The organism is Psychrobacter sp. Choline-02u-9, from assembly GCF_002836505.1.
GTDB lineage: Bacteria > Pseudomonadota > Gammaproteobacteria > Pseudomonadales > Moraxellaceae > Psychrobacter.
On record NZ_PJBF01000055.1, the window covers coordinates 1 to 115,343 of the forward strand.

At 43.1% G+C, this 115,343-nt stretch carries 79 protein-coding genes, 1 tRNA gene and 3 pseudogenes (1 of these 83 running past the window's edge); 33 read left to right on the top strand and 50 right to left on the bottom strand.

The genetic code is table 11. The features are described 5' to 3' along the window. From CXF69_RS08820 to CXF69_RS08825, 3 genes and pseudogenes are all read left to right on the top strand, one after another. The coding region (locus CXF69_RS08820) for a VCBS domain-containing protein (RefSeq protein WP_180952623.1) at window positions 1-9,700 on the top strand (9,700 nt) is incomplete at its 5' end. A 138-nt stretch (window positions 9,701-9,838) separates the two neighbouring features. Then, window positions 9,839-9,934 (top strand): annotated as a pseudogene (locus tag CXF69_RS14650) (hypothetical protein); the annotation flags it as partial. Next, window positions 9,935-10,192: a hypothetical protein gene (locus CXF69_RS08825; protein ID WP_180952624.1), complete on the top strand. Its 258-nt coding sequence runs from the start codon at window positions 9,935-9,937 to the stop codon at window positions 10,190-10,192. A 242-nt stretch (window positions 10,193-10,434) separates the two neighbouring features. On the opposite strand, the gene CXF69_RS08830 is transcribed toward CXF69_RS08825, so the two are convergent. Then, complete coding sequence (locus tag CXF69_RS08830; RefSeq protein WP_102078243.1) at window positions 10,435-11,340, bottom strand: LysR family transcriptional regulator; 906 nt, start codon at window positions 11,338-11,340, stop codon at window positions 10,435-10,437. A gap of 266 nt (window positions 11,341-11,606) precedes the next feature. Between CXF69_RS08830 and CXF69_RS08835 the strand changes: the two genes are divergently transcribed. The 3 genes from CXF69_RS08835 to CXF69_RS08845 all read left to right on the top strand — a co-directional run bounded on the left by CXF69_RS08835 (window position 11,607) and on the right by CXF69_RS08845 (window position 17,119). After that, complete coding sequence (locus CXF69_RS08835) at window positions 11,607-13,313, top strand: L-lactate permease (protein WP_102078246.1); 1,707 nt, start codon at window positions 11,607-11,609, stop codon at window positions 13,311-13,313. Beyond that, complete coding sequence (dld, locus tag CXF69_RS08840; RefSeq protein ID WP_228706766.1) at window positions 13,310-15,118, top strand: D-lactate dehydrogenase; 1,809 nt, start codon at window positions 13,310-13,312, stop codon at window positions 15,116-15,118. Before CXF69_RS08835 ends, dld begins: the two co-directional genes overlap by 4 nt. 318 nt (window positions 15,119-15,436) lie before the next feature. Continuing rightward, window positions 15,437-17,119: an NAD-dependent malic enzyme gene (locus CXF69_RS08845; protein ID WP_101205849.1), complete on the top strand. Its 1,683-nt coding sequence runs from the start codon at window positions 15,437-15,439 to the stop codon at window positions 17,117-17,119. A gap of 310 nt (window positions 17,120-17,429) precedes the next feature. On the opposite strand, the gene CXF69_RS08850 is transcribed toward CXF69_RS08845, so the two are convergent. The 3 genes from CXF69_RS08850 to CXF69_RS08860 form a co-directional block, all read right to left on the bottom strand. Beyond that, window positions 17,430-17,505, bottom strand: a tRNA-Arg gene (locus tag CXF69_RS08850). Between the two features lie 73 nt (window positions 17,506-17,578). Then, on the bottom strand, window positions 17,579-18,385 hold the full coding sequence (locus tag CXF69_RS08855; RefSeq protein WP_101205850.1) for a hypothetical protein: 807 nt from the start codon (window positions 18,383-18,385) through the stop codon (window positions 17,579-17,581). Between the two features lie 66 nt (window positions 18,386-18,451). Then, the gene (locus tag CXF69_RS08860; RefSeq protein WP_101205851.1) at window positions 18,452-18,979 is read right to left on the bottom strand and encodes a hypothetical protein; all 528 of its coding nucleotides are present in this window, start codon (window positions 18,977-18,979) and stop codon (window positions 18,452-18,454) included. A gap of 440 nt (window positions 18,980-19,419) precedes the next feature. Between CXF69_RS08860 and CXF69_RS08865 the strand changes: the two genes are divergently transcribed. From CXF69_RS08865 to recD, 3 genes are all read left to right on the top strand, one after another. Further along, a complete protein-coding gene (locus CXF69_RS08865) occupies window positions 19,420-23,928 on the top strand; it encodes an exodeoxyribonuclease V subunit gamma (RefSeq protein ID WP_102078244.1) in 4,509 nt (1,502 codons plus the stop codon). Window positions 23,929-24,004: 76 nt separating this feature from the next. Further along, a complete protein-coding gene (locus CXF69_RS08870) occupies window positions 24,005-28,537 on the top strand; it encodes a UvrD-helicase domain-containing protein (protein ID WP_101205853.1) in 4,533 nt (1,510 codons plus the stop codon). A 74-nt stretch (window positions 28,538-28,611) separates the two neighbouring features. Next, the gene (gene recD, locus CXF69_RS08875) at window positions 28,612-30,834 is read left to right on the top strand and encodes an exodeoxyribonuclease V subunit alpha (protein ID WP_101205854.1); all 2,223 of its coding nucleotides are present in this window, start codon (window positions 28,612-28,614) and stop codon (window positions 30,832-30,834) included. 105 nt (window positions 30,835-30,939) lie between these two features. On the opposite strand, the gene CXF69_RS08880 is transcribed toward recD, so the two are convergent. Both CXF69_RS08880 and CXF69_RS08885 read right to left on the bottom strand, forming a co-directional pair. Further along, entirely contained in the window at window positions 30,940-31,503 is a 564-nt protein-coding gene (locus CXF69_RS08880; RefSeq protein ID WP_057760160.1) for a hypoxanthine-guanine phosphoribosyltransferase, read from the bottom strand. Between the two features lie 102 nt (window positions 31,504-31,605). Then, complete coding sequence (locus CXF69_RS08885) at window positions 31,606-32,274, bottom strand: hypothetical protein (RefSeq protein ID WP_101205855.1); 669 nt, start codon at window positions 32,272-32,274, stop codon at window positions 31,606-31,608. Window positions 32,275-32,576: 302 nt separating this feature from the next. Between CXF69_RS08885 and CXF69_RS08890 the strand changes: the two genes are divergently transcribed. The 3 genes from CXF69_RS08890 (at window position 32,577) to CXF69_RS08900 (ending at window position 35,776) form a co-directional block, all read left to right on the top strand. Further along, on the top strand, window positions 32,577-34,259 hold the full coding sequence (locus CXF69_RS08890) for a carbon starvation CstA family protein (protein ID WP_101205856.1): 1,683 nt from the start codon (window positions 32,577-32,579) through the stop codon (window positions 34,257-34,259). A gap of 115 nt (window positions 34,260-34,374) precedes the next feature. Next, on the top strand, window positions 34,375-34,686 hold the full coding sequence (locus tag CXF69_RS08895; RefSeq protein WP_101205857.1) for a cory-CC-star protein: 312 nt from the start codon (window positions 34,375-34,377) through the stop codon (window positions 34,684-34,686). A gap of 73 nt (window positions 34,687-34,759) precedes the next feature. Next, on the top strand, window positions 34,760-35,776 hold the full coding sequence (locus tag CXF69_RS08900; RefSeq protein WP_101205858.1) for an ArsA family ATPase: 1,017 nt from the start codon (window positions 34,760-34,762) through the stop codon (window positions 35,774-35,776). A 25-nt stretch (window positions 35,777-35,801) separates the two neighbouring features. Here CXF69_RS08900 and CXF69_RS08905 read toward each other — a convergent pair whose 3' ends face one another. The 3 genes from CXF69_RS08905 to CXF69_RS08915 form a co-directional block, all read right to left on the bottom strand. Then, a complete protein-coding gene (locus tag CXF69_RS08905) occupies window positions 35,802-37,490 on the bottom strand; it encodes a DUF3482 domain-containing protein (protein WP_101205859.1) in 1,689 nt (562 codons plus the stop codon). Window positions 37,491-37,615: 125 nt separating this feature from the next. Then, window positions 37,616-38,590: a sterol desaturase family protein gene (locus CXF69_RS08910; protein WP_101205860.1), complete on the bottom strand. Its 975-nt coding sequence runs from the start codon at window positions 38,588-38,590 to the stop codon at window positions 37,616-37,618. Window positions 38,591-38,711: 121 nt separating this feature from the next. After that, complete coding sequence (locus CXF69_RS08915) at window positions 38,712-40,112, bottom strand: DUF2868 domain-containing protein (protein WP_101205861.1); 1,401 nt, start codon at window positions 40,110-40,112, stop codon at window positions 38,712-38,714. A gap of 216 nt (window positions 40,113-40,328) precedes the next feature. On the opposite strand from CXF69_RS08915, the gene CXF69_RS08920 reads away from it, so the two are divergent. Continuing rightward, complete coding sequence (locus CXF69_RS08920; RefSeq protein WP_058024844.1) at window positions 40,329-41,108, top strand: SDR family oxidoreductase; 780 nt, start codon at window positions 40,329-40,331, stop codon at window positions 41,106-41,108. A gap of 46 nt (window positions 41,109-41,154) precedes the next feature. On the opposite strand, the gene CXF69_RS08925 is transcribed toward CXF69_RS08920, so the two are convergent. From CXF69_RS08925 to prpF, 5 genes are all read right to left on the bottom strand, one after another. Beyond that, window positions 41,155-42,696 carry a bifunctional 2-methylcitrate dehydratase/aconitate hydratase gene (locus CXF69_RS08925; RefSeq protein ID WP_101205862.1) on the bottom strand — a complete coding sequence of 514 codons (1,542 nt, stop codon included), beginning with the start codon at window positions 42,694-42,696 and terminating at the stop codon, window positions 41,155-41,157. 152 nt (window positions 42,697-42,848) lie between these two features. After that, window positions 42,849-43,475 carry a GNAT family N-acetyltransferase gene (locus tag CXF69_RS08930; RefSeq protein WP_075107142.1) on the bottom strand — a complete coding sequence of 209 codons (627 nt, stop codon included), beginning with the start codon at window positions 43,473-43,475 and terminating at the stop codon, window positions 42,849-42,851. 71 nt (window positions 43,476-43,546) lie between these two features. Then, the gene (locus CXF69_RS08935) at window positions 43,547-45,400 is read right to left on the bottom strand and encodes an ABC transporter ATP-binding protein (protein WP_101205863.1); all 1,854 of its coding nucleotides are present in this window, start codon (window positions 45,398-45,400) and stop codon (window positions 43,547-43,549) included. A 22-nt stretch (window positions 45,401-45,422) separates the two neighbouring features. Next, a complete protein-coding gene (locus CXF69_RS08940; RefSeq protein WP_101205864.1) occupies window positions 45,423-46,361 on the bottom strand; it encodes a 5'-nucleotidase in 939 nt (312 codons plus the stop codon). A gap of 14 nt (window positions 46,362-46,375) precedes the next feature. After that, a complete protein-coding gene (prpF, locus tag CXF69_RS08945) occupies window positions 46,376-47,617 on the bottom strand; it encodes a 2-methylaconitate cis-trans isomerase PrpF (RefSeq protein WP_101205865.1) in 1,242 nt (413 codons plus the stop codon). 62 nt (window positions 47,618-47,679) lie between these two features. Between prpF and CXF69_RS08950 the strand changes: the two genes are divergently transcribed. Continuing rightward, a complete protein-coding gene (locus CXF69_RS08950) occupies window positions 47,680-48,630 on the top strand; it encodes a hypothetical protein (RefSeq protein ID WP_101205866.1) in 951 nt (316 codons plus the stop codon). Here the strand turns inward: CXF69_RS08950 and CXF69_RS08955 are convergent. From CXF69_RS08955 to CXF69_RS08985, 7 genes are all read right to left on the bottom strand, one after another. After that, on the bottom strand, window positions 48,627-48,866 hold the full coding sequence (locus CXF69_RS08955; protein ID WP_101205867.1) for a type II toxin-antitoxin system Phd/YefM family antitoxin: 240 nt from the start codon (window positions 48,864-48,866) through the stop codon (window positions 48,627-48,629). The two genes, CXF69_RS08950 and CXF69_RS08955, sit on opposite strands and share 4 nt — an antisense overlap. A gap of 144 nt (window positions 48,867-49,010) precedes the next feature. After that, on the bottom strand, window positions 49,011-51,644 hold the full coding sequence (acnD, locus tag CXF69_RS08960) for a Fe/S-dependent 2-methylisocitrate dehydratase AcnD (protein ID WP_166739210.1): 2,634 nt from the start codon (window positions 51,642-51,644) through the stop codon (window positions 49,011-49,013). Window positions 51,645-51,941: 297 nt separating this feature from the next. Continuing rightward, window positions 51,942-53,069 carry a bifunctional 2-methylcitrate synthase/citrate synthase gene (gene prpC, locus CXF69_RS08965; RefSeq protein ID WP_101205869.1) on the bottom strand — a complete coding sequence of 376 codons (1,128 nt, stop codon included), beginning with the start codon at window positions 53,067-53,069 and terminating at the stop codon, window positions 51,942-51,944. A gap of 96 nt (window positions 53,070-53,165) precedes the next feature. Continuing rightward, the gene (locus tag CXF69_RS08970; RefSeq protein WP_101205870.1) at window positions 53,166-53,822 is read right to left on the bottom strand and encodes a DUF2059 domain-containing protein; all 657 of its coding nucleotides are present in this window, start codon (window positions 53,820-53,822) and stop codon (window positions 53,166-53,168) included. A gap of 100 nt (window positions 53,823-53,922) precedes the next feature. Further along, window positions 53,923-54,816 (bottom strand): methylisocitrate lyase, encoded by an 894-nt coding sequence (gene prpB, locus CXF69_RS08975; RefSeq protein WP_101205871.1) that lies wholly within the window; start codon window positions 54,814-54,816, stop codon window positions 53,923-53,925. A gap of 360 nt (window positions 54,817-55,176) precedes the next feature. Then, window positions 55,177-56,463, bottom strand: coding sequence for an NRAMP family divalent metal transporter (locus CXF69_RS08980; protein ID WP_101205872.1), 1,287 nt, complete (start codon window positions 56,461-56,463; stop codon window positions 55,177-55,179). A gap of 284 nt (window positions 56,464-56,747) precedes the next feature. Then, the gene (locus CXF69_RS08985) at window positions 56,748-57,776 is read right to left on the bottom strand and encodes a LysR family transcriptional regulator (protein WP_101205873.1); all 1,029 of its coding nucleotides are present in this window, start codon (window positions 57,774-57,776) and stop codon (window positions 56,748-56,750) included. A 234-nt stretch (window positions 57,777-58,010) separates the two neighbouring features. Between CXF69_RS08985 and CXF69_RS14355 the strand changes: the two genes are divergently transcribed. The 3 genes from CXF69_RS14355 (at window position 58,011) to CXF69_RS08995 (ending at window position 59,817) form a co-directional block, all read left to right on the top strand. After that, window positions 58,011-58,406, top strand: coding sequence for a hypothetical protein (locus CXF69_RS14355; protein ID WP_157822740.1), 396 nt, complete (start codon window positions 58,011-58,013; stop codon window positions 58,404-58,406). After that, window positions 58,378-59,202 (top strand): hypothetical protein, encoded by an 825-nt coding sequence (locus CXF69_RS08990; RefSeq protein ID WP_134292206.1) that lies wholly within the window; start codon window positions 58,378-58,380, stop codon window positions 59,200-59,202. Before CXF69_RS14355 ends, CXF69_RS08990 begins: the two co-directional genes overlap by 29 nt. 162 nt (window positions 59,203-59,364) lie before the next feature. After that, window positions 59,365-59,817, top strand: a complete 453-nt coding sequence (locus CXF69_RS08995) for a hypothetical protein (RefSeq protein ID WP_101205875.1) — start codon at window positions 59,365-59,367, stop codon at window positions 59,815-59,817. Window positions 59,818-59,934: 117 nt separating this feature from the next. Here the strand turns inward: CXF69_RS08995 and CXF69_RS09000 are convergent, their stop codons facing one another. From CXF69_RS09000 to CXF69_RS09030, 7 genes are all read right to left on the bottom strand, one after another. Next, the gene (locus tag CXF69_RS09000; protein ID WP_101205876.1) at window positions 59,935-61,101 is read right to left on the bottom strand and encodes a TauD/TfdA family dioxygenase; all 1,167 of its coding nucleotides are present in this window, start codon (window positions 61,099-61,101) and stop codon (window positions 59,935-59,937) included. A gap of 257 nt (window positions 61,102-61,358) precedes the next feature. After that, on the bottom strand, window positions 61,359-64,139 hold the full coding sequence (gene ppc / locus CXF69_RS09005) for a phosphoenolpyruvate carboxylase (RefSeq protein WP_102078408.1): 2,781 nt from the start codon (window positions 64,137-64,139) through the stop codon (window positions 61,359-61,361). 160 nt (window positions 64,140-64,299) lie between these two features. Then, window positions 64,300-65,757 (bottom strand): alanine/glycine:cation symporter family protein, encoded by a 1,458-nt coding sequence (locus CXF69_RS09010; protein ID WP_102078409.1) that lies wholly within the window; start codon window positions 65,755-65,757, stop codon window positions 64,300-64,302. Between the two features lie 67 nt (window positions 65,758-65,824). Further along, window positions 65,825-67,312 carry an aldehyde dehydrogenase gene (locus CXF69_RS09015; RefSeq protein WP_102078410.1) on the bottom strand — a complete coding sequence of 496 codons (1,488 nt, stop codon included), beginning with the start codon at window positions 67,310-67,312 and terminating at the stop codon, window positions 65,825-65,827. 52 nt (window positions 67,313-67,364) lie between these two features. Beyond that, window positions 67,365-68,228: a 4-hydroxy-tetrahydrodipicolinate synthase gene (dapA, locus tag CXF69_RS09020; RefSeq protein ID WP_102078411.1), complete on the bottom strand. Its 864-nt coding sequence runs from the start codon at window positions 68,226-68,228 to the stop codon at window positions 67,365-67,367. 100 nt (window positions 68,229-68,328) lie between these two features. Beyond that, a complete protein-coding gene (locus CXF69_RS09025) occupies window positions 68,329-69,591 on the bottom strand; it encodes an NAD(P)/FAD-dependent oxidoreductase (RefSeq protein WP_102078412.1) in 1,263 nt (420 codons plus the stop codon). A gap of 69 nt (window positions 69,592-69,660) precedes the next feature. After that, window positions 69,661-70,650 carry a proline racemase family protein gene (locus CXF69_RS09030; protein ID WP_102078413.1) on the bottom strand — a complete coding sequence of 330 codons (990 nt, stop codon included), beginning with the start codon at window positions 70,648-70,650 and terminating at the stop codon, window positions 69,661-69,663. 234 nt (window positions 70,651-70,884) lie between these two features. On the opposite strand from CXF69_RS09030, the gene CXF69_RS09035 reads away from it, so the two are divergent. Continuing rightward, window positions 70,885-71,682, top strand: coding sequence for a helix-turn-helix domain-containing protein (locus tag CXF69_RS09035; RefSeq protein WP_102078414.1), 798 nt, complete (start codon window positions 70,885-70,887; stop codon window positions 71,680-71,682). 41 nt (window positions 71,683-71,723) lie between these two features. On the opposite strand, the gene CXF69_RS09040 is transcribed toward CXF69_RS09035, so the two are convergent. Both CXF69_RS09040 and CXF69_RS09045 read right to left on the bottom strand, forming a co-directional pair. After that, window positions 71,724-72,989 carry a tyrosine-type recombinase/integrase gene (locus CXF69_RS09040; RefSeq protein WP_102078415.1) on the bottom strand — a complete coding sequence of 422 codons (1,266 nt, stop codon included), beginning with the start codon at window positions 72,987-72,989 and terminating at the stop codon, window positions 71,724-71,726. 1,308 nt (window positions 72,990-74,297) lie between these two features. Next, entirely contained in the window at window positions 74,298-74,789 is a 492-nt protein-coding gene (locus CXF69_RS09045) for a hypothetical protein (RefSeq protein WP_227522952.1), read from the bottom strand. Between the two features lie 202 nt (window positions 74,790-74,991). On the opposite strand from CXF69_RS09045, the gene CXF69_RS09050 reads away from it, so the two are divergent. Continuing rightward, the gene (locus tag CXF69_RS09050; RefSeq protein WP_101205886.1) at window positions 74,992-75,660 is read left to right on the top strand and encodes a hypothetical protein; all 669 of its coding nucleotides are present in this window, start codon (window positions 74,992-74,994) and stop codon (window positions 75,658-75,660) included. 298 nt (window positions 75,661-75,958) lie between these two features. Here the strand turns inward: CXF69_RS09050 and rhuM are convergent, their stop codons facing one another. From rhuM to CXF69_RS09065, 3 genes are all read right to left on the bottom strand, one after another. Continuing rightward, window positions 75,959-76,303 (bottom strand): RhuM family protein, encoded by a 345-nt coding sequence (rhuM, locus tag CXF69_RS09055; protein WP_228706767.1) that lies wholly within the window; start codon window positions 76,301-76,303, stop codon window positions 75,959-75,961. Between the two features lie 98 nt (window positions 76,304-76,401). After that, the gene (locus CXF69_RS09060) at window positions 76,402-77,145 is read right to left on the bottom strand and encodes a M90 family metallopeptidase (protein ID WP_101205887.1); all 744 of its coding nucleotides are present in this window, start codon (window positions 77,143-77,145) and stop codon (window positions 76,402-76,404) included. 83 nt (window positions 77,146-77,228) lie between these two features. Further along, on the bottom strand, window positions 77,229-77,801 hold the full coding sequence (locus tag CXF69_RS09065; protein ID WP_101205888.1) for a TetR/AcrR family transcriptional regulator: 573 nt from the start codon (window positions 77,799-77,801) through the stop codon (window positions 77,229-77,231). A 155-nt stretch (window positions 77,802-77,956) separates the two neighbouring features. Here CXF69_RS09065 and CXF69_RS09070 point away from each other — a divergent pair, with 155 nt between their 5' ends. Beyond that, window positions 77,957-79,360 (top strand): NAD(P)-binding protein, encoded by a 1,404-nt coding sequence (locus tag CXF69_RS09070; protein WP_227522956.1) that lies wholly within the window; start codon window positions 77,957-77,959, stop codon window positions 79,358-79,360. Window positions 79,361-79,539: 179 nt separating this feature from the next. Then, window positions 79,540-80,486, top strand: a pseudogene (locus tag CXF69_RS09075) (DUF2855 family protein). 171 nt (window positions 80,487-80,657) lie between these two features. On the opposite strand, the gene CXF69_RS09080 reads toward CXF69_RS09075, so the two are convergent. Beyond that, the gene (locus tag CXF69_RS09080; protein ID WP_101205891.1) at window positions 80,658-81,296 is read right to left on the bottom strand and encodes a GDSL-type esterase/lipase family protein; all 639 of its coding nucleotides are present in this window, start codon (window positions 81,294-81,296) and stop codon (window positions 80,658-80,660) included. 359 nt (window positions 81,297-81,655) lie between these two features. Between CXF69_RS09080 and CXF69_RS14515 the strand changes: the two are divergent. The 3 genes and pseudogenes from CXF69_RS14515 to CXF69_RS09095 form a co-directional block, all read left to right on the top strand. Then, window positions 81,656-83,113, top strand: a pseudogene (locus CXF69_RS14515) (circularly permuted type 2 ATP-grasp protein); the annotation flags it as partial. Window positions 83,114-83,967: 854 nt separating this feature from the next. Then, on the top strand, window positions 83,968-84,753 hold the full coding sequence (locus CXF69_RS09090) for a transglutaminase family protein (RefSeq protein WP_101205892.1): 786 nt from the start codon (window positions 83,968-83,970) through the stop codon (window positions 84,751-84,753). Window positions 84,754-84,795: 42 nt separating this feature from the next. Beyond that, window positions 84,796-85,536 (top strand): proteasome-type protease, encoded by a 741-nt coding sequence (locus tag CXF69_RS09095; protein WP_101205893.1) that lies wholly within the window; start codon window positions 84,796-84,798, stop codon window positions 85,534-85,536. 50 nt (window positions 85,537-85,586) lie between these two features. On the opposite strand, the gene uvrA is transcribed toward CXF69_RS09095, so the two are convergent. The 5 genes from uvrA to yghU form a co-directional block, all read right to left on the bottom strand. Beyond that, window positions 85,587-88,154, bottom strand: coding sequence for an excinuclease ABC subunit UvrA (gene uvrA / locus CXF69_RS09100; protein ID WP_101205894.1), 2,568 nt, complete (start codon window positions 88,152-88,154; stop codon window positions 85,587-85,589). A 237-nt stretch (window positions 88,155-88,391) separates the two neighbouring features. Continuing rightward, window positions 88,392-89,636, bottom strand: coding sequence for a DUF819 family protein (locus tag CXF69_RS09105; RefSeq protein WP_101205895.1), 1,245 nt, complete (start codon window positions 89,634-89,636; stop codon window positions 88,392-88,394). Window positions 89,637-89,913: 277 nt separating this feature from the next. Beyond that, window positions 89,914-91,581 (bottom strand): DEAD/DEAH box helicase CsdA, encoded by a 1,668-nt coding sequence (locus tag CXF69_RS09110; RefSeq protein WP_101205896.1) that lies wholly within the window; start codon window positions 91,579-91,581, stop codon window positions 89,914-89,916. 605 nt (window positions 91,582-92,186) lie between these two features. Then, window positions 92,187-93,479 (bottom strand): DUF1176 domain-containing protein, encoded by a 1,293-nt coding sequence (locus tag CXF69_RS09115; protein WP_227522953.1) that lies wholly within the window; start codon window positions 93,477-93,479, stop codon window positions 92,187-92,189. Between the two features lie 264 nt (window positions 93,480-93,743). After that, window positions 93,744-94,565 carry a glutathione-dependent disulfide-bond oxidoreductase gene (yghU, locus tag CXF69_RS09120; RefSeq protein ID WP_101205897.1) on the bottom strand — a complete coding sequence of 274 codons (822 nt, stop codon included), beginning with the start codon at window positions 94,563-94,565 and terminating at the stop codon, window positions 93,744-93,746. A 339-nt stretch (window positions 94,566-94,904) separates the two neighbouring features. Here yghU and CXF69_RS09125 point away from each other — a divergent pair, with 339 nt between their 5' ends. Next, entirely contained in the window at window positions 94,905-96,281 is a 1,377-nt protein-coding gene (locus tag CXF69_RS09125; RefSeq protein ID WP_101205898.1) for a DHA2 family efflux MFS transporter permease subunit, read from the top strand. Window positions 96,282-96,463: 182 nt separating this feature from the next. On the opposite strand, the gene bfr (CXF69_RS09130) is transcribed toward CXF69_RS09125, so the two are convergent. The 3 genes from bfr (CXF69_RS09130) to CXF69_RS09140 all read right to left on the bottom strand — a co-directional run bounded on the left by bfr (CXF69_RS09130) (window position 96,464) and on the right by CXF69_RS09140 (window position 98,051). Then, window positions 96,464-96,943, bottom strand: coding sequence for a bacterioferritin (bfr, locus tag CXF69_RS09130; protein ID WP_101205899.1), 480 nt, complete (start codon window positions 96,941-96,943; stop codon window positions 96,464-96,466). 68 nt (window positions 96,944-97,011) lie between these two features. After that, window positions 97,012-97,500, bottom strand: coding sequence for a bacterioferritin (gene bfr, locus CXF69_RS09135; protein WP_057760257.1), 489 nt, complete (start codon window positions 97,498-97,500; stop codon window positions 97,012-97,014). Between the two features lie 359 nt (window positions 97,501-97,859). Then, the gene (locus tag CXF69_RS09140) at window positions 97,860-98,051 is read right to left on the bottom strand and encodes a (2Fe-2S)-binding protein (protein WP_101205900.1); all 192 of its coding nucleotides are present in this window, start codon (window positions 98,049-98,051) and stop codon (window positions 97,860-97,862) included. Window positions 98,052-98,439: 388 nt separating this feature from the next. On the opposite strand from CXF69_RS09140, the gene CXF69_RS09145 reads away from it, so the two are divergent. Continuing rightward, complete coding sequence (locus CXF69_RS09145; protein WP_057760261.1) at window positions 98,440-98,769, top strand: ArsR/SmtB family transcription factor; 330 nt, start codon at window positions 98,440-98,442, stop codon at window positions 98,767-98,769. 165 nt (window positions 98,770-98,934) lie between these two features. Here CXF69_RS09145 and CXF69_RS09150 read toward each other — a convergent pair whose 3' ends face one another. The 5 genes from CXF69_RS09150 to CXF69_RS09170 all read right to left on the bottom strand — a co-directional run bounded on the left by CXF69_RS09150 (window position 98,935) and on the right by CXF69_RS09170 (window position 104,328). After that, a complete protein-coding gene (locus tag CXF69_RS09150) occupies window positions 98,935-99,657 on the bottom strand; it encodes a sulfate/molybdate ABC transporter ATP-binding protein (RefSeq protein WP_082624600.1) in 723 nt (240 codons plus the stop codon). Window positions 99,658-99,753: 96 nt separating this feature from the next. Continuing rightward, window positions 99,754-100,704: a sulfate ABC transporter permease subunit CysW gene (gene cysW / locus CXF69_RS09155; RefSeq protein ID WP_101205901.1), complete on the bottom strand. Its 951-nt coding sequence runs from the start codon at window positions 100,702-100,704 to the stop codon at window positions 99,754-99,756. Window position 100,705: 1 nt separating this feature from the next. After that, window positions 100,706-101,590, bottom strand: coding sequence for a sulfate ABC transporter permease subunit CysT (gene cysT / locus CXF69_RS09160; protein WP_101205902.1), 885 nt, complete (start codon window positions 101,588-101,590; stop codon window positions 100,706-100,708). 223 nt (window positions 101,591-101,813) lie between these two features. After that, on the bottom strand, window positions 101,814-102,905 hold the full coding sequence (locus tag CXF69_RS09165; RefSeq protein ID WP_101205903.1) for a sulfate ABC transporter substrate-binding protein: 1,092 nt from the start codon (window positions 102,903-102,905) through the stop codon (window positions 101,814-101,816). Window positions 102,906-103,188: 283 nt separating this feature from the next. After that, window positions 103,189-104,328, bottom strand: coding sequence for a sulfate ABC transporter substrate-binding protein (locus tag CXF69_RS09170; protein ID WP_101205904.1), 1,140 nt, complete (start codon window positions 104,326-104,328; stop codon window positions 103,189-103,191). 405 nt (window positions 104,329-104,733) lie between these two features. On the opposite strand from CXF69_RS09170, the gene CXF69_RS09175 reads away from it, so the two are divergent. After that, window positions 104,734-105,246: a hypothetical protein gene (locus tag CXF69_RS09175; protein ID WP_228706768.1), complete on the top strand. Its 513-nt coding sequence runs from the start codon at window positions 104,734-104,736 to the stop codon at window positions 105,244-105,246. A gap of 134 nt (window positions 105,247-105,380) precedes the next feature. On the opposite strand, the gene sat is transcribed toward CXF69_RS09175, so the two are convergent. Next, window positions 105,381-106,643 (bottom strand): sulfate adenylyltransferase, encoded by a 1,263-nt coding sequence (gene sat / locus CXF69_RS09180; protein ID WP_101205906.1) that lies wholly within the window; start codon window positions 106,641-106,643, stop codon window positions 105,381-105,383. A 343-nt stretch (window positions 106,644-106,986) separates the two neighbouring features. Here sat and CXF69_RS09185 point away from each other — a divergent pair, with 343 nt between their 5' ends. The 3 genes from CXF69_RS09185 to CXF69_RS09195 are packed head-to-tail and all read left to right on the top strand — an operon-like array spanning window position 106,987 to window position 109,952. Beyond that, on the top strand, window positions 106,987-108,672 hold the full coding sequence (locus CXF69_RS09185; protein ID WP_101205907.1) for a nitrite/sulfite reductase: 1,686 nt from the start codon (window positions 106,987-106,989) through the stop codon (window positions 108,670-108,672). Further along, window positions 108,665-109,255: a DUF934 domain-containing protein gene (locus CXF69_RS09190; RefSeq protein WP_101205908.1), complete on the top strand. Its 591-nt coding sequence runs from the start codon at window positions 108,665-108,667 to the stop codon at window positions 109,253-109,255. Before CXF69_RS09185 ends, CXF69_RS09190 begins: the two co-directional genes overlap by 8 nt. A gap of 58 nt (window positions 109,256-109,313) precedes the next feature. Further along, window positions 109,314-109,952, top strand: a complete 639-nt coding sequence (locus tag CXF69_RS09195; RefSeq protein WP_101205909.1) for a phosphoadenosine phosphosulfate reductase domain-containing protein — start codon at window positions 109,314-109,316, stop codon at window positions 109,950-109,952. 73 nt (window positions 109,953-110,025) lie between these two features. Here the strand turns inward: CXF69_RS09195 and CXF69_RS14655 are convergent, their stop codons facing one another. Next, a complete protein-coding gene (locus CXF69_RS14655; RefSeq protein ID WP_101205922.1) occupies window positions 110,026-110,217 on the bottom strand; it encodes a WG repeat-containing protein in 192 nt (63 codons plus the stop codon). Next, window positions 110,154-110,999 (bottom strand): WG repeat-containing protein, encoded by an 846-nt coding sequence (locus CXF69_RS09205; protein WP_101205910.1) that lies wholly within the window; start codon window positions 110,997-110,999, stop codon window positions 110,154-110,156. The genes CXF69_RS14655 and CXF69_RS09205 overlap by 64 nt, the downstream gene beginning before the upstream one ends. A gap of 246 nt (window positions 111,000-111,245) precedes the next feature. Between CXF69_RS09205 and cysG the strand changes: the two genes are divergently transcribed. From cysG to CXF69_RS09220, 3 genes are all read left to right on the top strand, one after another. After that, window positions 111,246-112,886, top strand: a complete 1,641-nt coding sequence (gene cysG / locus CXF69_RS09210; protein ID WP_101205911.1) for a siroheme synthase CysG — start codon at window positions 111,246-111,248, stop codon at window positions 112,884-112,886. A 152-nt stretch (window positions 112,887-113,038) separates the two neighbouring features. Continuing rightward, window positions 113,039-114,661 (top strand): exonuclease SbcCD subunit D C-terminal domain-containing protein, encoded by a 1,623-nt coding sequence (locus CXF69_RS09215; protein ID WP_180952652.1) that lies wholly within the window; start codon window positions 113,039-113,041, stop codon window positions 114,659-114,661. Between the two features lie 83 nt (window positions 114,662-114,744). Continuing rightward, window positions 114,745-115,343 carry the 5' portion of an AAA family ATPase gene (locus CXF69_RS09220; RefSeq protein WP_101205912.1) on the top strand. Its footprint extends 3,292 nt past the window's final position, so the window shows 599 of its 3,891 coding nt (coding positions 1-599); its start codon is at window positions 114,745-114,747; its stop codon lies off the right edge, out of view.

Sequence of the window (115,343 nt, forward strand, 5' to 3'; positions counted from 1 at the left end):
TGATGGCGAAAACTACAGCCTCACCATCACCAGTGTTGGCGCCAACGAATTTGAAGCGGTTGACTTTAGTAACGAAACCACGAACACCGTCACCACCACCATCGACAGCAACAATGCAGGCGACAGCGCGAATGAGGGTGGACTTGATAGCAATGATACTGTCTATGTCAAACTAACCGGTGATGACAGCCAAATAGAAGCAGACGATGCTGTACTGACCCATACCTTATCACTTGTGGATGCTGACGGTCAGCCTGTTGAAATACCAGTAGGCGGCAGCGTAGTGGTTAATTTATCTTATCTCAACGATGAGACCACTGCGGTCGATTTTGATGCGAGTAGCAAGCTGACTACGGTCACATTTAATGCCAGCACTGGTAATCAAATCATTCTGACCAATACAGTATTAAATGATCAATTAAAAGAAGGTGTCGAGAATTATCAGCTAGCAATAAGCTCTGTTGATGGTACCAATAGTGGCTTGGAGTCTGTCAAAATTGATACCGAAAACAGTGTCACAGGAGAGGTTGTCGACGACGTTGATCTAAAACCTGATGTCAATACCGTACAAGAAGATGGCGTTTTAACCGCGACAGGCAATGTATTAGCTAATGACGAAATCGGTACCGAAACATCCGTCAGCTTGCAGAGTCAGCCTAGCGATGCAAATGATTATGGCGCGCTGACGCTAAATAATGACGGCTCGTACACCTATGTTCTAAATAATAACAGCTCTACCGTACAAGCCCTTGCCAGAGGGGAGGTAGTTGAACAAGTATTTACTTATAGAGTAGGTGATGATACTCAAACCTTAACCATCACTGTAACTGGTACCAACGACGCGCCAACCTTGGATGTCTCTGGTAATAGTAATACCACTGTCAATTATACAACAGCTTACCAAGAGGGTGATGTCCCTGTTGCTATCAGTGACAGTAGTACCATTGCCGATATTGATAATAACGATACGATTGGTAGTGCATTTATTGTATTAACAAACTCACAAACAGGCGACTTAATTGCTATTGATGAAGGTGATCTACCAGCAGGTATTTCAGCCACATTGTTAGGAAATAGCCGCATTGAGTTGAGCGGGAGTGCAAGCTTAGCTGACTACCAGTCTGCTATTGATGCCATCACTTTTGCCAATACCTCTGCTACGCCTAGTGAAATAGACCGTATCATTGAAGTGACAGTCACTGATATAAATAATGCTGATAGTAATACAACGACGACGGTTATCAGTGTGGATGCGACGCCGCAAGCAGTCGATGATATTGCTCAGGTTACTGAAGGCGGTAAAACCATATCGTCGAATACCACTTCCCTAAACTTACTAACCAACGATGATTTGGGTACGCCAAATACAACCATTACGTCATTCACATATTTAGATGAAAATGGCATTAGTCAAACAGGAGCAATAGGCTCTGCAGTCGATACTCAATATGGTTCATTAACTATTAACGCAAATGGCACGTGGACATACACATCGGATGATACATCGGATAATCTAAATGGCATTATCGATAGTATCTCTTATACGATTACAGACGCCGATGGTGATACCAGTACCGCTGATTTTAATATCACAGTGGATGACACGCAGCCCACGGCACTTATTCCTGAAGTTACGCTGAATGAAGACGATCTAGCTGGCGGCACCGATACGACGCCTGATGCGCTACGAGCGATGCGTAACCTTGGTATCACTAAGGCTGCAGATGACATCAGCGATGTGGTATTCACTGGTGTTACCACAGCAGGGCTAGAAGCCTTAGCGCTTGCGTCCAATGGTGAGCCGTTGACTTATGAGGTAAGTAATGATGGTCATACGGTGGTTGCTAGTAGTGCCACAGGCAATAGTGTGTTTACCATTACTTTGACCAATCCCACAGATAGCACTGGAGATACGCAAGCATTTGTATTTGAGCTACAAGGTCAGTTAGATCACACTGATGGAGTTACAATTACCTTACCTGTCAAATATGAAATTCAAGACACAGACAGTGCTACGGTGCAAAAATTTAATGTCAATATCGAAGATGATAAGGTACTGGCTAAAGATGATACACCTGTAAGTGTGGTTGAAGGCTCGTACGTTGATGGTGATGATAGTACGTTACTTACGGGTAATGTGATTGATAACGATAAAGGTGCAGATGCGGACTTAAAAATCAATAACTTTACTTATTCAGATAAAGACGGAAATACGGTTGAAGATTCTACCGAGTTTGGGGTGAGTCTCGAAACGCCGACAGGTATTTTAACGGTTAATGAAGATGGCAGCTGGACGTTTGCCGCTAATAAAGCGATTGATAATCGTGACCCTGCGCCTAACCTACAAGACGACGGCTCATTCAGTTACACACTAATCGATGCTGATGGTGATGTGTCAGATGCTGCTAAGCAGCCCATAAGCGTGACAGACACCGCACCGGTTATCGAAAGCGATGAAAGCGTTGTCTTAAAAGAGAGTGATTTGTTCCCTAATTCGGGTACTGCTAGCACTTATGTGGTCAAAGTCGAATCCGCATTTACGGTCACTGGCAATGAGGATAATATTTCTGATATTTACTTTACCATGGGTGATGGCGATCTAATAAACGGTCGTTTCCAGAGCAGTGGGCTACCGCTTTATTATCGCTATGCTGAGGTCGATGGCGTAATAGATTATAGCACCCTATATGTATCGACTACCCAGCGCGGCGAGCTGATTGCGGATACGGTCGATAACCCTAACAACAACGTCATATTTAAAGTGGAAATCAATCCTGAGGGCTTGCCTTATACCAGTGCAGATGCCCTGACCTATACCGCCACCCTCTATGATACGATCAGGCACGACAATATCGATGCCGATAATGACGGCAGATTAGACAATATTATATTTGATCTCGATTACGCGGTTGTCGATGAAGATGGCTCGATAACTGAAGATCAATTCGATGTCGAAGTGGAAAATAGACTGTTTAATAAAGATCTTGATTTCACTATCAATGAAGGGGATTTTGGGGACATCACTGGGGATGAAAACATCGCTCCAAATGGTAAAGATGCCTTATTAATCAATGCTGCTGAAAATTTCGATGGCGGTGTGGTTACCATATTGAATTATGATTTATCGTCATCGAGAGTTTTGCAAAGTGGCCAATCTATTTATATTGATGTAAACGGTAATGCCATTGCTACCGATGATCAGGATAACCCAGCCATCGTTGGTAGTTTGAAGAATATCGGTAATGGGCAAATCGAGTTTAATCCAGAAGAGAACTACTCCTCTATCGCGACGCCAAATGATAGAAATGTAGGCACGGCGGAAGCGCCTACAGGTTATGAGCAGACACCTGATTCGTTTGATCCTAATTATAGTGTGATGTTTAACATTCGTCTGCAAGATGGGGGGCAAACTCTAACTAGTAGAATAAATATCGAAGTAGACCCTGTTGCTGATGCGCCTATTATCGTTATTGACGCGGCTGAAGTTGATATCGTTGATGGTGTTTATACAAACGATGTTAAAGAAGATTCATCGACTCAGCTTGGCTTTATAGCACCAATCATTGGTGATAATGGCGGTGAGGCCAGTACGGATTTAAGTATCTATGATGATCCAGTTTATGGTGATGATTATATTAATGGCACTAAGAGCGAGAATGATGACAATACAAACGGTGGATCTGTTGATCGTAGCGAACGTTTTGGGGCGATTACATTAAGCGGATTTCCTGATGGTGTTCAGCTATTTTACACTGATGTCAATGGCGTTCAGGACATCAGTGATAGAATTGGAGAAGATGGTACGATCACGTTTAAACTCACCGATGGTACTCACATTAACAATGAGTTTACGGCTGATGTTGAGAATATGACAAGTGCTGATTTTGAATCATTAATCGTCTCTAACCCAGATCAAAATGCCACTAACTTTACAGTAACCATGAGTGTCACTGAGTATGAAGTTGATGAAAATGGCATCCCTTATCCGCTAGAGCCTAATGACTCCAGTAGTGCTGATCCTGATGGTAGCTTGATAGGAGAAACCACGTCAGTAGATATACTCATCGATGTGCAAGCGGTGACAGATGCATCGATTATTGATTTAGTAGAGCCTGATACACCGCTCCCGCCTGGTACAACTTCTATCACTCTATCAGACGACCCCAACAATGGCATTGATAAAAACGATACGATCAATGCGGTTATCGACGAAGACAGCAGTCTAGATTTGCAGTCTATATTGAATGAAACATTTATAGATGACGATGGCTCAGAGGAGTATTGGTATTCTATTGAAGGGTTCGTTGATGCGCTAAATGGTCAGGTGGTGACGATTAATGGTAACAGCTATACCATAGCTGATGGCACAGTCACTCTTCCAAAAGCGCGAGTGACGGCTAGTGATTTGGACCCAAGCTTTACGTTTACGCCTCCGAAAGATTTTGCGGGTGTGATTAATGCAACACTTACGCTAAATACGCAAGACACCGATGCTGATTCTGTAGGTATCGCCCCTGCCATTCAGACCGCCTCTGTGCAATTGAATATAACGGTCAATCCTACCATCGATGTGACAGCTGTGAATCCACAGGCGGGGGCTGAGGATACAGCGATTGCATTATTTACAACAAATGCTGTTGGCGATTCAGTTTTTACCATTACTGATCAAAATGGTAGTGGAGAATTCTCCAAAGAAGAATTCTCTAAAATAGGTATCTCGCAATCTTCACTAGATGCTAGTGGCGGGACGGTATTGAATGAAAACAATCAAATAGTTGACTTGACTACGCTTGCAACTGAGACGATAGATGGCGATATTTACTATATCTTTGGGAATAATCCAAGTGACGTCGCAGGTTTTACCATTAAGCCGCCAGCGCATAGTAGTACTGATATCAGCTTAACCTATTTTGTAGAGACTACTGATGGTTCAGTCGATAGTGCTAACCCTATTACTGAAAATGAAACCTTTGATGTCACTATTAAGGTCACTCCAGTGGCTGAGAGGGCTGATATCGATAGCGATGGTGACAATAGCAATGATGTCACTCTCAACCCAGACCATACCTATAGCGCACTAGTATTTGAAGACGGAGATGCAGACGGTATTAGCAGTACAGCCCCTGTTTGGTACGATCTATCGACTGATCCGAGTGATACCAACTTTGATTTACTTGATGGTTGGTCAAATGAAGATGATACCAACGACAACAACATTTATACCAAGTCAGAAGAGACCTTTGCCCGTCTGATCGTCCAGATTAGAGCTGAGGACGGTGACTGGGTCAACGCTTCCGGGGCTCAATTCCGTTATGACAGTGCCGGTGAGACGCAGACTGTCACAGCAGGTAAAAATGGCATAGACATACCTGTAGCAGGGCTTAGCAGCTTGGCATTTATTCCGCCTAATAATTATTCAGGCGAACTACGTATTCAAGAGCAAGCGGTCACCATCGACTATGATGAAGATGATGATACCGCAACAGATAAAGTCGTATCTGGCGAGTCTTTTCTTTACCTAACTGTGACGCCTGTTGCTGATGATGTACTGCTTAGCGTGCAACCTGCTAAAGGAGAGGAAGATGCAGGTAGATCTAATGGCAATCCAACCGATGAAGACAGCTATACACCAGATGACACTATTGACAACCCTGAGGGAGGCATTGCGCTTAAGATAAAGGCACAGTCCAAAGATAAAGACGGTTCTGAAACCTTTAATGTCACTATTGATGCGATACCGGATGGTGCCTACCTTTATGTGTGGGATGCTGATAATGGCGCAAATGGTGGCTATGTCTTGATTGACCAAAACTATGGTGCAGTCAATGATGTTACCACAGTAGATAATGCTGATGATACATGGTCGGTCACGTTGACTGATTATCAAAGTGATAAAGTACCATCGTTTATACCGCCACTGAATAGTAATGATAACTATACGCTACAAGTCACTGGTGTATCAGTAGATGGCACGGACACCAGTGAGCCTAGTGCGTCATTGGCATTGCCTATCAAGATTGACACGATTGCGGATAAAATCCTCAATGACGAATTGAATAAAGTTACCTTTGATTATGGTGGGCAAACCTCTGATAACTACGCGGTTATCCTTGAAGAAAGCGCATTGGATGCCGCTAACAGTGAGATAGCCTTTAGGTCTATTTTTAAGACGCCAGAAGATATCCGATCTTACGATGATGATGGATCTGAAATCGTGACCTACGTCATTACTGGTCTCGATGACAGGTTTGCGATGCAGGGAGCAGATGTAACCTTTATCGGTGGTGAAGGCACTGCTAGGCAGTGGGTTGTGACTGATGAAGCGATTAATAATGGCGAGATAATACTCAAAACCGCAGACAACTTCGCAGGCGAAATTAACTTTAATATCAAAGGCGTCAGTACGGAGAAAACAGGCGGTAGTGAGGCAAGTCAAAACCTCCAGCCTGTGCAAATTTTTGTTAAGCCGGATGCGCTTGATAATGATGTGGTTAATCCTACTGCTGAGCAGAATGAAAACGATTCTGTCACGTTAGACTTTGAGCGCGCCTTTAGACGTACGGATAATCCAGATGATTGGACATCAGGTGTTGAAGAGCTAAAGAGTGTGGCTATTAGCGTCACTGACCTTGAGGCACTAGGCGTTCAGCTCACTGTCGGTGTCGGTGTCAATAGCGTTGTTATCACAAGTGCTAACCTCGAAGTTGCTGATGCTGGGTTTTATACCATCGAGCGCGATTCAGAGGGTGCGTTACCTAAGGCTAGTATCATTGCTATTCCAGCTGAGCCTGCCAGTTCTGAGTCTGGTTTTGTCAATTATCAATCAGGCAATGATGTCTATGACTTTGGCATTAAATATACAGTGACTGATACTGTCAGAGCTACGAATAATGAGACGGCAGATATCGTCTATCAAACATCACAAACCCGTGAGACGACATTTGTTGTAGATGTCCTGCCTACTACTAATGTGCCATCATTGGTCAATCTTGCTGAGATTGAGACTTCAGAGACTATTGATATCGATAACGCCGATGTGGCTGATGATGAGGTGATTAAAACGGTCACTCTCACCTCACCAGACCTAGATGGTTCAGAGGTGTTTACACGAGTGCAAGTAGACGGTGTGCCTGATGGTATTTTGGTACAAGTGGATGCTAATGGTGATGGCACCTTCGTTGACGCGGTCAAAGCGGGTGATACCTGGTATGTCGACTTTGATGATGAAACCATAGACACATTTATTACGGCGAGTGTGGACATCAAGTTCAGTGTAAAAGCAGGATATGACGTAGATAATGCAGATGGCTTGACTATCACCGTAACTGCCTATAACCAAGATGCACCTGACGTTGAGAAATCAGCTGACGCAACCTTTGAGTTGACGCTTATTACGGGTATGGACGGTGGTGTGGAAGAGCCTCCTGAGTTGGTAGCAGATCTCATCGTGAAGTCCATAACCTTGACTGAGGATGGAGCCGGTCAATCTTTAGATAACTTTATCATTGGCTCACTTAATCAGGTGGCTTATGACAACCAGACGTCTGCACCGATATCATTCACCATTGCTAACTTGCCTGATGATGTGGTGTTACAAACGTCTAACGGGGTCTCGTTATCCAAACAAGGCAATACATGGTTGATCAGTGGTAATGTCACCAGTGATAGTGATATTGCTGATTTACTGTCTAATATTAGTATTATTCCCACCAGTGATTACAGTACAAACAACCAAAGTGAGGCAGTTGCTTTAGATATCTCATTTACAGCGACTGACAGTAATGGTGACTCTGAGACTGTGACAGCAGACGATCCAGCGTTTCCAATAGGTGATCCAGACACTAATGACAGCACATTGATTGTGCTGCCCATTACCGATTACTTCGGTTTCCATGAAGAAGATCCTACAGCAGCACAGAATGACGATAATATCGTGATAGCAGAAGATGAGACTAGGACATTAACCTTAGATCTGACCAAAACTGCTGATGTAGGTAATGTCGAAATTATTGGTGGTAATGTCTATCTTCAGTTCGCTGACAATGCTTCCGTTAATGGTACGCTTGAGGACTCTAACGGCGTGCCTTTAGCTACAGTCTCTAATCCTGCAGGATTGCCTATAGGAGAGTATTTTGTGTTGCCAGTAGGCGCAAACAATCCTACGTCTGCTAACTTCAATTTCATTCCTGAACGGAACGAAGATGGCGCGACTGTGATTGAGGCGTATGTAGTGCATAAGGAAACGACAGATATCCCAGATCATGACATAACCACGCTAGTATCACGCAAAGACTTTGAAGTCACTGTGGAAAAAGGCGCAGATCCTTTGCTGTTCGTCGTCAATGAGGCCGCGTCAAACTTAACTGTAGATGAAGATCAGGGCGAGATCGGTGACACTACTGACGTCAATGTCGTTAGTATTGTGTATGACACCGTACAAACTGATGAAGATGAAGGTGATAACGATCAGCCTGCTTCCTTCATAATCAACAATATCAATGATAACTTTACCGTATACTATGTCAATGATAGTGGAGATATCGTCATAGCCAACAAAACAGGGACAGGGTCGTGGAGCTTGCCAAGTACCGAGACAAATCCGACGCCCGAGATATTTATCCAAGCACCAGAGAATTATAGTGGTACGAGTAGCGCAGTTATTTCAGTATTAAGTACAGACGGCCTACAGGGTGACACCACGACCGTAGATCTAGTATTTAACCCAATAGCTGATGGTGTTGAGTTAACCCCGCAAAACTCAGCTGGCAAGGCCTATACATGGGTCGAGTTAAATACCAATGCTAAGATGGAAGACACCGATGGCAATGATACTGGTGAAGGAGGCAGTGAGACATTAACATTGACGATTACTCCTGAAGATGGCAAACCCTTCGACGAGTCCATGCTATTTAGGATTGGCGACACAGGAGAGGTCATCGGCTTACGTAATGCCGATAACGATGGCGATGAGGTATCTGTTGAATTTGTAGCGGGTAGCTATGTATTAAGTGGCGTGCCTAGCAGTAGTATTAACGATATACAGATTCTGTATCAATCGTATAACGGCACTATCACTTATACAGGCAAAACTGTCGAGACCTCAGACCCTGATCAAGTCTTCTCTAGCGAAGAGATCAAAACTGCGGATCTAAACCTGAGTGAGTCTGTCGCTATCGAAACAGGGGAGCAGAACGACACTATCACCACCACCAATAGTAGTACTACTGTAAACTCTGGTGTAGGCGATGATAGCATCACTGGCGGCGCTGGTGATGACTTCCTCGATGGCGGTACTGGTGTCAATACACTAATAGGCGGCGCTGGCAATGATACGCTAGTATTCTCTTTTGATAATTCTTTAATGGATGGCGGTGACGGTATCGATACTCTATTGATCAATGTGGCTAATACCACTATCGATTTTGGTGGCTTTGATAGTGGCGTGATTGAGAACATAGAGATGATTGACCTAACTGGGAACGATGCGCAGTCATTAATTAACATCGGTACCAATGACGTTATTACCATGACCGAAAGCAATAATGAGCTATTTATTAATGGTGATGACGAGGATAAGATATCTTTGACCGCGGAGTTTGTCGAGCAAGAAGTATCTGATCAAGCAGATTACATCCAGTATCAAAGCACAATAGATTCAACGGTTAACTTATACGTCCATGAAGATATCACCATACTATAAGTAGGGTAGTTCAGAGTCGATGCTTTTAGATTACTTTCTTAGGAAAGTGTTAGTAGCTTGCAAAGGCGTCTAAGAGAAGAGGGTACTTCTTTTAAAGCGTTGCTATTGGAAGTTTGAAAAAAGTTAGCTTATAAATACTTAATAGAGCAAAGGTTATCAGCTACAGATACGGCATTTTTACTTGGTTATCATTCTAATAGTCAGTTTTTTGGTGCTTTTAAAAGTTGGTTTGGGATGACGCCAAATAGTTCGGCAGATTATGGCCTGCATTGGGAATTGCCTACCAACTGGCAACAAGCAGACTTTGATGACTCTAGTTGGCCGAACGCTACTACCTATAGTAACCAAACCATTGGGGTAAACAATAAAGCAGCTTATACCAATTTCATAGATATTTTTGATAATGAAAAAGCAGATGCTGAATTCATTTGGTCAACCAATGTCGTACTCGACAATGAATTGATCGTACGTTACACAGTAAATGGATTATAAAACTTTATTTAGATTGGTCAGCCTTTATGAAAGCTACTAAGCAATAAAGTTGCAGCTATTAAACGCCTATATTGATAACATTATCTAGTACAACTGAACTTCATGTCTGAGCACTTTATACTTATAGCTAATAGTGCTCAGGCATTCTTTGCTTTGATTAAAGCGAAGTCGACATATATGACTATTATCGTCAAATACTCTTATCCATCTTTGCTCATTTGTATGAAAAACAAGCTTATTACTTAGCAGTAGTAAGCCTGTTTTTGATGTAATGATTCTCGCAGATGCGCTACAAGCAGTTTCAATTTTTGGTCCGGTTGCCGCGCCTTGGGGTAAACCGCATACATACCCATTTTCTTTCTTGTAAAGCGTTGCAAAATCTGGGTGAGCATATTTTGCTGCATTTCTTCATAAACAAGTGCTTGTGGTAAAAAGGCGATACCTAGGTCGCTGAGAGTCGCTTGTTTAATCGCATTAAGATGATTGCTATGAAACCGCCCCTGTACAGGAAGTAATTGCTCTGTACCATCTATATATAGCGGCCATATACCATTCGCCGTATGATCAAACTTATAGACCAAACACTCATGACTCCGTAATTGTTCAGGGGTTTGAGGTGTACCGTGTCGCTCTAAATAGTCTGGTGTCGCACATATGACCCACTGGCTATCTATAAGACGTCTTGCAATGAGTGATGAGTCTTCAAGCTCTGCTGTCCTTATCGCCAGATCAAATCCTTCTTCTATCAAATCAACCAATCGATTGGTAATCTGTAAATCTACTGATATTTCTGGGTGTTGTTTACAGAATTCGGCAATGGATTCGCTCAATATTAGATTTGCAGAGACCGCTGGCATGGTTATACGTATGTTGCCTTTCATGTCCTCACCATAGCCTGTTACGGCATTTTCAGCCTCCTGAAAGGCAAATTTAGCGATTTTAGCTTTGTCATAAAGCGTCCTTCCTGCATCGGTTAAGCTTAACTTTCTGGTTGTCCTATACAGTAGCTGTGCATTTAAGCTCTCTTCTAATCTTACAATACGTTTGCTTACCACTGAATTCGTTAATGACAGCTTTTCAGCGACCCGAGAAAATGACCCTTCATCAACCACTTGGACGAATAAAACCATATCGTCAGCTTTGCCCATACTTGTTCCCCAATTGGTGTAATACGTTTTGGATTATAGCAAAAAAAGAAAATAACATTGTCCTTTGATGCAATATATCAATGTATTGACAAGGCGTAGAATATTTTAGGGAATTTTGAGCATTTGTTTATTTAACCATTCTATTAATCATGTCACTGACAGAGATTGTTTTCGGCTTCGTCTGACCGACAGCATGAAGTTATAAAAGCAAATGCTTAGATGAAGTGGTTCAAGGAAGATTACACGATAAAAAAAGGATTATGATTTTGAGTCAAACAATATATGGACTGTTGGCATTACTGCCAATCGTTCTCTGTGGTATTTTTTTGATAGGGTTGCAATGGTCAGCCAAAAGAACCATGCCAATCGTTCTGGCGGTTACTGCCGCGCTTGCCCTCTTTGTATGGGATATGACGCTTAATCGCGTGTCTTCATCTATTATTCAGGGAATGGTCATTACGGTTTCAGTATTGTGGATCGTATTTGGGGCTATTTTCTTATTGAATACGTTGAAGCATACGGGTGCCATTGCCGTTATCCGTGCTGGGTTTACCAATGTATCGCCAGATAGGCGGGTGCAAGCCATTATTATTGCTTGGTGCTTTGGTTGCTTTCTTGAGGGAGCGGCTGGCTTTGGTACAGCGGCCGCTATTGCCGCGCCTTTACTCGTCGCGATAGGATTTCCAGCGCTAGGTGCCGTGTTAATGGGAATGATGATACAAAGTACGCCTGTATCGTTTGGGGCAGTCGGTACGCCTATCGTTATTGGAGTAAACAAGGGATTAGATACAGTAGCCATTAGCACCCAATTGGCACAACAAGGACTAGAGTGGGGCGATTTTTTACAACTAATTACCAGCCAAGTCGCCATTATGCACGGTGTCATTGGTACATTTATGCCACTTTTTATGGTGATGATGCTCACGCGTTTTTTTGGTAAAAATAAAAGCTGGAGAGAAGGCTTCGCTATTTGGCCATTTGCTATTTTTGCGGGTTTGGCATTCACAGTCCCTTATACCCTAACAGGTATTTTTTTAGGGCCAGAGTTTCCATCATTGGTCGGCGGTTTGGTCAGTATCACTATCGTTGTTAATGCGGCAAAACGTGGATTTTTAGTACCAAAAACCACATGGGATTTTGAACCGAAAAAAAGCTGGCCAAGTGAATGGCTTGGTAAGCTAATAGTTAGCAAAGAAGACATCACTCCTGCGTTGAGTGATAAAAAGATGTCCACGGTCATGGCATGGTTCCCTTATTTATTGGTTGCCCTTTTATTGGTGTGTTCTAGAGTATTAACAGGCTTTCAGTCTTTGCTGAACAGCGCGACAGTAGACCTAACCTCGATTTTAAGTGAGGCAGATATCAGTGCCAGTTTTAGTCCTTTATACTTACCAGGCGGCTTGTTATTAATCAGCGCCTTGGTTGCTGCGGCCTTTCAAACGAACAAACCTGTCAATGCACTAAACAATGCCTTTAAAGAATCAGGTAAAACTGTACTAGGGGCCGGATTTGTCCTTATTTTTACGATTCCAATGGTTAGAATTTTTATTAATTCAGGCGTAAACTTATCAGATGTGGCGAGTATGCCAGTTGCGAGTGCAGAATTATTTGCAGGTACTTTTGGTAGTGTTTTCCCCTTAATCAGTGCAACCATTGGTGCGTTAGGTGCCTTTATCGCGGGCTCTAATACCGTATCCAACATGATGTTCAGTCAATTCCAATACGAAGCCGCCATGAGCTTACATATTTCACCTTCTCTAATCATCGCGGCTCAAGCAGTTGGTGCCGCTGCTGGTAATATGATTGCAGTACATAATGTTGTGGCTGCATCGGCAACGGTAGGCCTACTCGGTATGGAGGGCGCCACACTTAGACGTACTATTTTACCTACCATCTATTATGTGTTGTTCTGCGGGATTATCGTCATGGCTGCCATTTACCTCTTTGGTTTTCAAGGGCCTTTAGCATTATGAGTGACACACAATCACCAAATAAAGAGCGTCATATGCCGTCATTAAATAGAGCTTCATCAAACCTTTTCTCATCGAATATAGCGCATCAAGACCAAGACATACTCCGTCCTGAGCAAGTATTAGACAAGCTAACCCATTTACTGGGAGCCAGTAATGTACAGGCTGATCCAGAGAAAAACGAACACTATAGAATGGGGTGGCGCTCTGGTGGCGGCAGCGCTTTGGCTGTTTTGTTTCCGCAAACGTTGCTGGAGATTTGGCGTAGTCTAGAAATATGTGTGGAAGGCGACTGCATTATTATCATGCAAGCAGCAAAAACAGGGCTGACTGAAGGCTCAACCCCGAGCGGTAATGACTACGATAGACCAGTGGTTGTGATTAACACCCTTGCAATGAATCAGTTGTATTTGGTGAATGATAACGAGCAAGTGATTAGCTTACCTGGCGCCACGTTGCATCAGTTGCAAAGTCAGCTCAAAGCCGTAAATAGAGCGCCTCACTCGGTCATCGGTTCATCGACGTTAGGTGCGTCAATTATTGGCGGTGTTTCTAATAATTCAGGTGGGGCACTGGTAAAAAGAGGTCCTGCTTATACCGAACTTGCTTTGTTTGCCCAAATAGACAAGCACGGTCAGCTAGTGCTGGTTAATCACCTAGACGTAGAGTTAGGCGACACTCCAGAAGAAATACTCACTAATCTGCAAACAGGTAATTTCGATAAAAGAGAACTACCTGACACTGGCAAGCTCGCATCTGACAAAGAGTACATCGCTAGAGTAAAAGATGTTGATGCAAGCACACCAAGCCGCTTTAATGCGGATAAGCGAAGACTGTATGAAGCAAGCGGCTGTGCTGGCAAGCTGGCGGTATTTGCAGTACGTCTTGACACTTATCCAACGGCTGTAAAAGAGAAAACCTTTTATATAGGCACTAATAGTGTGAGTGAGCTTGCACAGCTCAGAAGGCAAATGTTATCGAGCTTCGATAATACCCCTGAAGTGGGTGAGTATATGCATCGTGATATATTTGATGTATCTGCTAAGTATGGTAAGGACACGTTCCTGAGTATTAAGCATCTCGGTACCAATGCCTTACCTAGATTGTTTTCTATCAAAGGTGCTATGGATGCAAAATTCCATAAATGGTCATGGATGCCAAAGCATTTCACTGACAAAGTTATGCAGTTCGTTGCCAATATGTTCCCAAAGCATTTACCGAAGCGAATGCTAGAGTACCGCGACCAATATGAGCATCATCTTATCTTAAAAATGAGTGATGCTGGCATAGCAGAAGCACAGGATTTTCTGAAAGTTTTTTTCGACGCTTCAAATACGGGTAACTATTTTGAATGTAGTCAAGAAGAATCAGAAAGCGCCTTTTTACATCGCTTTGCCGCTGCAGGTGCCGCACTAAGATATGAAGTCATACATGAAAAAGAAGTCGGCGATATATTGGCATTGGATATTGCTATACCACGTAACGAGTTAGAATGGCTCGAAACGTTACCTAAAGAAATTGAACAGCATTTGGAAAAGAAACTCTATTATGGACACTTTTTTTGTTATGTATTTCATCAAGACTATATTTTGAAGAAGGGTAGTGATGCACATCTTGTTAAAAAAATGATGCTAGAGCTACTGAGCGCACGCGGAGCCAAATATCCTGCTGAGCATAATGTAGGGCATCTATACGAAGCAGAACCTGATTTGCAAAATTTCTATAAAAGCCTAGACCCAACCAATACCTTTAATCCGGGTATTGGTAAAATGTCGAAAACCAAACGCAATTGCTCGTGTTGTTTATAACTGAACTCTATAACTGATATTTAAAACTGGCCATGGGCTGATTATTTATCAGTAGCTAAGTAGCTAAGTAGCTAAATAGTTCAGTGTTTGTCCATTATAAATTGTTCGATACACCCTCAGAAGCACTGCCAATGGGTAGTGCTTTTTTATTATTTCTCGGTAAATGTATCAGTGGCCTCGAGTTCAGAAGCATATTTATTCAAAATGATTTTGTTATCTATTGTTAAATACCAGTCGATGCTATGTATAATGCAGCACTAGCATAGCTTTCACTTAGTATGGCTTTCACTCATATGCCTTTAATAAGAAGATTACATTATGTCAAACAAGCGTCCTTTATATATTCCTGTTGCTGGACCCGCTCTTTTAGAGACACCTTTATTGAATAAAGGTAGTGCTTTTTCATCAGAAGAACGTAGTAGTTTTAATTTAACGGGGCTATTACCTCATAATATTGAAACGATTGAGGAGCAATCATTACGTGCTTATCATCAACTAAGCTCATTCACTGATGCGATGGATAAGCATATTTACTTGCGTAACATCCAAGATACCAATGAAACCTTATTTCATCATCTAATTGAGCAGCATATCGAAGAAGTCATGCCGCTCATTTATACCCCAACCGTTGGTCAGGCGTGTGAAAAATTCTCGCAAATTTATCGTCGTAAACGTGGTTTGTTTATCTCATATCCTGAGCGTCACAAAATCGACGATATGCTACAAAATGCCACCAAACAAAATGTCAAAGTGATCGTTGTTACTGACGGTGAACGTATCTTGGGCCTAGGGGATCAGGGTATTGGTGGTATGGGTATTCCAATCGGTAAGTTGTCTTTATATACGGCTTGTGGTGGTATTAGCCCAGCTTACTGTCTACCTATTTTGCTGGATGTCGGCACCAATAACCAACAGTTGCTTGATGATCCTATGTATATGGGCTGGAGAAATCCGCGCATCTCTGGCGATGAATATAATGAATTTGTGGATTTATTTATTCAAGCCGTTAAGCGCCGTTGGCCAGAAGTGTTATTGCAATTTGAAGATTTTGCTCAGGAAAACGCGACACCATTATTGAATAAATATCGTGATCAGCTATGCTGCTTTAATGATGATATTCAAGGGACTGCTGCGGTATCGGTTGGTACTCTGATTGCAGCGTGTCTAAACAAAGGTCAAAAACTTAGCCAACAGAATATCGCATTTTTAGGCGCAGGATCTGCAGGTTGCGGTATTGCTGAGCATATTATTCGCCAAATGCAGCGTGAAGGATTGACTGAAGAGCAAGCTCGTAGTCAAGTGTTCATGGTTGACCGTTATGGCCTGCTAACAGATGGCATGACAGAACTGCAAAAATTCCAAGAACCGTTAGTACAAAAAGAATCAGCTATTGCAAGCTGGGACAAAAGTAAGAAACTCGGCTTAGCGCAAGTAGTTAAACAAGCAAAAATTACCGTATTATTTGGTGTTAGCGGACAAAAAGGTCTGTTCACCCAAGAAGTGATCGAATCGCTATGTGCTAATACTGAGCACCCAATTGTACTACCACTTTCAAATCCAACGTCTCGTGTGGAGGCAACACCGCAAGAAGTCATGAATTGGAGTAAAGGTAAGGCCATTGTTGCGACGGGTAGTCCATTTCCTCATACCACTTATAACGGTCAGTCTTTTGAGGTTTCTCAGTGTAATAACAGCTATATTTTCCCTGGTATTGGTCTAGGTGTTTTAGCAGCACGTGCGACAGGTATCAGCGATAATATGCTAACGGCAGCAAGCCAAGCCCTTGCAGATATATCAATGGAATACGAAAAAGCACCTGGTGCCATCTTACCGCCGATCAAGGTTATTAGAGAGATCAGTGAAAAGATAGCGTATGCAGTGGCATTACAAGCGGCTCAAGATAAGCTAGCACTACCTATCACATCGGAGAATTTACAACGCCGATTAAAAGCGAACTTTTGGTTACCTGAATATCGTAACTATCGCCGTACTTCTTTCTAAGTTAGAGATTAGATAGTTAGCTATTATCGATATTGCAAACACCATAAAAAATCACCTTAACTTGAAAAGTTAGGGTGATTTTTTTATCTATGCATTAATATAAAACTATAGGGTCTGTATGGTCGCTTGTTTTGGTGGTGAGTTAGTCAACGCCTTGATAATTTCAGATATTTTAAAGGTATTCTAAGAGGTGTTAGTCGATGCCTCTATCATTAAGGTATGGAAGGTCAGGGTGTATTATAGACACGCAATAAAAAACCCTTGTAGCGTAAGGCTTACAAGGGTTTATTGGTACTACTCATATCTTAATTGGTGCGCCCACCAAGACTCGAACTCGGATCGATCGCTTAGGAGGCAACTGCTCTATCCTGTTGAGCTATAGGCGCATTATGGAGTGACATTGTAGAAAAAAGCAGTCATAAAAGCAATCAACAAAAGACAAATAGAGACAATTTATCTTTACTCACCATTGCTAAGCGCGTCAGTGACATCTACAGCATGATCACCTGATGCATTTTTTGCCTGTGAGGTTGGTTTAAATAAGTCATTTACACTGTTCTTATAACCACTAATGTTCTCATAATCATATTTTTTTAGTATATCTTGACCTGTGCTCGATAGTAAAAAATTACGGAAGTTAATAGCAGTTGTATCGTCTGTCAGGATGACACCTTCAAGCGCCTGTTCATCTTTTAGCGCATAGTTAAAGGGGTTTAGAGTGTGTATCTTTTTATCTTTATCATGCGTACTATTATCACTATTTTTATCAGATGCATTACTTATATCACTGGCCTCAGTACTTTTTTGTCTTTGATCATTTCTATCTTGTGCCTGTTGTAACTCTGACTGTAGGAGCGATACCCGTTCTGTGGATAGGCTATCGTCATTGGTAATAATCATGTCTGTATCAAAGACAAAGTCAGAGAGTTTGTCTTTGGTAGAACCACTACTTGGTACTGTAAGAAGGTCGTGAGAGGGGACATAGCTCGCTAACACTTGTACGTGCGGATAACGAGATTCAAAGCTCACAATGATATCGTCCAAAGGTATCTGTAACTTCTCCTCTGCTCGAATGTATAAAACACTGTCAGCAATCTCTCTTGATTCATCACCTTTCGTACTAGAGTCTGCTTCACTTTCACTTGCCATGATTGGCAATGGGTCTGTGTTTTTGCGATTACTGGTCCACAACCAAATGAAGACCGCGATAAAGATTGTGAGCAGTAGCAAGATTAGCCCAGCCAGCAGTAGTTTGTAGTCTTTCATATATTACTGCTCTTTTATTATTAGTTGATTCATAGCAACGTTTATATACAGGGTAGTATCTATTTTTTAAAGCTTTTGTTCTAGTACTTCATCGGTTAATTCAGCCAACATGTCTGCAAAGATATCCGTGTCTGCAGAAGGGGTAGATACTTGTTCTTCATTAACCTCACCACTTTCATCAGTATGGCCATTGGTTTGGCAATCTGTTAGAGGATCAGATTGGTCGTTTAATACCTTGGCAGCAGGTGTAGTAGTTTGATGCGCTGCTAACGGCGATTCACCGGTTAATAGTCTGTCTTTTAACCATCTAAACCCATGTGCCTCCCACCATGCTTCAAAACGTGGCAACGTGCTACCACGTACCGCTACAGGTAGATCTAGCGTTCTCAATTTCTGCGCAAGGATAGGGTTGCTGATAGCTTGATGGATGCTCAAATAAAGTGAGCTACTATCATCGGTATAGGGTCGTCTGTTTTGCCATGATCTCTCATCGATTTTCATACGTGGCAGTTGCCACAACTCACCGCGATAATACACGACGTATAAGCGTTGTTTTGGATGGACAAAAATAGCATCAATGGGACGCAATGGCATAATATTAAGTAATCCCGTCAATAGAAAGTATTATTTAGATACAGGTTGTAAAGGCCAATTTAAAAACCGCAATGAGATTATTTCATTGTAAATATGAATGATAGTATAAAACGACACTAAGTGTCGCAAGCTTATTATAATATCGGCATCTACACTAGTAAACGATAACCATCAATGGCACACTGATAGCAAATTTGGCATGTCAACGTTATCAATGGATATGTAGAATTTGCTACTATGGTTGTTTTTGTTTAGGGCCCTCATGCTAGCAGAAATGCATCATAGTAACGACCATCAAACATGGATTGATGAGTATCGATTTTTGTTTTGTCTGGATGTTGTATAGCGTTTTTGACATTGGATACAGACATCTCATCTATAAGTGAAGCCTTCTTTATTAATCCTAATACCTCACCTTTATTGCAATCAGATTATTGTCTATGTTCACTATTATTCAGTCGCACCGTACCGAAAACCTCGTTGATCAATTGCTCGTACAATATCAGTCCAAGGATCAGCCTGTTTTTGAGCCTTTTATTGTCATTGTACCGTCAATGGTATTGGGAGATTGGTTGGATAAAACTATTGCTAGCCGTGCTGGTATTAGTACCTTGGTGCGTACTAAATTTTGGGGTCAGTATCAATGGACACTGATGCAAGATGTATTGACCCGCCATAATGCATACTTACTGGCGCAAAACCCTGAAGCGACAACTCTAAACGTGCCGGAAGTGGCGGTGTTATCACCGACAGTAATGCAGTGGCGATTGTTTGGTTATTTGACTTACTATCAGGAGTCGATTGTTGCAGATGAAAAGCATCCAGTTCATCCGTTGCTAGCGTCTTTGATTGATGACCCACAGGCAACTGCTCAACAAGACAGTTTACAACAGGATAAGGCACAACAAGATGCCCGTATTTGGCAGCTGGCAAGCGATTTGGCTAGGGTGTTTAACCGCTATTTGACTCACCGTGAGGATTGGTTGGCATTATGGTCGCAAAACAAGCCGTTGAGCGTAAGTGAGTTGATAGCAGATAAAGACGCCTTATCCCTACGCTTTGATAAGTATGCGCGCGGCACGCCTGAGTGGTTGGTCGAGCATTATGTTGAGTTGGAAGTTGCCCAACGATTCTTGTGGTCGCATTTGTTTGCCGATGTTCATCTACACCGTGTGGCACTGGAGCGTGCGTTTTGGTCAGCTTTAAAAGGCAACAAGGCGAATGAGCGCGATCAGTTACCCAAAGTATTACGTATATTTACCATCCAGCAACTGCCACAGACCGAGTTAGACTTTCTACAGAGTCTGTCGCAATACATGAATATCACGCTATTGCATTACAATCCATCAAAGCTGTTTTGGGCAGATATCGTTGATAAATCATGGTTACAACGCCAGCAGATTATCAACCCTGAGAGTGTGTTTTTGCGTGATTACGGTCACAGTTTGCTATCGCGTCTCGGTAAGCAGTCGCGCGATGCGTTTGCGATGCTTGCCAATTTATCAGGTAATGAGCAATACGACGATGCGCTAGTCGAATGGCAAGATAACTTTGATAAGGGTGTAGATAATGTGCTCGGTCATTACGATTATGAAAGCATAGATGCTGCTGATGACGCTGTCAGTACTCAAGATACGCAAGGTAACCTAAGCTTATTAAAACGTTTGCAAAATGACGTATTGATGCTTGATGAGCAATCTACTCAGCAAGCAACGGCTGCTACAGTCTCACAAGCAGTAAGCAAGCAACTAGAGCCGAGCTTTGATGAAGATAAGCCAGAAACGGCTTGGTATGAAGATGAAGCGTTAGAGAACAAGCGTTTTGAGAAAGACCGTTTTTGGGCAATCTCTTCCCAAGATAATAGCCTAAGCATTCATTCGTGTCATAGTTTGCAGCGTCAGCTTGAAGTGCTGCGTATTATGATTGGTCGTTGGCTGAATGAACCTATCAAACTAGGTGAAAAGAAACGCCATATCTCCGACATTGTTGTGCTGCTACCTGATGTTGAACGTCATCATGCATTGATTGGCTCTATCTTCGTCAATGGTAAGGGTCAAGACGGCTTGACTTTGCCTGCTAAAGTGACTGGTGTTGTTGATGCCGACATTCGCCAGTTATGGGAAGCCATTATCGGTTTTTACAAACTATTGGGTAGTCATAGCGCTCGTTTTGAAGCAGCTGAAGTCTTAGACTGGCTCATGTTACCGCCATTGTTTGAAAGCTTTGGACTGACTCATGAGCAAATGAGCCGTGGCTGTGATTTATTGGTAGAGGCGGGCTTTATTCGCGGTTTTGACGAGCTGCATCTTAAGCAAACTTTAGACAGCAATGATTACGACTATCGCTTTAGCTTTGCACAGGCATTAGACAGATTAACTTTAGGTCTGGTCATGCCAGAGGCTGAGTTGAGCGACTGCTTATATGATCTAAATGGCGATGAATGGCCAAGCACTGCGTTACCAGAAATGACCTTGCCGTTACCACAAGTGAGCCTAAATGATGCGCTGATTGTTGAAGCGCTTTGCCGTATTTATACTGGCTTGGTTGCACGACGTGATGATCATACACAAAAAATGAAAGCGGAAGATTGGCTCGATCAGATTGAGACACAAGTTATCCATCGCTACTTTGGCGATGTGGATCAAACACGTACCATGCGCGCCATTTACAACGCGATGAATGGCTTTAAATCAAGTCTGCGAGCCAATCGTCACTATAGGCAGTACGCTAGTGGTGATGTCGACAACAGAGAAGTGGAGCAAAGGCTGGCAGGTGTGGAGCAATTGCCGCTCAAGCTGAGCTTTATGCTAGACAGTATCGAAAACGAGCTTGAAAGTCAGCAAGTCAGTGCGGAGCCGACGGGGGTGATTACCTTTGGTCGATTCGGTGCACTAAGAAACGTGCCGTTTGAGCTGGTGGTGATGCTCAATATGGATCTCTCTGAGTTTCCTGGGCGTGACCGAGATAACCGCTATGATTTGATGAAAGCGACCAATGCACGCCGCGGTGACAGAGTCAGTGAAGATGATGACAACGGCGCATTTTTAGATGCGCTACTGTGTGCGCGCAGTGCTTGCTGGATGTTCTACAACGGCCAAAGCTTGACGGACACCCATGAGCATTTGCCAGCCAACCCAGTGAGCGAGCTATTGCAGTTTTTGCAAGGCGAGGTGCAATGGCAGGTGAACTCGCTTGAGACATTACCCGAGAATATTGATCCCACCACCGAGAGTCTCAAGCGCTATTTGCCTAAATTGATTAAACAGTGGTTGGTGACTGAACATCCTGCACTACCTTTTCATGAGAGTCTGTTTGAAACGGCAATCGAAGGCATTGATGTTTTTGAGCAAGCGTCTCCTGATATTGATAACAATGCTAATGCCAACGTTAATCCCAACATTAATATCAATGCTCAGGATTCTAGCCCTGTCGATATGATTGATGAGTTGGATACTTTATTAAATATAGCCATGCGCAAAACCAAACTGGCTCAGAAAAAGCAGTTTCCGCCTGCGCCGCTTTGGCAAGCGGTGTTTGACACATTAAAAGGTCGAGTATCTAGTGAGCATAAAGAGTTGGTGGGCTTACCTACGAAGGCGCAGTATGAGTCAATCGCTCAGGTGTTGGGTCAAGGCTTAGGCCAGCTAGGGCAAGTAGACAATCAAACCTTGTCTGCATTGGTTGAACTGTTGGCGCTAGATACGGTTGTCGATACTAGCAATGGCAATAACATGACAGAGGTGCTATCTGATAGCATATTTAACATCGGAGAGATAGATATTGAAGGGGCATTGGCTTACCAAGTGCGCCATCCTGCCAAAGCATTCTTACGGTCTCAAAAGGTGCATGTGGTACAAGGTGAAGAAGCATTGTCGCAGCAAGAGCCGCTATTCTTAGACAGTTTAACTACCTATCAAATCAAAGATCATTTGATTAAACAGTTGGTTACTGATGAGAATAAGAAAAATGATAGTAATGCAGCGGCTGAAACCACCACTCCAATTCTGATGTATCAAAAAATTATGCCCGCTGGTGTCGCTCGCCAAACCACGCTACCCAAACAACAAAAGAAGCTACAACAGCAATGTTTAGAGTTTAAAGAGCAGTTAATGGCTAATGGTTTTGACGAAAGCAGTATTCTCAACGAGAGTACGGCAGATATCAGCAGTGTATTACAGCTACTGACCCCAACCGCCGAATATCCTGTTCAGATAGAGCTAAAAAATATACTGAATAACACTGATAATAATTCAAAAGACCAGACAGATATAGAGGGTATAGAAACACTGCTTAAGCTGTTGCCGAAAATCATTAAGATCAAAGGCTCAGTACCAATATTAGCCCCCATATCAATTATTCAGGCGGGCGTGCCTTATGCTAAGCAATCACCCAAGCAGTGGTTAAACATATTGCCCAATTCTGCCAATCCTAGGCATTTACTCAAGTTTTGGTTGTCACATTTGTATTGGCAAGTGGCCAGACGTACCACTGCCGAGCAAGTGGTATTAAATGATGGCGTGAGTATTTGGCGCTTTAATAAGGCCAGCTCACAAGTTGGTAACTATAAAGATGTAATCGCATTTAAGTTAAGTCCGATTATGTATGAAGACGCAGTCATTGAGTTGATAAAATGGGCTGTTTTTGGCAAATTAACGGGTCAAGTGCCCATTACGTTATTACCAGAATATGCACTCAATTACCTTGATAAGTATCTAACCGCTGAAGAAGGTGACAGCAACCGCTACTGGCCAAAACGAGCCGACTTCTCAGACTGGTTAAGACCCAACTACAACTCAGATACGGTATACGATACTTGCTCGCAGCATGCTATTTGGCAGTACGTGCTACGTGACCAAGATGCATTCAAAGCGCTATCGGCAGCGTTGACTACATTAGCCCAGCCATTATACGCGCCGATGTTTAATGCGTTAACTAACTTAGATGGTTAGCCCGTTATCTAGAACAGCCTCTAATTAGTTTTTGCTATTTTGTTTTGATAAATAATAATTAAAAGTATGCGCCCATATGACAGACCTTAGCGATCCAACCAGTACCATTGACTTGTCTACACAACCGAATTTATTTGATGAATATTCAGATGAACTGACTTTATCTGCTGTGCCTGAGCGTAAAAATGATGTCATACCGGCAGTTGAGGTTGATCTAACGGGTAAACACCTGATTGAAGCCTCAGCGGGCACGGGCAAAACTTGGACGTTGACCGGTATCGTGCTGCGCCTACTGATCGAAGCGCGACGTGCACCAGAGCAAATCATTGCCACGACTTTTACACGAGCTGCCGCTGCCGAAATGCGTCAGCGTATCCACGATCGTTTGGTAGATTTCTATCAGTTATTACAATGGATTAATAGCCTAAGTGCTGATATTAGCAATAAAGAGAGTCTCTATCCCAACATACTGCAAGTTATGCCTGAGGGTAATAAAGACGCACAAGCAGACAGTAATTCAGACGCAAACATTGAGACAGGCATTAACGACTTAAATCAAGACCTTGCTGCTGATAAGCAAGCGGTGACTGAGCAACGTAAACAAGCAAAGAAAGATCGTGAAGATTGGCTGGTTAATCTGGCCAAATATGTGCGCTTAGATGGCATCATGCAAGATCCTATTAACTTGCATCTTGTCGGTTATTTGCTAGATCACGTGTACAGTTACCCAATGGCTGAAGCTATCAGACGTACCGCACTGGTACTCACTACATTGGATAAGCTGTTTGTAGGTACGCTCGATAGTTTGGCGCAAAAATGGTTGACGGAGTACAGTAGCGAGACTGGTCACCAGCAGGGCATGGGGATTATTGAAGACAGCAGTATTGAACAAGTTACCGATAGCATTGTTCATGATGAGCTGCGTCAGTTTCAGAGCCGATTATACTATGAGCAGCCTAAACTTTACGCGCTAATGGATCAGCAAGGCAAACTGTCTGCAGTGGGCGATCATAAGAAATATGTAACGCGCTCGCTTAATTTTATCTCTGCGCCGATTGATGAAATAAGACTTGATAAAAGCTTTGACTTTGATGCATACGAAAAGCTAATCAATGAGTTCTCTCAGTTAGATTTAGCTGATATCCAGCCTTATTTAAATCCTGATTATAGAAAGTCTCAAGGATTCCGTGGTGGTTCTAATTTAACCAAACAGTTTGATGCCATTATCGAGGTGCATCAAAAGATATCGGAATATCAGCTGACATTTAATAGCTATTTGAATGAGAGCGAAAACAAGATTTTGACATCATTGCAAGATTCTAGATATCCCGATGAAGATGGCAAAATTAAGAACTTTAATAAGAATAAAGAAAAAGAGCATCAGACACTTTTTGAGCTAGAGACCATTAGTAAGTTAATGGCTCTCTTAGACATGCTTGATAGTGTGAATCAGCATATTTTGTTGGTATTAGCCAATCTTAACCGTCATATTGTGTTAGCTGTACGTAGTAGGCTGCCAGTTATTTTAGAAGAGCGTGGCGAAACGACCTTTAGTTTGCAGATGGTACGCTTAAACCAAGCATTAACTGGTCGGCAAGGAGACAAGCTGGCGCGTTATATTCGTCATCACTATCCTGTGGCATTGATTGACGAGTCGCAAGATATCAATGGCGAGCAAGCCACTATGATTGAAAGTATTTATTTGCCAAAGAGTAAACGTAAACAGTCGGACAGTGATAAACAGGCAACTACTAAGAAAGCCAGTCATGAGTTTCTGCTATTGGTTGGTGATCCCAAACAGGCTATTTATGGGTTTCGTGGTGGCGATGTAGCCAACTATAACTACATGAAAGCCCAGTTTGATAAAAGCGCCCTTTGGACACTAGATATCAACCGCCGTTCGAATGCCGGTATGATTAACGCATTGAACTATTGGTTTGGTATGGCTGATGCAACAACTGCTGAGAACAAACTGTCGCAGCTAGGTACTGGTATTCATTATCAACATATCAAAGCAGCAAAGCCGGAATATGAGCTGTCTTGGTTTAATGCGTCAAATAGTCTGGATGATGTACTGGTGACAGAGGTGCTTTCTGATCAGCCCGTGAGCTTATTGCACCTGCCTTATGACAAGGACAAAGAGTTTGATTACGATGAGCATGAAATAACAGCTCGCCATATAGCCACTTTACTCAGTAGTGGTCAGACACTTAAAGGTAAGCCGATTCAGCCCAGTGATATTGGGGTGCTGGCACGTGCTAAAAAAGATCTGAAAAGGGTCGAAGATGAGCTGGTAAAACTTAATGTGCCGACCTTGACTACCAGTGATGTTAGCATCTTTGAGACTATTATGGCAGAAGATGTGGCGGCGCTACTAAGTGCCATGCTATACCCGTATCGTCATGACATGATTAATCGGGTGTTGACCAGTCACCTATATGGACTGAGTATCAAAAACATCAAAGCCATGATGACGGATCATGAGTCAGGTATTACCGAGGGTAGCAGTACACCAAGCGCCCGTTCAAATAAGTCTAATTCGAAAGAATTCTCAGCGAATGAAGCTGCTGATACTAAGAAAAGCTATCAAGACTTTATTACCTATCTAAAAGAAGGGGCACAGCGTTGGCAGCACTTTGGCATCTTATCAGCGCTACATTATTTATTAGATAAAAGCCCTGTGCAGCCGCAAGGCGTTTGGCAGGCCCTAGCTGCTCATCCAGAAGGTGACCGTCATATCATGGACTTGCGTCATGTAATGGACATCTTGGCGCAGTATGGCTTAGGAATGGGTGAGTATGAGTTGTTGGCGTGGTTCAGACAGCAGATAGATACAGCACCCAACAGTGATTGGGCTAAGCAATATCCGCTACCGACAGAGTCTGGCGTGCAACTGATGACCATTCATAAGTCAAAAGGGCTTGAGTTCCCTATTGTCTATGTATTGGGAATGGGTGATGCCAGTAGGAAGTCTGGCAATAAGGAAGACTATGGGCTGTATCTATATAACGCGCAACAAGCGCCCTCAGCGCTAGTGCGGCAGTCGATAGAAGTACAGCAGTCGACAGATAATCAATCGGGTAATCAGCGCCGCTTCTCACCATTGCAAGGCTCTACCACGGATGAGGGTTACTACACCGATATCGAAACACAAGAAGGTTTTGATGAGATAAGACGGCTTGGCTATGTGGCATTTACTCGAGCCAGTGAGCAGCTTTATGTGGTGCTGCGAGATCCGAGTAACAAGACAGGGTTTGAGCTAAAGCCAGTGTTTTATTGGTTTGAATCGCCAGAAGCAAAGTTCGAGCTACCAGATAGGCTCAAAGGCATCGTAGGCATGCTCAGAGGTCATAAAGTTAATGAGTTTTATGACAATAATTACGCAAGCAATGATGCTAACTCAGCAGGTATAAATGATAATGTTCAGATGACTGCTACCAAGTCAAATGCTCATAAGCCTACGACAGAGGCTATTGAATACGCGCCCTTTGCCGAGGTTATGAAAACTAATTATTTTTATGGCTGGGCCAAGACCAGTTTTACCGCTCTGGCGCGTCAGCTAGATGAATCTACACAAGCAATGGCGATAGTGGATGAGCGTATTGATGATGCGATAGACATCGATATGACAGAGTCTTCTGTTTCAGACATCTCTTTACTTAATAACGACGAGTCTAGCAAACAAGACAGTGAACTAAGCCTCAAGTCAGAAGATGATATCCGCTTTACCTTTGTAAAAGGTGCCAATGCCGGTACGTTTTTACATGAGATATTTGAACAAATAGATTTCACCAATAAAGCCCAGTGGCCTCAGGTTATTGATAGAGCGATTAGTAGCTATCAGTTGCCGCTGATATATAGCAGTGCGGAACAGCAGAGCCGCAGATCACAAGGCAAAAAACAAAGAAATAGTGATGGGTTTGATCTTGAGTCAATAGATACAACCAAGCATGAGGCATTAGTTAATTGGATTGAAGAAGTGTTGAATGCGCCACTGTTGGCTTCCAATCAACCCTTGATTGCTCTTGATAAAGGTAAGCGATTTGCCGAGTTAGAGTTCAACATGGGATTGTCAGAGAATTTTAAAGCACAGGATATTAGTAAGCTTTTTCAACAGTATTTACCTGATGAGACAGATAAACACGTCACTCTAGTGCCACAAAATAAAGCGCATCTGTATCGTTATTTGCGTGGTGAGATTGACTTGGTGTATGAGCATGCTGGCAAGTACTATGTGGTTGACTATAAGAGCAACTTTCTAGGAAATAGCCTAAGCGATTACAATGAAGATACGCTCAAAAAAGCAATGTCCAAGGCAGGGTACTGGCTACAAGCAGCAATCTATCAAGTAGCATTGCATCGGTTCCTTGCTATGAGGATCAGTGATTATACGGGTAATGAAGATAAATATTTAGGCGCTGTAGAGTACGTATTTTTACGCGGTGTGTATGACCCGAATGCTCAGGCAGCTACTATGCCTACATCGCAAGATAGGGTTCAGTCTAACCACGATAGCTTGAGTGATAAAAGTTGTTATGGGCTGGTTACTTGGGATATTCCTATCGACTTTATTAAAGGTTTAGACGCACTATTTGGCCTGCCGGATTAATAAACCTTATATATCAACTAGATAGATAAAAATTGTTATAGCAGTTAATAAGATTAATAAGAGATAAATATACGATGAGTAATAATAACAATAAGAGCAAGTCAGCCATTAGCTTACAAGAGAGCTGGGCCAGTAACATCAGCGATTATATTTTGCTGCGCCGTCAGCAAACACATGTAGCATATGACGCGAAAGATGCAAAGACAAACGATGAAAATAGAAGAATCGGTAAGTTAGGAGATAATGATTTATTTACGGCTCTATTTGTTATTTTAGCGGCTCATTTGGAAGAAGGGCATACTGTATTAACCATTGATGCAGCCGATCATGAAACGCCGCTACAAGGGGAAATTAATGGGGAAATAGTCACGTTATATGCATGGCAGCAGCAATTATTGGGGATACTTGCAACACCAATTTTTGCGCTGATTGATACTCAGATAAAAACGCAAATAGACACGCAATCAAACATGCAACTAGACGATGACACTACAACAGAGACATCGCTATTTGTATTACTAGATACTTTGTTTGGTCAGCGAGATTACCTGTGGGCGCAGCTAGCACTGAGTAACCATGAAAAAGAGACGTTGATCAAACGTTTTGATGCGATAACTACGTTATATCATCGCTTGAAAAATAGCGACTTAAATACTTTCGTTCATTCAATCCATAAGCATGCTTTATTTGCTAACGTTGAGGCGAATACTAATTATAACAACAACCAAAATAGCCTAAGCAAGGATAATCAACCAATTATTTATAACATAGCTGAGAATAAAGAGACCCAAAGTTCGAAAATCACATTTTGGCTGCACCGCACTTGGCAAGCAGAATTTAACTTAGCGCAGCATATCAATCATATTTTGAATCAGCAGATAGTGCCTTTAGACATTACCATGCCTGAGAACTTAAATGACCAACAGATAGCCGCTATCAATGTGGCGAACAATAATGCATTTAGTATCATTACTGGTGGCCCAGGGACAGGTAAAACCTATACTGTGGCTCAGTTAGTCATTGCATTGCAGCAAGCGACAGAGAGTAGGGGAGATGAGTCTGAACATATTAGATTTAGCACAGACAGTGCTAGTCTAGCATTAGCAGCACCAACAGGTAAGGCTGCCCAACGTATGCAAGAGTCCTTACAGGCTGCTTTAGATGCGGCGGATGTCAAGCTACAGTTGCAAGAAGCAAAAACCATTCATCGTTTGTTAGGTATTGGCCGAACGGGTAGACCGCGCTACGATGCCAACAACCCACTCGGCGAAGATATTATCATCATCGATGAAGCATCTATGCTCGGAGTTGAGTTAGCTAATTATCTTGTGAGCGCGGTAAAGCCAGGTGCTAGGCTAATACTATTAGGAGATGCGAACCAGTTGGCAGCAGTCGATGCAGGGGCAGTATTGGCGGATCTCTGTCGCATTCCGCTACTGCAACCCATACATGCAGAACTAACCGAGAGCCGCCGATTTAGCGCCGAGTCAGGTATCGGTAAACTGGCCACTCAAATCAATAAAGCAGAGACAAATCTTCAAGCTATTTGGCAATTATTAAGGCAAGACCCTGCCTTAAGTTTTCAATATGTTAACATGTTACAAGCAGAATCCATATCAAATAACAAGATAGAAAATAGCCTAAGCAAAGAAAAAATTATTTCAAGAATCTCCAGTAATTACCAATCATACGTAATTAAAATTAAAAATTTAATAAAAAATCCAATAGAAAAATCCCTGCCAGAATCCGTTAAAAATACTACCTCTTCGTTAATGGAGGTATTTAATCAATTTAGAATCCTAACTGCTGGTCACAATGGTGAGTGGGGCGACCACTATATCAATAACTACCTTACTCAGTGGCATCTTGCTGAGCTAAAGTTACCATTGGGTCAAAACACATGGTTCCATGGACGTCCTGTTATGGTGCTACAAAATAACTATGAGCTTGGTCTATTTAATGGGGATATTGGTTTCTGCTTACAAACATCAGATGAAAGGAGCCAATTAGAGGTATTCTTTGAAAATAAGACACAAGGGATAGCTGTTAACTTGCTCAATGAAGAGGTGATAGCCACCGCGTATGCAATGACCATTCATAAGTCACAAGGATCCGAATTTGATCATGTTGCTATTACTTTTGATAACAGCCATGCACGGTTACTGAGCAAAGAGCTTCTCTATACAGCAGTGACTCGTGCTAAGAAGCAGGTAACGATATATAGTACCAAGCACGCTTTAGAAAAAGCGGTTCAAACACCGACTGAGCGCCATACTGGTTTGGCATTACAGTTTTAACGATTCATTCAAGTTGTTGTCGGCGCAATAAGTCAGCGCAATAAAAAAGCATCCAATTTGGATGCTTTTTTAGGACTTAATTATTTTAAGTAATTAAATCTAGAATTAAACTTTGTCTTCTTTGATTGCATAGATACCTGGCAGGTGACGCAAGTAACCATGGAAATCCATACCACAACCGTAAACATAACGATCTGCAACATCAATACCCACAAAATCTACGTCGAAATCTGCAACTTTGCGATCATGTTGCTTGTTAAGCAAGACACAAGACTCAAGTGATAGAGGCTTTTCTTTGCTTAATTCTTCAACAACTGCTTTTAGGGTAATACCTTCGTCAAAGATGTCGTCAATTAACAATACGTGCTCACCTTCGATACTAACATCAGGCTTGAATTTCCAATCAAGCTCATTAGTACCTTCGTTATCACGATAACGAGTCGCATGAATATAATGCATGCGATGGTAGAACGTAAGATGTGTCAGTAGTTGACCAGCTGGGATCAATCCGCCGTTCATCACGACCATAACAATTGGGTTTAGACCAGCATAATGTAGATTGAGCTGAGCGGCTAAACGCTCATAAGCAGCAGCTACTTCGATACTGCTAATAAGGCACTCTGAGTTGCGTAAGGTTTTTTCAATTTCTTGGTTACTGATTTGGGTCATCGGGTGCGCCTTTAGTAAAAAGTGCCGCTTATTTTAGCAAATTTTAGTGAATTTGCCCAACGTCATATGACTTTTGGGACAAAATTAATCCAACTTTTAGGGTTATTCTGGCTTTTCTATAATAAATGGACGGTAATAATTGGCCAATCTATTCAATGAGTCATTTGGTAGGTCAGGTAATAGCTTATTAAGTGCCATACTCATGCCTTTATCAATTGCCGATTTGGCAACTGGAACTGACTTACGCTTGATCATGCCTAGCTTTAATGTCTCAGCATAACGACTGATGAAGTGGGTCAATGTTTCTTCGTTCATGGTTTCGAGTGCTGTTTTAAATTTGGCTCTATCTACATGCTCAGGCGTGATAGCAGCAAAACCTTCAGTGATAGTATTGGCGTCTTTTTCTGATAGTTTAAAGCCAACACGTTTAATGCCTTCATTATCAATAAAGGTTGCATGATCTCTTAGAAAATGAAAACTTGGTAATACGTCTTTGTTGTTTTCTTTACCTAGTAAGATATTGAGCAAAGTATCTGTCGCACGTTCAATCGTTCCAACAATTTTACGCATAGAGGCTTGGCGCTCAGGGTTAGGAATAATCTCTACCAAACCAACCAATAAATTATCAGTAAGATCGCGCGCTGTCTGATGCGTAAGAGCATCGCGATAAGGGTAGTACTCTACATTCTCATTTGAAGCAACGACTTGTTCGGCCTCACTGATTAAAGCTTTTAGTTTATCTGAGGGTACGAATCCAAAATAATGTGCCATTGCACTTCCTTTATTTGTTGTTTTTTATGTCTTACTTGCGTTACATTTATCACCAAATCGGTTATTATTCAAACAAAGTTTTAGTCTCAGGCTCATCACACCAAGTGCTGATTAGTGACATGCCCTAGTTATAAGATAAATGACTTTGTTGATTGGTAATAATTTTGCAAATTGCTAGAATTTACCTAAACGATAGATGAGCTGAGTCACTCATCGCACACTAATTTAGCATATTTTTCATATTTTAATTCAAAAAGCTTGAACTTATAAGGCTATTGACTACTTGTCTAGGGAGAGATGAGATGAATAGTGCTATCGTACTACTATTCGCCGTTGCCGCTATGCTCTGCGGCTACGTATTTTATTCAAAATTTATCGCCACCAAAATTTTAGCATTGGACAACAGCCGTCCTACACCCGCACATACGATGAAAGATGGGATCGATTATGTTCCCACCAATAAGTATGTATTGTGGGGACATCACTTTACGTCAGTGGCAGGGGCTGCACCAATTATCGGTCCTGCCATTGCAGTCATTTGGGGCTGGGTGCCTGCCATTATTTGGGTAGTGGTAGGTACTATCTTTATGGCTGGCGTACATGATATGTCTGCTATTTGGGCAAGTATGCGTAATAGAGGTCAGTCGATTGGCTCTATTGCTGGTACTGTCATGGGCACACGTGTTCGCAGCTTGATGATGGTTGTTATCTTCTTATTACTACTGATGGTCAATGCTGTATTTGGCGTAGCTATCGCCAATATGATGATCAAGACGCCATCTGCGGTATTGCCAGTTTGGGGTGCCTTAGTGGTTGCCTTTATCATCGGGCAGTGTATCTATCGCTACAACATGAATTTGGTCTGGGTGTCCATTATCGGGGTAACTGCCTTGTACGGGCTTATCTATCTCGGCCCTATGTTCCCGATTGTGTTACCTGAGACCGTTATGGGTTTGCCTGATAACGCGGTATGGATCTTGATCTTGTTCGCCTATGCGGCGATTGCGTCGTTGTTGCCTGTATGGATGCTACTTCAACCTCGCGATTATATTAATGGCTTACAGTTATTTGTCGGTTTGATTCTACTATATGCCGCTATTTTTATTGGCACGCCTAATATTGTCGCGCCAGCGGTTAACACTGCATTACCATCGGATACACCGTCACTTCTACCATTGTTGTTTGTGACAATTGCTTGTGGTGCCATATCAGGTTTCCATGGTTTGGTCGCAACAGGGACCACTTCTAAGCAGATTGATAAAGAAGAAGACGTTCGTTTCGTTGGTTACTTCGGTGCATTGGGCGAGGGTATGCTAGCACTTGGGGCAATCCTTGCAGCAACCGCAGGTTTTGCGACTCTTGGTGACTGGCAAGCGGTCTATCAAAAATTTGGTGATGGCTCTATCGGTGCGTTCATCGATGGCGGTGCAACCATCTTGAATGCTGGCGTTGGTATCGACATGGTGCTATCACAGACGATGCTCACGGTAATGGCTGCATTGTTTGCTGGTACGACGATGGATACTGGCGTACGTTTACAACGTTATATCTTCCAAGAATTTGGTGAATTTTATAATTTACCTGTACTCAATAAGAGTGTCGTTGCAACGTTACTTGCTGTCGGAAGCTGTTTGTTATTAGCGTTCGGTGCTGGTGGTATAGATGGCGCGGGTGGTATGATTATTTGGCCGCTATTTGGTACGACCAACCAGTTAATGGCTGCCTTAACCTTGATGATCGTTACCATTATCTTGTTACGTAAGGGTAAGCCAGTTTGGTACACCTTAGCACCATTGTCGTTCTTGTTAGTTATGACTGTTTTTGCACTATTGATTCAGCTCAAAACCTTCTTTACTGATGGTAATTGGCTACTTATTATTATGGATATAATTATCTTAATCGCGACCATTTTGGTGACGTTTGAGAGTTTGTCTGTACTACGTAAAGAGTGGTCACTACATAAAGGCAAAAACGGTGAGGTTTAAACGTTAAACCATATTGAGTGTCTGTTTAATAAAAAACGCTAGCAGCAACTGCTGGCGTTTTTTGTATCATATAGGCATGATAGATCATAAGAATTAAGTAAAATACGAGCATATTATGGAAAATGAAAACACATCAAATAATATAGTAAACGTTCAACCATTAGAGAACACTCAACCATGGTGGCAACGGTTTAAGAGTGGATTAAATGAATTTTATCATGCGCCTTATCGTCAGACGATGGCACGGGCCGCACGTGATGAAGAAGATTTTTTTATGTTGCTCATGTTTGCCGAGAGCTTGGGTATTGATAATCCCGCCAGCTTTTATACATTAGAATTGCAACCATTATTTTTAGAAAACTTTCATGAATGGCATACACGTATGGGAATGGATAGATGTCCATTTGACCATGTTGGTTGCTGCTAACAGTAGTGGATTGACTATATAAAAAAGTAGCTAAGCATTTATTAGATAATGAGACAAAATACGAGATAACGATATGGCATTACACCCTTTACATGGATTGGTAGAGCAGTTAGAGACACAACCTATTATATTTATCGGCGGCAAAGGTGGTGTAGGGAAGACCACCACGGCAGCAGCTCTAGCCAGCTACTATGCAAGCCAGCAGCAAAAAACCTTAATTGTCTCAACCGATCCAGCACATAGTTTGGGCGATGTATTGAATGTACGACTCAATAATGAGACAACGGTAATATCACCTTATCTAGATGCGATTGAGTTAAATCCTGACGTGATTGTCGATGAACATTTTGCTCAAGTCGAACGTACAATTAAAGCTTATGCCAACCCAGATATGATGCCCAAAATTCGTGAGCATCTGCGATTATCTAAATCAGCACCTGGCGCTCAAGAAGCCGCGATGCTCGAATCCATGTGTCACCATTTAGTCGAAGCGGCAGATGCTGGGTATGAACACATCATCTTTGATACCGCACCGACAGGTCATACTTTGCGATTATTGGTATTACCAGAAATGATGGGGGCGTGGACGGATGGGCTGCTTGCACAGCAGCGACGACAGGCCAAACTACGTTCGGTGGCGACACACTTGGATAGTCACAATCAGAAAAACAGCGCTCAAAAGAACGATGTAGCCAATCCCTTTGCAGCAAAAAAATCAGATCGCTGGGAACAAGCTGTCTCCGTATTAGAAAAGCGCAAGCAATTGTTCCGCCAAGCAGGGTTGCTACTACATGACCGTACACAAACAGCGATTGTGTTGGTGATGACTGCTGACGTCTTACCATTGGCTGAGACCAAGCGCGCTATCGAGCAATTAGAGGATAGTAAGCTCATGCCAACAGCAATCGTCATCAATCAGCTGATATCAACTGCGCAGTCGGATGAGTTTTGGCGACGCCGCGCTGAGCGTCAGCAGCATCTACTGCAGGATATCGAACAAAGCTTTACCAAGTACCCGCTGTATCCGATTTACCTGCAACAGACGGATGTACGTGGTACTGATGCATTGAGTGCGTTGTTAAGTGTATAAAGTGCATAGATAGTTCGCTGGTAATTTATGACTCACGCTTATACGACTGTAGTTTACCTGACAGCGACCATGCCATGTCTGTGCGTAATAACTGAGCTTGTTCGGACTTGCCGCTGCTAAGCGACGACCATTGTGGTTTACCACGCGCTTTTTTGAGCTCACTTGGTAATTTATGAGTTGGCCATACAGTAATTGGATTATTGTCTTCATCTTCATGGTTAATGTCGTTAGTTAGCGACGTTCCAAGACTGCTGTTTTCGCCTTTATATAATAACTGAGTGGCATCTGTAGCAGCATGACCACGATGGCGTAATGCAGTAAGTAAGTCTAATGCTCGCGTTGCTAATAGCGTCAACGTAGCAGGATCGATATATAAGCGTTTTACCCCAGTAATCCTATCGGCAATACTACTGGTGTTAGATAGTAACCCGCCTGCGATACCACCTATCGCTGCACCCAAGCCCAATGTCGTACCTAGCGCTGCTGCATCAATACCCAACCCTAACAGCGCACCCGCTGCTGCGCCAGAAGTGGTACGGATACCATAGCTCTTGAGGAGTTCAGGATCAAATGGGTCTTGCTGATAGGCTTGCAATTCAAGCGGGGTTGCCGCGACTGCGTTATCATAAAACTTATAGAGGTTAAGTAAATTGTGCTGCATCGCACGCTCACTTTGTCTAACTGCTTCTTGCATTTGTTCTAATACAGGCATCGGGTCGTCATCTTCATTAATCTCGCGTACAAAAGAAGCGACATTCAATAAAAAGTCAGCAATAATAATATTGGCCTCATCATACAACTGCGCCCAATCTTCAGTCCGGCGCTGCATCAATTGCTCAAGCATCTCAGAATGAGTGAGCATAGTGGCTAGGTTTTGCCAAAGATGCATCTCATCTTCAAATTCAAAAGCAACGGAATCAAAACGTGTGGAGATATGTAGATTGCGTCTTGCCAGCATGGTTTGCCAATAATCAATATTGGCATTCTGACTGTCGGTAAAGTTAAAGACAGGCATCACCGGAATGGCAGCCCACGATAAAATCGCTAGCTCATCTTTATACTTGCCCAATACTGGCTCACGAGCATCTACCACATAGATGGCCATATCACTTGCCAGCAGCTGACGAATCACTTTTGCTTCTTGGCTATAATCATAGCTGTCTAGAACACCGCTATCTGCACCTTGAGCGATATCTGATGCCAAAAACTGCTGCAAGCGCTCAATACCATCACGGCGACTGGCGGTGTTGTCCTCCAACCAGTCCATGAGTCCTGATGCGTCCTCTAGGCCTGGTGTGTCGTATAGTGCTACCAGCACCTCACCCGTTTGACTGTCTGTCAGACTTGCTTGCTCGACATGACGCGTGGTCGCCGCTTCGTTTTTGACTTCACCAAAATAGACATCACGCAGTAACGTGCGCAATATGGAGGTCTTACCGGTATTGGTGTGTCCCACGACCGCCAATTTTAGCGCCTCACCACTGGCGATGGTTTTTTTTGTCACATTTTGGTTTTTTGTGGTTGTAGCTGGCGGTACTGATTCAGTTGATATGGATTGATTATCATGAGTTACCCTAGACTGGGTGGCCGTTTTTGACACTGTCGAATGCGAGGTCTTGGCGTTATTATTTGAGTCGCTAGGCAACGCCTTGTCTGCAAAAAGACCTGTAGGCGTGTGATGCTCGTAATTTTCTTTTTTATTGTCATTATTCATAGTCGCGTCTTATTGTTATTGATGATCAAACTTTAGCCATTTATTGTAAAACAAATCTGGTGGCAGGTTGGTTTTGGATGCGTAGTGTCCATATCGTAAACTGTATTTTATGTATCCATGATACGCTATGAGATTGCTGTAGGTGGTCGCAGCAGTACCTTGATTTTTTTCTTAATGCCATTGGCACGAAAAAACCGCTGCCACATTCGGTAAAACACCCCAAATATCAGACCAATAATATTATCGTGACTGGTCTCACCAACAGCCCCATATTTGACGGGATTATTGACCGCGTCTTCTTCTACATAAGTGCCAAACCAGCGATCAAAAATAATAAGAACGCCGCCATAATTTTGGTCAATATATTCACTATTGGTACCATGATGGGCGCGGTGGTTGGATGGGGTGTCAAAGATATACTCAACCCATTTTGGAAATTTCCCCACCGTCTCGGTATGGATAAAGAACTGATAAATCAAATCTAACGCATAAAAGAAAAATACCCAGACAGGATGCACACCCAATATCATCAGCGGGACGAAAAATAACCACCAACCTGTCACCGAGTACAGCAGGCTTTGGCGCATGGCGGTGGATAGATTCATCTTATCATCTGAATGGTGCACAACATGCGCTGACCAAAACCAATTCATGCGGTGTGAGGCACGGTGAAACCAGTAATAGCTGAACTCAACCGCGACAAATATGGGTATGGCTGTCAGCAATGTCACCTCAATAGTGAATAGTCGGTATTGATATAGCCACAGGCAAATAGGCAGCACAATAAGTGCTTGGACCATCAATTCAAATCCGAGATAAGAGCCGCCCAAGCTAAAATTGGTCATCGCACGGCGCCAGCTAAAGCTTTCATTTTTCCCACGCTTAGACTGATAAAACCACTCTGCCAAAAACAATAAGAAAAATGGACCACCAGCCAGCGGTAACAGCCATTCTTGCCAGTGAGCAGGTAAGATACTTGCCAGCATTGGCTGCCATGACTCTGGTGCAGCGGTTAAGATACTTTGGTTTAACGCCTCTTTGTAATTATCCAATATCTGACCATACTCACCTGATGTTAAGAGGGTGTTGTCTGTTGACATATTTGGCTCCTAGCCACTATAAAACATCCTTGTTACCCAAGAGATAACTATTTTCTATATTACTGATTTATTTTGTCCTTTTTATAAAAATAATTTTTATAAAATATCGCATTCAAAAACTTTAAGAATCGATATCAACCAAGCCAATTTTGCGCGCAGAGAGCGCTGTCTGCCACTGCTGATAGCGAACGGCTTGTTTATCTACTGGTTCATCATCCGTACGAGCGTCAGTCAAGTCAGCAGAAGGGGTGGTATCACTAAGCAGCTGTACAATAAGACCATCTTTTGCATGAGCGGCGATTTGATCAAGTTTGCGTAGCGTACCGCGGTCAGGCAGCGCTTTGCTATGGATACCTAATAGGACTTGCACAGGGTGCTCGTCTAAGTAGTGTTTGAGCCGTGCCATATCCTCACGATCATCAACGATACCAAAATTCTCAATCTCACTTGATTCTGAAAAATCATGACGGTCATTAGTCAACCCTGACTGCCACCATTTATCCTGATTTGAAGGATATTCAAGCAAGGCGACCAGTTTCTTGCCTGCACTTACCGCCGCTTTGGGCGCGACAGGTGCGGGTGCTTCCGTAAAGTCATCTGCATCAACCACCTGACGCTGCCAAAAATTTATGATCTTTTGGTAATACGGTTGTTTGATGTCTAAGCGCATCTTTTTGCGGCGGAACATCAAGGCACAAAATACCCACGCTATCGCACGCGGGACAATACCGTACATCAGCAAGCTACCGACTAGCAATCCTGCCCACTGCCGCGCCACAGACAATGGCATCGCTTCTGTGACCAACCTGCTTTGTGCAATAGCGGTACTATCTGGCACATCAAAACCAACCATGCCTGGTAGCCAGCCGAGTATTTGCGTTAAGCTCACCAGCGCCTGATCAGAGAGTAGGGTCGACTCCCAGCTAAAGCTATACTGACGCACAACCAACAAGAATATAATCGCAAGCAGCATGCCAGTCAACGTCGCAAGCCATAACTGATGGCTAAACCGGCCCAAATACCAGCGCATACCGCTATGCTGTAATTGGCGCTCATACAGATCGACGGCCGCCTTGGTCACATCGTCTTTACCGCGTATGAGGTAACTGGGACTGACAAAGCTGGCAAACCAACTGGGCGCTTGCTGGTCTCGATTGATAAGTGTCATGACAAGCCAGCCACCAAGCATAATAGTATGAAAACCAAGCAAGCAAACCAATACATAAAAGAAGTTCACCACATTAGACTGCAATAGCGTGAACAGACCCAAAAATCCCGAGATGCACCACACCACACTCATGACGATCATGATGCCTTTTATGCGACCATCTATTTTGCCTAGTACCCGCGCAAGCGCCCCATTGCTATCGATGCGTGAGGCCCGTCGATGCAGCTTTTGGATAGGTGTGCCATCCTCACTCTGTAGCTTTTCCGTGATCAGTAACGGGTCAGTGGCAAAGACGTGCTGATCAGTCTCTAAGGCACGTACTAGCTCGGTCAGTTGGTCTTGGGGTGATAGCATAAGGCGCTGATATCCGTATAAGAACGTCAATATAAGTAATGGAAAGCAAAAAATGCGGGTTTAATCGCTAAAAATTATTGTAGCGTATATAGAATGAGAATAATGTCTATTATTTTTATCATAGCAAACACTCGTAAAATCAGCCAAAATGAATAAACAAACCAACACGTGCTAAGAGCTGCATAAAAAGAGTGAGGGTAGCATATGAATAACGGCATGAATAATAAAACCTATCTTATCATCGGCGGAACGGGCGGTATTGGTCAGGCCATGGTCAAGCAGCTGGTACAAGAGTCAGCTGCCGATCAAACTGACGGCGCATCTGCTAAAAGACATAGTACACAAGTATTCGCCACTTATCATCGCAGTGAGCCGAACTTTGAAGCAGAAAATCTGCACTGGTTACCCATGAATATCAGTGATGAAGACAGTATCCAAAAAGCGGCCGACACCATCAAGCAGACAATGGGTCATGTCGATTGGGTCATCAACTGCGTGGGATTATTACATACCAAGACTGCGCAGCCAGAAAAGGCCTTGAGGCAGATTGAAACGGCGTTCTTTTTACAGAACATGCAAATCAATGCACTAGCAAGCTTGCTGATAGCCAAGCATATCAAACCGTTGCTCGCCAAAGCTAAACGCAGCGCTAGCCATCCAGCTATTTTTGCGACCATATCAGCCCGCGTCGGCAGCATCACTGACAATCAGCTAGGCGGTTGGTATAGTTATAGAATGAGTAAGGCGGCGCTCAATATGGGGATGAAAAACTTGAGTATCGAATGGGGCCGATCACTCAAAGAGGTGTGCGTGGTCGTTATGCAACCGGGCACGGTGAATACCCAGCTATCTGCGCCGTTTCAAGGCAATGTCGCTGAAGGACATCTATTCTCGCCAGTGTATAGCGCCGAGTGTTTATTGGAAGTGCTATCAGGGATGACGGCTGCCCAATCAGGCAGTTTTGTCGATTGGGCAGGAGAGTCGATACCTTGGTAATGATACAGATGATAGGGTGATTTAGGATGGTTATCCTGTTAAAACACTAATAAGCCATAAATAAGTCCATAAACTCATTCACTGGCGTTTGCTCCAATTTTTCTTGATCGTCACACAGCTCAATGATTTGCTGACACCGACTATCGATAAAGCGAGTAGCCAAGCTGGCTCGGAACTTTGCCTCAAGTATAGGAATGCCCTCGGCACGGCGGCGTTTATGACCGATAGGATACTCGATGGCGACTTTTTCTGTGCTACTGCCATCTGTAAAGAATACCTGAATGGCATTGGCAATAGAGCGCTTACTGGGGTCATGGTAATCTTTTGAATACTGTGCGTCTTCTTCTACCACCATTTTTTCGCGTAGCTCATCGATTGATAAATGCTCTTCGTGATAGTCATCCTCATAGTTCTCCGCCATCAAATCGCCTGTCAATAGTGGCACAGCCACCATATATTGTAAGCAGTGATCCCGATCAGCTGGGTTAGCAAGCGCGCCCTCTTTTGAGATGATGCGAATTGCTGAATCATGGGTGGTTAGGACAATTTTTTCGATCTCATCAATTCGACCTTTCACATGTGGATGCAAAATGACGGCCGCTTCACAGGCAGTCTGGGCATGAAACTCAGCAGGAAAGCTTATTTTAAATAAGATGTTTTCCATCACATAACTGCCAAAGTCACGCTGAAAGGTAAATCGACGCTCGTCTTCGGGTTTGGTCGCAAGATCCTTATTGGTATGGCTAAACAGCACATCATAAAACCCCCATTGCGGTGCGGTTAGTGCGCCAGGGACACCCATTTCACCACGTGCGGTGATATCTACCAGACGTACCGCACGGCTGGTTGCATCACCTGCCGCCCATGATTTTCGGCTGCCCGCGTTGGGTGCATGACGATAGGTGCGCAGTGCCTGACCATCGACAATGGCTTGTGAGATGGCGGCCATGATGCGCTCGCGTGGCAGCTGATAGAGTTTGGCGACGACCGCAGTTGAGGCTAATTTTACCAAAAACACATGATCAAGACCCACGCGATTGAATGAGTTTTCGAGTGCCATGACGCCTTGAATTTCATGCGCCATGATCATCGCCTCGAGCACGGCCCTCATGGTTAGAGGTGCTTGCCTTTGGCCGATATTTTTTTGACTGATATAGTCGGCGACCGCCAAGATGCCGCCCAAGTTATCAGACGGATGACCCCACTCAGCAGCGAGCCACGTATCATTATAGTCAAGCCAGCGTACCATACAGCCGATGTCAAAAGCGGCTTTGATGGGGTCTAGTCTATAGGAGGTGCCAGGGACGCGAGCGCCATGCGGCGTTATTTGATCAGGGCAATCAGGCCCCAAGTGCTTGGTACACTCAGGGAAGCGCAGTGCCAGTAGTCCGCAGCCGATGGTATCCATGAGACAGTGGCGTGCAGTACGCCATGCATCAGTGGGATTTGGTGACTCGTTATCTATGGAATAATTGAGCACATAATCGGCGATTTTTTGGATTTCATCGTCATATTCTGGACGGATATTGCTCTCTACCGTTGCCTCATTTGTATTTGAATGGGCTGTATCTGAATTGGTATTTGACATGGTTGTTTCCTCTTCCTTGAGTGTGCTAACTTTTCGCTTTGTTGACCCATGCTCGCAGTCATCCTTTTAAAGCGGTTATCATTCAAAAGTAGCATACTCAATATGGAACAACCAGACTGAATTGTGTTAAGAAGTAAAACTTTGTAGGCTGTTTAAATCATCAAATAGAGCAGACCTAAAATAAACAGCGCTGCTATAATAAACAGCAGGAAGCTTAAAACTTTGGTCGTGGTTGACGCAGTATCCACACTTTCTTTTCTTACTTTGTTTTTCTTAGCAACGTATAGCACCATCTTCACGTGCTCAATATTATCTTCAAGATAATGCTCACCTTCAGGTACAAAACCCAAAGACTCATAAAAACTAAGCAGGTAAGCCTGTGCCGAGATAATAATCGGACGTTTTTTACCGTATTTTTTGCGGCAATGAGCAATAGCCTGAGTCATTATTTGACGTGCTAGGCCGTCACCTCTGTGCTCTGATAACACAAGCACTCTACCGATGGCAGGCATGGCAGTGTGGTTGATCTTGATCGTAGGGTCGGCGACCGATAGATTGGATTTTAGTTTATTGAATTCAGGCGGGACAATGCGGCAATATCCGACCAATGCTGCATTTTGATGAGCAATCAAATGCAAGCAATCAAAATCGACTTCATCCATATCTTGATAAGCACAGTTTTGTTCGACGACAAAAACCTGCGAGCGTGCTTTTAGGATATGGTAAAGGTCAACTGAGGTCAGCTCATCAAAGGTTTTGATAGAAAATTCACAATTCATAATGGGCAAGCTTCTAGCAATAGGCGGTAAAATAGGGGCATTATAACGATTTAGGCAGTCATTAACCATTCCTAACCCTTTAGGGTCTGACTGATTTTGTCTAAATTTAAGCTATCAGACATGGCACTAAATATCTCAAAGTATTTGCCGCGTTGGGCATAGAGCGCCTCGTGTGTGCCTGTTTCGACAACTTGGCCGTTTTCTATCACCACCAAATCATCGGCATCAATGATTTGAGCGATATTGTGCGAAACCATGATGACGGTACGATCTTTTTTGATCAGATCAAGGCTTTTTTTGACCTGTTGACTGGCGATAGCATCGAGACTGGCGGTCGGCTCGTCCAAAAACACAATCGGCGGATCTTTTAAAAACATCCGTGCTAGCGCAATACGCTGCTGCTGCCCACCTGATAACGACTTGGCAGTGCTCTCGTAGCCATCAGCTAACCCCATAATTTGATCGTGTATCGAAGCTTTTTTTGCCGCTACAATGATGTCATCAATGCTAGCGTTCATATCGCCATAGCGGATATTTTCACTGATCGTGCCCGAAAATATATGATTACTTTGTAGTACCAACCCAATGCGCTGACGCAACTCGTGAGTATCACAGTCAGCCAGATCGTGCCCATCTAGGCAGATCGTACCAGCGTCTGGGGCATAGAACTTGACCAATAGATTGATAATCGTGCTCTTGCCAGCGCCAGAGAGGCCAACCAGCGCCGTGATACGGTTGGGCTTAATAGTGAAGCTGACGTCTTTGAGCGCTTGCGTCCCATTCGGATAAGTAAAATCGACATGTTTAAGCTCGATATGACCTTTTAGGTTGTCGCTACTGATACCAGCGATGCTCTCGACTTGGCTGTCATCTTCTAAAATATCAAAAAAACCTTCGGCATAGGTCAATGCATTATTTATCTGGTCGTAGATGCGGTGCAGCTGGCGAATAGGGGCAGCGACGTTTTGAAATAGCATAACGTGAAATAAAATCATTCCAATGGTCATCTCACCTTGTAGGACAAAATAAGCGGTGAGCAGGATGATAACCACCACACCAATCTGCTCGATAAAGGTTTTGATGGCATCATACACAAACCCAATACTGCGAATACGCAGCTGATTATCGGTCATTTCCTTTTGAATGGCTAAGTGCTTTTCTGCTTCTATCGACTCACGGACAAAGGATTTCACCACGCTGATCGAATTGATCAAAGATATTACCAAACCGCTTTTGGCTTCTCTATAGCCACGCATCTGCCGACGAAAACCTTGTAGGCGCTTGGCTTGTTTTTGGCTGATAAAAAAGTAAATGGGAATGATAATAAGACCGACCAAGCCTATCCAAAAATTGGTCGAAAACATAATGATAAGTGCCACTATCGCATTGGCAAACAGCGGTAGCATATCGATAAAGAAGTTTTGCACTAAACTGGTTAAGCTGCTGACGCCATAATCGATACGCGTTTGCAACTTGCCGCTGTCGTTTTCGCTACTGGTATAAAATGCCATCCGATAGGTCAAGATGCGTTCAATGATTTTTTGCGATAAATCACGTGATAGATTGATACGAATCTTTTCGCCGAAGAAGCGTTGCCCAAACGAGATGAATATCGATAATATCTCTTTGGTTAAGAGTACCGCACTGATAATGGTCAGCATGCGCACGCCAGCTTCCCAAGGCTCAGCAAGCGTGGCTATCTCGGTCAAGGTATCGACGGCATAGCGCAGCACAAAGGCATTAACTTGCGCGGTAAAGGAGCCTAATGCGGTCAGCGCTAAGGTGGCGATGATAAGCAATCGATAAGGCTTAGCAAATACCGCCAGTTTTTTGAGGATATCCCACAGTAGTGCCCGCCGTTCTTTTTTCTCGACTGGAGGTTTTTTGTCTAACTGTGCGCGGCGTGGTTGGGGAGATGTCGGCATGTATTTTTATAATTATTAGCAATTAGCTTTCATTATGTACTACTTTATTAGCGACTCCAAAAGGTATATGAACCAAAGGTAAAATATTAGCAGATTTCAAGTGTAACTTTTGATCATCAAAGAAAATATGTGGTTTTAATATCTCAAGCACCTTAGACTTTTCAACTCCTCCCATAAAAAATGCCTTATTAGCAAGAATATCCCATTCTCTCATAGTGTTAATTGCACGCTTATGTGAAGGTGCGTTTCTTGCTGTGACGATGGAAACTCTCAAAACTGGTTCATAATTAGGATTTTTAAGCTTGTAACTAGTCTCAAGCTTTTGAATATAAGAAATGCGATCAAGAAAGTTTTTTAAAGGTCCTGGATTATGAGCTATATCTACTTTAGAAGACTCGTGAGAGTGGAAATCACCTAATTCATTAGATTTCTTATAAACTGTTTCTGCTTCATCGTCTATCAGCACTCCGTCAAAGTCGAAAGCAATCCTCAATTGCATGTCCTCAATATCATCAGAAATATTACCATGCAAGATTTGACCTGCTGGAAATCCTGCATCTACTGCTTGCTTAACATCTCCTTCATTGGCAGATAAAAATAATTCTATATCAAATGCTGGGATATATTTATAAGCTGATTGGCCTTGCAAAAAAACAGCCCGTGTAATTGACAGCTCATAGTGCTCAATAGAATTCATGACTCTCAACCCTGTGTCAGGATCGTTACGAGACAATAAAATTACTTCAACCAAAGGTTCATCTGAAATTTCATTCAACTTTAATAATCTTCTGATGAATGGGTAAGCAACGCCTGTAATAAGAGGAATATCTTGGTTTTCACGTTGATAATCCCTATATGCTTGCTCACCTTGTTCCTTAAATACCTTGTCTGACTCATCTAAATCAAACAAAGCACTTGAAGACAATCCAATTACTAACCTTCCTGTAAGATCGTATGCCATTATAATTTCCTTAATTAAAAACCATCCGCAGGCACAAAAACTTCACCAACCATGATACGCCTTGCTGAACGACTCATCGACACTTTTTTGGCTTGCCAGCGTCCATCGACCAGTTCGGTTTTTCCGCCAACGAGCAATGTCCCTGATGGATGACCAAAACGTACCTCTGTCAGCTCGCCAGCACCAGCAGCTTTGTTAACAAGCGTGCCTTGCGTGGTTGCTGCTGCAGCAATCGCGACTGCTGCTGTCCCCATCATAGCGTGATGCAATTGCCCCATACTCATGGCACGTACGACTAGATCAATCTCTTCTGCATCGACCGATTTACCACTAGAGGCGCTATAGCTCTGTGCGTTACCAACCCATGCGATTTTAGGAATGTGTTGGCTGGTTTGCGCCTCGCTCACATCTTTAAATAATCCCATCGCCACGCCGCCTGTGGCACGGATTTTTTCAAGCTTGGTAAGTAGCTCACTATCACTATTGATGTCGCCTTGTAGCTCAGTACCCGTAAAGCCCAAATCTTCTGCGTTCATAAAGATGGTTGGGATGCCTGCGCTAATGAAGGTCGCTTTGATGCTATCAGCCTCTAGACCGCAGCCTGATACATCGAAATCATCGACCAAATTGCCTGTCGGGAACATGTCGCTGGTGGCATCAACCGGATCGATAAACTCAATTTTGACTTCAGCGGCTGGGAAGGTGACACCGTCTAATTCAAAATCGCCGGTTTCTTGAACCTGTACTTTGTCATTTGCGTCTTTATAGACGGGCACATGGGCAATAATGGTTTTACCGATATTCTCTTGCCAAATGCGTACTTCACAAATACCGCTATCTGCATTGTCATCGATGCTGTTAGCAATTTTGTCAGCATCAACTAGACCCATATTAATAGCACAGGCACCAACCGCTGCAGTTAAGTTACCACAGTTACCCGCCCAATCAATCATCGGCTTTGCGATATTGACCTGCCCGAACAGATAGTTCACGTCATGATCTGGTCTGTCAGAGGCCGATAAGATAACGGTCTTTGATGTACTAGAGCTACCATTGCCGAGACCATCAATTTGCTTACCGTAAGGATCTGGGCTACCGACGACACGTAATAGTAAGTTATCACGTGACTCGCCAGCAACTTGGCAACGCTCAGGTAAATCAGATAACTTAAAGAACGTACCTTTGGAGGTACCACCGCGCATATAGGTAGCAGGAACGGATATTTGCGCGGCGAATTTTGGTTTTGATTGAGTCATTGCTGGAAATCCTTTTGATAATGCTATTATAGTAACATTGACTATATTGGGATAATTTAACTATGGTTAAAACTAAGAAAACAATCTATTTAGACCAAAATGTTTTGACAGAATTGAGAATTAATAAACTCTATACAAGTGATTCAAAGTTGATCCAATTACTAAAATTACTAACTTCTAATGAGTACACTATAGTTTATTCACATACGACTTTATTGGAAATATACAATATAGGTAATAAAGCATATATAGATGAGCACTTAGAAACCCTCAGGCTACTCAACGCAGTTTATTGGAATAAACTGTTTACGCCTAATGAACACAACGTGTATGTTATATATAGAAATTTTGTCAAAGTGCATGAAGGTAAGTTTTCTAGAGTCCTTTATGCTAGTAACGAAAAATTTATTAAAAGAATAAATGGTATAGATATTGGAATAACTACCAAAGATAGTTTTAATAGTATGCTTGGTGAAGCTGTCAGCATACCTTTCTCATACTTAGACGATAAAATACCCATTTTGAGGAAAGCAAATAAATATTTTTCAAAAAAAGCAGTTGATCTTACAATCAATTATTTTTCTAGTATAAGCAATGAGCTACCAGATTTTGACCCAGTTACTTTTAGAGAATGTATCAAAATAGATACTGAAATTAAGTTAATAGAACCTGAAGAAGCTATGTTCTTTATTATTAAAGCCTTATGTGATTATGATCCTCATTTCATAAATATATTTAAATTTGATAAAGGTAATATAGAAACAAAGATTGAATTCTTTTTTAACTTCCTCAATTGGATCGGTTATTATTCTGATAAGTTCCAAAACGATACTAATAAAAAAGGTTTCCACGCTGCATCTATGCGTGATGCAGCTCATGCTGGAACTGCTTGGCATTTTGACTATTTACTTTCAGATGATTACAAATTTAGGCAAAAAGCTAAAGCATGCTACGCTTTTGTTGGCTCTACAACGAAAGTACTTTCTATTGACGAATTCTTATTACTGCATTAGTCCGCGCTACGACTAGCAGCCCGATACTGATCAATGGACATAGCCAAATGCTTCGCATTAGCAGACGACTTCAATAAATAAAATGTCTCCATTAAACTATTATAATGAGCAAGCGACATGATAACTGCACCCTTATTGTTTTGACGACCTATAGTGATCAAGTCATCATTACAATTTACAGTATCTAAGACTGCTTCAAGGTCTTTGTTCGCCTTAGAAAAACTGATAGTTTTCATAGAATTTCTCTTAGTAATAACCTCTATAAAGTATTATACAAATATCCGTTATTATCAACGAAAAAGCCGATGTCATACAAGGTTATACAACATCGGCAACTTTCATACTTTGCTGCTTATCACGCTAAAACCTACAAGAGACTCTTAGACAATATCTAAAGTCCCTTCGATAAACTCTTTAGCAAAGCGTTGTAGCATACCGCCAGCATTGTACATTTTGACTTCATCAGCTGTATCTAAGCGGCAGATAATAGGCGTCTCAGTGGTACTACCATCGGCACGATGAATCACTAGAGTCATCAATCCGCCAGCCGAGACTTCACCTGTGACATCAAAGGTTTCCGTACCATCGATATCTAACGTATGGCGAGTCGTACCTTCTTCGAACTGTAAAGGCAGCGCGCCCATGCCAACTAAGTTTTGACGATGAATACGCTCAAAGTCTTCAGCAACGACGGCTTCTACGCCAGCGAGACGCACGCCTTTGGCAGCCCAGTCACGGCTTGATCCTTGACCATAGCCATCACCTGCGATAATGATAAGCGGCTGCTCACGGTTCATGTAGGTTTCAATCGCTTCCCACATGCGCATGACTTGACCTTCTGGTTCGACGCGCGCCAGTGAGCCTTGGACAACTTCGCCATCTTCATCGCGTACCATTTCGTTCAATAGTTTAGGGTTGGCAAAGGTGGCGCGTTGCGCGGTTAAATGGTCGCCGCGATGGGTTGCGTATGAGTTATAGTCCTCAGCAGGCAAGCCCATAGTATCGAGATACTCGCCAGCTGCTGATGAGCCAAGAATGGCGTTTGATGGTGACATATGGTCGGTTGTGATGTTATCACCAAGGACTGCAAGCGGACGTAAACCTGTCAGTTTATTTTTCTTGGCCATTTTGCCTTCCCAGTACGGTGGGCGGCGGATATAAGTGGTCATTTCACGCCAGTCATATAATGGACTTAACGCCTTACCCGTATCTTTTTTGGCTTCATCAAACATTGGGATATAAACCGCATTGAACTGCTCAGGCTTCACGGCAGCAGCAACAATGGCATCAACCTCTTCATCATCAAACCAGATGTCTTTTAGATAGACGTCATTGCCGTCTTTGTCTTTGCCCAATGAGTCTTTTTCGATATCAAAACGGATGTTACCAGCGATGGCATACGCGATAACCAATGGCGGCGATGCCAAAAATGCTTGCTTGGCGTATGGGTGGATACGACCGTCGAAGTTACGGTTACCAGATAGCACTGCCGTGGTAAATAAATCATTATCGATGATTTCTTTTTCGATATCAGGGTCTAGCGCACCGCTCATACCGTTACAGGTCGTACAAGCAAAGCCGACTACATCAAAGCCAATCTCCTGCAATTCTGGCATCAGACCTGCTTCTTCTAGATACATTTTGACCGTTTTTGAGCCGGGTGCGAGTGATGACTTAACCCACGGTTTACGCAATAGTCCTTTGGCATTCGCGTTACGGGCGACAAGACCTGCGGCAACCATGTTGCGAGGGTTTGAGGTATTGGTACAGCTGGTGATAGCAGCGATAATCACTGCGCCATCTGGCATGAGACCATCTTTTGGTTCAGGGAGTTTTTGATCAGGCGCGTGGGCGATGCCTTTGGCCACCAAATCATCGGTAGATACACGGGCATGGGGACGCGACGGGCCTGCCATGTTACGACCGACTGATGACAAATCAAACTCAAGGACGCGTGCGTATTCGGCTTTTTCCATGCCGTCAGCCCATAGACCCGTTTGCTTGGCATACTGCTCAACCAGTTTAATCTGTTCCTCAGAACGACCCGTCAGACGCAGATAGTCAATGGTTTGCTCATCGATATAGAACATCGCAGCAGTTGCGCCATATTCAGGCGTCATATTGGAGATAGAGGCGCGGTCACCGACACTTAGCTGGCGTGCACCGTCACCAAAGAATTCAATATATGTAGAGACCACACCTGCATCACGTAAAAATTCCGTCATCGCCAGTACGAGATCCGTACCAGTAATGCCTTTTTGCAGTTTTCCTGTTAATTTGACCCCAACGTAATCAGGTAGGCGCATATAAGAGGGGTTGCCTAGCATGACGCTTTCGGCTTCTAGACCGCCTACACCGATTGAGATCACACCTAGTGCATCAACCATCGGCGTGTGGCTATCCGTACCGACCAACGTATCAGCGAATGCGACTTCTTCACCGGCTTTATTGTGCACGACTTGTACAACAGGTGACATTTTCTCTAAGTTAATCTGATGCATGATGCCGTTACCCGGTGGTACGACGTTGACATTGTCAAAGGCATACTGGCACCAGTTGATGAAGTGAAAGCGGTCATCGTTACGGCGCTCTTCAATCGCACGGTTTTTCTCAAACGCGTCGTCTTCGAAGCCTGCGTGCTCAACCGCCAATGAATGATCAACGATAAGCTGAGTCGGCACGATAGGGTTTACCTTAGACGGATCACCGCCTTGCTCAGCGATGGCATCACGCAAGCCTGCCAAATCAACAAAGGCCGTCTGACCCAAGATATCATGACAAACGACGCGGGCAGGGTACCAAGGAAAATCTAGATCTTGCTTGCCTTCGATATGCTGCTTTAGCGCTGCCGTTAAATCCTCTGGTGGGCAACGGCGTACTAAGTTTTCACACAATACTTTTGAGCAAAATGGTAGCTTGTCATAAGCACCTTCCTCGATACTCTCGACCGCTTCGCGGGTGTCAAAGTAGTAAAGGTCAGTGTCTGGAAGCTGTTTTTTGAATTCGTCATTCATGGGTTGTACGAGCGCGTTGTCCATAAGTCACCTTTGGCTGTTGGCTAATTTTGATAAGTAGTTAAACGTCGATATTAGATAAAAATTCATTCCTTTAGCAAAATCATCGTTTGTTATTATAGGCTTTGCTAAAGAATCGATATTGAAAGTTAAGATGGCATGATCTATAAAAAAAATAGCGTATGACGATCAAACCTAAAAATATCAAAGCTAGGCTCAATCGACATACCTGTATCAGCTAGCACTGCCGCTAGCTGATAATAAGTACGTAACAATAGCTACTTAAAAGAAATCAACTTAACGCGTACTCATATCTGGTACTGGACGCAGCTCTTCACCCGTATATTCGGCACTTGGGCGAATGATACGGTTGTTGGCACGTTGCTCAAACACGTGGGCTGCCCAACCAGTCAAGCGTGAGCAGACAAAGATAGGGGTGAACAGTTTGGTTGGGATACCCATGAAGTGATAGGCAGATGCATGGAAAAAGTCAGCATTACAAAACAGTTTCTTCTCACGCCACATCACTTCTTCACAGCGTACCGAGACGGGGTATAGCACTTCATCACCCACGTCAGCGGCCAGTTTCTCAGCCCAGCCTTTAATCACGACGTTACGCGGATCTGACTCGCTATAGATGGCATGACCAAAGCCCATGATTTTGTCTTTACGCGCCAGCATACCCATCATTTCTTCTTCAGCCTCATCAGGTGAGCTAAAACCTTCAATCATATCCATCGCTGCTTCATTCGCTCCGCCATGCAATGGACCGCGTAGTGAACCGATGGCACCAGTGATACAAGAATGGATATCAGACAAGGTAGATGCACACACACGAGCGGTAAAGGTCGACGCGTTAAACTCATGCTCTGCATAAAGGATAAGCGAGACGTTCATTACTTTTTCGTGTAGCTCGTTTGGTTTTTCGCCTTTGAGTAAATGCAAGAAATGACCGCCAATCGTGGCATCATCTGTATCGGTCTCGATACGTACATTATCGTGGGTAAAACGATACCAATAGTTGATAATCGATGGAAAGGCCGCTAGCATACGGTCAGTTTGATCGTTTTGCTGAGCAAAATCAGTTTCGGTCTCAAGGTTGCCAAGCATAGAGCAGCCTGTACGTAGCACGTCCATTGGATGCGCATCAGCTGGGATACGTTCAAGTACGTCTTTTAATGCTTGTGGTAAGCCACGCAAGCTTTTGAGTTTGGCTTGATAGGCATCAAGCTCACTTTGAGTAGGCAAGTTGCCGTATAACAGCAAATACGCCACTTCTTCAAAAATACACTTATCTGCCAGCTCTGATACATCATAACCGCGATAGGTCAGACCAGAGCCTGATTTGCCAACGGTAGATAGAGAGGTTTTACCAGCGACTTGTCCACGTAGACCTGCGCCTGAAAGTTCTTTTTGTGCTGCCATGTTTACATTCCTTTTGTTGGTAGCTTTTTTGAGTGAAAACGGTGTTTCTGATAATAAATTTATTGGTTAATGACTGACTATAGCGCCAGTCTAGCGTTACGCAGGCTGTTCAGGCTGTGGACCGTCTAAATCGACGTTACAACGCTCAAATTCAGCTTCAATAGGGACATTTAAGACTTCCATCGCGCTGCCTTCGCCTTCTGCATTGTTGATCTTCATATACTTGGCACCCAGTGGTGACTCCATAAATGTCTGAATTTCAGTCATTTCTTCTGGGGTAGGGTCAGCCATTGGCGTTGCCACCTCTTCGCCATTCATGACACGTAATTGCTCATTGCCAAAAGCAAGTAATTTTTTACCCACGTCCGACGTATAAAAGTCATCTAATTCTTTTAACTCTGCATCGGTAAACTGACTCTTATAAAAACGATCGGCTTCCGCTTTACCCAAGTCTTTGTCGCGTGACTCAAGGCAGCTGACTTGCTCTTCACTGAGCGCGCCGCTATTGATGATTGGTGCAAACAATAGGCTATTGACGGTATCTAGCGTAATCGTCGTCATGATCAAGTCATTTTGAGCATCAGTCTCTGAAGGTGCAGCTTCGCTTTCGCTAACAACAGTCTCGCTCGTATCACTGGTAGTATCGTCGACGTTTTCTGGTGTTTTATCACAGCCCGTCATGAATAGCAGCGCCGCTAGCGTGCTACTAAGTAGTGAGGATTTGACAACCGTATGAGCAGTAAAAAATGGCATAAATAACCTAAAGGTAAATGAAAACGGATGTTGAAACGATAAAGTCCACAGAGGTGGTTTATCGTTTCGGCGTTGCTAATTGGCAATTATTAGTTATTAACTACTTATTATCAGCAAATAGCTTGTCTAGTGTCTGCTCAAACTCATGATAGTTCAAGAAATCATAGAGCTCCATACGAGTCTGCATGGTATCAACGACTTTGTCTTGCGTGCCATCATCTAACAAATGCTGATAAACGTTCAATGCGGCTTTATTCATAGCGCGGAAAGCGGATAGTGGATATAGCACCATATCGACACCCACACTATACAACTGGTCAGTGGTATATAGATCTGTCTGACCAAACTCTGTCATGTTCGCCAGTACTGGAATATCGAGTACATCAGTGAACTTACGATACATCTCGATATCGGTTAGCGCTTCTGCAAAGATCATGTCTGCGCCCGCTTCTTGGAATGCGACAGCACGTTCCACAGCAGCGTCCAAACCTTCTACTGATAGGGCATCTGTACGAGCCATCACTACAAAGTCAGGGTCAGTCTTTGCGTCCAACGCCGCTTTTAGACGATCAACCATCTCTGAGATACTAACGATTTCTTTGTTAGGGCGATGACCACAACGTTTTTGTGCCACTTGGTCTTCGATATGTACTGCCGCGACGCCTGCTTTTTCCATCTTTCTGATGGTTTGGGCGATGTTAAATGCGCCACCAAAGCCCGTATCGATATCGACAAGCAGCGGGGTATCGACTGCATCAGTAATACGGCGAGCATCTTCTAGTACGTTATCAAGGCTGGTCATACCTAGATCAGGCAAACCAAACGAGGCATTGGCCACGCCAGCACCAGAGAGATACAACGCTTGATGACCAACTTGGGTGGCCATCATCGCTGTATAGGCATTGATAGCGCCTGCAATCTGTAATGGCTGGTTATTATCATTTTTTTGAGTGAGAGCACTGCGAAAGCGTCCGCCTGCTGAAGATGAAGTCATCTGATTGTCCTTACATGGAGGGAAAATATTCTAATTGTTGTAGCTGATTATACTCAATTATTCATGCCTGAAAAGTTTGAGTTCTCAATAAATATTTAATTTAAATAATAATTGAATGTAGTTTTTTTAATAGTATTCATTATTCAAATAGCATTATGCAGTTATTGGTAATTTCTCACAATAAGTATTCATATTGCTTAAAATCACAGCTTTTAGAATCTTCTATTTTTTACATTTAGTTACAATTACTAAAGCTGCCTTGCTTTATTGATATAGTTACACCCATTAAAAAGCCCCAATAGCTAGGCTACTAGGGCTTATGTTTCGCTTAAATAAGATTGTTAAGCGATGAGTTTTAAATTAAGCAAATAGACCTGCCATATTGGCCAAGAACAATAACGCGAAACCTGCTAAGAATATCAAGCCTGCGATAGACAAAGCATTCATACCTGCTGACAGTGTCTTATGCTTTTTAACCAATGAGTAGTTTAACCAACCAAAAATAGGCGCAGAGACGAACGCCGATATCATAGCAAACTTAAGCATAGCGCCTAATTGTCCTGTGAAGAAAGTGATAATTACTAGACCACCACCGATGGCATAGGTCGTCCAAAAAGCGATCTGCTTTTTATTTATTTCGCTTTCACCTTTTAGCAAGCGCCAGCATTCAGCATTAGCGCGTCCATAGCCATCAGCACAGGTGATGGTCGTGCCGAACATACACATAAAGGCGACGAAAGCGACCAGTAGCCTCGACCATTCACCAATGGTTGCGGTATACATATTGATCAACTGGTTGATATAAGCACCGCCGACCAACTCAATCTCTTGTCCTGATCCATACTGGACAAACACACCTAACGATAAGAAGAACAACGCCAATATCGCTGAAACTGCATAGCCAACGTTAAAATCTAACAAACCTTGGCTATGCGTGGTGTGATCTTCTTTGACTTTGGCAGAGGTCCACATAGATGTAATTGCTGCAAACTCTAGCGGTGCTGGCATCCAGCCCATGAGTGCTACGATAAATCCCAACGTGGCTAAATTCCAAGGAGAGGCCGCCACAAAATCTACTGCCATAACGGTTGGCTTGCCAGCAGCAATGATAACTGCAGCAACAGTAGCCGTGGTAAGCGCAATCATAATCCACTTAGTCACACCATCGAGCAACTTATAATGCCCTGCAATCAAAAAGAACCAAGAGACTGCGACGATAATGAGAGATAACGCCATTGTCGACAGACCAAGTGAAGCTGGCAACATAAAGCCCAAAATCACGGCCGCAATAAGTGAGACCGCACCTGTACTAATAACCGCTGACAAGATAGAAAGAATGAAATATACCCAAAGATATACCTTTGAGCGTTTGGCATAGCCTGCAATCAAACTCTCGCCAGTATCGTAGACGTAGTCAGTTGCAAAGCGAAAAAACGGATACTTAAACACGTTGGCCAATACAATCATAATGGCCAATTGCCAGCCATAGATAGCACCCGCCTGTGTTGATGAAATCAAATGCGAACCACCAATGGCAGCAGTCGCCATCAAAATGCCTGGGCCAAAGATGCGCCAGCTAAAGCCCTCTTGTTGCGAGGCAACGCTATCGTCAGGGGCACTTGGGTTGTTGAGTTGTTGTGTGGACATGAATACCTCGAAATGGTTAAAACAGCAAATTATCACTTACCTGTGTCAGCTTGCCAATGATCAGAAAAGAACGTCCTATAAATCGCCTAAATATAAAACGATTTACATCGTATCGACTTTATCACACCAACACTGTCTAGGAGAATGATTATTCTAGTTATTATTACTATTTGTTTGCATTGCTATTCTTGTTAGTTAGCATACTTATAAAATAATATCAATATTTAAAATGAATTATTTTTGGCGGTTCTTTATAACACAATATTCAACGGATATCTGCCCATTTAGGCCTGTGACACAAAATTTTGCTGCCGATAAGTGATGCCGCGCTGTTCGTAGACGTGATAAATGGCTGTGAGCAAGTCAGGTATTTTTGGGTGTACAAAGTCTTTGAGGGTGTGTAAATAAATAGGGGAGGTAACATTTTCATGAACCAAACGTTGGTAGCTGATCTGTTCCGTACGTACGGTTTGCAAGCTGGCAGGCACCAATGTAATGCCTTCGCCTGCCGCGACCAAACCTAGTGCTACTTGTAAGTCACTTACCGTCGTCGTCATATACGGAGATATGCCGTACTGTGCAAATAAATGCAGCAAAGGTTCAGTGATTGGCTCATTAGATGCAAGTTGCTCGCCTGCATCTCTGACTGGTTGATCTAAATGAGTGTTGTCTGAATAACTACTAGCGTGTGGCGTGGACGTTACTGTGGTTGCTATCGGTAAGTGCGTTTGATGATATAAAATCAAGCGGTTGTTTGCCAGATCTATCAACCGCTGCTCCTCCACATAGGCAAGAGGATGTGACTTGGGTAGTGCAACCACATAGCGTTCATGACGCAGTAGTATTTGCTGAATCCAAGGATCTTGATGCGCAAATCGGCCAAAACCAATATCAATCTCACCAGACTTGAGGGCATCCATTTGTTGATATGAGCTAATGTCTTTTAAATTAACGTCGATATCAGGGCTGAACTGTTTAAGCGTGGCAATGATTTCAGGTAACAGGCCATATAGTACTGAGGGCACAAAACCTATATTTAAAACGCTGCTGGGTGCTGATAGACGCTGAGTCATACTGGTTACAGTATCAATCTCGGTCAGTATGGTGCTTATTTTATCGTAGAAAAAACTGCCCGCTTCAGTCAGATGTAGTGGCCTGTGGTAGCGATCAATAAGCACCACGCCCATGTCAGTCTCTAGCTGTTTTAGCAAGCGACTCAGGGTCGGCTGTGACAGTCCTGTTTTGGTGGCGGCAGCGCTAAAGCTGCACAAATCTGCAACCGCGATAAATGCATTAAGCTGTTTTAAATCCATACTATCGAGCCTGTCATAGTCTATGTTATCTCTACATAGATCAGTTCTTAAGGTTGGTTTATCATATTATTTAGAATAGTTCTTATCAATATTAGCGCTATCTCATAAATTGTGCTTGAAGATAATAGGTCGAGCAACTATATTGTTGGCTAATAACACTGTTACACTATAGTAAGAAAATTCATTCTAGCAATCATTTAACACCAGTAGAAAAAACTGGTTTGGTATTATTCTATGAGCGACGAAAAAGAAGACGCTGGCACCGATTTTGAAGAAAAATTGGCTAGAATTATTGACCAAAAGTCGCGTAAGCGTAATAACAATGATATCTATGAACGCTTTATTAATCGAGTCCATGGCTCCGAAGAGAACGATCAGGCTGAGTTTGAAACACTAGGGCGTGTCTTCAATTCACCCGATAGTCATCTAAATGGGCTAAAAATGGCTAAATCTTGCCAAACATCGTCAAATAGCTGGTTAATATCCCGATATTATCTGCGCTATTTTTCTTGTTTGACGGCAATTTATCTCATTTTTACCACCATTTTTGAAATGAAGACACGCCCTAGAAAGTGCAAAGAACCTTGCCGCTTTCGAACCCTTGAGCACAGAAGAGTTGCAACTGTTTGAAGATCAAAGCAGTGAGCAAGAATTATTGCTAGAAACAGAAGATGCTACAGCAGAAAACACCACCTCTGAAGCTTCAGATACAAATGTAGTATTTGAAAATATATCTGAAAATAATGTGCTGAATATCGCTAATGATAGCGACAGTATTAGTATTGATGTCAATGATGTCAGTTCAGATACAGAGGCCTCAGAATATATAGATCGCAACAATATAGATAGTAGTAATCAAACAAAGTCACCCTCTACGATTGACCATAGTGAATCTGTCATAACTGAGATATCAGATGATGATTCTTTAAACATCCCTTTAGAAATTGAGGATGTGTCTGAATCAGTTATCGAAGAGCCAGTCATAGACAATAAAGTGATCAAAAGCAAGAAACCAATCATGATGGCTGTGGTAATTGGTTCAATAGTATTGGTTGCTATTGCATTAATGCTTGTATTTTCAGGAGTCTTATCTATTTCTGCGGTTGATAGTATAGACAATAGCACTGATGGTAACGTAGAGATAGATAGTACACCGACTGTTAGTGCTGAGCCAGAACTGTCTACTGACAGTCAAACAACTACGGATGGCGTTGACCCTGTAAGTACGCAACCAGCCACTACTCAGCAAGATGCTTTGGACAACAATAGACAGGACCTGCCAGCTGCTAATGAGTCAGAGTCAACTTCTGAAGATCCTACACCAGAAAATGATGCCACTGTTATAGCTACTGAGGAAGCTGCTATAACTTATGAGGACTTTAGACAAGAGTCGCAGACTACCTTGTACCGCGAAACCAATGATTAAAGGGTTTACGTTTTATACCATTTCAGACGGTTAGATAACCGTCTATCAATTTATTCGAGACGTTCATACTAGAAATTGTTGCAATACAATATAAAATTCGTATCATTATGTAAAAGGCACGGTTATGTGCCATTGGTGATATGAATTAGACGGTACGTAACTATGAATGAATCAGAAAACGTGAATAATGATATCGAGCCAAAAAGTATCAGACCCCGTAGTCTTGTTCTTGCTATTATCAGTGTCATCTGTATTGTTCTAATATCTGCCTTCTATATGTCTAACCGTTTCTCTTCCACGCTATCTCAAGCGTCGACGACTAATAACGGTTTAACAGTCAGCAATATTACTAAAGAAGCTAATGCTAATCAGACTGTACAACAGCATTCGGATAGCCAAAATCAACCTAGCAGACCTATAGTTATTAACGGTCATGAAAATGACACCGCCATTAGCTATCATGACTTCAAGCAAGAAGCGCAAAATGTGCTATTTCGTGAGGAAGAAAAGATCATACAAGCTAAGTACAGTGCACATGGTATAACGCCTGCTGTCAGGGCTGAAGACTTTAGAATAGAAGCACATAAAACCTTATATCGTGAGTCCAGTTATTAGGGCTGCTATTAGCGCTTAATATTAAGCCCCATTTCTCCTCTCTAAACATAAGAGAAGAGGAATGGGGCTTTTTTTGTGGGCTTAATGCTCCATGCTTTAGCTAGCTTGCGGATAGCTTTAAGCCAGTTGCTTTTTGAGCGTTCGTAAACGGCTTTTAAATTCTGAGCGGTCAACATAACAGCCTTTGAGACGACGCTCACCGACGTTTTCATCAAATGCGTTACGCCCATGCAGGACTCGGCGGTTATCAAAAACCACCATTTGACCAGCCGCTAGTTTTAACTCAATCTTATAGCGACTGTCTTTTAATCGAGCCATCAGCTCTCGATAAGCAAGGTAGTAGTCGTACATAACGTCGCTTGGCAAATCAAAAACATCTGCAAGATGGGCGTTGTATTTGATTTCCACAATATTACCAAAGTTGTCTAAATTGATGATAGGGTGGTGCTCACGGATATCATGGGCGCTGTCATGAAAACGAAAGGGGATGGCATATTCGGCAAGCAAGCGAAAATACTCCGGCTGCTCTTCTCGTAACCCTTCTAACACCTTTAACCCATCTACGAAAGTAGATTCGCCGCCTATGCTTTCATTACTCAAAAAATGCAAAAATTGATAGCCTGGAGGCAGTTCCTGATTTGGCAAGTCGGTATGCAAAGGTAATGAGAGCGAGGTATAAGCCAAATTAATCGGCGACTTCTCTGATATGACATCAAAGGTCATACCGAAATTAGTTTGCCGTAGATAATCGACTCGCATAGCGGTCTGTACGCCAGCATCAGAGTCATCTGGCATATTATCAATGATAGTAAGCCCATATTTATCCAGCGCACTCATCCACTCATATAAAGCACTGTCACTGGCCATGATGCTCTGTTGGTCATACATCGGAATGTGGTCAATAAACGTGCCATCCCAACTTTCATAAGGACTGCTATGGTCCTTGGCCAATGCACTAGAATACCCAAACTCACGTAACCAACTCTGATCAAAGTGGCTGATATGCGCTTGTTCTGACCATTCAATCGTCAGCGTTGTGTCATTAAAAGAAACAGAAAGTGGATGGATATCTTTTGATATACTCAGCAAATCAAAGCTACGCTCGCCAGTGTGCGGATGAAAAGCCGATGGGCAGTTATCACGCAGCCAGATATAGTGGTAGGTGCTGTCAATACCATCATTCCAGCGTATTTTAATAGCGCGGTCAATGAGCGCAACGGATTCTATTTGATAGTCAGTTGCTACGGCGATGTCTAGAGATGGTGTTGATTGAGGCGTTTCCATTGGAGCAGACCCTATATATACATGAAGTAAAAATATATTTTACGGTATCTTGTTCGGATCGGTTATTCAAACAATGAATTACGAATCACTTAATAGGCAATATCAATAAACGCAGTACTAAACTGCGATTGATATCTGGCGAGATATTTTTTGAAGGGTTTTGAATAATATTAAGGCTTCGCGAACGAAGCCTTAATATTTGCGACAATTGGTATAAGCTTTTTATTTATCCGAAAGCTAATTATCGAAAAGCTACCTTAACCAGTATTTCGTAACCCTGCAGCTAGCGCATTGATACTACGGATTAATGGATCTTCTACATTAAGGTCGCCATGTGCCGAATCGTTTGGGGTGTCCTGTTGTCTGGCACGCTTTAACAGCTCAATCTGGATATAGTTAATAGGATCTAGATAAGCGTCTCGCCACTGCAGGGATGAAGCAAGATTCTGCTGATTGGACAATAAAGAGTCTTGCTCAAGCAGAGAGTTTAATCCTGAATTGGTCAGCGCGTATTCATCGGTGACCGATGTCATGATTTTTTCGCGTAACGGCTCATCATCACACAGTTGGCTATAAGCCTCAGCGATATTCATATTGGCTTTGGTAAAGGCCATCTCGATATTACTGATAAATACGCTAAAGAAAGGCCAATGCTGATTCATCTCTTTCATCAATGCTTCGTCTTTTTTGACACTATCTAGCGCACTACCGACGCCATACCAAGCAGGTAAGGTAAAGCGTGCCAGTGACCAGCCAAATACCCAAGGAATCGCTCGCAAGGTGGTCTTACTTGGCAGGCCTTTTTTGCGATGGGCAGGACGTGAGCCAATGTTTAACAGAGATATTTCTTGTACTGGGGTGACCTCGGAGTAGAATTTATAAAACCCTTCGGTATGATCGGTCAGCTCTCGATAACGTTGTTCACCTGCATCTGCTAAGCGTGCAAACAGCGCTTCATACTCTGGCAACTCAGTCGGTTGTACCACAAACCTTGTCGAGCAGGCTTTGAGTGTGCCTGTGATCGCCATGGTCAGCTCAAATACAGCGGTATCTGTATTGGCATACTTGGCATAGAGCACTTCACCTTGCTCAGTTACTTTAATCTGCCCATGCAGCGTGCCTGCTGGCTGTGCCGCAATGGCTTTGTGCGTTGATCCACCACCACGGCTTACAGAGCCGCCACGACCATGGAACAAGCGTGTTTTTATGCCATATTGCTCAGCAATGTTATTAATGGTTTGCTGTGCACTATAAAGCTGCCAAGCAGAGGTAATAATGCCGCCGTCTTTTGATGAGTCTGAATAACCTAGCATAATCTCTTGCGTGTTATCCGTGTTCCGTAGCAGTCCACGATATAGTGGATTATCTAACACGGCAGGCAAGATTTTATCGATATTTTTGAGATCTTCGATGGTCTCAAATAACGGTGCGACAGGTAGGTCAGCAGACAACTGACCTTCGTCATCAATCCTGCATAAGCCTGCAAACCGCATTAGCAGCAATACTTCTAGTAGCTGGCTAGCGTTATTGGTCATCGAGATCACATAGCTACCAAAAGTAGCCTGTCCCACCAGTTTGCGTAGAGTAGCGACCGAATTCATCAGTGACAATTGCTCACGCGTTTTGTCTGTCAGGTTGTCAGTATAAATGAGCGGCGTGCCAGGTTTTTCTAGCAAGCGTGTGAGCCACTCTTGACGTTCGGTTTCGCTTAACGTCTGATAATCAGGCAGGTTGGAGGCACTAGCAAAGATATCGGCAATCACTTCGCCATGGTATGACGACTCTTGACGGATATCGAGCGCCGCCAAATGAAAGCCGCAAGTTTTGACCAAACGAATGACATCTAGTAGTAATCCTTCTGCGTGTGCTGTATCGTGTGTATTGACACTTTGACGGATAATGCGTAGGTCTTCTAGTAATTCTTCTGGATTGGCATAGGCATCTTTTTCAGCTTCGATGTCCGTGCCTTTGCTTTGGATACGGCGATTGGTGGCTTTGACTTTAGTCAGAATGATAGAGAGCAGGCGACGATATGGCTCATTGCCATAGTCATCGAGGTTATAGTCAAACACACGTTGATCGAGCTCATCATAACTTTTGATTTTGGCATATACGTCAGGTGAAACGGTGACAATGGTGTCACTATGAATCAGCTGTCGGCGCAGTTTTTTGAGTAGCACTTGATAGTGACGCAGCACGGTATCAGCATGCATCAATACAGCAAGTTCTGTGGTCTCAAAAGTCACAAAAGGATTGCCATCTCTATCACCACCAATCCATGAACCAAAGCTCATAAATGCAGGCAGTGGATAGTCTGTGAGCTCTGGATAGATGTCGACAATGGCTTTTTTGATATTACGATACACTTTAGGAATGGCATTGAACAAACTGGCATTAAAGTAATGCAAGCCATTGTTAATCTCATCATATACCAACGGCTTACGGGTGCGCACTTCGTCAGACGACCATAATAGATCAATCGTTTGCGCCGTTTGTTCTTTTGCTTGCTCGTAGGCGAAGCTGTTTTCGGTCACGTTGTTTAAAGCATCACTATGTGTGAATAGACTTTGTAAGATATTCATCGTAGTACGGCGACGCGCTTCGGTAGGATGCGCCGTAAATACAGGTGTAAACTTTAGCTGATCAATCAGCTCTTGCATTTGAGCAGGCTCAATATTGCGCTCACGACACTCAAGTAAGGTACGACGAAATGATCCTTCCCAGCTTTGCTCGGACTGCATACGCTGCGCATGACGCTGCTCACGCAAGTAATTCTCTTCGCTTAGATTGGCTAGGAAAAAATAGATAGAAAAGCCGCGTATGACGTTTTTTAAGGTTTGATTGTCCAAAGAAGCAATAAAATCGATAAGCTGCTGTTTATGTGCCTCATTCGGCTCACGACGCTGCTGAATAAAGCCTTTACGCAGTGTCTCAATCGTATCTAGCGTGTGCTCACCAGATTGGCGAGAAATAGCATCGCCTAATAATGAACCCAACAAGCTGGTGCGTTTACGTAGTACGTTGTTATCTAGTGTCATCTTCAACCTTCCTATCAAATGAGTGGATACAATACTATGGTTATCTTATACGTAATATCCTTATGGTTTTTTGCAATTTAACATAAATAGGTGAGGCCTGCTTGATGTTGATAGCAACTTTTTTACTAGTAGATATTAGCAGACCTCTAATGCACTATTATTAAAGCGATTTTTTATGACCATGCTCATTGCTATATTCTATCCAAAAGTCCGCATTATCCACTCCAGCCTTTCTAGGGTCAAAGACAGGGTTTATACCTAATTTCATCTGCTCGTCGTAGTCTTTTAGAACTTTTAGAGCAACTTTACTTAGCAGTAAAATGGCAATGAAATTCAGGTAGCACATACTGCCAAACCCTATATCACCTAACGCCCACATCATACCGATTGACTGAACACTACCAGTGAAACAAACGATTAAAAATACCAGTTTGAGTACATGCTTGAGAATGGGGTAGCGCAGTTTATTGTCCAAATAGACCAACGTAGTTTCGGCGATATAGTAATAAGCAACCAAGCAGGTGAAGGCGAATAAAAAAATAGCAATCGCAACAAAACCACTTCCATACTGGTTAAAGACAGTAGAGACAGCCGCTTGGGTAAATGCCGTACCAGCTTCAATACCAGGCATATTATCAACTAGGGTTACACCTTCAGGGGTCACCACGTTATACATGCCAGTTGATAGAATCATCAACGCTGTTGCAGTACAGACAAGCACCGTATCGATGTAGATAGAGAAGCTTTGCACTAAGCCTTGTTTGGCAGGATGTGATACTTCGGCTGCCGCTGAGCTAAAGGTCGCCTCACCAGCACCCGCAACGTTTGAGAAAACAGCACGGCGTACGCCCCAAGAGATAGCGGTCCCAACCATACCACCAAACACTGCATCCATGCCAAAAGCGCTCTTAAAGATAAGTGCAAACATTGCAGGGATATTTTGAGCGTTAAATGCCAATACAATCACCATCATGAGGATATAACCAATTGCCATGACAGGTACGACTTTTCCTGCAAAATTAGCAATACGCTTCACACCACCAAATATAATGATACCTAAGAGTACGACAAGGATAACTCCTGTTACAACGGGCGGTATATTAAATGCTGTATTAAAAGAGTCCGCAATGGTATTGGCCTGAACACCAGGCACTAACATGCCGTAAGATAGACAGGTCACGATAGCGACGATGATAGCAAAAGGTTTTAGCTTTAATCCTCTTTCAATATAGAACGGGGAGCCGCCACGATATTGATCACCGACCTTATGTTTGTATACCTGCGCTAAGGTAGACTCAATAAAAGCGCTAGCACCACCTAACACACCCATGAAAATCATCCAAAATACTGCCCCAGGGCCACCTGCTGCAATGGCTGTTGCAACCCCAGCGATATTACCCACACCAATACGTCCTGATAGCGCCATACAGAAAGCTTGGAAGGAGCTAATCCCAGCTGATGAGCTTTGTTTGTCGAACAACAGACTAATCATTTCTTTGAAATAACGGATTTGTACGGCGCGAGTCATAATCGTAAAATATATGCCGACGCCTAACGCAAGATAGACCAGGGCGTCACTCCAAATATACCCGACGATAGTATTGATGATATTTTCCATAACTTTACTTCCTTGTAATGTTTTTGGTTATGCTGACTTGGGCGTGGATAGCGGACAATGTCAGTTCTTAGTTCACCAACCAGATAGTTTTGGTTTGGGTATACTGGGACAACGCCTCTAAGCCATTGTCACGACCGCCGAAGCCAGATTGTTTATAACCACCAAAAGGTGTCGTAATATCGCCCTCAGAAAAACCATTAATCGAGACGGTACCAGCTTTAATAGCGGATGCCACGCGGAATGCGCGATGGATGTTTTGTGTATAAAAGGAAGCGGCAAGCCCATAATTACTCTGATTGGCGAGCTGAATAGCTTCCTCTTCGGTTTCAAAACTAGTGACAGCTAAAAGTGGACCAAAAACTTCTTCTTTAAACAGCGTCATGTCTGGGCTGACATTATCAAAGACGGTAGGCTCGATATACCAGCCACTACCGAGTTCATCGTGGATACGTCCACCTGCGATCAAACGAGCACCCTCCGTTTTTGCAGTATTGAGATGTGATATTACTTTCTCAAAATGCGCTTTTTCGATCATTGGGCCAATAGCGACCTCGGGGTCGTAAGGATGACCAACCTTCCAAGACTGAAGACCTTCTTTTAATAGTGTTAATAAGGCTTCTTTTTGACTAGAATGGACAAGTAGACGTGAACCACAGCTACAGTTTTCGCTCATATTCCAAAAGGCAGCGGATAAAATATGATCGATGGTTTGTTCATTGATAATGGCATCTGCAAAGACGATTTGAGGGCTTTTGCCACCACACTCTAAGACGACTTCCTTAAGATTGCTTTGTGCAGAGTACTGTAGAAACAGTCGACCGACTTCGGTTGATCCTGTAAAAGAAACCATATCAACATCCATATGCTGACCGAGTGCTGCACCTACTTCTTCACCAAGCCCACAGACTAACTGTAACGCCGCTTTTGGCACGCCAGCCTCGTACGCTAATTGTGTTAATCGATATGCTGAGAGCGAGGTCAATTCAGCAGGTTTAACAATGACTGAGTTGCCAGTTATTAATGCGGGTGCAACTTTCCATGCATACATTTGTGCTGGAAAGTTCCATGGTAGTACTGCACCCACTACACCAATAGGCTCTTGTACCACAAGGCCTAGCGCATCAGCTCCAGTAGGAGCAACCTTGCCAAAAACTTTATCAGCCGTTTCGGCGTACCATTCGAAGGTTTCAATCGTAGCGGGCAGGTCAGTGTTGAGACATTCCGTAATAGGCTTGCCTGCATCGACGCAATCTAAGGCAGCTAACTCATCCATATGCTCATGCATTAACTGACACCAACGCTGCATGATAGCTTTGCGCTCTGCAGGAGACATCCGTCGCCACTTACCATGTTCAAAAGCATCTCGGGCTGCCGTTACCGCTGTATTAACATCTTGCTGACTTCCATTAGCAATGCTACCTATACAGGTATTATCAATAGGGCTGTAGTTAGGGAGTGTTGTCTCGGATACTGGTGCTGTGGTATCTATTAAATGGCCTGCCCAAAGCTGTTGGTTGCTGGCGAGTTCGAAGACTTGCGCTGTGGTCATACTCATTAGATTGTCCTTTTCTATACAATGGTAGGAATGATAAGAATGGTGCGATGTATCAAGACAGAAGTGCTAAAAATGACTGAGTCTCTTCTTTTGACATATCAGTCAAAGGTAGTCGTACTGACCCAATATTGATGCTCCCGTTAATGCAGCCTGCTTTGGCTTTTTGGTTATAGTTTCCAGACTCCATAGAGTGGATAGCAGGATACATGGCTGTCATCAGCTCCTTAGCATGGTTCCAATCGCCTTTTTGTGTGGCTTCAAACAATGCGACTTGTTCTGCTGGAAATACGTTAGCCGCACCAGCGATCCAGCTCTTAGCACCCCAAAAGAAGAAATCTACTGGTTGGTCGTCACAACCACAAACCACTTCAAAGTTTTCAAAATCAGCCTGTAGCATACGTAATGCATGGCTAAAATCGCCGCTGCTTTCTTTGACACCTACAATATTGGGATGTTTGGATAAATGCGCGACGGTTTCAAACTCAATGCTTACACCGACGCGTGCTGGAAAATTGTACATAATGATAGGTAAGTCAGTGGCATCAGCGACGGTTTCAAAATGCGCAATAATACCGTCTTGGTCTGGTAGGCTATACGGATTGGCTGATAACATTAAGCCGTCGTAGCCCAAGTTTTTGGCTTGGTGAGCAAGTTCGATAGAATGATTGGTCGATAAACTGTTGATACCTGCAATTAGAGTGACTTTGCCTTTGGCAGCGTCAGCGATAGTGGTCAAAACCAGCTCACGCTCTGCAGGCGAGAACGTGTAGTATTCCCCCGTTGTACCGCAAGCTACGATTCCGGTAACGCCTTTTTCTATGAATACATTGACCAGTTCGGTTAACTTTTGAGTATCAATATCTCCATTAACATCGAAAGGAGTAACGATAGGGACTAAAACGCCATGAATGTTCATATAAATATCCTTATTTGGAAGTAAAAGCCGTTAGTAAGCCATGAGCTATTAGCGACGTTGTTGGTTCTATGAATTGTCATAGAGATAAGATGTTCGATTATTATTTAAAAGACTTACGTTTGAAGCGATTTAGACGATAGGCAGTAGGATCTACCATGGCAGTATCGACAAAATACAAAGCCGCGATCATCTGTGCGCTTACCACAGCTTGGGTCAGACCTAGATGCTGATGACCAAAGTTTAAAAAGACTGAGTTATGTTTATCTATGATGGGTAGCGAGTCTGCTGTAGAAGGTCTAAACCCCATCCATTGCGTATTGCTGTCACTATCTAGTGGGGCCTTTAGCATTGCTTGAGCTTGTTTCAACAGCATATTCGCACGGTTCATGTTTGCTGGCGCCTCAAGTCCTGCATACTCAACAGTGCCAGCCAAGCGCAGCCCTTTCTCCATTGGTGTCATAATAAAGCGGCGATCCATGCTAGAAATAGGGATGTTGAGACGCTGACTTTCGTTAGGAAGCATCAGGTGATAGCCTCGCTCTGTATCCATTGGTACTGAGACGCCTGTTAGCTGTTTGGCTAAGGCTTTGGAATGAGCTCCTGCGGCGAGCATAATTTTGCTGGCATGAAGCTGCTTTTGTGTCGTCGTCAAACGAATACCATCAGTTATTACTTCCGCGCTCAGAACACGGCAGTTTTCATAAATTTGACCACCAAGCGATCTAAAAATAGTGCTTAATTTATGGGTAATGGCTTCTATATTGGTGATATGCCCTGTCTCTGGAAAAAACAAAGCACCCAGTTGATTGTCTTTTAACGCAGGCTCAAGATCTGTCAGTGCTGACTGTGAGAGTAGGTTGTTAGAAACCCCTAAACTATTTAAGCGTTGACCATGTTCAGTCAGCACTTTTAGACTGTTGGGCGTCTCTGCAGTTAATACAGAGCCTTGTATTTGCACCCAAGAATGTAACTGCCACTCTTTGGCAAAATCTTGCCAAGCTTGAAGGCTCTGTGCATTTAATGCCAAAAGCGCTTGGTGACTACGTGCAAATGGTTCGGTACGCATATTAAGTAATAACTTGAATGCCCATGGTGCTAAGCGTGGAAGGTAGCGCCAATCTATCCGCAGAGGCCCTTCAGGGTTGAGTAGCATGGCAGGAACATGTCGTAGGATACTGGCATCAGCAATAGGGAAAACCTGTTCAGTGGCAATGTGACCTGCGTTACCATAAGTTGCACCGCGACCGATTTTATCGGCTTCCAAAATCGCAACTTTTACCCCGCGAGACTGTAGGGTAACCGCAGCACATAGCCCGATAATGCCACCACCGATAATATGTATATCAAACACTTGTGTGTCCATGAGACTCTCGCTTTTCTGACCTTACTGAGCAGTGATTGGTTGCGTTCTAGAAGCCATACAAACGGGTATTTATAAAGAAATACCCCATTTGAATGGATCGCTGTCTTGAACGATGAGAGAGGTCTCTGCACATACGTAGGCGTACCCTCGGATCGTGGGGATAATAGTATTGATAGGGTGGTTATGAAGAGGGTTATGATTACTAAGCACATCAATAGGCTGATAGCTGGCACTAAAGACACTGCCAATGATGCTTTGCTGATACCAAGTCTCACCAGGTGCGAGTACATTGTCGGCGGCTAAGCAAGCCAATTTGGCACTGGTTCCAGTACCACAAGGAGAGCGATCGTAGGCAGATCCAGGGCATAATACGAAGTTTTTGCTGTTAGTGCCGGTGAGATCGCTCTTGCCAAACAGTTCTATATGATCAATTTCGCCATTGTTAGCACCCATAATTCCAGACTTATGAAGTGCTTCCTTAATCTGTATGCTAAATTGAGTAAGCGCCTCAACATTATTGGCTTCAATAGCTTGCTTATGATCGTTGACTAAGAAAAACCAATTACCACCCCAAGCAATATCTCCATAGATAGGACCGATATTGGGTACTTGAACTTCTACTTGTTTTTGGTAGCGATAAGAGGGGACATTTTGGACGCTACAACTACCATCATCATGCAAGGTTGCTTTAACTAGGCCTACGCTTGTTTCTAGATAGTGATCACCAGCGGTTATCTTTTGTTGATAAGCTAGAGATGCAATAACGCCGATAGTGCCATGGCCACACATACCTAAATAGCCATGATTATTAAAGAAGATCACGCCAGCCGTGGCACGAGGATCAGAAGGCGGGCACAAAAGCGCTCCGACAAGCACATCATTACCACGAGGTTCTAGGATAATACTTTGACGTAAATGATCGAAATTCTGTTTGAAGTCTTGAAGTTTTTCTTGAATAGATTGCCCACTAAGCTCAGGAAATCCTTCATACACCATACGAGTAGGTTCACCGCCAGTATGCGAATCAATAATCTTAAGAGTGAAAAGCGTATCAAACATGACTGCCTACCTGATTCATCCGTGAGTTAATATACTGTTAGCATTATTCATAAATGAACAAAGCGTAAATATAGAATGACGTTTTTCAGAAAAGCAGTCTTGATGTTTTTATATGAATAAATGCGCATTTCTGCACAGGTTATAAGGATATTTAGGAGTATAAATATTGTGTAGCACCCTAAAATACCTGAAAAGCTCAACGACAAGCTTGAGATGCTATATGGGAATATACCGATGCGGCCGTTAGTATTAGAAACACCTACAGAACAACTGTCAAAACACCTACAGACTTATCAACCAGCCAATTTTGATGAGTTTGTTGGCAATATATCATTATTGATGCCTTTGTTTGACACTATGAAAAATGTGGTGTTTTTTGTTAAAGATGACCAAGCATGCTATCGATTAGTCAGTAAAACGCTCATTAGACGCAGCGGGCTTAAAAACAAAAAAGCACTAATAGGACTGACTACAGAGCAAGTCTTTCTGGAGTCTCAGGGCAAGGATTATCTCAATCAGGATCTGAGAGTGTTAAAGGAAGGCAGGGAGATTGTTGATAAGTTAGAACTTCATAGTTATGCATCAGGACAGCTGGGATGGTGTATCACGCAAAAAATCCCCGTCTATGATGTAGAAAATCATATTGTAGCGATGGTAGGTATATCAATAGATATTGATGAAGATAACGAGCGGATATTACGCAAACACGCTCGATTGGCAAGCGTAGATCAATACGTACGAGACAATCTTGATCAAAAAATTAATATTGGTGAATTGGCGAAATTGGCAAATCTTAGTCAATCGCAATTGGAGCGTACCTTCAAAGCAGTACTGAATATGTCACCCATTCAGTTTGTACAAAAAATCCGTCTAGAGCATGCCATTCGATTATTAGCGAATCATAAGCTAACAGTAACTCAAGTCTCCTTAAACTGTGGATACGGTGATCATAGTGCCTTTAGTCGACAGTTTAAGCAGTTTACTGGGATGTCTCCTGTGAACTTCCGTAGAATACATTTCAAAGAAGCATAAATAAAAGCAAAAAATATGGTTTTTGATTTTAAAATAACTCTCTAACGACTCCGAAGCTCATCTATATAATCTGCCCAATCTTGCATCATCTGTACCCTGGTGTCGATTTCATCAAGCCTGTTGTAAGCTCCGCCATGTGTGTCTTTTATCCTGTGACCTAGCTGTAATTCTGTGACGATGTCAGAATAGCGTAGCTCAGGCTGTTCCATAAGCAAGGTTTTAGCAGATGCTCGAAATCCATGCGCACATTGCACGTCTTTATATCCAAGTCGGTGGAATATCTGTACCAACGTCGCTTTACTAATATAAGCATTGCTTGAACCGCGCATCGAGGCAAATACATGCTCTTTATATCCTGTAATTGACTGGATGTTTCGTAATCGCGAAATTACTTGCGTGGCTAAGGGAACAACTAAGTGCGAGACCATATCGTCACGACCTTCGCCCTTAGTCGGGGAGAATGCCCATGTATTAGTATCCCAATCGATGTCATCCCAACGCATCGAGCGCAGATCGATACTACGTACAAACACATAAGGTAATAAGTTCATTGCCTCTAATGTAATCTTACTTGCACCTTTAAAAGTGGACATATCCTTTAGAAGCGTCGCAAATTGATCTGGTTTGGTGATGGCTGGCAAGTGATTGCCTGAATTGGCAGGTGCAAGCTCACCACGGGTATCGACAGCTACATTTCTATCGCACAACCCTCGAGCAACAGCGAATGAAAATACCTTTTCAGTATACAAACGAGTGCTAGCACCAACGAAAGTTGCTTGATTTTCATTGTTTTGAATCGACTCACACACGCTTAGTATCATCTCACTGGTGATATCGTTCATTCTCAAGTCGCCAATTTCACGACACATGTATCCGAGACATAAATCCCAAAACTTAAGGGTTGACTCACTGTATGACGGTTTTTTAGATTTACTTTGATTGCGACCTGCTGTTTTGTGTTCTCGCCATGCTTGAGCAACGTCAGAAAATGGTGCATTTTTTAGGTGAGTATATTTATTGGTTTGCTCTTTTTGCTGGATAGATTTAGGGTCAGAGCCGTTTGCGACGATGTTAAGTATGGTGTCTGCTTTATACTTAACCTCATGGAGACTGACATCCTCAATCTTACCCAACATCATCCTAGGGCGTTTGCCCTCGATATGCGGATGGGAATAACGTAAGTAGTATTCCTTTTTGCCATTTGGATAAATACGAAGACTTAAGCCAGCCACACCCGAGACGCTGACAGAATAATCTTTGTCTCGGCATTCGAGCTTGTTGATATCGTTTGCAGTGTCGATAGCCATAATGTATATCCGTCATATGATAATTAAGGTTTATGATAGGTTTATGATTAATAACTTATAAAAAGTCTCTTCTGTAGAAAAATATAGAAGTATTGGACACTGTCATGGACGCTGGTATTCGTTAGTATTATTAGTAAATCCTTTTAGGTAATGGCTCTTAAGACGTAATTATCCCCAAGGTTCACTTGGGAATAATTATAGCATAGTGGCCAAATATTGAGTAGGCCATACGCTGAGAGGGTTACACGGCATTTCTACCAGTTATTTCGATACATAGTTAAATGCGATTATGGTATCCATGATTGATTCGGCAAGGAGTTGAGCATATTCTCTACAAAACACATGCTCCTGTACTCGCACAGAATATAAAAATCAGGGTTATAGTACTGTTCTGTGCAAATTTGGAATGTACCAATTTTGAGTGGTTTATAGAAAATATATAACGAAAGGCTGAATATATTAAAAAATATCAATAGATAGCTCATTCATCTTAAAAATGGCTTGATAACAATAAACAGAGGACGGCTGTTTGTGGGTAGATAAAATTCATCGCTCTACAAGAATAAGCAGAGTCAGTTCTAATGATTTAACAGTCTGTCTATGATTTAAATTTACAAGGTTATACGTAATGACTTAGGTATAGCGTTTAAAGACTAGATAAGATTGGAAATATTCGAAGGAGTTACAACGTCTGGCTGATTTTTTGCAATTAGATATAGGTTGGTGATATTGAGCGATGTCTAGCCACACAAATGATGGTTATCAAAAATAGGCTATTAGCATATCTATATTAAAGACTTAGCCGGTGGACACGGATAATAAATAAGCTATCGCAGACGAATAGCCATGATCATATCGAAGAAAAAGCTAATGATGGGTTTGGATGTAGCCATTCGTATTATCGCAAATCATAAAATATTAATAACCAGTCATACAGAGCATTCAAACCTTAACGTCTAATAAAACGTTAAATGATTGACGTAATAATATACCTGTCAGAGATGTTTAGAAGTAAAACTGATCAAGCGTGAACTATCATCCAAAAGATTCGGTTGAATTAACAGGACAGAGTTAGTCGGTGAGAGCTAAATAGTTTGGTAGGATGTTTATACCTAGCAGTATCAGAAATGTATGATCGTCATGATTCTATAGTTAGTAAGGCTTAAACCTACGACCTAATAGACTTTATTTAACATAATATACATTATACGAAAACAAACTAGCGGTTTTAGTAGCTAAGCGTAAAACCATTTACACCATGTCATTCTTATGCCTTATATCAGATTTAATATTAGTTATAGAGTTTTACTAACGACAATTTTCAAGTAAATGCTGACGCAAAGTTTTGCCATCCTGATTTAAAACCACGTCTGCGACTTGGCAATTTTTATCATTGTCATCACATGACAGCTCATAATAAACATCGCTACCTTGTGCCAAGCTAACCTGAACCAATCCTTGAGCAGTTATTGAAAACTTCTTGTCTTGCGTATAGTCAGGATCTTGCGAGCTCCAAAGCACATCGTAATCTATATTGCAGGACGTCTGAGTTTTATCAAAATACGCTTGCTCAAGTTGCATCGCTGCTTGCAAGTCAGCATCAGCGTATTGCTGCAGCACTACAGGATTACTCATACCTTGATCATCAATATCTTGTTGGTACATTTTCGTGATGGTCGCAATCTTCATATTAGCCATGGCATTTTGTTTCTGATCTACTTTTGATACATCCGCTATAGCGTGACCGACAGGCATCAGTCCTATGGTTAATAGTAATGTCAGCGATTTATATGTTGGCATTTTATTCTCTGCGAGCTTTTGTCCTATAAGTGTTACCGACTATTACATCATACCTATATTCGGACTCTGCTGTATTATCGTATCATTCAGGTTTACTTACTAAAATATCGATTACATAGCGCTTTTATGGTATTTTTTACCAGTTCCCATGACAATTTATAGTGATGTTTCTTTCGCTAATAACTGTGCTAAGGATAATTTTATGATGACATTACCTGCTTTTTTTAAGGAAAAATCTGCAACATTAGTCTCTAGCAGCCTTCTGTTATTCACGCTAGCTGCTACGGGTTGTCAGTCTGCTTCTGAGTCCAGTGAAGCCATTGTATCTCAGCCAACCAGTAGCTCATCAACACCTAGTAATGCTGATATCAGCCAGCAAACCCTTAGGCAGCAAGCGTTACGTATACAGCGCGCACTGGCAAATAAGGACTTTTCTAGAATCACTAATGATATCCATCCAACACGTGGCGTTCGTTTTTCGATGTACGCTTATGTACGGCCTGAGTCAGATAAGGTTCTTAGCCGCGGGCAATTTGCACAGTATTTACAGCAGTCTAACATTCAATTTACTTGGGGCGAAAAAGACGGTACTGGCGATCTATTGGTCACGCCGTTGCCTGCTTATCTGGATACTTGGGTGGATGGCAAAAAGTTCAATAATGCTAGTATCAATGTCAATGAATTCAAAAATAATGGTAATTCTATCAATAATTTAAAAGAAATATACCAAACATCAGATGTTGTAGAATTTTATTATAAAGGCACGGATGAGTATGATGGTATGGACTGGCGGGTACTACGCTTGGTATTTGATGAGTATCAAGGCAAGCGTTACCTAGTGGCGATTATCAATGATCAATGGACGGTTTAAGGTGTAGAGAAAGATTGCCCGACAACTTTTATAAGGCTTGTTTAAATTGGCAACCTGCTCTATCTGGTTATAAATGCTATATATATTCAAATAAATATATATAGCGGCTTGTACTATATGGTCTTTGGTATAGTTTTTAATGACAAGCTTGTTTATTGCCCTTCTAATGACAACATATTCATAATCAATTTGATCAAATTTTTTTTGATTGGGGTCAGACTCAGCGACCAATAAGGTCAATGCCGCAAGCCCGGTATTATTGATGACCATGTCGCCTTTATCATTCAGCAGTCGATGATTACAGTGTAAAAAATCCACGAACAAAAAAGCGCCGCTGCGTTGCCCAACGTCTAAATTGCACGCCTTGAGGAGATTTGATGCGATAGCCTACTGATATAATCACATCTAAATCATAAAAAGTCACCGGGCGATCAGAATTTGCAATATGCATTTTTTGCATATTGCTTTTTTCAGCGATTTCTTCATCTTTTATGGCATTGGCGATATGACGAGAAATTACTGATTGATCATGACCAAACAACACAGTCATTTGTGCTTGTGACAGCCAGACAGTCTCTTGCTCAAAATGTACATCTACTCGTGCCTTTCCATCAGCACTTTCATAGATTTCTACTTTTGCCACATTATCACTTATAGTGTTAATCACCTCAGCTTCCCCAATTCCAATATGATTATGCTGTCTTGAATACAACTTACTATCACAATCTCCATAAATATCACTTATAACGGCGTCTGACGAAAGAATTTCACCATAATATGATAAATATCAGGATAAGCATCAACCAGCTTTTGCGGCGTTTCAAAAAATACTTCACTCAGAACCGCAAAAAACTCAGCAGGATTCGTCGCTCCATAACGATCTAGACCTGACTTACGATGTGTCTGAAAGTCCTCAAAATCGCGGCTCATAATCTGTGTCCAGTTTGCAGGATTCATATTAGGTTGCATGGGCGGAAAGCCATTGGCACGGCCATTCATCATATCGAGCTTATGAACAAACTCATGAATGACAACGTTATGCCCGTCACGTTCGCCTGAGTGCTTGGCATCTCTCCATGAAAGAATAACAGGCCCTCTCAGCCATGCTTCTCCGCTACGGTGTTGACTGCCTTCGTGGACGATACCAAACTCATCTACCGTGGTACTGTTACTTTTGTACGAGCCAGGATAAATGATGATGGATGACCAACCAGCATACCAATCAAGGCCTAAGTTTAAGATCGGCAAACACGCTTGCAGTGCAATCGACTGTCTGACAGCATTCGTAATTTCAAAGCCTTGTGCACCAGTGATAGATTTATCAGCTAAAAATAATGTTGCTAACTCAAATAAATGTTTCATCTCGTCAACATTTAATCTATCAAGTATCACGATACGCTCAGCCGCTTGCATCCAGTCAGCCTGAGTAAATTCACTGTTGTCTAGTATGCGCTGTTCACGCCAGTCTTTTATGATGCCAAACATAATTTGCTATCCTTAAACCTTACGATATTGAAATAACTCAGCCTAGCATGCACTCACTTGCCACAAATATGCCAATATCGTTACTAAGAAGACTTTATGGCATCTAACTGCACTTCTACCACTCGTAGCGCCATTGATTTCCAGTCCAAATTTATATCATCAGTAAACACCATGTGGTGACTGATACTCACGTACCCATGTACGATTGCCCAAATATCTAGCGCTATTTGTCTGCGCTCCTCAATAGTCGCACCATCTGGTAGATACGAGCCAGCCACCCGTACCAGTTTTGAAAATGCACTGTCTCTGGCTGCAACTGCTTCTTCAGAGGGCTGATATCCTGCATCAGATTCCCCAAAAATCAGCCGATAGTGTGCCTCGTGTTGCTCGCCTACATTGAGATACCCTAGGCACGCCTCTAGCACTTGCTCTTTGCTTGCCTTGCCTTCTGGAATGACATCCATAGCTTCACGGACTAGGTTAAATCCTTCTATGTACAGCGCATCTAGTATGCCTTGCTTACCTTGGAAGTGACTGTATATACCGATGGTGGACAGTCCTGCCCGCTTGGATATAGCGCGTACACTTAAGGCATCTCCGCCCCCTTCTAAGAAAAGCTCAGATGCGGCGTTTAGTATTTTGGTTCTAGCATCCATTAGATTCTCACTATATCTTGACAATTATAACAGTGTTATTCTAGTATATAACACTGTTATGCACAAACGATTATGAATTGATTGTGTTGATAGAAACTCAACTTAAGAGTAAGGACGCTATGAGTATTCAATAGCTAGAAACGGATTATCTAATCATTGGTAGTGGCGCGGTGGGCATGGCTTTTGCCGATGTGCTGCTTACAGAGACCGATGCTAATATTATTATCGTCGATAAACATCATAAGCCAGGTGGTCATTGGAACGATGCCTATTCGTTTGTCACCTTACATCAGCCGTCGTCTTTTTATGGCGTTAGCTCACGTGAGCTTTGCGGCGGTATGATTGATAAAATTGGTTTAAATAAAGGCTTGTCCGAGCTGGCGTCAGGCGCAGAAGTCATGGCGTACTTTGATAAAGTCATGAAGCACACGTTTTTACCAAGTGGCCGCGTGAAATACTTCCCGATGTGTGAGTACAAAGGCGACGGCAAGTTTTCATCGTTGCTGTCTGATACTAGCTATGAGGTTAAGGTCAATAAGAAAATCATTGACGGTACTTACTTCAAAACCTCAGTACCAGCGACCCATACCCCAAACTTTGAGATTGCTAAAGGTGTTAAGTTTGGCCCGCTAAATGATTTACCGAGTTTAAGTAAACCTCGTGACGGTTACGTGATTATCGGTGGTGGTAAAACAGGTATTGACGCGGTTTTATGGTTACTAGAAAACCAAATTGACCCAGATCATATTACATGGATTATGCCAAGAGATGCTTGGCTGCTCGATCGCAAAAACACCCAACCCTCTCGTGATTTTTTCACCCATACTATTGGAGCACAGGCTACTCAAGCAGAAGCGATTGCTGAGGCAGAAAACATCGAAGACCTGTTTAATCGATTAGAAAAAGGTGGCGTATTAATGCGTCTTGATCCAAATGTACGCCCGAAAATGTTCCATGGTGCTACCATTAGCAGTGAAGAGCTCAAGCAGTTACGCCGTGTTAAAAACATTGTACGTAAAGGGCGCGTGACTCGCTTAGATACTGACAAAATTTATTTCGGTGAGGACAGCATTGCGACCACTCCTAATACCATGCATATCGATTGCTCAGCACAGGCAGTACCAGTGACAGAGACGTACGATGTGTTCAAAGGTGATACCGTAGTGGTGCAAACCGTACGTACCTATCAGCCTATATTTAGTGCCGCTTTCATTGCCCACATCGAGGCTAATTATGATGATGAAACTATCAAAAATGAGTTGTGCCAAGTGGTGCCAATTCCAAATCATGATACGGACTTTTTGGTTGGCCTTGTTAAACAAATGCAGAATCAGATGCGTTGGTCAAAGGAGCCTGTGCTACGTGAATGGATGATTAATAATCGCTTAGACGGCTTCACCAAATTGGTACGAGCCAGCGAAGACACCCCGCCTGAAGAGCTTGCTATTCTTAAGCGCCTAAAAGAAGCAGGACCAAAAGCCGCTGCAAACATGCCTAAACTCATGGGTGAAATCATGCAAATAACAGCAGCGCGTCAAGCCAAAACTGCTAATGCTTAACCTGATGACCATAAAGTAAAATAAAAAAGGAAATAACCATGCAAGAATTTCAGACTAATAAAGCAAACCTAACTCAAGCTCGCCTGCAAGAGACGCCTATACACACTCTTGGCGATGGCGAAGTACGTGTCAAAGTTGATCGCTTTGCTTTTACTGCCAATAATATTACTTATGCAGTCATGGGCGACCAATTACGCTATTGGCAGTTTTTTCCGCCAAATGGTGACGAGCCTGAAAAATGGGGTATTATTCCAGTATGGGGTTTTGGCGATGTTGTTGAGTCCAATAGTGATGCACTACCTATCGGTGAGCGCTTATTCGGTTACTTCCCGCCCGCCAATGAATTAATCATAACACCCAAACCAGTTTACTTGATGGTAGTGTCCATCGTGCCGAGCTACCACCCGGTTATAATTTATACCAGCGCGTCAATCATGAACGAGGCTATGACCGCGCTCATGACGATCAGCGTATGCTGTTGTTCGTATTGCACCTGACCTCATTTTGCTTACATGATCTATTGAAGGGTAATGATTGGTTTGGTGCAGAGCAAGTGTTGATTATCAGTGCCTCTAGTAAAACCAGTATCGGCCTAGCCTATGGCCTCGCTGATGATAAAGACGCGCCGCACGTTATCGGCCTCACATCAAACCGTCATGTAGATTTTGTTCAGTCAATTGACGCTTATGACAGTGTGCTTAGCTATGACACCCTTGAGCAGATTGATGCAACTAAGCCGACAGTTATTGTAGATATGTCGGCCAACACTGACGTGCTCAGCCGTTTACATAGACACTTAGGCGATAACATGCGCTATACCAGCAATGTCGGCCTTACGCACTGGGACGAGCCACGTCATGCCGAAGGTATCATTCAAGAACGTAGCCAGCAGTTTTTTGCGCCCAGTCATGTACAGCAACGTATGAAAGAATGGGGCCCTGAAGAGTTCAATAAACGCTCTATACACTACATCATGAATAGCACCGCAAAAACTAGTGCGTGGTTAAAGATTCAAGAGCTTGATGGAGTTAAAGGTTTACTGGAGGTTTATAAAGATATCTGCGAAGGTAAGATAGCCGCTGATGAAGGTTTGGTAGTAGTTATGGGTGACAGTGAAAAAGACTAGGCTATAAAACTGGCTATAAAATTTATCGACTATTTGTCATTAGAAAAATGAAAATTAAAAAGCAGAGAGCCTTGCCAATAAACTCTCTGCTTTTTTTGCTTTATATACTGACTACAGACATACACCTTACTCATAATCTTTAAACTTAAAAGCTGTAGTTTACATTGCGGTTTAATGCACCCAACCTTCGTCTTTTAGATAATCATGCAACCCTTCAGCGAACTGTCTGTAGCCCGCAGCATTGGCATGAATTTTATCAGACTTTAAAGCCTCATCTGACAGTACAGTTGACCAGCCATCAGAATACAGAGGTATGCCTTCAGCTTCCGCAATATCTTCATACAGTGGATTATCACTTGCCTTGCCAAACAAAGCACTGGTACTGAGATACGGCTCAGCGATTAGGACAACGTCAATATTGTTGGATTGTAAGGTATCTATAGTCGCGACGATATTAGCCCGCGTGGTATCAGGTGCAATCCGCTGCAATACATCATTACCACCCACACCCAGTAAAACCAAATCAGGGTTTTGCTCAATGATCTCATTCACTCGAGTAAGCACATCTGCAGATGTATCACCATTGACCCCCGCATTAACGACGTTCCATTTGCTTAGCTCTGCTAGCACCGTAGGATATGCTGTTTTAGGATTTGCGCCGTAACCATAGGTTAATGAGTCGCCAAGTGCGACCACTGTGCTACCAGCGGGCAAGGTATCTTGTTGTGGTTCGCTACCACAGCCAGTCACACTGATAATCGCTGACAACCCTATACCTGCCAGCATTAAAAACCTACCACGCAGCTTCATGTCTTCTCTCCTCCTGTTTTTATTGAGTTAAACTTATTGGAACTAGGTTCAAGTTTTTAAAAATCTATTATTTAACTCTTGTTGTATATTGCTCATTAACCGTTGTATAGTCCATACAGGAGATAGACTACCTGTTGGGCGCAGTACAAGTGCTACTCTACTTAGCATAGACAGTGTATTCATCATAAAGTATAACTTTACCAAGGATACGTGAGGTATTTATGAATAAAACAGCATCTCAAAGTCAGTCTAAGGATGGAAACCCAGACAAAGAAAAATCTGCAAATCAGAGTCAGAGTCAGAGTCAGAGTCAGTCCATTAAAGCAACCAGAACCGATACCACAAGTCCTGATTCAACGATGGCCAAAGATACCTTAACAAAAGACACTTTAGAAAAATCTGAGCAAAAACCACAAAGTTTCGATGAATTGCAGATAAGTAAGGGTAAGTATCGCCCAGTGGCACAAGCTGTTGGCCATTGGCTTGATAACATCAACATGGATGCCCTTAACTATCTAAACGAACAAGCAGAAAATATCTTTTATCGTAAAGGGGTCACCTTTACCGTCTATAGCGACGCCAAAAACATCGAGCGTATGATTCCGTTTGATATCATTCCACGCATTATTGCCGCGAGCGAATGGAAACAAATAGAAGCAGGCTGTAAACAGCGTATCACGGCTCTCAATGCATTCTTACATGATATCTACCATGACCAAGCCATCATGAAGGCAGATATTGTCCCTGCCAGCTACGTCTATGCCAGTGGCTGCTATGAGCCATGGATGATGGGCATTGAGCTCGACAAGCCTATCTATTCGCACATCAGCGGTATTGATTTGATTCGAGACGAGACAGGTAAATTTTGTGTGTTAGAGGATAACCTGCGTACTCCGTCAGGCGTCTCATATATGCTTGAGAGCCGCAATATATCAGAGACGCTCTTAGCTGATATATTTACTGAAACGCCTATCATGGGCATCAGTGATTATCCCAACCGTCTCAAAGCCTGTCTTGCCAGCTCAACATCCAAATATGATCCACAAGTCGTTATTTTAACGCCAGGTCGCTTTAATAGTGCCTATTATGAGCATGCCTTCTTAGCACATGAGATGAATGTACCACTCGTCCATGGTTATGATTTGGTCGTTGAGGACAGCAAAGTCTATATGCAAGGCATTCGCGGCAAGGTACAAGTCGATGTGATCTACCGCCGCATTGATGATCCCTATATTGATCCGTTAGCCTTTAAATCTGACTCCATATTGGGTGTATCAGGGCTAATGAGTGCTTATCGTGCTGGTAACGTGGTGATTGTTAACGCCCCAGGTACGGGCGTGGCCGATGATAAGAGTTTATATCCTTTTGTACCAGATATGATTAAATTCTATTTAAATGAAGAGCCTATCCTACCTAATATTGAGACATACCAGTGCCGTAAGCCCGACGATCTCAAATATGTGCTCGATAATCTAGACAAACTAGTGGTAAAAGAAACACAGGGCTCAGGCGGCTACGGGATGCTTATTGGTCCAACGTCGACCAAAAAAGAAATCGAAGAATATCGTGTACGTCTGCTTGAAAACCCAGCCGGCTTTATTGCCCAGCCGACTATATCTCTATCTACCAATCCTACTGCCGTAAGCGATGGTATCGCACCGCGTCATATTGACTTGCGTCCCTTTATCCTCAGTCATGGTGATGGCACAGTAGATATTGTACCCGGTGGTCTGACACGAGTGGCCATGGTTGAAGGCTCTTTGGTCGTCAATTCATCACAAGGCGGTGGTATCAAAGATACTTGGATTATTGATGACAGTGATTTAGACAGCCAGCAAACCGACAAGTGTTCGCCTTTATCATCAATAGGTGTCAATGCTTCAGGACATGCGAACTACTATGATCGTGTCCAACCCTTAGAAACAGGTTACGAGAGTTTAGATGATGCGCCCATGATACTGCTACTCTCTACCGCCAGTCACTTAATATGGCTAGGCCGATATAGTGAGCGTCTGTATTACTACGACGATGTTATGAAACAACTCATCAAAGGCGATCTCAAAAAATCACAGATCAGACATCTAATTAGTCACTTAGGGTTTGCCGTTGATGGTGAAGTGTCACTGACCACCATGAAAGCACAAATGATGGCTGATTTGGAACAAAACATCATACCAAACATCGTGCAATCGATTGAGGACAATGTCCAAGAGGCCAAAGGTGTCATTGGTAAGGATACCGCTGAGTTATATAACTTGATTAAGCGTTTATCAAGTGCTGGCACGTATCGAGCGGCGACCTTGCAGCTACACGCGTGTAACGCTGCGATGAAACAAGAAAATCCGACAGTGACTTGCTTCTGGCAATTAGGGCGTCACTTTGAGCAGCTTGAGCGTGCCGTCTTGTTGGGAGAGGATTCAACAGAGATCAGTTTTGAATTCAGACACTGGATTAATGAATTGCCGGAAAATACGCGCTGGCGTGAACTTATCCGCTTGACCAATCAGATGATTAGGTCAAAGAAATTTAGTGATTTTGCGCTGATTAGCAAAGAGTTCAATCTCATATTGCGTCAAGGTGTATAGAAGGTGTCTAGCCAAAAACCAATAACAACGGCTTATGAGACATATGGAATAAACAGAAGATAGAAAGATGCTATAAGGAAAATGCCATGAAACTTCAAATCAGTCACCAAACCAACTATTATTACGATGAGCTGGCACAGCGCAGTGTACAGTATATACGCATGACCCCCATGCAAATGCCGCATCAGACCATTCATAAATGGGATGTCATGCTCCCTAAAGTGGCGACCAACCAAAAGGACGGCTTTGGTAATGCATGGCTCACGCTCAGTCGTAACGAGGCACATAACAACTTACAAATGCAGGCGTCGGGTATCGTTGAGATCAACACCGAAACCGAACGTTTAGAGGATATGGATCATGTCCCCTACCTGCTATTTACCGTACAAACCCCTTTGACCAAATGCTCACAAGAGATGCGAGAATTTGCAGCGCCATACCTGAAAACCCCTACTCATGACAGCTTAAAGGCGATGGCGAATGCCCTTATTATGAAGATGCCTTTTGTTAAAGACGTCACGCATGTGGGCACGACCGCTGCTGAGGCGTTTGCGACAAGTGCCGGTGTGTGCCAAGACCATACGCATGTATTTTTAGGTATCTTGCGCGATCAACAGATTCCAGCGCGTTATGTGTCCGGTTATCTGTATGACGATACCGAAAATCACATGGCCAGTCACGCATGGGCTGAGGTTTGGCTGGATGGTTACTGGTATACTTTTGATATCTCAAATCAGGCCTTTACCCCAAATTCACATGTGTATGTGGCTATTGGGCGAGACTATCTAGATACGGCGCCTGTTCGCGGCGTGCGTATGGGCGGCGGTTACGAAAATCTTTACAGTTTGGTATTAGTCAAAAAGCTATCATAGCGTTTGCTATTTTTTATTACGTTTATTCATCAAGGGTATCTTATGACTTATTGTGCTGCCATTCGTCTAAAAGACGGTATGGTCTTTGCCAGTGACACGCGCACGAATGCCGGTGTTGATCACATATCGACATTCAGAAAGCTGTATCAATACAGCGTTGAAGGCGAGCGCTTTATGGTGCTACAGACAGCTGGCAGCTTAGCGACATCGCAGGCAGTGTTCAATAAACTACAAAGCGACATTGACCAGCGTGCTGAGAGTAACCTCAATACAGTAGCAACGTTGTTTGATGCCGCGCAAATGGTTGGCGAATGTATGCGTGATGTTATGAATCATGCAAAAGCAGTCGCTAATTCTAGTCGCGATGGTGCCTTTACCAGCTCGTTTATGCTTGGTGGTCAAATCAAAGGACAGCCACCTGAGCTATACCTGATTTATCCTGAAGGCAATTGCATCAAAGCCACTGAAGATACGCCCTTTTTTCAGTTAGGCGAAAGCAAATATGGTAAGCCTATTTTGGATCGTTCTGTCAGCTATAACACGGATGTAAGACACGCGGCACGTGCGCTGATGCTATCATTTGATTCCACGATTCACTCAAACCTATCAGTCGGTATGCCGATAGATTTTGTACTTTATGACAATGACAGCCTAGCTCTGCCCAACGGCCGACGTATTGATGAGCGTGATGAGTACTTTAATACCATCCGTCATCAATGGTCAGATGCGTTACGTCGCACGTTAGTTGAATTGCCTAAATGTCCTGATGGTTATTGGGGATAGTCCTTCCACCTTCGAACCCAATTTGAAGACTTGTCGTCACTTCAATAAAATCATACCGATAAGAAAGGTGCAGTACGACTGTCTTTTGACTGAGAAACATCATATGGCGTACCTTGAGCAACAATTATTCCGCCCGCATCTCCAGCCTCTGGCCCGATATCAATAATCCAGTCGCTGTTGCTCGCCACTTGCATGTCATGTTCAACCATGATGACGGTATTGCCCGCATCGACTAGACCATTTAACTGCGTCATAAGCATAGACACGTCAGCAGGGTGTAGACCGGTGGTTGGCTCATCCAATATGTATAGTGTGTCGCCTCGCTGCGTACGTTGCAGCTCGGTGGCAAGCTTAATACGTTGCGCTTCGCCACCTGATAATTCAGTGGCAGGCTGACCCAGACGTAAGTAACCAAGTCCAACTTGTAGCAATGCCTCTAATGCACGCAAAATAGGCGCTTCATCAACAAAAAATTCGTGAGCCTCTTCAACTGTTAAGCTTAATACTTCAGCGATATTTTTATCTCGATAAGTGATTGCCAGCGTTTCATCATCATAGCGTTGACCATGACAAACCTGACAAGGTGCATAGACGCTTGGTAGAAATAACAGCTCAACACTAACAAACCCTAAACCTTCGCAATTTGGGCAGCGGCCTTTGGTCGTGTTAAAAGAGAACCTGCCAGCATCATAGCCATGAGATTTTGCCTGCTTAGTCGCCGCAAACAGTTTACGCACATCGTCAAACAAACCCGTATAGGTTGCCAAGTTAGAGCGCGGTGTACGACCAATTGCTTTTTGATTGATATTAATAAGGCGACGGACGTGCTCCATGCCAGCGACGATTTCACCGCCAGTTACTGACTCAAGCTCTTGCTCAAGTAAATCCGCTTCACCAACAGGCGCTTCTGTAACTGTCTTCTGCCCCAACGCTTCATTGATAAGCTCTACCAATGCTTGGCTGACGAGACTTGATTTGCCTGAGCCTGAGACCCCTGTGACGCTGGTCATCACCCCAAGCGGAAACTCAACATCTAATCCCGTGATGTTATTTCGCTCAATGTTGGCAAGTTTGAGCCAGGCTGCCGGCTGCCTTGTATTAGATTTTAACTGTGCGTTAGACGTCGCATCAGCAAATAGATATTGACCAGTATGCGACTGCGTAACTTTACGAAGTCCATCTACAGGGCCACTATAGATAATCTCGCCACCATGCGTGCCTGCCTTTGGCCCGACATCGACTATCCAATCAGCATGTCTAATGACACTCACGTCATGCTCAACAACAAACACTGAATTCCCAGCTGCGATTAGCTCATCCAATGCCCCTAGCAATGCTTGAGTATCAGCAGGATGCAGACCAGCCGATGGCTCATCAAGGACATAGACTACGCCAAATAGCTGCGAGCGAATTTGAGTGGCTAATCGTAATCGTTGTAGTTCACCAGGAGAGAGTGTCGGTGTGGTACGCTCAAGCGAGAGATAGCCTAACCCTAACCTTGTTAGCGCTTCCACACGAGAGAGAATATCACTGGCGATACGCTGGGCAACGATAGCTTTTTCACGGTTTGGTGTGTTATCCGCTACCTTGGTACGTGCGGTTACTTCTAATTTTTGTGCCATTTCAGTTAGCGTTAGCTGTGATAGCTCTCCAATATCGAGTCCTGCAAACTTAACCGATAGCGATTCTTTCTTTAGTTTTTTGCCGTGACATTCAGGGCACTCAGATATCTGCATAAACTGCGAGACGCGTTTTTTAGTACGCGGGCTCTGAGTGGTAGCAAAAGAGTGCAAAATGAAGTTTTTGGCACTGGTAAAAGTACCCATATAGTTTGGCTTTTCGCCTTTTTCGATCGCATCGCGCGTTTGCTCAATGTTGTATTCAGGATAGACAGGTACTGTTGGCGTATCATCTGTAAACAAAATCCAATCACGCGTCTTTTTCGGCAGTGTGTGCCATGGTTTATCAATATCATAGCCCAACGTAGTCAATATACGGCTGAGGTTTTGACCTTGCCATGCTGGTGGCCAAGCTGCAATCGCACGCTCACGGATGGTCTTGGTATTGTCTGGCACCAGCAGCTCTTCAGTGACCTCAAATACGCGGCCGATACCTGAACAAGTCGGACAAGCACCATCTGGCGTATTGGGAGAGAATGCATCGGCGTATAGAATCTCTAGATCGGCAGGATACTCCCCTGCGCGTGAGTACAGCATACGCAGACCGTTGGATATCGTCGTCACGCTACCCACGGACGAGCGCACTGAAGGCGTACCTCGCTTCTGCTGCAAGGCGACTGCTGGTGGTAACCCTTCTATAGAATCAACATCTGGCTCATCAACCTGATCAATGAGTCGTCTGGCATAAGGCGATACAGAATCAAGATAACGGCGTTGTGACTCGGCAAATAGTGTACCGAATGCCAATGATGATTTCCCTGAGCCTGAGATACCAGTAAAGACCACCAAGGCATTACGAGGTAAGTCAACATCAACGTTCTTCAAATTGTGTACGCGCGCACCTCTGACCTGAATATTATCTTGGTCAGGGTTATAAAGGGTATTTCTCACTGTGCTTGTTTTACTTGTTTTTTCTTCTAATTTTTCTGAATTTGCCATAGCGTTATTGTTCCTATCGAATCGTTGTTTATTCCTAACGTGCTTAGTTTTCTTTACTTGATTAGTTGTCTTTATTTAATTAGCAGAAAGGTTAACACGTACTCATGTGTGGCCATGGCTAGGCTTACATATCAATAGCATAGATAGACAAAACGATAACTCAAGTCACCCAATCATTAATAATAAAAAACCCGCATCAAGGCGGGTTTTGTTTAGCAAGAACTGAAAATTTAGACATTAAGACACAACCAAGCGCATCAATTGGGTGCTGATATAACCACCAAATGTCCCTACTGCGTAACCTAAAATACCCAAGAACACGCCAACAGGCGCTAGCGATGGATGAAAAGCTGTGGCGACAATCGGTGCAGAAGAAGCACCGCCCGTATTGGCATTAGAGCCAACTGCCAAAAAGAAGAACGGTGCTCGAATGATTCTAGCAACGGCAAATATGATAACGACATGGATGCTCATCCATAGTAAACCGATAAGCAATAGTCGCCACTGTGAGACGATTCCAGCCAGATTGATTTGCATACCAATAGCAGCAATCAATATAAAGATAAATACGGTGCCGATTTTTGATGCACCCACATGGTCAAGCCGACGAATCTTAGTAAATGAAAAGATGACGCCTATTAAAGTGATAATCACCACCATCCAAAAGAACGAGCTGGCAAAGCTATATTGAACGGCCCAACTATAAGGGGCAAAGAAATCTGCAATCTGGCCACCGACAAAGTGCGCCACTCCGACCATCGCAAAGCATAAGCCAAACATCACCATCAAATCATTGATAGTGGCTGGGCGGGCATGATCACGCTCATAGCTCTCGACTGCTTTGACTACTTTATCAATACTACTCGTATCAGCTCGCAAAAAGCGGTCTATCTTGTCGCTATGTTTTGCCATGACCAAAATAGCTAGCAGCCACAGTGAGGCATTGGTGGTATCGACCAAAATCATCATACCAAACAAATCATCACTGACCCCAAACAGTTCCTTCATCGCTGCTTGGTTGGCCGCGCCGCCTATCCAACTACCTGCTACAGCAGAAAACCCACGCCATAGTGTGTCATCGGTAAACATCGCAGGCGACACCCATTTGGCAATCCCTAAGCTGATTGGGCCACTGATGACGATAGCGATACTCGCAGCAAAAAACATCGCAATCGCTTTCCAGCCTAAGCCCAATATTTTAGGCACATCCATGGATAAGGTCATCAATAGCAAACTTGCTGGCAGCAAATAAGTCGCAGTAAAGCCATAAATCTGCGAACCAATACCATCGGCAAACACGCCCAAACTGTTTAAAGTAGCTGGTATAAAGCAGCAAAGTACAATACCAGGCAGTACGGCATAAAATCGACGCCAAAACTTACCCGGCAAGCCTTGGGTATAAAAAACCAGACCAATAATGGCCATGATGATGCCAAAGGCTAATGGCAAATTATCAATTGCTAAGTTTGAGATGGCAGGCATCAAGGCGCTCCAAGAGTTACAACGGGCAAAAGTAAATCAGTATAGACAAGGCAAAAAACTCCTGCAAGCAGCCATCGACTATTAGCTAGGATTTGCTGAGTAGTATTTAACAGGATAAATGGCAAGGTAACGGCTAGGCAAGTAAGGGAATAAAGTAATCATAGCGCAATATAAAACAGGTAAACACAAAAGAGCCAGATAACAAGTATCTGGCTCTTTTAGTGCTATCTGTAGCCGATTAATGAATCAATAATTTTAATCGTCAAATATAGCTGTATTACGAGTTGTTACCACGGTTGCCGCCGTTTGGACGACCTTGGCCACGGCTGTCAGAACGACCAGCTGGACGACCTTGGCTGCCGCTTGGACGACCGCGACCAGTTGCAGCACGCTCACCACGTGGAACGCCATTGCTATCACCGCGGCTTGGGCCACCAGTGCGCTTACCTTGATACGGCTTGCCACCTGAACGCTCATTTGGTTTGCCTGACGTGTCACGTGGCTTACCTTGATAACCGCTGTCGTTGCTAGCGCGTTGACCAGTGTTGCTATCGCTTGAACGACCGCGGCCTTGACCACCACCGCTAGATTTACCAGCATAGCCACCGCCTGAACGACCACGGCCTTGACCGCCACCGCCGTTAGAACGACCACGACCACGGCCACGACCATTACCTTTGTTTTCGCTAGGTACGTAAGTTTTCTTAGGCTCCATACCTTCGATAACACATACTTCCATTTTGCGATCTAAATAACGGTTGATAGCGTTAAGCTGTGGACGATCATCCATGCTACATAGGCTGATAGCAACACCAGTACGACCAGCACGACCACAACGACCGATACGATGGACGTAATCTTCAGTCTGACGCGGCAAGTCATAGTTGATAACGTGCGAGATAGCTGGGATGTCTAGACCACGAGCAGCAACGTCAGTCGCTACTAGAATTTTTACTTTACCATTACGCAAGTCTTGAACGATACGGTTACGCTTGCTCTGTGGCAAGTCACCATGTAGGAAGCTTGCTTTATGGCCCGCTTCTTGTAGCTGCTTAGCCAGTTTTTCAGTGCTACGTTTGGTAGCAGCAAAGATAATGATCTGTTCCATATCTTGTTGGCAAACGATTTTGTCAAGTAAACGGTTTTTGTGATCAAAATCATCACAGTAGTACACTTTTTCTTCGATGTGTGCAGATTCTACTTTGATTGATACGCGCTCAGGGTTCTTAGTGAAACTGGCAGCGATTTTACCTACTGGGCCATCCCAAGTTGCTGAACACATGATCGTTTGACGATCGATTGGCGCTGCACGAAGGATGTCACTGATGTCATCAGCAAAACCCATGTCTAGCATACGGTCAGCTTCGTCAAGTACCAATACTTCTAGGTTTGACAAATCAACGCGACCTGCATTGATATGGTCAAGTAGACGACCAGGAGTTGCAACGATTACTTGAACGCCCTTTTTCAAAGCAGTGATCTGACCGTTGTATGGTGCGCCGCCAACTAGTGGTACACAAAATAGACCGCGCATATCTTTAGAATAAGTGCGAACGCTGTCATGTACTTGCTGAGCAAGTTCACGCGTTGGCGTTAGGATAAGTGCTTTGGTTAGTTTGTCAAAGCTAGTAGCACGGCTCAAACGGTCAAGTACAGGGATAACGAAAGCCGCTGTTTTACCACTACCCGTTTGCGCTGACAATAAAAGGTCACGACCGGCTAGAGCAAAAGGAATGGCTTGTTCTTGAATAGGGGTTGGATTGGTATAGCCACTGCGATCAAGCGCAGTAAGAATTGGCTTAGCAATGCCAAGATCAGTAAAGGTGATTTTGTTTTCTTCAGTGGCGTCAGTAGCAGCCGCTTGAGTATTATTATCAGTATTTGGAGTGTCAGTGCTTTCGATGATGCCGTTTTCAGCGGCGATTGCAGATAAGATGTCAGTCATAAGAATCCTTGGTAAGTATAAGTTGCTGTAAATTCAGCAAACTTGATGCATACCACTGATAACCGTTCACCACGCTGCTCTTATTAGCATTACCGAGCAATACAAAATTGTCGATAATTAGAAACCAAGCCAATAGAGCTTAGCGTCTTTATAATAAATGCGTTCGTGCTGTCTGACGTATTTTGGTGGTAGTGCCGAGTGTCTTATCCTTGCTTGATATACGCTCATTATCAATGCTTTGTCCAAAGCAGATAAAGGCAAACAGCAACCAATCTAGACCCTAGTTATAGGCCAGTAGATAAGATATGAGTCAAAAATAACTGATATTTTTAAAAGGTTATTTAAGTACACAAAATCATCGGCAACAATTACTTATGGTCATCCTAGACCCAAAATCGCAGGCGATGTTATCAATCTCATAATTCACGAAAGCCTAAGCTAACGTGGCGACGCAGTATAGCACAATAAAAAAATATATGTACCTATTTCTTCAATTACTAAGTAAATAAGCACTAACAGTGTTGATAATAAACAAATTTAGGTGATTTATTTAATACCTAAAGCAAAATTTAATAACCAAAGTAAATGAGCTACTGGCTATTTATCTATCGTACTACTTTAACTTCTGTGACATAGGTAGGTAGCTGCCATGCCCCGCCCGCCTCGATTAAGCGGCAAAGTCCTGTGGTGCTTTCATGACTTTTTTCAAAGGCACGGCCTGTCCATAACCAATCGGTTTTGCTTATGCAATCACCGATGCCGCGCCCTTTTTGTACAGAGGTAAGCTTGCCTTTATCGTAGCCAGTAGCATTGGTCGTTACCAACGTTGGCTTATAAGGTTTACTGTCATTAATCACCCAAACCCCTGCTCCAGCGTTATAAGCGCCTGTCCAGCATTCATGCTGTGCCAACAGTTGCGAGCCATTTAGACGACTGATACGCCAAGGTGATTTGTCTGAAAGATTGGGACAAACGCTGTCCGCATCTTTCATTGTGCCTTTTACCAACGCTGCCAACTGAGAGGACCTCATTACAAACTTTTTGTCATTACCATCGTCCGCTTTGGCGCTTGGAACGATGAACTGCAGTACTGGCGCGGCTTTGGGAGGTAATATACCGCCACTAGATTTAGCAGCATCGTCATTTTTGATAAAAGCACTGGATGTACCAACGCGACCTTGGAACTCATCGGCTTTTAGCATAGCAGCACTGGCACCTTTGTCAGAGAGCTGCCAACGTGAATTGCGCAAGGCCAACGTAATCTTGCTAGATTTGGTCAAAGCTTCTAACAATGCAGTTACCTGCGCTTGAGTAAGCTCAGCGTTACCTGCAGCGGCTGAATATGGCTTCGTCTCACCATAATCCTTGTCATTAATAAACAACGAGATGCGATGACGATTACCAAGCTGCATTAAGGCTTTAGACGAGCTGTCCTTTGCTCCGCCAAGCTTTACTTTACCATCCGCGCCAGCATTTGCACCTGCACGGCGTACGAGCAATATAGAAACCGGAAACTCACTGTTATTCTCTGCTTGATACCCTGCCAGCCGGCACGTACGCGTATTATCACAAGCGACTTGCCAGTCTTGACTAGTAAACTCAGTCGATGTATTGGCCATACTGGTGGTACTAAATAAAGCGGTACTAAGCGCTGCAAGTACAGGCAGTAATATTTTATTTTTTATCATATAGGTGGATTGTTCTTTTATTTTTTTAGGTATGTTTTCTGAATAATACTCTACAGTGATGTTTTTGGGATTTTTATTAGACTGGGCACTGTTTTTATAGCTATTGTCATCATACTTATTATCGTCATAGATAATGCCTGACCTACTAACACCAGTTAAATCAGCGCCTCTTGATAGCGACATATCGTTTATATAATTATTGTCTTTCATAATCATCACCTTTCAGTAGAAGAAGTATAAACACCTGTCTATTGTAATGGTGCTCGGCTATCTTAACGCACTAGTGTTTCTATCTGTTGTACTAATGTATCATTGTGTAAAGACAAAGGGAAGACCTAGCATACATTATATTCATTTTTATGAATATAAGTAAAAAGGCTGATAAGCTATTTGCTTATCAGCCTTGCTGCTGTGTTTAAGGTTTATTTATGCTTAAAATGTACTGTTAGATCTAAACTGTATTGAGTACTTAGTTTAGTCGATTGGTTTTAGCTCTAACGCTACTGCACGTTTAACCGCAGGACGTTCAGCGATTTTCTTAGCCCAACGCTGCAAGTGTTTATAGTCTTCTACTTGCAAAAACTCTGCCGCGTCATAGAGCTTGCCTAGTGCCAACTGACCATACCAAGACCAGACAATCATATCCGCAATGTTGTAATCAGACTCATCATTGCCGCACAGGTACTCATGGTCTTTTAGATGCGTATCTAATACATCGAGCTGGCGCTTGGTTTCCATCGTATAGCGGTTGATTGGATACTCTAGAGGTTCAGGCGCATACGCATAAAAGTGCCCAAAGCCGCCACCTAAGAAAGGCGCGCTACCCATTTGCCACATAATCCAAGACAGACAATCTGCTCGCGCTTTGCCAGTAGCCAGTGGCAGAAACTTATCAAACTTCTCTGCTAGATACATTAAGATAGCGCCCGACTCAAAGAGTGCTATCGGCTCCCCCGCTGTATCAGTAGAATGATCGACCAAGGCTGGAATCTTTGAATTGGGGTTTATCTCTACAAACCCTGAGCCAAACTGCTCACCTTTAGAGATGTCGATTTTGTATGCATCATATGCTGCCCCGTCAATACCAAGTTCGGCCAGCTCTTCTAGTAGTATGTTGACCTTGACACCATTTGGTGTATTTAACGAATACAGCTGTAACGGAGCATCACCAACAGGCAGCTCTTTATCATAGCGAGCTCCAGACGTTGGACTATTAATACTAGCAAATTTGCCGCCATTATCTTTATCTTGCGTCCAAACTTTTGGTGGTACGTATTTATTATTATCTTGACTCATAATTTATCCTCGGTTTGTATTTATGACTGCCGCGAAGGTTTACTATAACGAGAACTCGTAACGATATTAAAGTCCTCTCTTGTAATCAATGTTGTGTTTCTACTGCTAAAGTAAAAAGAGACGAGCTATTAGCACGCATCGAATTTCTTGTCTTGTTTCGCCTCTTTTCCTTTTTAGCAATCCTTCGCATCGTTGCTCTTATATAAGTTATCTTATATCAGTTACTTTGAGTCACTTTTATTATGAGTTAAGCTTTCTTATACTACTCAGCTTGCATAGTGATCTGTTCGCAAATCCGCTATTTTCTTACTTCATAACGAGACGTTCAATGGGACTCACATGGTAACGCTCACCCCGACTCAAGATAAATACTTACCCTATGTGCTAGCGGTAGCGCTATTTATGCAGATTTTAGACGCTACTATTTTAAACACGTCCTTACCGCAAATGGCACAGGCGTTGGGTGAGTCGCCACTAAAGATGCAGTGGGCTGTCATCAGCTATGCATTGACCTTGGCGATTTTTATCCCTATCAGTGGTTTTTTAGCGGATAAATATGGCACACGCCGCGTATTTTTATCAGCGGTCATCATTTTTTGTATTGGCTCATTACTGTGCGCGACGTCGCAAACGCTAGATTTTTTGGTTGCTTCACGTGTGGTACAGGGTATCGGCGGTGCCATGATGACGCCTGTCGCTCGTTTGATATTGGTTAAGTCTTATCCGCGCAATAAGCTGCTCACTGTGATGAATTTCGCTGTGATACCAGCGTTGGTTGCACCACTAGTCGGTCCAGTATTGGGCGGCTATATCGTGCAGTATGCTAGCTGGCATTGGATATTTTTGATCAATATACCGATGGGCGTGGCAGGTTTTATCATGGGAAAAAAACTGGTGCCAGCGCTATTCGAAGATACCAAGCGTCTTGACTGGACAGGATTTGTATTGTTTGCCGCCGCTGCTTGCGGGTTCACACTGGCTGTCGAGTTTGGTTCACAGACTGGTCGCGGGATTTATGGGTTGTTGCTTGGGTTAGGCGCAAGTCTATTGATCGGCGCGTATGTCTGGCATGCCAAACGGCGAGCAGCTCCCCTGTTTCCACTGAGCTTGTTTGATATTCGCACTTTTCGAATTGGTATTACAGGCAACTTGTTTACGCGGCTTGGTATCAGTGCAGTACCATTTTTGCTACCTCTACTACTACAGGTGGTATTTGAGTACTCACCTTCGCAGGCAGGTTGGCTACTTGCCCCGATTGCAGTGGGTGCTATCGGTATCAAACCTTGGGTTAGCAAGATTATTCAGCGGTTTAGCTACCGTAAAGTACTTGTCTACAATACCTTGTTTATGGGTTCGCTTATCATTGTGCTAGCGCAGTTTAATGATGCGTCGCAGTGGCTATGGTTTATACCTATCTTGACCATCATGGGTGCCTGCAACTCTATGCAGTTCAGCGCGATGAATACGATTACGATTGGCGATTTACAGGGGACACAGACCAGTAGTGGTAACAGCTTAATGGCGGTCAATCAGCAGTTGGCGATTAGCTTTGGTATTGCGTTCGGTGCTGCTGTGTTGAATCTACTACGTGAGCGTCTACAGATGGATACACTAGTAGCATTCCAAACCACTTATTGGATATTGGGTATTTTGACCATTCTCTCGGGGCTGTATTTCTTACGTCTGAAACCTGAAGATGGCCGCGGTTTGTACTAGGGCATATATTCAATCGAGATAAGTTTTCTATTGAGTGAGATTTTACGTACGATACATCTCTATTCTGTATAGCCGAAATTTCGGAAATAGCTTATCTATAGACAGAAAAAAGCCAGTATACGATTGTGTTATCAATCTTATACTGGCTTTTTTATTACGACTTACCTCAATAGTTAATCCTATTATGCGTCATCATCATTCATTTGCGATTGGATGTAGCGCTCTACACCAATACTTTCTATCAAGTCCTGCTGTGTCTCTAACCAATCTTCATACTCTTCATTGCCATCTTTTAGCGTGACTAATAGCTGGCGAGAGACATAGTCAGACTTTGTCTCACACAAGGTGACCGCATCGGTAATAATATCGAACTTTTGTCTCTCAAGACGTAGATTGCACTCAATGATTTCTGGTACGTCTTCACCGACCAACACCTTGCCCAGTTCCTGCAAGTTTGGCAAGCCGCCTAGCAATAAAATACGAGCGATTAGGTCGTCTGACCATTTCATCTCAGCGATAGATTGCTTATATAATGAGTCATTAAGCGCCTCTAGACCCCAATGACGTGCAATACGTGCATGCAAAAAATACTGGTTGATGGCAATCAATGACTGCCCAAGTACTTTATTTAACGCGCGAATAACTTCTTTATCCCCTGTCATTACCTTTCTCCCTTAATCTCTATTATTTATGCTAAATACTGTGAATGCTATTCATACGTAGGATGATATCAGACAATATTAGGAGTAACTTCAGCCATTTGGCTTTGTAGGTAATTCGGTAGACCAATCATGTCGATGAGACGGAGCTGCTGCTCAAGCCAATGCGCATGATCTTCTTCGGTATCTTTCAACTGCTCAACCAGCATCTCACGCGTGACATAGTCATGCTCTGCTTCGCAAAGTGCGATACCTTCTTTTAGATGCTTTTGTACTTGGTACTCTAAATCTAGGTCAAACTGCAACATCTCAGGGACAGTCGCACCGATATGGATAGCGTCGACCGACATCTTTGGCGTGCCACTCAACATCAAGATACGGCGAATGATATTCTGTGCGTGTAGCGTTTCGTCTTCCATTTCATGATGGATACGGTCGTATAACTTGCCATAGTGCCACTCAGCGTACATCTCTGAATGAATAAAATATTGGTCACGAGCGGCAAGCTCACCACCTAGTAAGAAATTCAAATAATCAATGACTTTCTGGCTACCTATCATAACGCGTACTCCCCTATTTATTTTTACCGATCACCATACATCCACAATTTATCATATAAGGATAGCATAATTGGCAAACTGATCAGTAAAATCAAAATCAATAAAATGGCTTCTAATCTTAGGTAAATATAGTAGCATACAGGCGCAGTATAGGGTGTAACGTTATGAACTAAGAATAAGATGCTAATTGAGAATCATAATTAGCTACAACTAGTATTGATATGTGTTATGTAACATGTTGGCGTTTGAGTGAGATTATATGGACGCTTGCACCCGACCCTTTATGTATAATAAATTTAGATGCAGAATATTGAATATATTTTATCGTATTATATTACAAGGTATATGATTGATAATATTTAAACAGCGTATGCTAGATTATCGAGTTTTGCATGGTGTTCATCTAGGTAGTCATTGACCATCGGCTCACAACAGCCACAGCACGTTGCTACATCGAGCGTATCTTTTAGACCATCGAGCGTATCAACACCTGCAGCAATAGCTGCTTTGATTTGCTTTTCTTTTACGTTGTTGCAGATACATACGTACATGGATTGGCTCCTCGGAATACCACTATTCGATAATGACAGCATACGACACTTATATAAAAACCTTTGTGATAAGTGTCATTGATAAACGGATAATTTACTGTTTTTTAGCAATGAAAACTTAGTCGTTGAAATCACGTTTATCGCTTGCAGTATAATAACGATAATTATTATCATTTTCAATCACATTCGATATATTTATTTTTCGAGACAGTATCCTTATATTACAGGCAGTTCATTTATGTAAGTGGATATAAGTGTGCGTGTAACCGAATATTGTCAAAGGTAGTGAATTGACGATGAACTGTAAATTTGATTATTTTTTAATCGATTTTGTAGATAACTGCTGTTATATTGAACCCCTATTAACGAAGCCCATTGGAATTCACCTATGTCTGATAATAATTTTACGATACGACCTATCGATTTATTCAAAGTCCTATCTGATCCGACACGTCTAAAAATATTTCAAATTCTTTTTAAAAAAGAAGCACGTTGCGTGGGTGATTTGGTAGATATGCTTGACCAGCCACAACCAACGATATCACGCCACCTAAACCATTTGAAAAAATTGGGTATTTTGAGCTGTGTACGTGATGGTACTTGGATGTGGTATGAGGTCGCTGATGATTTACCAGATTGGTGTCAAGATATCTTGGACATCACCTACGAGCAAATCACTCCTAGAGGCACTAGTAGAGATGTATCAGATCTTGCTTAGACACTAGTGTCCGCTTAGATTTTTGGTTCTTTGACTGTGCTTTATAAAAAGCGTTAAAGACCATAAATCTGCGGCAATGCTCCAGACCAAAAAAGACCTACTTTCGTAGGTCTTTTTTTTGCTCAACTATTGATAATTTGACTTAAATTGCGCTAGATCAAATGCTTATACAAGATCTAAGAAGTCGCTAATAAAGGCATTGGCTGGCTGGTGTATTAGCTCTTCTGAAGTGCCTACCTGCTCTACTCGGCCCTGATTCATCACGACGATCTCATCTGATACCGCACGTGCCTCTTCTTGATCGTGCGTTACCATGATACTGGTGATACCAAGCTCGTGGTGGATGTTTTTTAGCCATGTGCGCAGCTCTTTACGGACTTTGGCATCTAGTGCACCAAACGGCTCATCTAGCAGCAACAGCTTCGGTTTGACAGCAAGTGCACGTGCTAAGGCAATGCGCTGACGCTGACCACCTGATAGCTGATGTGGATAAGCATTGGCAACTTGTGGTAGCTGTACAAGGTCTAAGAGCTCTGCCACACGCTTATTGATATCAGCTTTGCTTGGGCGTTCGTTTTTTGGCAACAAGGTCAATCCAAACGCCACATTGTCCGCGATATTTTTATGGCGAAACAGTGCATAATGCTGAAACATAAAGCCAATATGGCGCTTTTGGACTGGAGTATTGGTCACATCCAGCTCATCGAACAATACCTGTCCAGAGTCAGCATATTCTAGACCTGCGATAATACGTAGCAAGGTAGTCTTACCGCAGCCTGATGGACCTAGTAACGTCGTCAGCTTGCCAGTCGGCACAGTGATATTGATATTGTCCAAAGCCGTAAAATTGCCGAATTTTTTATTAACGTTGCGAATCTCAATGCTCATAATCGTATCTCTTATTATATCTTTTGTCGTATCGTGGCAAGTAGCTGAATAGCGACTGCATCAATAGTATTAACATCATTTATCAGATAATGGCAGTTATACCTTGCCAGTACTGTCCGCACTCGTCGATTCAGTGGCGGCAGTGGCGTTAGCACTTACTGGCAGCTCAGGTGCACTGGCAAGCCGCTCAGACTTGGCAAATTTACGCTCTTGTATCTTGGTCATGACTTGCTGAATCAGTAGCGTCACTAAGGCAAGTGCAGCCAATATGCTCGATAAGGCAAACGCAGCGGTAAAGTTATAATCGTTATAGGCAATCTCAACCAATAGCGGCATGGTGTTAGTCTCGCCGCGAATGTGACCAGATACCACACTGACCGCACCAAACTCGCCCATCGCACGTGCATTGGTCAAAATCAAACCATACAGCAGCGCCCATTTAATATTAGGCAATGTCACATGCCAAAAGGTCTGCCAGCCAGTCGCGCCTAAGGTCAACGCTGCTTGCTCTTCAGAGTCGCCTTGGGTCTGCATCAATGGTATCAGCTCACGTGCCACAAACGGAAAGGTCACAAATAGCGTCGCCAGAATAATACCAGGCACCGCATATATGACCTGAAAACCCATACTCTCAAGCCAACCGCCAATAGTAGAGTTCAGTCCAAACAGCAGCACAAACATCAAACCTGCAACCACTGGTGATACCGAAAATGGTAAATCAAGCAACGTGGTGACCAGCTGCTTACCTTTAAACTGATAGCGCGTGACCAACCATGCAATCGCAATGCCCATTACCATATTAATCGGTAAGACAATTCCTGCCGTGATAAGCGTCAGCTTGATGGCTTGCAAAGCTTCAGGATCGACCAGCGAGGCGATATATAACTGCCAACCATTTTTAAACGCCTCATAAAACACCGCCAATAATGGCACAACCAACATGACGATCATAAACAGTACAGCGATGCCAATAAAGGTGCGACGTATCCATGGCGTATCTTTGGTCGCAGCGTTGCTTTGGTAGTCGTAGCTATTAGATATTTGCATATTAGCGAGCTCCTACACGGCGCGACAGTTTCCACTGCATGATATTGATGGTGAGCAAGATGACAAATGATATGAGTAGCATAAATAGTGCAACCGCAGAAGCACCTTGAATATCAAACTGCTCAAGTTTACTGATAATGATAAGCGGCAAAATCTCAGACTGCATCGGAATATTGCCCGCGATAAAGATAACTGAACCATACTCGCCAGTGGCACGGGCAAACATCATACCTGCACCCATTAACAAAGCAGGCAATAGCTCTGGCAAAATCACTTTACGAAAAGTCGTCAAACGATTAGCACCCAGTACCGCAGCCGCTTCTTCAAACTCAACCGATAGCTCAGCAAGTACGGGCTGCACCGCGCGGACAATAAAAGGAAAGCTCACCACAACCAGTGCTAGCCAAATACCTATCGGCGTAAAGGCAACCTGAATATCGAACTTGGCAAACCATTGACCAATCAAGCCATTAGGCGCATATAAAGTGGCAAGCGAGATACCTGTAACGGCCGTTGGTAGTGCAAATGGTAAATCAACCAAGGCATTAATCAGTGACTTACCCCAAAACTCATAGCGGACAAGCACCCATGCGACCAGTGTGCCAAATACCATATTGGTCAACATCGCTAAAAATGACATCCATAAGCTTAGCTTGATAGCGGCAGTGACTTGTGGCTGGGTAATGGTTTCCCAAAAGCCCGTCCAACCCATCTGCGTCGTGGTATAAGCCATCATAGCAAACGGTAGTACCACCAATAACGACAAGCTAAAGACAGTAATACCCATGCTCAGACCGAACCCGGGTAGCACATTGCGCTGACGCAAACGGGTCAGCCAACCTTTTTTATTGCTGGGCTTACTGGCAGAAGAAGATGTTGCACTCATAGTGATGTCCTATTGCCTAACTGATGGTACTTAGCGAGGGTGCTCACTGTAAGACCATTATTACCATTGTTATCAAAATTATTATTGGTCGGCTTATGATATAAAGGACATAGTGCGTACGACCATGTCCTTTATGGGGTGCTTCATGACTGACTGTACGATTAACTGAGTTAATCTGTTGCAGTAGTTAGCGCAGTAGCTGCTCTAACTACTCAGCAAGTGATTACTGAGGCGCGTTAATTGCCAATTGGTCAAATACACCGCCATCGCTGAAGTAAGTGCTCATGATCTCATCCCACGTACCAAAGGCATCGTTCGGGCGGAAAGTCTCAACTGGCGGTAATTTGTCACCGTTTTTGTCAAGCACGCTCTTAACGCTAGGACGTAGATATAGATTGGCCGCTAGCTGCTGAGCCGGCTCACTCCATAAGTAATCAAGATACGCTTTGGCAGCGTCTGTAGTGCCTTTTTTATCTGTTACCGTCTTCACAACTGCTACAGGGCTTTCTGATTTAATTGAGTATTTTGGATAAACGATGTCTACTTGACCTGCGCCAAAATCAGTCGCTGCAAGGTTGGCTTCGTTTTCAAAAGTAACCAACACATCACCAATACCGCGCTGTACGAAAGTCGTTGTCGCGGCACGTCCGCCGTTTTCATAGACTTTGACATTTTTTAGCATGTCTTTTACGTAGCCTTTAGCTTTTGTTTCATCTTCATTAAAAGCATGTAGACCATAACCGTATGCACCTAAGAACGCATAACGACCGTTACCCGTCACTTTTGGATTGGCCATGACAATCTCAACACCGTCTTTGGTCAAGTCTTCCCAGTCTTTGATATTTTTTGGATTGTCTTTACGCACCAAGAATACGATCGTACTGGTAAAAGGAACCGCATTGTCTGGGAATTTGCTTTCCCAATCTGACTCAACCAAGCCTTTTTTCTCAAGCAGCTCAATATCAGACCCTTGGTTCATGGTAGCAACATCGGCTTGTAGGCCGTTGGCAACAGACAATGCTTGCTTACTTGAGCCGCCATGTGACTGTTTGATTAAGATATTGCTGTCTGGGTTTTCAGCTTTGTAGTGCTCAACAAACAACGGGTTGTAGTCTTTATAGAAGTCACGTGCCACATCGTATGAGACATTAAGTAGCTCGATATTTTGCCCTTCTGTCGTCGCTGAACCATCAGCTGCGGCCTCAGTAGTCTCACTGTTGTTACAGCCAGCTAGACCAAGGGTCAAAGCAACGCCAGCAATACTCAAGGCACTAAGAGTTTTACTTTTCTGTTGATAACGAGCTACGTCTGTCATAAATACCTCAAAGATGTCTGTTGTGTAATGCAAGTATGCTAACAGTGCCATCTTATTATGTTTAATGATGAATATGCGTATGTTATTGCCAAAAGGGAATAACAAGCGGACAAACCTAAACATATCAATAATTTATCGTACTGGATGTCACGTATAACTGTTGGTTTGGCAATAAACAGTGTCACTACTGGCACAAATGCTAACTGCCCAATATGCGCTTTCTTGTATGTACTATTACTGATAATAGCGAGATAGACAGTTATATGAATCAAACCATCAGCGGCTACTTGCTGCTCGTCTTGGTGCTCGCCAGCTGATCAAAACGGCCGCCATCGACAAAAAATCCATCCATAATTTGGTTCCATGAGCCAAAGACCGCCACAGGATCAAACGTCTCTATATCAGGCAACGTATCCTTGTGATCGGCTAAGACTTGCTCGTTGCTTGGACGCATATACATCTCTGCCATGAGCTCTTGTGCAGGTTTGTCCCATAAACCTTTCAGATAAGCACTAGCCGCTTCCGTCTTACCAGATTTTTCAGTCACTGATGTTACGACCGCTACTGGGTTGGCAATCGTAATCGAATAGCTCGGGTATACAATATCAACGTTACCCTTTGCAAATTGCTGGGCAGTCAAATGTGCTTCATTTTCGGTCGTGATCAACACATCACCTAAACCACGTTGAGTAAAGCTGGTCGTCGCAGCGCGTGCGCCATTGTCATAAGTAACCACGTTTGCCAGCAGCTTTTTGATGAAATCATTGGTTTTTACAGGGTTTTCATTACTGCTTTCTTTGAATTGGTGCAAGCCGTAGCCATAAGCACCCAAGAAGGCATAACGCGCTGTACCACTGGTTTTCGGGTTTGGGATGACCACATCGATATCATTACGGGCCAAATCTGACCAGTCTTTGATATTTTTTGGATTACCAGCGCGAACCAGTAGCACCATGGTGCTAGTATACGGCACGGCATTATTTGGTAGTGCTTGCTGCCAGTCAGCAGCGACCAAACCTTTCTCCACCAACAGATTCATATCGCTCTCTTGGTTAAAGGTCACTACATCGGCTTGTAGACCATTGGCGACAGAGAGCGCCTGCTTACTAGAGCCGCCATGTGATTGATTGATATTTACTTTGCTATTTGGGTGAGTCTTCTGATAGTCGGTACTGAATAAAGTGTTGTAGTCTTTATAAAAGTCGCGAGATACATCATAGGAAACGTTGAGTAAATTGACATCTTGCGTCTCGCCACTTGCATTATTCGTCGCGTCATTTTGCGTCGCTTCTGTTGGACTGCAGCCTGTCATTATCATCGCTGCTGCGAGCATGCCGCTGGTGGCAAGTACACGCGCTTTTACAGGCTTATTATTAGTTGATTGAATGCTAGCAATGCTGATTTGTTGGAATTTTTTTTGCATGATTCTCTCGATAAAAGTATTAGAAGCGTTTTGTCAAAATCTTGACCATCATCACAGGGCCTACAATTTTTTGAGTTCGGTTGTCGGGATGATGCAAGCTATGCTAGCAGCATAAATAGCAAACGCTTAGTGACGAATTAGCTTATCGACTAGTGAAGTTGGCATAAGTGATAGGAGCAATCGTTTTGCAGCATCAAGCATAAAAGGAGGTACATAACTGCTGGCAGGTTTATTAAGTAGACTATGATTTGGGTAGGCTGTACCATTATTTGTACGTCATGAAGTTTGCTGTATTAATGATACTTTCATTATCCTGATGCTATGCAAACCTTACCCTCCTACTTGACCAAAGGCCCTTATATGACTCTTTTATACCGTCAATTTCGTTCTATTGTAGGGCTAATAATGTTGACCTCTACCCTAGCTGCTTTAACAGGCTGTAATAGTATGTCGCCCACTGTGAACAGCGCTAACCACAGCACGGTTAAATCAGTTGCCAGTACAACATCTACTTTGCCAGCTATTCAAAATAATGATTTGGGTGACAATGTCTCAGCAGACAAGGTTTCAGCGGATTACGCTACTGCCGACTACGATAAACGAGTACAAGGCTATGATTGGGTTGGCGTGATGGTACGAGCAGATGGTGATCGACAGATTGACATTAAAGTTCGTTCACGCAGCGATATCAAAAAACCTACTTGTCACTTCGATAGTAAGGCGACATTGATGGGCCAAGATACTGCTCATGGTATGATTTTTCAGTCAAAGGTAAATGGCAGCACGGCTTTTTTCCAATTTAAGGACGACTCCCTCATCATCGACAGCCCAGATAAGTATGCACTGAACTATTTTTGCTCAGGTGGTGGCTCTCTTGCTGGAGAATATAAGAAGCTGGCAGAAGGCTTGGAGATTTAAGAGACAGCGCTAGTATGCGTTAAGTTGTTTTCCATTTTAAACATGATGATAAAAACAAAAAGGTGCCAGACTATAAGTCTGACACCTTTTTTATAACTGGCTTAGTACGAGTTATTTATCCTGATGATCTGCCCTTATACCGCAGATGCACCCGTTAATTTAACTTCAGCACGCTCTTCTTTTGCAATGCCGGCATAGTAGTCACGCAAAATTTGTAGTACTTCTGGACGGCTAAAGTTATCTGGTACATCTTCATCTTCTGATAGTGCTTTACGCAGCTTAGTACCTGACACTTTAACGTGTTCAGAGGCGTCATGCGGGCAAGTCTTGTCAGAGGCCATCGCATTACAAGCATTACACCAGAACGTCCAGCCAATTTTGAGCGGCTGAGTGATAAGGTCATCTTTACCAACGTGCTCAAAAATCGTTTGCGCATCAAACGCACCGTAGTAATCGCCGACACCCGCATGGTCACGACCAACAATCAGATGGCTACAGCCATAGTTTTGACGGAATAGCGCATGTAATAATGCCTCACGTGGGCCAGCATAGCGCATATCCAACGGATAGCCTGCTTGGATAACGGTATCTTGTCTAAAGTAGTTGTCGATCAAGGTTTTGATGGCTTCTTGACGAACTTCTGCTGGGATGTCGCCAGGTTTCAATGCCCCTAATAATGAATGAATCAACACACCATCACAGATCTCAATCGCAATCTTGGCCAAATACTCATGTGAGCGGTGCATTGGATTACGCGTTTGGAATGCAGCCACTGTTTTCCAGCCTTTAGCATCTAAAATTGCGCGTGTTTCTGCTGGCGTTTTGTAGATTTCTGGATATAGTGCTGGGAACTCACCTTCGCTTAATACTTCAACGCTACCGGCAATATTGATGGCTTCTTGGCTCAATACTTGCTGTACGCCCGGATGCTCTGAATCCGTGGTCGTGAATACTTGCTGACACTCATGTTCTTTATCGATGGTATAAGTCTCTTCTACCGTCAAGATACCCATGACTTCGCCATCTTGAGCGACCAAGGCTACTTTGTCGCCTTGACTCAAATTATCCGCAGTTTCTTTTGGCGCAGACAAAGTGATAGGAATTGGCCAAAACAAGCCAGCGTTTTCACCGCTTTGCAGACGCATGTTGTCTACCACGCCCTGCCAGTCCGCTTGATTCATAAAACCATTTAACGGAGTAAAACCACCAATACCGAACATGATTAAATCACCACGCTCACGTGAGCTTAGAGTGATGGTCGGCAATGTGCTGGCAAGCTCTAATGCTTGATCACGTGCTGCACCGTTTAATAATAGTGGCTTAAGCTCTGCACTACCATGTGGTGGAACCAGCTTTGATTTGAATTGTGATTGGGTTTGGCTTTGAGTTTGAGACATATAGTTATTAAAACCTCTTATAAAAAGAATGGTTGGAAGAGATGAGCAAAAATGCAAAAGCGATTAAATGTACAAAACTGAGAAGAAAGCCGTCGCTAGATAATAAGTAGCGTACTAGCGACTGGGCATTAAATTTGATACGCATAGGCTACCTAACTTTCGTTATGAAAATTTATGCTGTGTTTGGATATGGATATGTCTGAAAGGAATTTATGTTTCTGGCTACAAGCTTATATGATGTATAGCTGAATTATTTACATTGCGAACGGCAATAAAACCTATTACACACGCAAATCATTTTCGTCGCTGATTTTAAGATTAAAAACAAAACTGAGATTACGTCATGTATCAATATAATTACGCTGACCAGACTTTGGTAGAGGAACGAGTTGCCCAATTTCGCGACCAAACCGAGCGGTTTTTGGCAGGTGAGCTTGCCGAGGAGCAGTACTTACCACTGCGATTGCAAAACGGCTTGTATATCCAGCGTTATGCGCCTATGCTCCGTATCGCCATTCCTTACGGCTTGCTTGCCAGCTATCAGCTACGCAAATTGGCTGAGATTACCCGTAAGTATGATAAAGGCTATGGGCACATGACCACCCGTACCAATATTCAGCTGAACTGGCCAAAACTAGAAGAAGTGCCAGACATTTTGGCTGAGCTTGCGACAGTACAGATGCATGCCATCCAAACCTCAGGTAACTGTATCCGTAATACGACAACGGATCCTTATGCGGGTATCCATAAAGAAGAAATTGCTGACCCACGCCCTTATTGTGAGATTATCCGTCAGTGGTCAACCTTCCACCCTGAGTTTGCCTTTTTACCACGTAAATTTAAAATTGCAGTCATCGGTACCGAAGCGGATCGAGCTGCGACGCAAGTCCATGATGTGGGTCTGCACGTCGTTACCAATGACGCAGGCGAGCTTGGCTTTGAAGTGATCGTTGGTGGTGGCCTCGGGCGTACCCCTATTATCGGCAAAACGATTCGCAAGTTTTTACCTCGTGAGCATTTACTCAGCTATCTGGATGCCGTTTTGCGCGTTTATAACTTGCATGGTCGCCGTGATAACAAGTACAAAGCCCGTATTAAAATTTTGGTTGATAGCTTAGGTGGCAATCAGTTTGGCAAATTGGTGGAGGCTGACTGGGAAGCACATACTAAAGATGGCCCGCTTACCTTGACTGAAGAGAATTTTGACACCGCTGCTAGCTACTTTAGCATGCCTGATTATCAGTCATTTGATGCGCTCGCAGTACAATCAGAGTTGCAAGCACAATTGGCAGACAATAAAGATTTCGCTGATTGGTATAAGCAAAACACCGTGGCACATAAGGTGGACGGTTACCGTGCGGTAGTGATCTCTTTAAAAGCCGGACTGGTGGACGGTCGTTATGTGCCATCAGGTGACTTGAGTGATGCGCAAATGGATGCGCTTGCCGATTTGTCTGATCGTTATAGCTTTGGTGAATTGCGCGGTACGTATCAGCAAAATCTGGTATTCGCTGATGTGCAAACCAATGAGCTTTATGAATTGTGGCAGCAGCTATCAGATTTGCATTTAGCACGCGCCAATATCAACACCTTAACCGACATGATTGTCTGCCCAGGTTGGGATTATTGCTCACTGGCCAATGCGACTACGCACAATATCGCTGAGCAAATCGAAAAGCAGTTTGATGATTTAGATTACTTGTATGATCTTGGTGATATTCGCCTAAACATGTCAGGCTGCATGAATGCTTGCGCCCATCATCACACAGGTGATATCGGCATCTTGGGTGTGGACAAAAAAGGCGAGCACTGGTATCAGATTAGCCTTGGCGGTAACTCTAGTAATGACGCCAAATTGGGCAAAATCTTAGGAAAAGCGGTGCCAGCGGATGATGTGGCCAGCACGCTACAAACCATTTTAGATGTGTATCTCGATATACGCGGCACTAACGAACAAGATGTTGAGGGTTTTGGTGACGTGATTGACCGCGTTGGTATCGCCCCCTTTAAGGAGAAGGTCTATGGCTAATCATCATGTGCTTGATAGCCATGGCGCAGACATCAGTGGCGAAGATACTTGGCAAGCGCTAGCGACAGCGCAGCTGCCTGACGGTATCGCGTTATCAAACCTGACCTTACTTGAGCTGTTACACAAACAAGAAAAAGTTGATGTACTTGTCCCACTAGCAGATTTATTAAATGCTGATGGAAAACTGGCAAACGGTTTGCTAGAGCAAGTATTGGATATCCTCAAGCAGCACAGCAGCCGATTGGGTGTGTGGATCACATCCAACACCGATGCTGATGATCTGTCTGATGTAAAAGAATTTTTATTGACGCAAGACTTGATCGTCATTCATGTCCCAAGTTTTGTAGACGGTCGCGGTTTTAGTTTTGCACAGACCCTGCGTCAGCTTGGTTATGAAGGTGATATTCGCATGGCAGGCGCGTTTGGTCGTGATCAAATCGCTTATTTGCTGCGCGCTGGTGCGACCAGCTTTGTACTCAATGAGCATGATGCTAAATCTGATATTAGCCAAGCCTTCACTGCCCTAGCCAGTAGCTATGATGGTCGAGACGCTTCAGCATTACCGATGTTCTCAAAAAACTGATTTTATTATTCACTATCAAATCGCTATTTTTATATTAACAATTATTAAGGAATGTATTATGAGCCAATTACACCCAAACCTAGATATCGACCAAGCAAACCAAGATTTGCAAGGTAAATCACCTGAGCAAATCGTTGAGTGGGCATTGACGCAAGCCAAAAACCCAATCATCACCACCAACTTCCGTCCGTATGAATCAGCGATCTTGCATTTGGTTGCTAAACAGCGCCCTGATATTACTGTATTATGGGTAGACTCAGGCTACAACACTGATGCTACTTATCAGTTTGCCAACAAATTGATTCGTGATCTTGATCTCAACGTTGTGACTTATATCCCAAAACAAACCGCTGCCCATCGTGACGCCACCATGAATGGCATCCCAGGCATTGACAACCCGCAACATGGCGAATTCACTGAACAAGTGAAACTTGAGCCATTCCGCCGCGCCCTTGCTGAGCTAAAGCCTGACGTATGGTTTAACGCGATTCGTAAAGACCAAACTGAGTTCCGTCAAGGGCTTGATGTACTTAGCTTATCAAAAGACGGCGTACTAAAGGTAGCGCCATTGTTTGAAAAAACCGATGCAGATTTGGATGTATACTTAGATGAGCACAACTTGCCAAACGAGCATGACTACTTTGATCCAACTAAAGTAGAAGAAAGCCGTGAGTGCGGTCTGCACACGCAGTTGTAATTTTAGCTGTTTATGAATTTGAGAAGCCCTTTCTTTGATTTAAGAAAGGGCTTTTTTCAGTTTTTCATTGGACTTAAAACTTGTTTTCTACACGTTTACCTTGTCTATTAATGTAGAACCATTCACCATCTTTTTTGACATAGGCGGTACCATCTTTAAAAGGATCAATAAATGGAATGTCATCATAGTCTAATTCAATTGCTACATCACCATTTTTGTCAATAAATCCATGCTTACCGTTATCATAGACAAGACAAGTGCTAATCCGTTAATGAAGGGGAAGACCATTGCATAGTCTAGCTCTTTGACTACTTGATTCGACCTATTAATGATCATAAACTTATCATCATTATTAACGACGGCTAAACCACCTGAAAACCAAGTCGCACTATAATATTCAATGGGTATCACGATATTATTTAGCCTATCTATAAATCCGAACTTTTCATTTTTTTCAACTGCTGCTAGGCCTTCTGTAAAGGAAATAGTAGAATCATATTCATAAGGAATAACTAACTTATTATTAATATCAATGTATCCATACTTCCCTTCGTTCTCAACTGCAGATAAACCCTCATTAAAACCCATTAAATCATCGTATATTATCGGAATAATTATCTGTCCCTGTTTATCAATGACTCCTCTTCTATTATCTACCCCAACCACAGCTAAACCATCTTCAAATGGATAAGTAAGGCTGTATTTGAGAGGTATAATAACTTCACCCTGCATATTAATGTATCCGGATAAGTTGTCCTTATGAACACTTGCTAGACCTTCTACAAAAGCAATTGGAAAGTCATACTGTGTTGGTATTTTTATCACACCTTGCTTATCGATGAATCCATACTTACTACCTTTTATTACGGGCGCGAGTTCACCATCAAACTCACAGTGTTCATCAAATACAACCCCATTTGGTAACTTATAACCTTCAGCCAACGCGCATTCTGCTAGTACATCTGAACTAACTAGCAACCCTAAAATCAGTCCGAAAAAGACAGTACTTGATTTTTTTAGTCTATTAAACGTATTGTTTTGACTCATTATGATGCCTTCATAATTGTTCTGAATTAAAAAATATAAAATTATGCCCTTCTAAACCTCTAGTACGCCTATCATGTCTTATAAAACCTATTCCCTTTCTCACAAAAAATCATCATTAACATGACAAAAACGAATATACTAATGCCAATTCACTAGGTGAGAGTGTGCTTGTGATACCTCATAATGGCGGCATTCCTTATATCTTTTCTACCTTTTATAATAAACAATTAAATATACGGTGACATTATGAACACCTTCCCGCTATTTTTTAAATTAGAAGACCGTAAAGTGCTCATCGTGGGCGGCGGCGAAGTGGCACTGCGTAAAGCGGATTTGCTCAGCCGTGCAGGCGCCTGTATCACTATACTTGCACCTGATATCAGCCATGAGCTACAAGCTTTGCTAACTGACAGCAAACATAAATTTATCTATAAGAATTATAATAAAACCTATATGTCAGGCGCACGAGTAATCATTGCCGCGACTGATGATGAGACGCTGAATCACCAAATTCATGCAGATGCGACTGAGCTAAACATTCCAGTCAATGTGGTCGATACGCCGCATTTATGTGACTTTATTTTTCCAGCTATTATCGATCGTAATCCCATCGTGATTGGTATTTCATCAAATGGTAAGGCGCCTGTGCTGGCACGTCTATTACGTGCACGCCTTGAGACATTAATCCCGCAAGGCTATGGTAAATTGGCCAAGCTGGCAGGTGAATTCCGCAGTGAGGTAAAAGCCAAAATACCGACGCTTACTGGACGTCGCCAGTTTTGGGAGCGCGCATTTGAAGGTCAGGTCAGTCAGCTCATGTTTGCAGGTAATGAAACTGAAGCGGCTGCACAACTGCAAGCTGATTTGGATAGTACTGCCGCTGCTATCAGTAAGAAAAGCGACAATGCAGATGCGGTAAAAGAGACAGACACGATTGCTTCTACTCTATCTGATGAATCAGAAAAAGAGTTACCAGCCGTTGGCGAAGTTTATATCGTAGGCGCAGGCCCGGGTGATCCAGAGCTGTTGACCTTTAAAGCACTTCGTTTGATGCAACAAGCAGATGTGGTATTTTATGATGCGTTAGTCTCACCGCAGGTGTTGGACTTATGTCGCCGTGATGCTGATAAAGTATTCGTCGGTAAAAAACGCAGCAATCATACAGTTGCGCAATTAGGCATCAATGAGCTACTTGTCAATCATGCCAAACAAGGCCGACGTGTGGTGCGTTTAAAAGGTGGCGATCCATTTATCTTTGGACGTGGCGGCGAAGAGATCGAAAGCCTGCGGGCACATAATGTGCCATATCAAGTCGTACCGGGTATCACTGCAGCCAATGCCGCTGCTAGCTATGCAGGCATTCCGCTCACTCACCGTGACCATTCACAATCAGTGCGTTTTGTGACAGGATTTTTGAAAGCTGGTGCACCTAACAGTAACTTTAAGAGTTTCTTAAATACTGATGAGACGGTCGTATTTTATATGGGTCTGCACTCGCTGGCACGTTTGACTGAAGGCTTGGTTGACGCTGGTCGTAGTAGCGAGACGCCGATTGCTATCGTCTCTAATGCGAGTATGTCCAATCAGCAAGTATTGACAGGTACGCTTGCAACGATTGTTGCCAAACAAGAACAAGCACAATTGCCAACGCCTGCCCTTCTCATCATGGGCGACGTGGTCAGCTTGCATCATGATTTGGCTTGGTATAATTTACAAAATCAGCAGCACAGTCAAAACAGCGATGATATAGCTAAAAATTGGTTGCGTGAAGGCTCAAGAGGTGAAGCAGTAAAACAACCGATAGACCAACAAGCACATGCCCTATCAATGGTCGCAAATCTTGCAACACAGCAAGGAGATGGTCTGGAGCAATTGATTGTTGACTAGCGCTTACTGCTAACCTGCAAAACGATGAGTCTCAAATAAGAAGAAAACCCTACCAGTATATTATTGGTAGGGTTTTCTTTTGGCAACAGCGCAAATCTCAACGATTCTTGCTAGAATGAAGACTTTCTACTGCTCATAATCATAGTCTACTTATGCCCATACCTGATGCTAGCTTGTCTTCTTCTTTGACCACGCAAATGAAACCTTTGACCATATTGCATACCTCAGACTGGCACTTGGGGCGACGCCTATATGGGCGTCTTCGCTATGAAGAGTTTGAGTTATTCCTGCATTGGCTACAAGACACCATCAGCGCACAGCAAGTAGATATATTGATCGTCGCAGGTGATATCTTCGATACCATGACCCCAAGCAATAAAGCCCAAGCGCTGTATTATGAGTTTTTGGGTAAGGTCTCACGCTCCTGCTGTCAGCATGTGGTTATTGTCGCAGGTAATCATGACTCACCGACATTTTTAGACGCGCCAAGCAATGTGCTTAAGTTTTTGAACGTCCATGTGATTGGCACGGCTTGTGATGACTTGGAAGATGAAGTATTGGTCTTGGGTGATGATGATAATAATCCTCATTGCATCATCGCCGCTGTACCCTACCTGCGCGACCGTGATGTGCGTAGCAGTAGCGCTGGCGAGTCCGCAGATAGCAAAGACGCCAATGTTATCGCTGGTATTTGCGAGCATTATGACAATATTGCAGACATTGCGAAGTCTAAGCAAGCCGACTTAATCAAAATGCATCAGCGATATATTCCTATCATCGCAACAGGACATCTATTCGCGTCTGGTGGCAGAACAACCGAGGATGATGGTGTACGCGAGCTATATGTCGGATCACTAGGTAAAATCTCCGCCGATATGTTCAATGATGGCTTCGATTACGTGGCACTTGGGCATTTGCACGTGCCACAGCGCGTTGGCGGTCGTGAGAGTATTCGCTATTCAGGCTCACCCATCGCGATGGGTTTCGGAGAGGCCAAACAGCAAAAGCAAGTATTGCTGGTACAGTTTGGTGCCGCAGAGCATTTTAATAACGACATTTTAGGGTTAAACGTCGCACCTGACGATATTACTCCTCATGCTATCAATATAGATGCTGACATTGGAGTCTCCAAAGTTAAAAAAACAGTAGATAAATTAGCAGAAAAAACCGCTAAAAAAGTGTCTAGTCAGGAACTGCCTTTCATGGATGACTTGTTTGGCTTTGATGAGCCATTAGAAGATGAGGAAGTTAAAAAATCTACTGTCGTAGAAAATACTCCTATTCAGCCTGAGCAATATAAAAGCATTCGAGAAACTTCTACTGACGCCGTGAATAGCAATAAAATTCTACATCGCGATGACGCTAATCAGATGCAAGTAGTATCCCTACCCATTCCAAAGTTCCAACAATTGGCGCAAATATCTGGTGACCTAACCACAATTGAACAAACCATTCAAGCGCTTACACAATCGGACTCTATTTGGCTAGAGATTGTCTATACAGGTGACGAAATCGTCAGTGATTTGCGTGAGCAAGTGCAAGCAATGGTAGAAGGGTTGCCATGTGAAGTGCTTAAGATAAAAAACACTCGTACTTATAATAAAGTCCTCAATCAGCAGCAAACATCTGAGAACTTGCAGGACTTAAATGAAATGGAAGTGTTTGAGCGCTGCTTGACGATAAATGATGTGGCTGATTCTCAAAAAGACTCATTGCGCGATGCCTATGGTCAGATACTTTATAACTTACGTCATGAAGACAAACAGGCAGAATGATATAAGTGACATATCATGACCACACTTCCTTATCTCTCTCAATTTTTCGCAGTTGCGGCTATTACTAATATTAAGACTTATCCATGCGCCTAATCGAACTCAGACTAAAAAACCTCAACTCCCTAAAAGGCGAATGGCATATTGATTTTGCTGATACTGCCTTTACCAATGAAGGTATCTTTGCTATCACTGGGCAAACAGGTGCTGGCAAGACCACCATATTGGATGCTATTTGCTTAGCGCTATATGGTGAGACGCCAAGGATTAATAGTATCAGTAAGAGCAGTAATGAGGTGATGACGCGGCAGACGGCAGAGTGTTTCGCTGAAGTAGTGATTGACTTAAATGGTGAGCAGTATCGCTGCCGCTGGGGGCAACGCCGTGCTTACAATAAAGCAGATGGCAATCTGCAAGATGCGACTCATGAAATCGCTAAGATAAACGTTGATGACTCGTCAAAAGAGAATGAGCTGTTAGAGAGTACCTTAAAGCATACCAAAAACAAGATCATTGAACTGACTCGGATGGATTTTCAACAGTTCACTCGCTCTATATTGCTAGCTCAGGGCAGTTTTTCAGCATTTCTAAAGGCAAAGGCTGATGAACGCGCAGATATTTTAGAGAAAATCACTGGCACTGATATTTACGCTACCATCTCAACACAGGTTCATGATAAGAAACG

Excerpts from the sequence above, each read along its gene's own strand:
- CXF69_RS08825 (WP_180952624.1), top strand. The coding sequence starts at position 9,935 with ATGACGCCAAATAGTTCGGCAGATTATGGCCTGCATTGGGAATTGCCT.
- CXF69_RS08830 (WP_102078243.1), bottom strand. The coding sequence starts at position 11,340 with ATGGGCAAAGCTGACGATATGGTTTTATTCGTCCAAGTGGTTGATGAA.
- dld (WP_228706766.1), top strand. The coding sequence starts at position 13,310 with ATGAGTGACACACAATCACCAAATAAAGAGCGTCATATGCCGTCATTA.
- CXF69_RS08845 (WP_101205849.1), top strand. The coding sequence starts at position 15,437 with ATGTCAAACAAGCGTCCTTTATATATTCCTGTTGCTGGACCCGCTCTT.
- CXF69_RS08855 (WP_101205850.1), bottom strand. The coding sequence starts at position 18,385 with ATGAAAGACTACAAACTACTGCTGGCTGGGCTAATCTTGCTACTGCTC.
- CXF69_RS08860 (WP_101205851.1), bottom strand. The coding sequence starts at position 18,979 with ATGCCATTGCGTCCCATTGATGCTATTTTTGTCCATCCAAAACAACGC.
- CXF69_RS08865 (WP_102078244.1), top strand. The coding sequence starts at position 19,420 with ATGTTCACTATTATTCAGTCGCACCGTACCGAAAACCTCGTTGATCAA.
- CXF69_RS08870 (WP_101205853.1), top strand. The coding sequence starts at position 24,005 with ATGACAGACCTTAGCGATCCAACCAGTACCATTGACTTGTCTACACAA.
- recD (WP_101205854.1), top strand. The coding sequence starts at position 28,612 with ATGAGTAATAATAACAATAAGAGCAAGTCAGCCATTAGCTTACAAGAG.
- CXF69_RS08880 (WP_057760160.1), bottom strand. The coding sequence starts at position 31,503 with ATGACCCAAATCAGTAACCAAGAAATTGAAAAAACCTTACGCAACTCA.
- CXF69_RS08885 (WP_101205855.1), bottom strand. The coding sequence starts at position 32,274 with ATGGCACATTATTTTGGATTCGTACCCTCAGATAAACTAAAAGCTTTA.
- CXF69_RS08890 (WP_101205856.1), top strand. The coding sequence starts at position 32,577 with ATGAATAGTGCTATCGTACTACTATTCGCCGTTGCCGCTATGCTCTGC.
- CXF69_RS08895 (WP_101205857.1), top strand. The coding sequence starts at position 34,375 with ATGGAAAATGAAAACACATCAAATAATATAGTAAACGTTCAACCATTA.
- CXF69_RS08900 (WP_101205858.1), top strand. The coding sequence starts at position 34,760 with ATGGCATTACACCCTTTACATGGATTGGTAGAGCAGTTAGAGACACAA.
- CXF69_RS08905 (WP_101205859.1), bottom strand. The coding sequence starts at position 37,490 with ATGAATAATGACAATAAAAAAGAAAATTACGAGCATCACACGCCTACA.
- CXF69_RS08910 (WP_101205860.1), bottom strand. The coding sequence starts at position 38,590 with ATGTCAACAGACAACACCCTCTTAACATCAGGTGAGTATGGTCAGATA.
- CXF69_RS08915 (WP_101205861.1), bottom strand. The coding sequence starts at position 40,112 with ATGCTATCACCCCAAGACCAACTGACCGAGCTAGTACGTGCCTTAGAG.
- CXF69_RS08920 (WP_058024844.1), top strand. The coding sequence starts at position 40,329 with ATGAATAATAAAACCTATCTTATCATCGGCGGAACGGGCGGTATTGGT.
- CXF69_RS08925 (WP_101205862.1), bottom strand. The coding sequence starts at position 42,696 with ATGTCAAATACCAATTCAGATACAGCCCATTCAAATACAAATGAGGCA.
- CXF69_RS08930 (WP_075107142.1), bottom strand. The coding sequence starts at position 43,475 with ATGAATTGTGAATTTTCTATCAAAACCTTTGATGAGCTGACCTCAGTT.
- CXF69_RS08935 (WP_101205863.1), bottom strand. The coding sequence starts at position 45,400 with ATGCCGACATCTCCCCAACCACGCCGCGCACAGTTAGACAAAAAACCT.
- CXF69_RS08940 (WP_101205864.1), bottom strand. The coding sequence starts at position 46,361 with ATGGCATACGATCTTACAGGAAGGTTAGTAATTGGATTGTCTTCAAGT.
- prpF (WP_101205865.1), bottom strand. The coding sequence starts at position 47,617 with ATGACTCAATCAAAACCAAAATTCGCCGCGCAAATATCCGTTCCTGCT.
- CXF69_RS08950 (WP_101205866.1), top strand. The coding sequence starts at position 47,680 with ATGGTTAAAACTAAGAAAACAATCTATTTAGACCAAAATGTTTTGACA.
- CXF69_RS08955 (WP_101205867.1), bottom strand. The coding sequence starts at position 48,866 with ATGAAAACTATCAGTTTTTCTAAGGCGAACAAAGACCTTGAAGCAGTC.
- acnD (WP_166739210.1), bottom strand. The coding sequence starts at position 51,644 with ATGAATGACGAATTCAAAAAACAGCTTCCAGACACTGACCTTTACTAC.
- prpC (WP_101205869.1), bottom strand. The coding sequence starts at position 53,069 with ATGGCAGCACAAAAAGAACTTTCAGGCGCAGGTCTACGTGGACAAGTC.
- CXF69_RS08970 (WP_101205870.1), bottom strand. The coding sequence starts at position 53,822 with ATGCCATTTTTTACTGCTCATACGGTTGTCAAATCCTCACTACTTAGT.
- prpB (WP_101205871.1), bottom strand. The coding sequence starts at position 54,816 with ATGACTTCATCTTCAGCAGGCGGACGCTTTCGCAGTGCTCTCACTCAA.
- CXF69_RS08980 (WP_101205872.1), bottom strand. The coding sequence starts at position 56,463 with ATGTCCACACAACAACTCAACAACCCAAGTGCCCCTGACGATAGCGTT.
- CXF69_RS08985 (WP_101205873.1), bottom strand. The coding sequence starts at position 57,776 with ATGGATTTAAAACAGCTTAATGCATTTATCGCGGTTGCAGATTTGTGC.
- CXF69_RS14355 (WP_157822740.1), top strand. The coding sequence starts at position 58,011 with ATGAGCGACGAAAAAGAAGACGCTGGCACCGATTTTGAAGAAAAATTG.
- CXF69_RS08995 (WP_101205875.1), top strand. The coding sequence starts at position 59,365 with ATGAATGAATCAGAAAACGTGAATAATGATATCGAGCCAAAAAGTATC.
- CXF69_RS09000 (WP_101205876.1), bottom strand. The coding sequence starts at position 61,101 with ATGGAAACGCCTCAATCAACACCATCTCTAGACATCGCCGTAGCAACT.
- ppc (WP_102078408.1), bottom strand. The coding sequence starts at position 64,139 with ATGACACTAGATAACAACGTACTACGTAAACGCACCAGCTTGTTGGGT.
- CXF69_RS09010 (WP_102078409.1), bottom strand. The coding sequence starts at position 65,757 with ATGGAAAATATCATCAATACTATCGTCGGGTATATTTGGAGTGACGCC.
- CXF69_RS09015 (WP_102078410.1), bottom strand. The coding sequence starts at position 67,312 with ATGAGTATGACCACAGCGCAAGTCTTCGAACTCGCCAGCAACCAACAG.
- dapA (WP_102078411.1), bottom strand. The coding sequence starts at position 68,228 with ATGAACATTCATGGCGTTTTAGTCCCTATCGTTACTCCTTTCGATGTT.
- CXF69_RS09025 (WP_102078412.1), bottom strand. The coding sequence starts at position 69,591 with ATGGACACACAAGTGTTTGATATACATATTATCGGTGGTGGCATTATC.
- CXF69_RS09030 (WP_102078413.1), bottom strand. The coding sequence starts at position 70,650 with ATGTTTGATACGCTTTTCACTCTTAAGATTATTGATTCGCATACTGGC.
- CXF69_RS09035 (WP_102078414.1), top strand. The coding sequence starts at position 70,885 with ATGCGGCCGTTAGTATTAGAAACACCTACAGAACAACTGTCAAAACAC.
- CXF69_RS09040 (WP_102078415.1), bottom strand. The coding sequence starts at position 72,989 with ATGGCTATCGACACTGCAAACGATATCAACAAGCTCGAATGCCGAGAC.
- CXF69_RS09045 (WP_227522952.1), bottom strand. The coding sequence starts at position 74,789 with ATGCCAACATATAAATCGCTGACATTACTATTAACCATAGGACTGATG.
- CXF69_RS09050 (WP_101205886.1), top strand. The coding sequence starts at position 74,992 with ATGATGACATTACCTGCTTTTTTTAAGGAAAAATCTGCAACATTAGTC.
- CXF69_RS09060 (WP_101205887.1), bottom strand. The coding sequence starts at position 77,145 with ATGTTTGGCATCATAAAAGACTGGCGTGAACAGCGCATACTAGACAAC.
- CXF69_RS09065 (WP_101205888.1), bottom strand. The coding sequence starts at position 77,801 with ATGGATGCTAGAACCAAAATACTAAACGCCGCATCTGAGCTTTTCTTA.
- CXF69_RS09080 (WP_101205891.1), bottom strand. The coding sequence starts at position 81,296 with ATGAAGCTGCGTGGTAGGTTTTTAATGCTGGCAGGTATAGGGTTGTCA.
- CXF69_RS09090 (WP_101205892.1), top strand. The coding sequence starts at position 83,968 with ATGAAACTTCAAATCAGTCACCAAACCAACTATTATTACGATGAGCTG.
- CXF69_RS09095 (WP_101205893.1), top strand. The coding sequence starts at position 84,796 with ATGACTTATTGTGCTGCCATTCGTCTAAAAGACGGTATGGTCTTTGCC.
- uvrA (WP_101205894.1), bottom strand. The coding sequence starts at position 88,154 with ATGGCAAATTCAGAAAAATTAGAAGAAAAAACAAGTAAAACAAGCACA.
- CXF69_RS09105 (WP_101205895.1), bottom strand. The coding sequence starts at position 89,636 with ATGCCTGCCATCTCAAACTTAGCAATTGATAATTTGCCATTAGCCTTT.
- CXF69_RS09110 (WP_101205896.1), bottom strand. The coding sequence starts at position 91,581 with ATGACTGACATCTTATCTGCAATCGCCGCTGAAAACGGCATCATCGAA.
- CXF69_RS09115 (WP_227522953.1), bottom strand. The coding sequence starts at position 93,479 with ATGAAAGACAATAATTATATAAACGATATGTCGCTATCAAGAGGCGCT.
- yghU (WP_101205897.1), bottom strand. The coding sequence starts at position 94,565 with ATGAGTCAAGATAATAATAAATACGTACCACCAAAAGTTTGGACGCAA.
- CXF69_RS09125 (WP_101205898.1), top strand. The coding sequence starts at position 94,905 with ATGGTAACGCTCACCCCGACTCAAGATAAATACTTACCCTATGTGCTA.
- bfr (WP_101205899.1), bottom strand. The coding sequence starts at position 96,943 with ATGACAGGGGATAAAGAAGTTATTCGCGCGTTAAATAAAGTACTTGGG.
- bfr (WP_057760257.1), bottom strand. The coding sequence starts at position 97,500 with ATGATAGGTAGCCAGAAAGTCATTGATTATTTGAATTTCTTACTAGGT.
- CXF69_RS09140 (WP_101205900.1), bottom strand. The coding sequence starts at position 98,051 with ATGTACGTATGTATCTGCAACAACGTAAAAGAAAAGCAAATCAAAGCA.
- CXF69_RS09145 (WP_057760261.1), top strand. The coding sequence starts at position 98,440 with ATGTCTGATAATAATTTTACGATACGACCTATCGATTTATTCAAAGTC.
- CXF69_RS09150 (WP_082624600.1), bottom strand. The coding sequence starts at position 99,657 with ATGAGCATTGAGATTCGCAACGTTAATAAAAAATTCGGCAATTTTACG.
- cysW (WP_101205901.1), bottom strand. The coding sequence starts at position 100,704 with ATGCAAATATCTAATAGCTACGACTACCAAAGCAACGCTGCGACCAAA.
- cysT (WP_101205902.1), bottom strand. The coding sequence starts at position 101,590 with ATGAGTGCAACATCTTCTTCTGCCAGTAAGCCCAGCAATAAAAAAGGT.
- CXF69_RS09165 (WP_101205903.1), bottom strand. The coding sequence starts at position 102,905 with ATGACAGACGTAGCTCGTTATCAACAGAAAAGTAAAACTCTTAGTGCC.
- CXF69_RS09170 (WP_101205904.1), bottom strand. The coding sequence starts at position 104,328 with ATGCAAAAAAAATTCCAACAAATCAGCATTGCTAGCATTCAATCAACT.
- CXF69_RS09175 (WP_228706768.1), top strand. The coding sequence starts at position 104,734 with ATGTTGACCTCTACCCTAGCTGCTTTAACAGGCTGTAATAGTATGTCG.
- sat (WP_101205906.1), bottom strand. The coding sequence starts at position 106,643 with ATGTCTCAAACTCAAAGCCAAACCCAATCACAATTCAAATCAAAGCTG.
- CXF69_RS09185 (WP_101205907.1), top strand. The coding sequence starts at position 106,987 with ATGTATCAATATAATTACGCTGACCAGACTTTGGTAGAGGAACGAGTT.
- CXF69_RS09190 (WP_101205908.1), top strand. The coding sequence starts at position 108,665 with ATGGCTAATCATCATGTGCTTGATAGCCATGGCGCAGACATCAGTGGC.
- CXF69_RS09195 (WP_101205909.1), top strand. The coding sequence starts at position 109,314 with ATGAGCCAATTACACCCAAACCTAGATATCGACCAAGCAAACCAAGAT.
- CXF69_RS09205 (WP_101205910.1), bottom strand. The coding sequence starts at position 110,999 with ATGAGTCAAAACAATACGTTTAATAGACTAAAAAAATCAAGTACTGTC.
- cysG (WP_101205911.1), top strand. The coding sequence starts at position 111,246 with ATGAACACCTTCCCGCTATTTTTTAAATTAGAAGACCGTAAAGTGCTC.
- CXF69_RS09215 (WP_180952652.1), top strand. The coding sequence starts at position 113,039 with ATGCCCATACCTGATGCTAGCTTGTCTTCTTCTTTGACCACGCAAATG.